The 89961-nt window shown below is 73.4% G+C and carries 79 protein-coding genes, 1 rRNA gene and 1 pseudogene (1 of these 81 running past the window's edge); 68 read left to right on the forward strand and 13 right to left on the reverse strand.

All coding sequences use genetic code 11. From position 1 onward, the window contains the following. On the forward strand, positions 1 to 1427 hold the 3' portion of the coding sequence (locus GD748_RS17590) for an ATP-dependent DNA helicase (RefSeq protein ID WP_152196547.1). 604 nt of this gene lie to the left of the window's left edge; only the last 1427 of its 2031 coding nucleotides appear in the window; the start codon falls outside the window, past its left edge; its stop codon occupies positions 1425 to 1427. 44 nt (positions 1428 to 1471) lie between these two features. Continuing rightward, complete coding sequence (locus GD748_RS17595; RefSeq protein WP_152196548.1) at positions 1472 to 2479, forward strand: L-lactate dehydrogenase; 1008 nt, start codon at positions 1472 to 1474, stop codon at positions 2477 to 2479. A 53-nt stretch (positions 2480 to 2532) separates the two neighbouring features. On the opposite strand, the gene GD748_RS17600 is transcribed toward GD748_RS17595, so the two are convergent. Both GD748_RS17600 and lexA read right to left on the reverse strand, forming a co-directional pair. Beyond that, on the reverse strand, positions 2533 to 4107 hold the full coding sequence (locus tag GD748_RS17600; RefSeq protein WP_152196549.1) for an RNA-guided endonuclease InsQ/TnpB family protein: 1575 nt from the start codon (positions 4105 to 4107) through the stop codon (positions 2533 to 2535). Positions 4108 to 4143: 36 nt separating this feature from the next. Continuing rightward, positions 4144 to 4839, reverse strand: coding sequence for a transcriptional repressor LexA (gene lexA / locus GD748_RS17605; protein ID WP_226921579.1), 696 nt, complete (start codon positions 4837 to 4839; stop codon positions 4144 to 4146). A 216-nt stretch (positions 4840 to 5055) separates the two neighbouring features. On the opposite strand from lexA, the gene GD748_RS20065 reads away from it, so the two are divergent. The 3 genes and pseudogenes from GD748_RS20065 to GD748_RS17620 all read left to right on the forward strand — a co-directional run bounded on the left by GD748_RS20065 (position 5056) and on the right by GD748_RS17620 (position 7318). After that, a complete protein-coding gene (locus tag GD748_RS20065; RefSeq protein ID WP_226921582.1) occupies positions 5056 to 5556 on the forward strand; it encodes a LysM peptidoglycan-binding domain-containing protein in 501 nt (166 codons plus the stop codon). Between the two features lie 220 nt (positions 5557 to 5776). After that, positions 5777 to 6256: pseudogene (gene nrdR, locus GD748_RS20070) on the forward strand (transcriptional regulator NrdR); the annotation flags it as partial. 327 nt (positions 6257 to 6583) lie between these two features. Beyond that, complete coding sequence (locus GD748_RS17620; protein ID WP_152196552.1) at positions 6584 to 7318, forward strand: alpha/beta fold hydrolase; 735 nt, start codon at positions 6584 to 6586, stop codon at positions 7316 to 7318. A 65-nt stretch (positions 7319 to 7383) separates the two neighbouring features. Here GD748_RS17620 and mgrA read toward each other — a convergent pair whose 3' ends face one another. The 3 genes from mgrA to GD748_RS17635 form a co-directional block, all read right to left on the reverse strand. Further along, entirely contained in the window at positions 7384 to 8418 is a 1035-nt protein-coding gene (mgrA, locus tag GD748_RS17625; RefSeq protein WP_152196553.1) for an L-glyceraldehyde 3-phosphate reductase, read from the reverse strand. 19 nt (positions 8419 to 8437) lie between these two features. Next, positions 8438 to 9658, reverse strand: coding sequence for a phosphoglycerate dehydrogenase (gene serA / locus GD748_RS17630; protein WP_152196554.1), 1221 nt, complete (start codon positions 9656 to 9658; stop codon positions 8438 to 8440). Between the two features lie 77 nt (positions 9659 to 9735). After that, entirely contained in the window at positions 9736 to 12021 is a 2286-nt protein-coding gene (locus tag GD748_RS17635) for a HelD family protein (RefSeq protein WP_152196555.1), read from the reverse strand. Between the two features lie 239 nt (positions 12022 to 12260). Between GD748_RS17635 and GD748_RS17640 the strand changes: the two genes are divergently transcribed. From GD748_RS17640 to GD748_RS17650, 3 genes are all read left to right on the forward strand, one after another. Beyond that, the gene (locus GD748_RS17640) at positions 12261 to 13193 is read left to right on the forward strand and encodes a PAC2 family protein (RefSeq protein WP_152196556.1); all 933 of its coding nucleotides are present in this window, start codon (positions 12261 to 12263) and stop codon (positions 13191 to 13193) included. Between the two features lie 251 nt (positions 13194 to 13444). Beyond that, entirely contained in the window at positions 13445 to 14896 is a 1452-nt protein-coding gene (locus GD748_RS17645; RefSeq protein WP_226921583.1) for an MFS transporter, read from the forward strand. A 258-nt stretch (positions 14897 to 15154) separates the two neighbouring features. Continuing rightward, positions 15155 to 15361 carry a cold-shock protein gene (locus GD748_RS17650; RefSeq protein ID WP_043498042.1) on the forward strand — a complete coding sequence of 69 codons (207 nt, stop codon included), beginning with the start codon at positions 15155 to 15157 and terminating at the stop codon, positions 15359 to 15361. A gap of 100 nt (positions 15362 to 15461) precedes the next feature. Here GD748_RS17650 and GD748_RS17655 read toward each other — a convergent pair whose 3' ends face one another. Beyond that, a complete protein-coding gene (locus tag GD748_RS17655) occupies positions 15462 to 16334 on the reverse strand; it encodes a spermidine synthase (RefSeq protein ID WP_152196557.1) in 873 nt (290 codons plus the stop codon). Between the two features lie 49 nt (positions 16335 to 16383). On the opposite strand from GD748_RS17655, the gene GD748_RS17660 reads away from it, so the two are divergent. The 23 genes from GD748_RS17660 (at position 16384) to dnaE (ending at position 43103) form a co-directional block, all read left to right on the forward strand. Then, on the forward strand, positions 16384 to 17637 hold the full coding sequence (locus tag GD748_RS17660; protein WP_152196558.1) for a DNA polymerase IV: 1254 nt from the start codon (positions 16384 to 16386) through the stop codon (positions 17635 to 17637). A gap of 49 nt (positions 17638 to 17686) precedes the next feature. Beyond that, positions 17687 to 18067, forward strand: a complete 381-nt coding sequence (locus GD748_RS17665; protein WP_152196559.1) for a DUF3040 domain-containing protein — start codon at positions 17687 to 17689, stop codon at positions 18065 to 18067. Between the two features lie 514 nt (positions 18068 to 18581). After that, a complete protein-coding gene (mraZ, locus tag GD748_RS17670; protein WP_152196560.1) occupies positions 18582 to 19013 on the forward strand; it encodes a division/cell wall cluster transcriptional repressor MraZ in 432 nt (143 codons plus the stop codon). A 175-nt stretch (positions 19014 to 19188) separates the two neighbouring features. Continuing rightward, entirely contained in the window at positions 19189 to 20211 is a 1023-nt protein-coding gene (gene rsmH, locus GD748_RS17675; protein ID WP_152196561.1) for a 16S rRNA (cytosine(1402)-N(4))-methyltransferase RsmH, read from the forward strand. Then, the gene (locus GD748_RS17680; protein ID WP_152196562.1) at positions 20208 to 20606 is read left to right on the forward strand and encodes a hypothetical protein; all 399 of its coding nucleotides are present in this window, start codon (positions 20208 to 20210) and stop codon (positions 20604 to 20606) included. Before rsmH ends, GD748_RS17680 begins: the two co-directional genes overlap by 4 nt. Next, positions 20603 to 22405: a peptidoglycan D,D-transpeptidase FtsI family protein gene (locus GD748_RS17685; RefSeq protein WP_152196563.1), complete on the forward strand. Its 1803-nt coding sequence runs from the start codon at positions 20603 to 20605 to the stop codon at positions 22403 to 22405. Before GD748_RS17680 ends, GD748_RS17685 begins: the two co-directional genes overlap by 4 nt. Positions 22406 to 22455: 50 nt before the next feature. Next, positions 22456 to 24225: a UDP-N-acetylmuramoyl-L-alanyl-D-glutamate--2,6-diaminopimelate ligase gene (locus GD748_RS17690; RefSeq protein WP_405002703.1), complete on the forward strand. Its 1770-nt coding sequence runs from the start codon at positions 22456 to 22458 to the stop codon at positions 24223 to 24225. Then, positions 24222 to 25664: a UDP-N-acetylmuramoyl-tripeptide--D-alanyl-D-alanine ligase gene (locus GD748_RS17695; RefSeq protein ID WP_152196564.1), complete on the forward strand. Its 1443-nt coding sequence runs from the start codon at positions 24222 to 24224 to the stop codon at positions 25662 to 25664. The genes GD748_RS17690 and GD748_RS17695 overlap by 4 nt, the downstream gene beginning before the upstream one ends. Further along, positions 25661 to 26746 (forward strand): phospho-N-acetylmuramoyl-pentapeptide-transferase, encoded by a 1086-nt coding sequence (mraY, locus tag GD748_RS17700; RefSeq protein WP_152196565.1) that lies wholly within the window; start codon positions 25661 to 25663, stop codon positions 26744 to 26746. Before GD748_RS17695 ends, mraY begins: the two co-directional genes overlap by 4 nt. Further along, positions 26743 to 28221 (forward strand): UDP-N-acetylmuramoyl-L-alanine--D-glutamate ligase, encoded by a 1479-nt coding sequence (gene murD / locus GD748_RS17705; protein WP_226921584.1) that lies wholly within the window; start codon positions 26743 to 26745, stop codon positions 28219 to 28221. The genes mraY and murD overlap by 4 nt, the downstream gene beginning before the upstream one ends. Continuing rightward, positions 28218 to 29507: a putative lipid II flippase FtsW gene (gene ftsW / locus GD748_RS17710; protein WP_152196567.1), complete on the forward strand. Its 1290-nt coding sequence runs from the start codon at positions 28218 to 28220 to the stop codon at positions 29505 to 29507. Before murD ends, ftsW begins: the two co-directional genes overlap by 4 nt. Then, positions 29500 to 30666, forward strand: coding sequence for an undecaprenyldiphospho-muramoylpentapeptide beta-N-acetylglucosaminyltransferase (murG, locus tag GD748_RS17715; RefSeq protein WP_405002704.1), 1167 nt, complete (start codon positions 29500 to 29502; stop codon positions 30664 to 30666). The genes ftsW and murG overlap by 8 nt, the downstream gene beginning before the upstream one ends. A 34-nt stretch (positions 30667 to 30700) precedes the next feature. Next, entirely contained in the window at positions 30701 to 32065 is a 1365-nt protein-coding gene (gene murC / locus GD748_RS17720; protein WP_152196624.1) for a UDP-N-acetylmuramate--L-alanine ligase, read from the forward strand. Between the two features lie 308 nt (positions 32066 to 32373). Then, complete coding sequence (locus GD748_RS17725) at positions 32374 to 33111, forward strand: cell division protein FtsQ/DivIB (RefSeq protein ID WP_193313010.1); 738 nt, start codon at positions 32374 to 32376, stop codon at positions 33109 to 33111. Between the two features lie 154 nt (positions 33112 to 33265). Then, complete coding sequence (gene ftsZ / locus GD748_RS17730; protein ID WP_152196569.1) at positions 33266 to 34558, forward strand: cell division protein FtsZ; 1293 nt, start codon at positions 33266 to 33268, stop codon at positions 34556 to 34558. A gap of 5 nt (positions 34559 to 34563) precedes the next feature. Next, entirely contained in the window at positions 34564 to 35385 is an 822-nt protein-coding gene (locus GD748_RS17735; protein ID WP_152196570.1) for a polyphenol oxidase family protein, read from the forward strand. Between the two features lie 114 nt (positions 35386 to 35499). After that, positions 35500 to 36003, forward strand: coding sequence for a cell division protein SepF (locus GD748_RS17740; RefSeq protein ID WP_152196571.1), 504 nt, complete (start codon positions 35500 to 35502; stop codon positions 36001 to 36003). 2 nt (positions 36004 to 36005) lie between these two features. Further along, a complete protein-coding gene (locus GD748_RS17745; RefSeq protein ID WP_152196572.1) occupies positions 36006 to 36308 on the forward strand; it encodes a YggT family protein in 303 nt (100 codons plus the stop codon). Positions 36309 to 36420: 112 nt separating this feature from the next. Further along, complete coding sequence (locus GD748_RS17750) at positions 36421 to 37098, forward strand: DivIVA domain-containing protein (protein WP_152815847.1); 678 nt, start codon at positions 36421 to 36423, stop codon at positions 37096 to 37098. A gap of 144 nt (positions 37099 to 37242) precedes the next feature. Next, positions 37243 to 37917, forward strand: a complete 675-nt coding sequence (locus tag GD748_RS17755) for a signal peptidase II (RefSeq protein ID WP_152196573.1) — start codon at positions 37243 to 37245, stop codon at positions 37915 to 37917. Beyond that, positions 37910 to 38842, forward strand: coding sequence for an RluA family pseudouridine synthase (locus tag GD748_RS17760; RefSeq protein WP_152196574.1), 933 nt, complete (start codon positions 37910 to 37912; stop codon positions 38840 to 38842). Before GD748_RS17755 ends, GD748_RS17760 begins: the two co-directional genes overlap by 8 nt. Beyond that, the gene (locus GD748_RS17765; protein ID WP_152196575.1) at positions 38839 to 39372 is read left to right on the forward strand and encodes a GNAT family N-acetyltransferase; all 534 of its coding nucleotides are present in this window, start codon (positions 38839 to 38841) and stop codon (positions 39370 to 39372) included. The genes GD748_RS17760 and GD748_RS17765 overlap by 4 nt, the downstream gene beginning before the upstream one ends. 182 nt (positions 39373 to 39554) lie before the next feature. Next, on the forward strand, positions 39555 to 43103 hold the full coding sequence (gene dnaE / locus GD748_RS17770; RefSeq protein WP_152196576.1) for a DNA polymerase III subunit alpha: 3549 nt from the start codon (positions 39555 to 39557) through the stop codon (positions 43101 to 43103). A gap of 96 nt (positions 43104 to 43199) precedes the next feature. Here the strand turns inward: dnaE and GD748_RS17775 are convergent, their stop codons facing one another. Next, positions 43200 to 43430 (reverse strand): RNA-binding S4 domain-containing protein, encoded by a 231-nt coding sequence (locus GD748_RS17775; RefSeq protein WP_152196577.1) that lies wholly within the window; start codon positions 43428 to 43430, stop codon positions 43200 to 43202. Positions 43431 to 43501: 71 nt separating this feature from the next. Between GD748_RS17775 and hisD the strand changes: the two genes are divergently transcribed. The 3 genes from hisD to GD748_RS17790 are packed head-to-tail and all read left to right on the forward strand — an operon-like array spanning position 43502 to position 46473. Beyond that, positions 43502 to 44857, forward strand: a complete 1356-nt coding sequence (gene hisD / locus GD748_RS17780; RefSeq protein ID WP_152196578.1) for a histidinol dehydrogenase — start codon at positions 43502 to 43504, stop codon at positions 44855 to 44857. A gap of 15 nt (positions 44858 to 44872) precedes the next feature. Then, the gene (locus tag GD748_RS17785) at positions 44873 to 45328 is read left to right on the forward strand and encodes a nitroreductase family deazaflavin-dependent oxidoreductase (protein WP_152196579.1); all 456 of its coding nucleotides are present in this window, start codon (positions 44873 to 44875) and stop codon (positions 45326 to 45328) included. After that, positions 45325 to 46473 carry an MFS transporter gene (locus GD748_RS17790; protein ID WP_226921589.1) on the forward strand — a complete coding sequence of 383 codons (1149 nt, stop codon included), beginning with the start codon at positions 45325 to 45327 and terminating at the stop codon, positions 46471 to 46473. The genes GD748_RS17785 and GD748_RS17790 overlap by 4 nt, the downstream gene beginning before the upstream one ends. A 40-nt stretch (positions 46474 to 46513) precedes the next feature. Here the strand turns inward: GD748_RS17790 and GD748_RS17795 are convergent, their stop codons facing one another. Continuing rightward, complete coding sequence (locus tag GD748_RS17795; protein WP_152196580.1) at positions 46514 to 48808, reverse strand: RecQ family ATP-dependent DNA helicase; 2295 nt, start codon at positions 48806 to 48808, stop codon at positions 46514 to 46516. Positions 48809 to 49053: 245 nt separating this feature from the next. On the opposite strand from GD748_RS17795, the gene GD748_RS17800 reads away from it, so the two are divergent. The 11 genes from GD748_RS17800 (at position 49054) to GD748_RS17850 (ending at position 57101) form a co-directional block, all read left to right on the forward strand. After that, positions 49054 to 50211: a histidinol-phosphate transaminase gene (locus tag GD748_RS17800; RefSeq protein ID WP_152196581.1), complete on the forward strand. Its 1158-nt coding sequence runs from the start codon at positions 49054 to 49056 to the stop codon at positions 50209 to 50211. After that, positions 50208 to 50819, forward strand: coding sequence for an imidazoleglycerol-phosphate dehydratase HisB (gene hisB / locus GD748_RS17805; RefSeq protein ID WP_152196582.1), 612 nt, complete (start codon positions 50208 to 50210; stop codon positions 50817 to 50819). The genes GD748_RS17800 and hisB overlap by 4 nt, the downstream gene beginning before the upstream one ends. Beyond that, positions 50816 to 51613 (forward strand): hypothetical protein, encoded by a 798-nt coding sequence (locus tag GD748_RS17810; RefSeq protein ID WP_152196583.1) that lies wholly within the window; start codon positions 50816 to 50818, stop codon positions 51611 to 51613. Before hisB ends, GD748_RS17810 begins: the two co-directional genes overlap by 4 nt. Then, positions 51610 to 52254: an imidazole glycerol phosphate synthase subunit HisH gene (gene hisH, locus GD748_RS17815; protein WP_152196584.1), complete on the forward strand. Its 645-nt coding sequence runs from the start codon at positions 51610 to 51612 to the stop codon at positions 52252 to 52254. The genes GD748_RS17810 and hisH overlap by 4 nt, the downstream gene beginning before the upstream one ends. Before the next feature lie 10 nt (positions 52255 to 52264). Beyond that, on the forward strand, positions 52265 to 52999 hold the full coding sequence (gene priA, locus GD748_RS17820) for a bifunctional 1-(5-phosphoribosyl)-5-((5-phosphoribosylamino)methylideneamino)imidazole-4-carboxamide isomerase/phosphoribosylanthranilate isomerase PriA (protein ID WP_152196585.1): 735 nt from the start codon (positions 52265 to 52267) through the stop codon (positions 52997 to 52999). After that, entirely contained in the window at positions 52996 to 53793 is a 798-nt protein-coding gene (locus GD748_RS17825) for an SseB family protein (RefSeq protein ID WP_152196586.1), read from the forward strand. Before priA ends, GD748_RS17825 begins: the two co-directional genes overlap by 4 nt. A 371-nt stretch (positions 53794 to 54164) precedes the next feature. Next, a complete protein-coding gene (gene infC, locus GD748_RS17830; RefSeq protein ID WP_405002705.1) occupies positions 54165 to 54770 on the forward strand; it encodes a translation initiation factor IF-3 in 606 nt (201 codons plus the stop codon). Between the two features lie 88 nt (positions 54771 to 54858). Next, positions 54859 to 55053 (forward strand): 50S ribosomal protein L35, encoded by a 195-nt coding sequence (rpmI, locus tag GD748_RS17835; protein WP_152196587.1) that lies wholly within the window; start codon positions 54859 to 54861, stop codon positions 55051 to 55053. Positions 55054 to 55080: 27 nt separating this feature from the next. Then, positions 55081 to 55461: a 50S ribosomal protein L20 gene (rplT, locus tag GD748_RS17840; RefSeq protein ID WP_152196588.1), complete on the forward strand. Its 381-nt coding sequence runs from the start codon at positions 55081 to 55083 to the stop codon at positions 55459 to 55461. Between the two features lie 51 nt (positions 55462 to 55512). Beyond that, a complete protein-coding gene (locus tag GD748_RS17845; protein WP_226921591.1) occupies positions 55513 to 56433 on the forward strand; it encodes a TrmH family RNA methyltransferase in 921 nt (306 codons plus the stop codon). Further along, positions 56430 to 57101 (forward strand): nucleoside/nucleotide kinase family protein, encoded by a 672-nt coding sequence (locus GD748_RS17850; RefSeq protein WP_226921593.1) that lies wholly within the window; start codon positions 56430 to 56432, stop codon positions 57099 to 57101. The genes GD748_RS17845 and GD748_RS17850 overlap by 4 nt, the downstream gene beginning before the upstream one ends. Positions 57102 to 57108: 7 nt before the next feature. Here GD748_RS17850 and GD748_RS17855 read toward each other — a convergent pair whose 3' ends face one another. Together GD748_RS17855 and GD748_RS17860 are read right to left on the reverse strand one after the other, a co-directional pair. Then, positions 57109 to 58029 (reverse strand): PfkB family carbohydrate kinase, encoded by a 921-nt coding sequence (locus GD748_RS17855; RefSeq protein WP_152196589.1) that lies wholly within the window; start codon positions 58027 to 58029, stop codon positions 57109 to 57111. 39 nt (positions 58030 to 58068) lie between these two features. After that, a complete protein-coding gene (locus GD748_RS17860; protein ID WP_152196590.1) occupies positions 58069 to 58515 on the reverse strand; it encodes a CBS domain-containing protein in 447 nt (148 codons plus the stop codon). A 144-nt stretch (positions 58516 to 58659) separates the two neighbouring features. Here GD748_RS17860 and GD748_RS17865 point away from each other — a divergent pair, with 144 nt between their 5' ends. From GD748_RS17865 to GD748_RS17920, 12 genes are all read left to right on the forward strand, one after another. Then, complete coding sequence (locus GD748_RS17865) at positions 58660 to 59670, forward strand: siderophore-interacting protein (protein ID WP_152196591.1); 1011 nt, start codon at positions 58660 to 58662, stop codon at positions 59668 to 59670. Between the two features lie 10 nt (positions 59671 to 59680). Next, positions 59681 to 60727: a FecCD family ABC transporter permease gene (locus tag GD748_RS17870; RefSeq protein ID WP_152196592.1), complete on the forward strand. Its 1047-nt coding sequence runs from the start codon at positions 59681 to 59683 to the stop codon at positions 60725 to 60727. A gap of 7 nt (positions 60728 to 60734) precedes the next feature. Beyond that, positions 60735 to 61766 carry a FecCD family ABC transporter permease gene (locus tag GD748_RS17875; RefSeq protein ID WP_152196593.1) on the forward strand — a complete coding sequence of 344 codons (1032 nt, stop codon included), beginning with the start codon at positions 60735 to 60737 and terminating at the stop codon, positions 61764 to 61766. Further along, positions 61763 to 62620, forward strand: coding sequence for an ABC transporter ATP-binding protein (locus tag GD748_RS17880; RefSeq protein ID WP_152196594.1), 858 nt, complete (start codon positions 61763 to 61765; stop codon positions 62618 to 62620). Before GD748_RS17875 ends, GD748_RS17880 begins: the two co-directional genes overlap by 4 nt. Before the next feature lie 157 nt (positions 62621 to 62777). Further along, positions 62778 to 63800, forward strand: a complete 1023-nt coding sequence (locus tag GD748_RS17885) for an ABC transporter substrate-binding protein (protein ID WP_152196595.1) — start codon at positions 62778 to 62780, stop codon at positions 63798 to 63800. A 728-nt stretch (positions 63801 to 64528) separates the two neighbouring features. After that, on the forward strand, positions 64529 to 65176 hold the full coding sequence (locus GD748_RS17890; protein WP_152196596.1) for a 2'-5' RNA ligase family protein: 648 nt from the start codon (positions 64529 to 64531) through the stop codon (positions 65174 to 65176). Between the two features lie 165 nt (positions 65177 to 65341). Then, positions 65342 to 67039, forward strand: coding sequence for a DUF222 domain-containing protein (locus tag GD748_RS17895; RefSeq protein WP_193313011.1), 1698 nt, complete (start codon positions 65342 to 65344; stop codon positions 67037 to 67039). Between the two features lie 426 nt (positions 67040 to 67465). Further along, positions 67466 to 68545 (forward strand): phenylalanine--tRNA ligase subunit alpha, encoded by a 1080-nt coding sequence (gene pheS / locus GD748_RS17900; protein ID WP_152196598.1) that lies wholly within the window; start codon positions 67466 to 67468, stop codon positions 68543 to 68545. Position 68546: 1 nt separating this feature from the next. After that, positions 68547 to 71168, forward strand: coding sequence for a phenylalanine--tRNA ligase subunit beta (pheT, locus tag GD748_RS17905; protein WP_152196599.1), 2622 nt, complete (start codon positions 68547 to 68549; stop codon positions 71166 to 71168). Then, positions 71161 to 72099, forward strand: a complete 939-nt coding sequence (locus GD748_RS17910) for an SDR family NAD(P)-dependent oxidoreductase (RefSeq protein ID WP_226921595.1) — start codon at positions 71161 to 71163, stop codon at positions 72097 to 72099. The genes pheT and GD748_RS17910 overlap by 8 nt, the downstream gene beginning before the upstream one ends. Before the next feature lie 300 nt (positions 72100 to 72399). Next, positions 72400 to 73728 (forward strand): hypothetical protein, encoded by a 1329-nt coding sequence (locus tag GD748_RS17915; RefSeq protein WP_152196600.1) that lies wholly within the window; start codon positions 72400 to 72402, stop codon positions 73726 to 73728. 96 nt (positions 73729 to 73824) lie between these two features. Beyond that, positions 73825 to 74334 carry a flavodoxin domain-containing protein gene (locus GD748_RS17920; RefSeq protein WP_152196601.1) on the forward strand — a complete coding sequence of 170 codons (510 nt, stop codon included), beginning with the start codon at positions 73825 to 73827 and terminating at the stop codon, positions 74332 to 74334. Positions 74335 to 74429: 95 nt separating this feature from the next. On the opposite strand, the gene GD748_RS17925 is transcribed toward GD748_RS17920, so the two are convergent. After that, on the reverse strand, positions 74430 to 75413 hold the full coding sequence (locus GD748_RS17925; RefSeq protein WP_152196602.1) for a quinone oxidoreductase family protein: 984 nt from the start codon (positions 75411 to 75413) through the stop codon (positions 74430 to 74432). Between the two features lie 94 nt (positions 75414 to 75507). Here GD748_RS17925 and argC point away from each other — a divergent pair, with 94 nt between their 5' ends. From argC to GD748_RS17955, 6 genes are all read left to right on the forward strand, one after another. Beyond that, complete coding sequence (argC, locus tag GD748_RS17930) at positions 75508 to 76566, forward strand: N-acetyl-gamma-glutamyl-phosphate reductase (RefSeq protein ID WP_152196632.1); 1059 nt, start codon at positions 75508 to 75510, stop codon at positions 76564 to 76566. Continuing rightward, the gene (argJ, locus tag GD748_RS17935) at positions 76563 to 77741 is read left to right on the forward strand and encodes a bifunctional glutamate N-acetyltransferase/amino-acid acetyltransferase ArgJ (protein WP_152196603.1); all 1179 of its coding nucleotides are present in this window, start codon (positions 76563 to 76565) and stop codon (positions 77739 to 77741) included. The genes argC and argJ overlap by 4 nt, the downstream gene beginning before the upstream one ends. Beyond that, complete coding sequence (gene argB / locus GD748_RS17940; RefSeq protein ID WP_152196604.1) at positions 77738 to 78685, forward strand: acetylglutamate kinase; 948 nt, start codon at positions 77738 to 77740, stop codon at positions 78683 to 78685. Before argJ ends, argB begins: the two co-directional genes overlap by 4 nt. Then, the gene (locus GD748_RS17945; RefSeq protein ID WP_152196605.1) at positions 78682 to 80025 is read left to right on the forward strand and encodes an acetylornithine transaminase; all 1344 of its coding nucleotides are present in this window, start codon (positions 78682 to 78684) and stop codon (positions 80023 to 80025) included. The genes argB and GD748_RS17945 overlap by 4 nt, the downstream gene beginning before the upstream one ends. Beyond that, positions 80022 to 80585: an arginine repressor gene (locus tag GD748_RS17950; protein WP_152196606.1), complete on the forward strand. Its 564-nt coding sequence runs from the start codon at positions 80022 to 80024 to the stop codon at positions 80583 to 80585. The genes GD748_RS17945 and GD748_RS17950 overlap by 4 nt, the downstream gene beginning before the upstream one ends. 124 nt (positions 80586 to 80709) lie before the next feature. Beyond that, on the forward strand, positions 80710 to 81981 hold the full coding sequence (locus tag GD748_RS17955; RefSeq protein WP_152196607.1) for an argininosuccinate synthase: 1272 nt from the start codon (positions 80710 to 80712) through the stop codon (positions 81979 to 81981). A gap of 187 nt (positions 81982 to 82168) precedes the next feature. Here GD748_RS17955 and argF read toward each other — a convergent pair whose 3' ends face one another. Both argF and GD748_RS17965 read right to left on the reverse strand, forming a co-directional pair. Next, positions 82169 to 83185, reverse strand: a complete 1017-nt coding sequence (gene argF, locus GD748_RS17960; RefSeq protein WP_152196608.1) for an ornithine carbamoyltransferase — start codon at positions 83183 to 83185, stop codon at positions 82169 to 82171. A 20-nt stretch (positions 83186 to 83205) separates the two neighbouring features. After that, the gene (locus GD748_RS17965) at positions 83206 to 84462 is read right to left on the reverse strand and encodes an arginine deiminase (protein ID WP_152196609.1); all 1257 of its coding nucleotides are present in this window, start codon (positions 84460 to 84462) and stop codon (positions 83206 to 83208) included. A 138-nt stretch (positions 84463 to 84600) separates the two neighbouring features. Here GD748_RS17965 and argH point away from each other — a divergent pair, with 138 nt between their 5' ends. The 5 genes from argH to GD748_RS17990 form a co-directional block, all read left to right on the forward strand. Further along, positions 84601 to 86127 (forward strand): argininosuccinate lyase, encoded by a 1527-nt coding sequence (gene argH, locus GD748_RS17970; RefSeq protein WP_152196610.1) that lies wholly within the window; start codon positions 84601 to 84603, stop codon positions 86125 to 86127. Further along, positions 86124 to 86813, forward strand: coding sequence for a DNA-3-methyladenine glycosylase (locus tag GD748_RS17975; RefSeq protein WP_152196611.1), 690 nt, complete (start codon positions 86124 to 86126; stop codon positions 86811 to 86813). The genes argH and GD748_RS17975 overlap by 4 nt, the downstream gene beginning before the upstream one ends. 102 nt (positions 86814 to 86915) lie before the next feature. After that, positions 86916 to 87599 (forward strand): DNA alkylation repair protein, encoded by a 684-nt coding sequence (locus tag GD748_RS17980; RefSeq protein ID WP_152196612.1) that lies wholly within the window; start codon positions 86916 to 86918, stop codon positions 87597 to 87599. Positions 87600 to 87783: 184 nt separating this feature from the next. Continuing rightward, positions 87784 to 89049 (forward strand): tyrosine--tRNA ligase, encoded by a 1266-nt coding sequence (tyrS, locus tag GD748_RS17985; protein ID WP_152196613.1) that lies wholly within the window; start codon positions 87784 to 87786, stop codon positions 89047 to 89049. An 821-nt stretch (positions 89050 to 89870) separates the two neighbouring features. Beyond that, positions 89871 to 89961 (forward strand): 16S ribosomal RNA (locus GD748_RS17990); the annotation flags it as partial.

Raw genomic sequence — 89961 nt, forward strand, 5'->3', positions numbered from 1 at the left:
CGAAGATGGAGTGCCTGGGCGGCAGGTGCCCCATGCTCGCCGAGTGCTTCCCGGAGGCGGCCCGCCAGTCCGCCCGCGACGCCGACGTCGTGGTGACCAACCACGCCATGCTCGGCATCGCGGCGTCCGGCTCACCGAACGTGCTGCCGGAGCACGACGTGCTCGTCGTCGACGAGGCCCACGAGCTGGCGGACCGGGTCACCGCCCAGTCGACCGGTGAGCTCAGCGCCGGCGTGGTCGAGCGCACCGCACGCCTGGCCCGCCGGCACGCCGGCGTCAACCTCGACAGCCTCGACGCGGCGGCAGCCGCCCTTCGTGCCCGGCTCGAGGTCGTCCCGGACGGCCGGCTGCCGGACGGGTTGCCTGCCGGGCTGCGTGACGCCGTCGTCCTGGTCGAGGCCGGCTCGCGAGAGGCGATCGGCGCGATGAAGCCTGAGGCAGGCGCAGGCGCCGACGACGCCGGCGCCCGGGCGATGGCCCGCTCCGCCATGGTGATCCTGCACGAGGTGGCCGAGCGGCTCCTCGGCGACGGCGTGGCGCAGCGCCGGGACGTGCTGTGGTGCGAGCGGCCCCGCGGCGGGATGGAGCAGCCCCGGCTGCGTCTGGCCCCGCTCGATGTCGCCGGCTCCGTCGCCGGCGGGCTGCTCGAGGGGCGCGCGGCGGTGCTGACCTCGGCCACCCTGACCCTGGGCGGCACCTTCGACCCGATGGCCCGTGCACTCGGCCTGCCGCTGGACACACAGACTCCGTGGACGGGGCTCGACGTCGGCTCACCGTTCGACTACCCCCGCCAGGGCATCCTCTACATCGCCCGGCACCTGCCGCCGCCCGGCAGGGACGGCACGAGCGAGCAGAGCCTGGACGAGCTCGTGGAGCTGGTGCGGGCCGCGGGCGGCGCGACCCTCGGCCTCTTCTCCTCGCGGCGGGCCGCCGAGGCCGCGGCCGAGCGGCTGCGCGCCGAGCTCGACACCCCGGTGCTCTGCCAGGGGGACGACCAGCTCCCCACCCTGGTCCGTGCCTTCGCCGCCGACGAGGCGACCAGCCTCGTGGGCACGCTGTCGCTCTGGCAGGGCGTGGACGTGCCCGGCCCCACGTGTCGCCTGGTGGTCATCGACCGCATCCCGTTCCCGAGGCCGGACGACCCGGTGAAGGCGGCCCGCTCCGAGGTGGTCGCGGCCGCCGGCGGCAACGGATTCATGTCGGTGGCCGCGACGCACGCGGCCCTCCTGCTCGCCCAGGGCGCGGGCCGCCTCGTGCGCACCACCGCCGACCGGGGTGTCGTCGCCGTGCTCGACCCCCGTCTCGCCACGGCGCGCTACGGCACGTTCCTCACCCGCTCGATGCCGCCCCTGTGGCGCACGCACGACGGCGAGGTCGCCCGCGGGGCCCTGCGCCGGCTGGCTGCCGCCACCTCCGCGCTCGCCTAGGGTGTGCTGAGGGCGACCGGCACGTAACAGTCAGGAGAGTGGTCATGGGGCAGACCGAGGTGGGTGGGCGTACCGAGCTCCTGGGGGAGGGGCGCACCACCGAGCGGCGCCCCAGCAAGGTCGCCATCGTCGGCGCCGGGGTGGTCGGGTCCACCCTGGCGTACGCATGCCTGCTGCGCGGGGCCGCCCGGGAGGTCGTCCTCTTCGACCAGAACAGGGCCAAGGTCGAGGCCGAGGCGCTCGACATCGCGCACGGCATCCAGTTCACCCCCATGGGAACCGTCGCAGGCTCCGACGACGTCGCCATCTGCGCCGACGCCGACGTCGTCATCATCACCGCCGGCGCCAAGCAGAGGCCCGGCCAGTCCCGCCTCGACCTCGCCGGCGCGACCATCGACATCATGCGCGACCTGCTGCCCCAGCTGGTCGACGTCGCCCCGCGCGCCACCTACGTGATGGTGGCGAACCCCGTCGACGTCGTCACGTACGCGGGGCTGAAGATCTCCGGCCTCCCGGAGAACCAGTTCTTCGGCTCGGGCACGGTGCTGGACACCTCACGGCTGCGGTATCTGGTCGCCCGTGAGTGCGGCGTCGCCGTGCAGAACGTGCACGCCTACGTCGCCGGCGAGCACGGCGACTCCGAGATCCCGCTGTGGAGCTCGGCCATGATCGGCGCCGTGCCGCTCCTGCAGTGGGGGCAGACGGTCGACGGCGGCCTGCTCGACGAGGCGGTCCGGGGCCGGATCGCCGCCGAGGTCGTGGAGTCCGCCTACCGGATCATCTCTGGCAAGGGCGCGACCAACTACGCCATCGGGCTCGCGGTCGTCCGGATCATCGAGGCCGTCCTGCGTGACGAGCACCGGGTGCTGTCGGTCTCGTCCCTGCTCGAGGACTACCTCGAGATCTCCGACGTGTGCCTCTCGGTGCCCAGCGTCGTCGCGCAGGACGGCGTCGGCCGCCGCCTCGTGCCGGTCGTCACCGAGGTCGAGCGGTCCGGCCTGCAGCGCAGCGCGGAGTCGGTGCGCGCGGTGATCAAGCGATTCGGGTTCTAAAGCGTGTCTCTCAATCGTGGTTGAGGGGCACCGCCCTTCTCGGGCGTCCGGGCTCAGACCGGTGTGGTGGTCTGGGGTCCGGTTCCCACGTCGTCCGGGCTGGTTTCGCCTGCGCTGGTGCGCGGGCCAGAGCCGTCCCGTCGGTGGGCGTTGGTCACGGGGCCGTCTGCTTGACGGTCCCCGGCCAGGGCTGCCGGGCCACGGGTGTGGTCGGTGGCCCAGGCGGCGAGGTTGGCGGCGGCGTTGAGGTCGCGGTCGATGACCAGTCCGCACACCACGCACCGGTAGACCCGGACGGCGAGGGTGAGGTCCTTGTCGTGGTGGCCGCAGCCGCTGCAGGTCTTCGACGAGGCAAACCACCTGTCCACGTGGAGGACCTGGCCGCCGGCCCAGGCCTGCTTGTAGGTGATCTGTCGGGCCAGCTCGCCCCAGGCGGCGTCGGAGATCGCGGCGGCGAGGTGGTGGTTGGTCAGCATTCCCGCGATGTTGAGGTCTTCGAGGGCGAGCCGGTCGTGGGTCTTGACCAGCGCACCGGAGACCTGGTGCAAGAAGTGGAGCCGACGTGCCCGCACGCGGGCGTGATGACGAGCCAGTCGGGCGGCCGCCCGGGCCCGGTTCGATGATCCTTTCTGTTTTCGAGCCACGGCCCGGGACAGCCGACGGGTCTGTCGTGCCGCGGTCTTGAGCGCCCTGGGGGCGTCGTCGACACGCAGCATCTGCTCACCCTCGGCGGTGGCGGCGACGACCAGGGCGGTCAGGCCCCGGTCCACGCCCACCCACCCCGAGGTGTCGTCGCCCGCCCGAGTGCGGTGCTGGACGTCCGGGTGGAGGTCGGCGGCCTCGACCGTGAGCGCGATCCACCACCGCCCCGCACCACGGGAGACGGTCGCGAACAGGATGCGGGCGCGGCCCTTGGCGATCATCCGACGCAGCCGCCGGGTGTCGTCACGGACGCGCAACGTCCCGATCTTCGGCAACGTCACCTGCCGGGCACGATCGCCACCGACCCGGATCCCGGCACGAGCACCGGAGACCTTGTTCCGTACCCGGAACGACCCGGTCGTGGTCTTCTTCTTGAACCGCGGGTGCCGGGCCCTGCGCCCCGCCCCGCCGCCCTGGCCGCTGTCGGTCCACGCACTCAGCGCGCGGCCCAGATCGACCGCAGCCTCCTCGAACACCTGCGCCAGAACCTCGGTCCGCCATGCCAGCCCGGTGGTCTCGACCTCGACCACACCGCCGGTGTCGACGACGAACCGGCGCCCGGCCCCGGGGGAGCGTTTCCACGCGTTGAACGCATTGATCAGGTCGAACCCCGACCACGGCACCGCAGCACCGACATCGGCGGCGTACTCGCCTTTGTGGGCGCCGCCACGACCTGCCCTGGCGTTGAGATGGAGCCGCAGACACTGGTTGTACGCGAACCTGGCCGCACCCACATGCCGCGACAGCACCCGCTCCTGCTCGACCGTCGGATCGAGACAGAAACGAAACGTCGTATGCCTACCCACACCACGAACGCTGCCAGGACCCACCCACAACACCGATCCGCTCTCCACACAGGCGGGCCCGACACCCAGTCCACAGGCCCCGCGCGAACCAGGACGATGACACGGCCCCTCCCCGAGCACGACGCGACGAGGACGGCTAAGGAGACGTGCCCTAGATCACAGGCTGCGCAGCACGGTCACGACGCGGCCGAGCACCTGGGCCTCGTCGCCGGCGATCGGCGAGAAGGCCGGGTTCTGCGGCAGCAGCCACACGTGCCCGTCCCTGCGCTGGAAGGTCTTGACGGTGGCCTCGCCGTCGAGCATCGCCGCGACGATCTCACCGTTCTCGGCGACCGGCTGGCGCCGCACGACGACCCAGTCGCCGTCGCAGATCGCGGCGTCGACCATCGACTCCCCGACCACTCTCAGCAGGAACAGCTCACCGTCGCCGACGAGCTGGCGCGGCAGCGGGAAGACGTCCTCGACGGCCTGCTCGGCCAGGATCGGCCCGCCCGCTGCGATCCGCCCGACCACCGGGACGTAGGTCGGTGCCCCGGCGGCGAGCCCCTCGCCGTCCACGACCCCGAGCGGACCGGACGCGACGTCGCGCACGCCGTCGGTCAGCTCGATGGCCCGGGGGCGCTTCGGGTCCCGCCGCAGCAGGCCCTTGCGCTCGAGCACGCCGAGCTGGTGCTTGACGGAGGAGGGGCTCGTCAGCCCGACGGCCTGACCGATCTCGCGCATGCTCGGCGGGTACCCGCGGTCGGTCACCGCCGTGCGGATCGTCTCGAGGATGAGGCGCTGACGCTCGGTCACCGCCCCGACGCCCGGCGCGTCCGGCTGCTCATTCGGGGTGTTCTCGACGCTGCTCACGACGGCGGTCCTTCCTGGCGGGGTCGCCCGGTTCGGGGAGGCGGCCCGGTCACGGATCCGCCGATGTCAGTGGTCGCTGATGTGCTTCGTGGTGCCAGCGTAGGAGCGATCGGCCGGGATGCCAAACATCTGTTCGACGGTGTGTCGACAACTCGGGGACTTGCCTCTACTGTGACGTACAGACGTTCTACGAACAGCAGTTCGAGGGAGATTGACATGAGTGCACTCGTGGTCCAGCCGACCTGGCAGCCCGCGCCTGCCCGCCCGACCCGCGGAAGCGCCGCCGGGGCGCCGGCGCGCGGCGCCCGGCGGGGCACCCTCCAGCTCGTCGGCCCCGGCTTCGTCCCGACGCCGGCACCATCCCGGGCACCCGTGGTCCGTCCGGTGCCCGCCGCTGCTGTCCGGACGGTCCCCACCTCCGCGCCGATGCGGCTGACGGTCCGTGGTCGTCGGGTGCTGGTCGTGCTCGCGCTGGTGATCGCCACGGCCATCTCGGTCGGCATCGGCGCCTGGATCGGCACCGCCGGTTCCTCCGGCTCCGCCGGTGAGGTGGTCACCGTGACGGTCGCGCCGGGAGAGACGCTGTGGACGGTCGCCGGTGCCGCGGCGGCGCCCGGCGACGACGTGCGCGACGTCATCGCCGAGATCGCCGAGCTCAACAGCCTCGTGGGCGCCGACATCCGCGCCGGCCAGCAGCTGTTCGTCCCGGCCGGCTGAGCACTGCTCCGGGCGGATCGAGCAGGTGCGCGGCGAGCGGGATCCACGGCTCACGCGGACGCCCGCCGTGCTCCGGACGGCTGCGCCACCGGCTGCTTGCGCGCCGGGGGCGCCCGGACCTACGGTGCCTCAGGCGTCCGATCCGGTCGGCGCCGAGCCTGACCCGCCGCACCGTGGAGGGCAGGCCCGGGGCGCGACGGACGCAGGGAGGAGCTTCTCGGTGCACTGCCCGTTCTGCCGTCACGCCGACTCGCGGGTGATCGACTCGCGCACCGCCGAGGACGGCTCGGTGATCCGCCGGCGACGGCAGTGCCCGTCCTGCGGGCGCCGCTTCTCCACCGTGGAGACGTCGAGCCTGACCGTCGTCAAGCGCTCCGGGGCCAGCGAGCCGTTCAGTCGCGACAAGGTGGTCGCCGGCGTGCGCAAGGCATGTCAGGGCCGTCCGGTCTCCGACGACGATCTCGCCCTGCTCGCGCAGCAGGTCGAGGAGGCCGTCCGTGCCTCCGGGGCCGCTCAGATCGACGCGCACGAGATCGGTCTCGCGATCCTGCGGCCGCTGCGCCGGCTCGACGAGGTGGCCTACCTGCGGTTCGCCAGCGTGTACTCGTCGTTCGCCAGCCTGGAGGACTTCGAGGACGCCATCGCTACCCTGCGCGCCGACCACGAGGAGCGTGCGGCGGGAGGCGACGCGGGCGCCGATGTCGACGCCGCGGGTGCCGACGCCGTGCATCCCGCCGGTGCCGTGGCACCGGGCGGCACGCACGACGCCGACGTCTCGGGCACGGGTGCCCGTGCCGACGGCCGTGCGGGGACCGCGCACCTCGAGGAGGCGTCGGACGCCGACCAGTCTGCGGGACGGGGTCACGGAGGTTCCGCTAGCCTGGGCGCAGCCGTCGAGCCCGACCAGGCTCCGGCGCACTGACTCCGTCGGTGGTGGCGGAGGGGAAGCCGCCACCACCGACGGTTAGCCCGACCGCCCCGTTCCGACCTGGCCCGGTGTGGGCACGTAGCGTTAGCGTTCGTCGGCATGGATACCCCGACAGGCCCGCAGACCGCCCGCATCGTCCTCGTGCCCGGCTTCTGGCTGGGGGCATGGGCATGGGACGAGGTGGCCCGGCTCCTGCAGGAGCAGGGCCATCAGGTCACCGCGCTCACGCTCCCCGGTCTCGAGCCCGACCACCCCTCGCCGGCCGACGTCTCGCTCGAGGACCACGTCACGGCGATCGAGCAGGCGCTCGTGGGCGACGGGCCGGTCGTGCTCGTCGCGCACAGCGGCGCAGCACTCCCGGCGACCGCCGCGATCGACCGCAACGTCGACCGCGTCGCGCGCACGGTCTGGGTCGACACGGCGCCGGTCGTCGACGGCGCCGCGATGGACTCCTCCCTCGAGGGGGACGAGCTGACGCTCGAGGCGCAGTGGGAGGACGAGTTCCAGCAGGGCTCGATGCGTGACCTCACCGACGCCCAGCTCGAGGAGTTCCGACGTCGTGCCGTGCCGCAGCCGGCCGGCACGGTCCGTGACGTGGTGCGGCTCACTGACGAGCGGCGTCTGGACGTGCCCGGGACGATCGTCTGTACCGCGTTCCCGGCTGCCGACTACCTCGCGTACGCGAAGCAGGGCGTGCCGTTCCTCGCCGGCCTGCTCGAGCATCGCGCCCTGACGCTCACCGACCTGCCGACGGGGCACTGGCCGATGTGGTCGAAGCCTGCAGAGCTCGCCGCGATCATCGGCGACGTGGCGACGAGCGCCGTCGCGCGCTGAGCCGAGCGCCCGGCCCGCCGCGCAGCCGGCGCGCTGAGCAACCGGCCCACGGACGTCGGTCTCGGTCAGAGGGTCGAGGACCGCGGCGCCCAGATGTTGATGCCGGCATCGACGGCATGCCGGTCGATCCGGTCGAGCTCGTCGTCGGAGAAGTCCAGGTTCTCCAGCGCGCCGACCGAGCTCTCCAGCTGGGCCACGCTCGAGGCGCCCACCAGCGCGGTGGTGACCCGTGGGTCCCGCAGGACCCACGCGATCGCCATCTGTGCGAGGGTCTGTCCTCGCTCGGTGGCGATCTCGTTCAGTGCCCGTACGTGCGTCAGCGTCCGCTCGTTGAGGAACTCCTGGCGCAGCGAGCCACCTCGGGCAGCCCGGGAGCCCGCCGGGATGCCGTCGAGGTACTTGTCGGTGAGCATGCCCTGGGCCAGCGGTGAGAACACGACCGAGCCGATCCCGGCGTCGCCGAGCACGTCGAGCAGGCTCGGCTCGCCCTCCTCGACCCACCTGTTGAGCAGGGAGTAGGAGGGCTGGTGGACCCTGATCTCCAGCCCGATGTCGTCGGCGATCGCCAGAGCCTCCTGCGTCCGCTCCGCGGAGTAGGAGGAGATGCCGGCGTACAGGGCGCGTCCGGAGTCCACGGCCGTCTTGAGCGCACCGAGGGTCTCGCGCAGCGGCGTCGTCGGGTCGAACCGGTGCGAGTAGAAGATGTCGACGTAGTCCAGGCCCATGCGGCGCAACGACTGGTCCAGCGAGGCGAGCAGGTACTTGCGCGAGCCGCCGTCGCCGTAGGGGCCGGGCCACATCTCGTAGCCGGCCTTGGTGGAGATGACGAGCTCGTCGCGCAGGTCCGTCAGGTCCTCGGCGAGCATCCTGCCGAAGTGCTTCTCGGCGGAGCCCGGCGGGGGACCGTAGTTGTTCGCCAGGTCGATGTGCGTGATGCCCAGGTCGACGGCACGCAGGACGATGTCCCGCTGGACCTCGTAGGGGTTCGCCTCGCCGAAGTTCTGCCAGAGCCCGAGGGCGATGGCCGGCAGGTCCAGGCCGCTGCGGCCGCAGCGGCGGTAGGTCATGGAGTCGTAGCGCTCGGGAGCGGGGGTGAACATGTCCCGACCGTAACGCGGGTCAGTCGCGTCCGCTGGGCCGGACCATCACGCGCAGGCGGAGGGTGTCCTCCATCTGGCGCACCGCCTCGACGGCCTCGCGCGGCAGCTCGGAGCTGATGTCGGTGACCACGTAGCCGATCTCGCCCAGGGTCCCGAGGATCTGCCCCTCGATGTTCGCCCCGTGCTCGGCGAAGGTCTGGTTGACCAGGGCCAGCACACCGGGGGTGTTGCGGTGGACGAAGGCGACCCGGTAGCGCGCCGCGTCGGACGGCTCCAGGGTCAGGCGCGGCAGGTTGACCGACAGGTCGGTGGCGCCCGCGCGGTAGTACTTGCTCAGCTTGCCGGCCACGAAGTGCCCGATGTTGACCTGGGCCTCCTGCGTGGACCCGCCGACGTGCGGGGTGAGGATGACGTTGGGCAGGCCGCGGAGCTCGGAGTCGAAGGGGTCGCCGTTCTTGCGCGGCTCGTCGGCGAAGACGTCGACGGCCGCGCCCGAGATCGACCCGTCCAGGATCTTCTCCCGCAGGGCGGTGTAGTCGACGAGGAAGCCGCGCGAGAGGTTGAGGAAGGCGGCGCCGTGCTTCATCTGGTCGAACTGCTCGCGCCCGAACATCCCGGCGTTGCCGGCGCGGCCGTCCACGTGCAGCGTGACGACGTCGGCGACGGCGAGGACCTCGGCGAGCGAGCCCATCCGGTGGGCGTTGCCCAGCGCGAGCTTCTCGGCGTTGTCGAAGAAGACCACCCGCATGCCGAGCGCCTCGGCGACGACGGAGAGCTGGGTGCCGATGTTGCCGTACCCGATGATGCCCAGGGTGCGGCCGCGGACCTCGTGCGACCCGGCGGCGGTCTTGTCCCAGACCCCGGCGTGCAGCGCCTTGTCGCGGACCGTGAGCCGGCGGGTCAGCGCGATGATCTCGCCGACCGCGAGCTCCACCACGGAGCGGGTGTTCGAGAACGGGGCGTTGAAGACCGCGATGCCGCGGCGTGCGGCCGCGCGCAGGTCGATCTGGTTGGTGCCGATCGAGAAGGTGCCGATCGCGGTCAGTCCCGGGTGCGCCGCCAGCACCCGCTCGGTCACGTGGGTGGTGGACCGGATCCCCAGCACGTCGACGCCGTCGAGGGCGGCGATGAGCTCGTCCTCGTCCATGGCGCTGGGGTGGCGCACGACCTCGAGCCCGGCCGCGGCCAGGATCGGGTCGGCGTCGGTGTGCGGGTTCTCCAGGAGCAGTGCGCGAGCCACCGGTCCATCGTCCGCCTGTCTCGGGATGCGGAGCAAGTGCGTCCATGTCGTGGACGGAGGCGTCCACCCGGCGACGCTCAGGAGGCCGGGAGACCCGCCGGGAGGTCGTCGGCGTGGACGACGTGGAGACGACGCGTGGGTCGGGTCATCGCCACGTACAGGTCACCCGGACCGCCCTCGAGGACCGCCGCCGGCTCCACCAGGACCACGACGTCGTACTCCAGCCCCTTGGCCTCGACCGCGTCCAGCACCGCGACCCGGGCACCGAGCGGGTCGCCGTCCGGGGCGGTCAGCGCCGCCCTCAGGCCGGGGTCCTCGGCCAGCGCCGGGAGGACGGCCGGCACCCGGCCGAGCGGGACGATCACCGCGACGCGGCCGGCCCCCGGGCCGTCGGTGTCGTCCAGGCCGGCCAGCTCCGCGCGCACCACCTCGGCGGTGGTCGCCACGAGCTCGCCACGGGCGGACGCGGTGACCGCCAGCGCCCCGGGCAGGTCGCGGGCGGCGCGGACCGGGTACGTGGGCTCGGCCCCCTGGGCCGTCATGACCGCCGTGGCCGCGTCCATCACGGTCGCCGGGGTGCGATAGCTCACGGTCAGCACGGCCTCGCGCACGTGCTCGCTCGCCGCCCGGCCGAGGACCTGGGACCAGGAGGCGGCCGGCCGGTGCCCGCTGCGCTGGGCCAGGTCCCCCACCACGGTCATCGAGCGGGACGGGCAGCGGCGCAGCAGGGCACGCCAGGCCATCGGGGAGAGCTCCTGCGCCTCGTCGACGACCACGTGCCCGTAGGTCCAGGTGCGGTCGCCCGCGGCGCGTTCCGCCGTCGTCAGCCTCGGGCCGGTGGCGGTGAACCGCTCGGCCAGCATCTCCGCGCTGACCATCCCCATGCCCAGGCCCTGCGAGGTGATCGCGTCCTGGGCGTAGCGCAGCTCCTCGGCGGCGCGCATCCGGGCCTCGGCCGCGGTCCGGTTCGACTCGGCCTGCTCGTGCGGGCCGAGCAGCTCGGCGAGCTCGTCGAGCAGCGGCACGTCGGCGACCGTCCACGCCGCGCCCTTCTCCCGGCGGAGCAGCGCACGGTCCTCGGCCGACAGGGACCGCGCGTGCCGGCCCAGGAGCTCGGGCCGGGAGTAGAGACGCTCGAGCAGACCGTGGGCCGTGGTGGGCATCCAGCACAGGTTGATCGCGACCTTGACGTCGCGCGCCGTACGCACGTCCTCGCGCAGGTACGCCCGGTCGTCGGCGTCCTCACCGTCGTCGCCGCCGCGCGCCGCCGCGTACTCGCGCACGAGGACGTCGAGCATCGCCAGGGCGAAGGTGTCCCGGGCCTGGTTGTGCGGCAGGCCCGTCCGGCGCGCCCGGGCCATCGCTGTGCGCACGTCCTCGGGGCGCAGGTGCAGCTTCACGCCCTCGACGTCGAGCTCCTGGACCGCCTCGGGCACCCGCTGCAGGGCACGCACTGCGCGCGAGAGCACCTGGGCCATGACGGTGCGGCCCTTGACCTCGGCCACCTCCGCGGGCTCGGACGCCGTCGCCCGGGTGCCGGGCAGGAGGTCGGCCATGGTGGTGGCCACCACGTCGGACTCGCCCAGCGACGGCAGCACCTGCTCGATGTAGCGCAGGAACACCCGGGACGGTCCCACGAGCAGCACGCCCGACCGCTGCAGACGCTCGCGGTGGGCGTAGAGCAGGTAGGCCGCCCGGTGGAGGGCGACCGCCGTCTTGCCCGTGCCCGGTCCGCCCTGGACCACCAGCACCCCGTCGAGCGAGGACCGGATCACGGCGTCCTGCTCGCCCTGGATGGTGGCGACGATGTCGCTCATCCGTCCCTCGCGGGCGGCCGACATCGCGGCGAAGAGAGCCCCCTCGCCGGTGAGGTCGTCGGTGATCCGGGCGTCGACGTGGTCGGTGTCGAGGAGCTCGTCCTCGACGGCCACGACCTTGCGGCCGCGGGTCATGAGGTGCCGACGGCGGACGACGTCGCCCGGGTGGGCGGCGGTCGCCTGGTAGAAGGGGCGGGCGCTCGGGGCGCGCCAGTCGACCAGCAGCTGGTCGTGCTCTGCGTCGGACATGCCGATTCGGCCCACGTAGCGGGGCTCGGCAGTGCCGTGGAGGTCGAGCCGGCCGAAGACGAGACGGTTCTCCACGTGGTCGAGGCGGGCGACCGTGTCCGAGTAGTGCGCGGCGAACGCGTCGCGCTCCGAGCGGTTCTGCGGGGAGCCGGACGGCCCGTCCCTGCGCACCTCGGCGAGGCGGGCGCCGTAGGAGGCGCGCAGCTCGTCCAGCCGGGCGTACACGACGTCGACGTAGGCCTGCTCGGCCTCGACGGCCGAGGCCGTCGCGACCGGCACCTCGACCTGCTCGGGCATCGCCTCTCCTGGCACACGCACTCCTCGTCCTGCTCCTCCGCCCGGGGACGGTCGTGCCCGTCGGCACGGCCATCCATTATCGGTCACCGCGGGCCTGCGTGCCGACCTGTTCGCCCCGGTCCCGGGCCGGGCCCCTGGGCGGACCGGACGCGGCCCGCCGGAGCGGTCGTGGAATGATGCCGCGGCCGGTGCTGTTATGAGTGACAGATACTTCGACCGACGTGAGAGGAGCGCCGAGCATGCGCGATCCCCAGGACCTGTACTCCCGCAGCCCAGAGGCATTCGACGCCGTACCGGTACCGGTGCTCGTCCACGCCCTGCGCGGCTCCCTGGACGCGGGCCACGCCGGTGAGGTGGTGGCACGTCACCTCCTCGACTCCCTGCCCGCCGAGCGGATCGTGACGTTCGACTCCGACGCGCTGGTGGACTACCGCTCGCGGCGCCCGGCGATGACCTTCGAGGACTGGCGCTTCACCGACTACGACGAGCCCGTCATCGCCCTTGACCTGCTGCGCGACGACGAGGGCACCGAGATGCTGCTCCTGCACGGGCCCGAGCCAGACCTGCAGTGGGACCGGTTCACGGCCGCGGTGGTCGACCTGGTCGAGGAGCTCGGCGTCCAGCGCACCATCGGGGTGCACGGGATCCCCATGGCGGTGCCGCACACCCGCCCGACCACGGTGACGAGCCATGCCACCCGTACCGGCCTGGTGGACCCGCAGCGTCACATGATGGGCAGGGTGCAGGTGCCGGGGAACGTCGCCGGGCTGATCGAGCTGCGTCTCGGTCGTCGGGGCCACGACGCGCTCGGCTTCGCCGCCAACGTCCCGCACTACCTCGCCCAGTCCGAGTACCCGCAGGCCGCCGCCGAGCTGATCCGGCAGATCGCGGCGAACACGGGCCTCGCGCTGCCGGTCGGTGAGCTCGAGGCCGCGGCCGCGGAGACGGCGCTCCAGATCGAGGCCCAGGTCTCCGCCTCGGAAGAGGTGGGTGCCGTGGTCCACGCGCTGGAGCAGCAGTACGACGCCTACATGGAGGCCGCCGCCCAGCCCAGCCACACCACGCTGCTGGCCGAGCCGGGCGAGCTGCCGACGGCCGAGGAGATCGGCGCCGAGCTCGAGGCGTTCCTCGCCGAGCAGCGGGGCGGCTCGCCCGAGGACGAGCAGGCCTGACGACGACGGCCGGGCCGGACGAGGTCGACCAAGCCTGACGACGACTGCCGGGCCCGACGAGGTCGACCAAGCCTGACGACGACGGCCGGGTCCGAGGAGCACGACCAGGCCTGACACAGCCGCGGCACAAGACCGCCGTCGGCCGTGGTCAGACCACCGGCAGGGCCGCGCCGCCCGTGTGAGCAGTCTCATGCGGTCCGCGGACCGGCCCCGTGCCGCGCATCACGTCGCCGACGGGGACAATGGCGGGCGTGTCCCCCTTCCACGCGCCGGCCCCCACCCGGGTGGCGCTGACGGTCTGGGGTGCCGGCCTGGTCGCCTACATCGTCGCCGTGACGGGCCGGACCTCGCTCGGGGTCGCCGGGCTGCAGGCCGCCGAGCGGTTCGACATCTCCGCGTCGACGCTGTCGATGTTCTCGGTGGTCCAGCTCGCCGTCTACGCCGCCGCCCAGGTTCCGGTCGGGATGCTGCTCGACCGGGTCGGCTCGCGCAAGGTCATCGCCGCGGGCGCCGTCGTCCTGGCGCTCGGCCAGCTGCTCCTGGCCGTTGTCGACACGCTCCCGCTGGCCCTCGTGGCCCGCGTCCTCGTCGGTGTCGGCGACGCCACCGCCTTCGTCTCCGTGCTTCGCCTGATCCCGGCCTGGTTCCCGGCCCGGCGCGTCCCGCTGCTGACGCAGCTGACCGGGATCATCGGGATGACGGGCCAGATCATCTCCGCCGTCCCGTTCATGGCGGTGCTGCTCGCCTTCGGATGGACGACGGCGTTCGCCTCGCTGGCCGGTGCGGGCGTCTTCATGGGCGCCGTCGCCCTCGTCGTGGTGCGCGACCGCCCGGCGACCACGGCGACGCAGCCTGGCCGCGCACCGACCACGGAAGCCCACCGGGCCGGCGGCACCACCACGGAGGTGTCGCCCGCCCCGGGGAGCCCGGACGCCGTCCAGCCGGTCGGCACCGGCGCGGAGATGCCGGCCGCCCCGGTGGAGGCTCCGGCCGCCGCACCGGTCCCGATGCGTGCCGTGCTCGCCGAGCCCGGCACCTGGCTCGGCTTCTTCACCCACTTCGTCTCGCTCTTCCCGACCAACACGTTCGTACTCCTGTGGGGCGTGCCGTTCCTCACGGCCGGCCAGGGGGTGAGCACGCGGGGCGCCAGCACCCTGCTGACCATCGCCGCGCTCGCGGGGATCGTCACCGGGCCCGTCACCGGCATGCTGCAGTCGCGGTACCCGATGCGCCGCTCCTGGCTCGTGGTCGGAGCGGTGCTGGCCACCATCGCAGTGTGGACCTCGGTCCTCGTGCCGTCCACCCCCCGGCCGATGTGGCAGCTCGTCCTGCTCGTCCTCGTGCTGACACTCTCGGGCACCGCCTCCAACATCGGGTTCGACTTCGCCCGCACCTTCGTCCCGCCGGTACGTCTGGGGGCGGCGACCGGCCTGGTGAACGTCGGCGGCTTCGTCGCGTCGCTCCTGTCGATCTTCCTCGTCGGTCTCGTGCTCGACCTCGTCAGGCCGGACGGTGCCTACGTGCTCGACGACTTCCGGGCAGCCTTCGCCACGCAGGGGCTGCTCTGGGTGGTCGGCCTGGGCGGCCTGCTCCTGGCACGACGTGCCACGCACGGGCGGATGGCCGAGGAGGGCGTCGTCGTCCCGTCGGTGCGCGACACCCTCGCCCGGGTGCGCCGGGACCGTCCGCGAGGACCCTCCTGAGCCTCGCGACCGCCCGAGCGGAGCCTGCCCGTGCCCGCCGTGCAGTTCCCTGGCACGGCCGACGTGACTTCTGCCATGCTTTGGGACGTTGCATCTGCGTTTCCCTGACGTGCGATCCGGGTGCCGCCTCGGCGGGACCCACGGGTTGCGGTCCGCCACCGGCGGACGTCGCCCGGGCAAGGAAGTGGGACGAGGTATTGCGGCACGACCAGGGTCGGCACCGGGCCGGCCCACCGAGTCCCGGAAGGACATTGCAAGATGGCACAGGGAACCGTGAAGTGGTTCAACGCTGAGAAGGGCTACGGCTTCATCGAGCAGGACGGTGGCAACGCCCCCGACGTGTTCGTCCACTACTCGGCGATCCAGTCCGACGGCTACCGCTCCCTCGAGGACGCCCAGCGCGTCGAGTTCGAGATCACGCAGGGCCCGAAGGGTCCGCAGGCCGAGAACGTCCGCGCTCTCTGACCTGATCGTCGGCCGGCACCCCGGCCGCCGAGGGGTCCGCACCACGACGGTGCGGACCCCTTCATCTGTCCGGCGAGTGGCACAGCCGGCGTCCTCGTCGTCAGGACGGCGTCCTCGCGCCTCCGTCGTCCGGTGCGGGCGGATCTGCCGCCGGCGCCGCCGTGCCGCGGAACGAGGACAGGTCCGGACCGTGCAGCAGGCGGACCGGGAGCGGCAGGCGGCGCAGGTCCCGCTCGAGCGCGGCGACCGGCAGCGGTGCCGGCGAGGCCGCCAGCACCACGTTCCCGTAGCGGCGGCCCCGCAGGATCGCCGGGTCGGCGATGGCGACGACGTGGTCGAACACCTCCTGGAGCGTCGCCACCTCCACCCGCGCCTTGTGCAGCGGCGGGTGGTCGGTGAGGTTGACGAGGTAGAGGCCGTCCGCGGTCAGCACCCGCCGCACCTCGGCCGCCGCCTCACGGGTGCGGACGTGCCGGGGCACCTCGGCGTGGTCGAACACGTCCCGGACCACCAGGTCCCACGCACCGTCGCCGAGCGTGGCGACGACGGCGCGCGCGTCACCGGTGCGGATCCGAAGGCGTGGGGAGCGGGGCAGGTCGAACCAGTCCCGGACCAGACCGGCCAGCACCTCGTCGAGCTCGACGGCCAGCTGCGTCGAACCGGGGCGACGGGCCTCGAGCGCCCGGGGGAGCGCGCAGCCCGCCGCACCCAGGTGCACGGCCCGCACCGGCACCTCCGGGCGGGCGGCGTCCAGCACGGCGACCATCTGCTGCATGTACTCGAACTCGAGGTACGCCGGGTCGAGGAGATCCAGGTGCGAGCTCTCCGTTCCTCCCAGCATCAGCGTCACGCGGTGCGGGGCGCCCGGCTCGCGGCGGATGCTCGCCGTGCCCAGCGAGGTGGGCACCGGCTCCGTGGGCAGGTCGGGGAGGGCCGGCCGGCGGGCTGCGGGGCGACGGCGACGGTCTGGCACCCGGCCACGTTAACCTGGCAGCGGACGTGTCGAGACCCGGGGGTGGCCCATGAGCAGGTCCCCGCGCAGCGCGGCGGCGCGCCGTTCCTGGGGCGAGGACGACGCCGGCTGCACCATCCTCCACGTCGACATGGACGCCTTCTTCGTCTCGGTCGAGCTGCTCGACCGCCCCGAGCTCCGCGGGCGTCCGGTCATCGTGGGCGGGGACCACCGCGGGGTGGTGGCTGCCGCCAGCTACGAGGCACGCGCGTACGGCGTGCACTCAGCCATGCCTGCCTCGCGTGCGCGGCTCCTGTGCCCGGAGGCCGTCGTGCTGCCCGGTCGGCACGACCGGTACTCCGAGGTCTCCCGCCAGGTGATGGACGTCCTGGCCGAGGTGACACCGGTGATGGAGCCGGTCAGCATCGACGAGGCGTTCCTCGACGTCTCCGGCGCGCTGCGCCGGATGGGCCGGCCCGTCGAGATCGCCCGGTGGATCCGCCGCGAGGTCCGCTCGCGCACCGGCGTGCCGGCCTCCGTCGGTGTGGCCGCCACCAAGCACGTTGCCAAGATCGCCTCCGCCCACGCCAAGCCGGACGGGCTGCTCATGGTGCCGGTCGCCGCGACGGTGCCGTTCCTCCACTCGCTGCCCGTCGGTGCGCTCTGGGGGGTGGGCGAGAAGACCCGGGAGGTCCTCGAGCGGCACGGGCTCGACACCGTCGAGGACCTCGCCCACACGCCGCTGCCCACCCTGCACCGCACGCTCGGCGTCGCCGCCGGCCAGCGACTCCACGACCTCGCCTGGGGCCGGGACGCTCGCGCCGTCCAGCCGACCAGGGTCGAGAAGTCGGTCGGCACCGAGACGACCTTCGCCCGCGACGTGACCGACCGGTCGCACCTGGAACGCGTGCTGCTCGAGCAGGCCCACCAGTGCGCCGCCCGGCTCCGCGCGGACGCGGTCCTCACCCGTACGGTCGCGATCAAGGTCCGGTTCGCCGACTTCACCACTCTGACGCGCACCCGCACGCTGCCCGCCGCGACGGACCTCGCACACGACATCGTGGCGGCCGCCCGTGATCTCCTGGCCGCCGTCGACATCCCTCCCGACGGTGTCCGTCTGCTCGGCGTCCGTGCCGAGCGGCTCTCCAGCGCGGTCAGCACGGGCGTCCAGGCGGCCCTCGACGAGGACCCGCACCAGGCGCTGGCGGAGCGCGCGATGGACGGGGTGCGAGCCCGATTCGGTCCGCAGCTGCTGCGGCCTGCCTCGCTCCTCGGACGGAAAGACCGCTCGGCTTCCCCGAGCGCGTCCGGGGACATATCCTGATCAGTACACCGCCGCCGACCGGCGGGCGTCGGGCGAAACTGGAGGTCCCATGCCTCTCTCAGAGTACGAGCAGCGCATGCTCCAGCAGATGGAGCAGCAGCTGCGCTCCGACGACCCCAAGCTCGCCAGCACGCTCGCTGACAAGCCGCGGCCCGACGTGCGTCGGCTGAGCCTCGGCGTCCTGCTCTTCATCGCCGGCCTCGGCGGGCTGGTCGGCGGGGTCGCGACCGGCCAGGTATGGCTCGGCATCCTCGGGTTCGTCCTCATGCTCGGTGGTGTGATGCTCGCCATCACCGGCCCGCGCGGCGGCGCCCGTCGCGGTCGCCGCGGCAAGAAGACGGCAGGCCCCGGAGCCGGTCCCTCGGCCGGTGGCTTCATGCAGCGCCAGGAGGACCGGTGGAACCGGCGCAACGAGGAACGCGGACGCTGACCCGCACCACCTGACGACCACGGCCCGCGGCACCTGCCGCGGGCCGTCGTCAGTCTCCGGGCGAGACACCGCCACGTCCCCGGCCCCCCACCTCGCTCCACCGTCCGGCTGAACCCTCCTCGCGCGGCAGCCTCCACCTCGCTCCACCTGCTTGCCGAACCCGACGCCTGGCTCGTCGTCTCCACCTCGCTCCACCGGCCGGCCGGGCACTCCTCCCGCCGCCGAGCTCCACCGCCTCCACTTCGCTCCACGATGCGGTGCTCGCCGTGCACTCATCTGCGACGACCTGCGGGATCACAAGGATTCTCGACGGCGTCGAGCCTGGCCGTCGAGCCGAACCCGCACTCGGACGAGGCCAGGCTCGCCAATTCCCTCCACCGCCCTCCCGCCGCGCCAGTCTGCGGATTTCTCGGGCCTCCGCACCCGAATCTCATGCATTCTGCGTTGACGGGGGAGTGAAGTGGAGTAATGTGGGGCGCACTGGTGACGGCCGACCGCGAGAAGGGGGTGCCGAGTGTTCCTTGGTACCCACGCGCCTCGCCTGGACGACAAGGGGCGGCTGATCCTCCCCGCGAAGTTCCGTGACCAGCTCGCTCCCGGGGTCGTCCTCACGCGCGGCCAGGAGCGATGCCTGTACGCCTTCCCCGCCCGAGAGTTCGAGGACATGCACAACCGTCTGCGCCAGGCGCCGGTCACGAGCAAGCAGGCCCGTGACTACCTGCGTGTCTTCCTCTCCGGCGCCGCCGACGAGGTGCCGGACAAGCAGGGGCGGATCACGATCCCCTCGCCGTTGCGCCAGTACGCCGGTCTCGAACGCGAGCTGGCCGTGATCGGCGCCGGCACCCGGATCGAGATCTGGGACGCGAGCGCCTGGGAGACCTACCTGGCCGAGCAGGAGCAGGCGTTCGCCGAGACGGCCGAGGAGGTGGTCCCCGGACTCTTCTGATCCGCCGCAGCAGCACCCGAAGCACCACCTCACCCCGCACGACGAGGTCTCTCACCGCGACTCTGACGCACTTCCCCGGCGTCAGAGCAGGCGGAGGGAGTCCTGGTCGGGCGGTGGAGGGCCCCCGACCAGCACCTACCAGCAGTTCCACGCACCGAGCGGACCAGGAGAGCCCATGAGCCAGGCGGATGCAGCGTCGCTGCACGTGCCCGTGCTCGCCCAGCGCTGCCTGGACCTGCTCGCCCCCGCCGTCGGGGCCCCCGGAGCCGTGCTCATCGACGCGACGCTCGGCATGGGGGGACACACCGAGGCCGCCCTGCGGCGCTTCCCCGGACTGAGGGTGGTGGGAATCGACCGCGACCCGCAGGCGATCGAGCTCGCCGGCGCGCGCCTCGCACCGTTCGTCGACAGGTTCACCGCGGTCCGGACCACCTACGACCACATCGACGACGTCGCTGCCGAGCACGGCCGCGGCGGCGCCGTCGACGGCGTCCTGATGGACCTGGGCGTCTCCTCGCTCCAGCTCGACGACGCGGGACGGGGCTTCGCCTACGCGCACGACGCCCCCCTCGACATGCGGATGGACCAGAGCGCCGGAATCTCCGCCGCCGAGCTCCTCGCCACCGCGGAGGAGGCCGAGCTGCGTCGCATCCTCAGGGTCTACGGTGAGGAGAAGTTCGCCGGCCGCATCGCCGCCGCCGTCGTCCGGCGGCGCGAGAGCGCCCCGCTCACCCGCACCGGCGAGCTCGTCGAGATCGTGCGGGAGAACATCCCCCAGGCCGCGCGGCGCACCGGCGGGAACCCGGCCAAGCGCACCTTCCAGGCGCTGCGGATCGCCGTCAACGGCGAGCTGGAGGTGCTCGAGCGGGCGCTGCCACGCGCCGTCGAGGCCGTGACGGTCGGCGGCCGGATCGTCGTGGAGTCCTACCACTCCCTCGAGGACCGGGCGGTGAAGGCGGTGCTCGCCCGCGGCGCCACCAGCTTCGCGCCGCCGGACATGCCGGTCGAGCCCGAGACGCACCGTCCGTACCTCAAGCTGCTCACCCGCGGCGCCGAGGAGGCCGACGCCGCGGAGCAGGCCCGCAACCCGCGGGCCGCCTCGGTCCGGCTCCGGGCCGCCGAACGCCTCAGACCGACCCCCGACCACCTCACGACGCCCCCGCCCCGCCCCCGGAGCCCCAGGAGGAATGCCGCATGAGCTCTGTGCCGGCGCGCGCCCCGAGAGCGACCGCCCCCCGAACCACCCCCGCCTGGCGTCCGCGGCTGGAGGTGGTGCCGAGCCCCTCACCGGCCCGCAGCCTGGTGCCCTACCTGCTGCTGTGCGCCGCCATCCTGGCCGCGGCGCTCCTGGGCGTCCTCCTGCTCAACACCCAGATGGCCGCCACCGCCTACGAGATCCATGACCAGCAGCGCGCGCTGAACCGGCTCGACGAGTCCGAGGCGTCCCTCCTCGCCCAGGTGGAGGAGGCGGGGTCCCCGGCCGTCCTCCAGAGCCATGCCGACGCCCTCGGCATGGTCCGCGCCGAGGACATCCGGTTCGTCCTGCTCGCCGAGCGCAGCATCCTGGGAGGCCCGGAGGAGGACGCCGGATGAGCGCCGGCGCGGCAGCGACCGACCGGGGCGCACGCCTGCGCCGCCAGTCCGTCCTCGTCTTCGTCCTCACGGTCCTGCTCGTCTTCGGCGGCCGGCTCGTGTACGTCCAGGCCGTCCAGGGGCCGGAGCTCGCCGAGCAGGCCCGCGACGACCGGACCCGCACGTCGCTGATCCGGGCACCGCGCGGTGACATCGTCGACAGCGACGGCGAGGTGCTGGCGACCTCCGTCGAGCGCTACAACGTCGGGGTCAACCAGCTGCTCGTGCGCAACTACCAGCTCAAGGACGACGAGACCGGCGAGGTCCTGTCGAGCGGCGCGGCCGCCGCGGCGGAGGTTCTCGCGCCGCTCCTCGGCCGGGACAAGGCCGAGCTCGGCGCGCAGCTGGTCGGGGAGTCGACCTTCGTCTACATCGCCAAGGGCCTCACGCCGGAGCAGTGGCGCGAGATCGACGCGCTGAGGATCCCCGGCATCGAGCCCGAGGAGACGACCGAGCGGATCTATCCCAACGGCACGACCGCCGGCAACGTCATCGGCTACGTCGGAGCCGACCAGGACGGCGACGGCGACGCCGACGGCATGGCCGGTCTCGAGTACTCCATGGAGGACGAGCTCACCGGCACCGACGGCTCGCTGACCGTCGAGATCGGCGGCACCGGTCAGGTCATCCCGACCGGGCTGCGCGAGGAGGTCCCGGCCGTGCCCGGCCAGACCGTGCACACCACCATCGACCGCGACCTGCAGTTCTACGCCCAGCAGGAGCTCGACGCCGAGGTCGCCAAGTGGGGCGCCCAGTGGGGCGCCGTCGTCGTCGAGGAGATCGGCACCGGGCGGATCCTGGCCATGGCGGACTCCAACACCGTCGATCCCGGCAGCTACCAGGACTGGGAGCAGGCCGACCGTGGGTCGCGGGCGGTCTCGGCACCCTACGAGCCGGGCTCCACCGGCAAGCTGCCGACCTTCGCCGCCGCGCTGGAGGAGGGGCTCGTGGAGATCGACACCGAGTTCACCGTCCCCGACCGGATCACCATGCCCAACGGGCAGAGCTTCCGCGACAACAGCGACCACGAGACCTTCCACCTCACGACCGCCGGCGTGCTCGCCATGTCCTCGAACACGGGAACGGTGCAGATCGGCGATCTCATGGACGACCGGACTCGGTACGACTACATGCGCGGCCTCGGGTTCGGCGAGCGGACCGGCATCGAGCTGCCCGGCGAGACGCCCGGCGTGCTGCGCGACCCGGACACCTGGGACTCGCGCACCCGGTACACGACGATGTTCGGCCAGGGCATGAGCGTCTCCCTGCTGCAGAACACCTCCATGGTCGCCACGCTCGGCAACGGCGGGGTGCGCATGGACCCGCACGTCGTCGACGGTCTCACGGACGGCGACGGCGACTTCACGCCCACCGAGGTCGAGCCCGGCGAGCAGGTCTTCTCCGAGGAGACCTCCGCCGAGATGATCGCCATGATGGAGAGCGTCATGGCGGACGAGGGCACCGGCATCGTCGGACGCGTCGACGGCTACCGCGTCGCGGCGAAGACCGGCACCGCGCAGATCGTCGACGGCGCCGGCGGGCTCAGCTCGCGCCTCGGGTCCTTCGTCGGGCTCGTCCCCGCCGAGAACCCGCGGATCGCGGTCGGCGTGGTGATGTACAAGCCGGCCGGGATGTCCTACGGCGGTGTCATCGCCGCCCCGGTGTTCCGCGACGTGGCGGGTTTCGCGCTCCACCAGCTCGGCGTGCCGCCCAGCACCGAGCCCGCCCCGGACCTGCGGCTCGACACGGACGAGGAGTGACCCGCCTCGCAGGGGAGGAAGCCGACGCGCCCAGGGGCAACAATGGGCCGGTGACGTCGGACCCCACGCCTACGCCCGCGCCCTCGCGCGCCGGGACGCCCTCGACCCAGGACTTGGCACCGCTGCGGCCGGTCGCCCCCGCCCCGCACTCCCTCAGCGAGGTCGCGGCCGCCTTCGGGCTCGTCTCGGTCCCTGAGAGGTCGGCGGGTGCCGGGAGCGCCGCTGTCCCCGGTAGCACCGCAGTTCCCGGGAGCCCCGCGGGTGCCGGGCGACCCGCAGTCCCCGGGAGCCCCGCAGTCCCCGGTGGCTCGACGGGTGCCGGGAGCGCGGACACCGACGTCCAGGTCCGCGGGGTGACCGCCGACAACCGTCAGGTCCGCGGCGGTGAGCTGTTCGCCGCCCACACCGGCGGCCACGTCCACGGCGCCCGCTTCGCCCGGGCCGCCGTCGACGCAGGTGCGGCGGCCGTGCTCACGGACCCCGCCGGGGCCGACCTCCTCGCCGCCGACGAACCGCTGGGTGTGCCGGTGCTCCTCGCCGACGACGTCCCCGCCCTGCTGGGGTCGCTCGCCGCCCACCTCTACGGCACGCCGGGCGAGACTCTGGGGACGTTCGCGCTGACCGGCACCAACGGCAAGACCACGACGGCGTTCATGCTCGACCACACCCTGCGTGCCCTGGGTCGGCGCACCGGGCTGATCGGCACCGTCGAGGTCCGGGTGGGGGAGCGGGCCGTGCCGGCGACCCTCACCACCCCGCAGCCCGCCGAGCTGCAGGCCCTCCTCGCCGCCATGGTGGAGGACGACGTCGACGACCTCGTCATGGAGGTCTCCTCGCACGCCCTCGCGCTGCACCGCGTCGACCCGCTCGTCTACGACGTCGCCGGGTTCACCAACCTCACCCCCGAGCACCTCGACTTCCACGGCACCGTCGAGGAGTACTTCGCCGCGAAGGCCTCGCTCTTCGCCCCGGCCCGGTCCCGGCGCGGCGTCGTCCTCGTCGACGACCCCTGGGGCCGGCGGCTGCTGTCGGAGTGCCGCTCGGCGCACCCGGGCCAGGTGCTGGGGCTCGCCGTCCGCGCCGACGCCGACGCCGACGTCGCCGACGCCGATCCCGAGTGGCGGGTGGTCGAGGCCCGGCCCGAGGGCACCGGCACGGCCTTCACCCTCGCCCGCCGCGACGGCAGCGCGGTGCGCACCCGCACCGCCCTGCCCGGCCACTTCAACCTCGCCAACGCCGCGCTCGCCGTCGCCATGGTGCTCGCGAGCGGTGTCGACGCCGCCACCCTCGAGACCGCTCTCGACGCGGCCGGCGGGGTGAGTCCCCAGGTGCCCGGACGCATGGAGCAGCTCGCCGAGCACCCGCGCGTGATCGTCGACTTCGCGCACAACACCGACGCCCTCGCCCAGGCGATCGCGGCGGTCCGCCCGGGCACCGTCGGCCGTCTCGTGGTCCTCTTCGGTGCCGCGGGCGAGCGGGACCGCGTCAAGCGACCCGAGATGGGACGCGTGGCGGTCGAGGGCGCCGACGTGGTCGTCGTCACCGACGACGACCCGCACGACGAGCCCGCCGGGCAGATCCGCGCGGAGGTCCTGGCCGGGACCACCGGGGCTGTGCCCGACACCACGGTGCGCGAGATCGCCGACCGGGCGGAGGCCATCCGTACCGTGGTCCTCGAGGCCGACGAGAACGACACGGTCCTCGTCGCCGGCCGGGGACACGAGACGGTCCAGGAGGTCGCCGGCGTGGCCCACCACCTGGACGACCGCGAGGAGGTGCGCGCCGCCCTGGCGGCGCGCGCCGGAGGACAGCGCCGATGATCACGATGACCCTTGCCGAGGTCGCCGCCGCGACGGGCGGCCACCCCGCCGCGCCGGTGGGCGACGGCGCGCCCGACGTCACCGGCGAGGTCGTCGCCGACTCCCGCCAGGCCGGCCCGGGCGCGCTCTTCGCCGCCTTCGTGGGCGAGCGGGTCGACGGCCACGACTTCGTGGTGGGTGCGCTCGACGCCGGGGCCGCCGGGGCCCTGGTGTCCCGGCCCGAACAGGTGATCCTCGCCGGGGCCGACGCCGCCCGCCTGGTCGTCGTCGACGACGTCGCCGCGGCCCTGGGCGCGCTGGCCCGGCACGTGCTCGCCGAGCTCCGCCGTCGCCGCGACCCGGCCGACCCGCTCCACGTGGTGGCGGTGACCGGGTCGTTCGGCAAGACCACCACCAAGGACCTCCTCGCCGGCCTCGTCGCACCCCTCGGGGAGCGCATCGCCCCGCCCGGCTCGTTCAACAACGAGATCGGGCTGCCGCTGACGGTGCTGCGTGCCCGGGAGAGCACCCGCACCCTCGTGCTCGAGATGGGCGCGGACCGGGTCGGCAACCTGGACTACCTCACGTCGGTCGCCCCGCCCGACGTCGCCGTGGTGCTGGCCGTGGGCCGCGCGCACCTGGGCGAGTTCGGCGGCATCGACAACGTCGCCCGCGCCAAGAGCGAGCTCGTCGCGGGGCTGGTGCCGGCGGGGACCGCGGTCCTCAACGCCGACGACCCGCGCGTGATGGCGATGGCGGGTCTCGCGCCCGGCCGGGTGCTGACCTTCGGGCTCGACGAGAGCGCGGACGTCCGCGCCACCGGGGTCACGGTCGACGACCGCGGGCGCGCCGCCTTCGAGCTGCACACGCCGGCCGGCACCGCCGACGTCGCGCTCGCGCTGGTCGGTGAGCACCATGTCCACAACGCCCTCGCCGCGACCGCCGTGGCGCTGCACCTCGGCGTGGACCTGGCCGCCGTGGCGACCGCGCTGGCCGGTGCCGGCGCCGCCAGCCCGCACCGCATGGACGTGCGTGAGCGGTCCGACGGCGTGACGGTGATCGACGACTCCTACAACGCGAACCCCGACTCGGTGCGGGCCGGCCTGCGGGCGCTCGTCGGCATGGCCGGCGGGCGTCGGACCGTCGCCGTCCTGGGCGAGATGCTCGAGCTGGGCACCGACTCCGCGGCCGAGCACGCCGCGGTCGGCGCCGAGGCCGCGCGGCTCGGGGTCGACATCGTGCTCGCCGTCGGGGCCGGCACGGCGGCGCTCGCCGCGGCGGCCCGCACACCGGCCGGGCCGGAGGTCGTCGAGGCGGCGGACCTCGAGGCCGCGCACGAGCACCTCGTGGAGTCGCTGCGCGAGGGTGACGTGGTGCTGCTCAAGGGATCGAACGGGTCGGGTGTCTGGCGGCTGGCGGAGAAGCTGCTGGCCGGGCCGCAGGGGGGAACCACCGCATGATGTCCGTGCTGATCGCCGCGGCCGTGGCGCTCGTGCTCTCGATGGCGGGGACCCCGCTCTTCATCCGCCTCCTGGTGGCCAAGAACTACGGCCAGTTCATCCGGCAGGACGGGCCGACCGCCCACTTCACGAAGCGCGGCACCCCCACGATGGGCGGCGTCATCATCATCGCCTCGACCGTGCTGGGCTACACGGTCGCGAACATCATCACCGGGCGGCTGCCCAACGCCTCGGGCCTGCTCCTGCTGTTCCTCATGGTGGGCCTCGGCCTCATCGGGTTCCTCGACGACTACATCAAGATCTCCCGCCAGCGTTCTCTCGGCCTGAACCCCAAGGGCAAGATCATCGGCCAGGCCGCGATCGGCATCACCTTCGCCGTGCTCGCCCTGCAGTTCTCGAACGAGAACTACCGCACGCCCGGCTCCACCGAGATCTCCTTCATCCGGGACACCGGGATCGACCTCGCGTTCGCCGGCGCCGCCGTCGGCCTGGTCCTGTTCGTCATCTGGGCGAACTTCCTCATCACCGCCTGGTCCAACGCCGTCAACCTCACCGACGGCCTGGACGGGCTCGCGACCGGCGCCTCCATGCTCGTGTTCGGCGCCTACACGGTCATCACGATCTGGCAGTCGAACCAGTCCTGCCAGTACCTCGTCGACCCGGGCCAGGGCTGCTACGAGGTACGCGACCCGCGCGACCTGGCCATCGTCACCGCCGCCATCGTCGGTGCCTGCTTCGGCTTCCTGTGGTGGAACACCTCGCCGGCGCAGATCTTCATGGGCGACACCGGCTCCCTCGCCCTCGGCGGTGCGCTGGCCGGCCTGTCGATCCTCACCCGCACCGAGATCCTCGCTGCCATCATCGGCGGGCTCTTCGTCATCATCGTCATGAGCGACGTGATCCAGATCGGCTTCTTCAAGGCCACCGGGAAACGGGTGTTCCGGATGGCGCCGCTGCACCACCACTTCGAGCTCAAGGGCTGGGGCGAGGTCACCATCGTGGTCCGCTTCTGGATCATCTGCGCCCTGTGCGCCGCAGCCGGGCTGGGCCTGTTCTACGCCGAATGGGTGTCGGTGGCATGACGTTCCCGCAGGATCTCGACGGCGCCCGGGTCGCCGTCGTCGGCCTGGGCACCTCCGGCCGGGCCGCGCTGGAGGTGCTCGGCACCACCGGTGCGCAGCTGAGCGGCCACGACGCCGCCGAGTCCGCCCTCGACGCCGCCCGGGAGAGCGGCGAGGTGCCGGCCGGCGCCGTGCTGCGCGCCGCCGCCGACCCGGCCGGGCTCGCCGAGCAGGTGCTCGCCGGCGCCCCCGACGTCGTCGTCGTCTCGCCCGGCATCCCCGCCGTCTCGCCCCTGCACACCAGGGCCGCGGCCGCCGGCGTGGAGGTGTGGAGCGAGGTCGAGCTCGCGTGGCGGCTGCAGGCCCGCCGGGCCGACGGCTCGCGCGCGCCGTGGCTGACCCTGACCGGCACCAACGGCAAGACCACAACCGTGTCCATGCTCGCCACCATCCTCGCCGCCGCCGGCGAGCGGGCCGCCGCCGTGGGCAACGTGGGCACCCCGATCGTCCGGGTCGCCGCCGGCGGGGGCGTGGACGTGCTCGCGGTGGAGCTGTCCAGCTTCCAGCTGCACTCCACCCACAGCGTCTCCCCGCAGGCCAGCGCCTGCCTGAACATCGCGCCCGACCACATCGACTGGCACGGCTCGTACGAGCGGTACCGGGCCGACAAGGCGCGCGTGTACGAGCGCACCCAGGTCGCGTGCGTCTACAACGAGGCCGACCCGCAGACCCTGGCGATGGTCGAGGAGGCCGACGTCGTCGAGGGGGCGCGCGCCGTCGGCACGACGCTGCGCACACCAGCCGTCGGCCGGCTCGGCCTCGTCGAGGAGTACCTCGTCGACCGCGCCTTCGGCCCCGACCGGCACCGCGCCGCCGTCGAGCTCGGCACCCTCGCCGACCTCGCCCACCTGGCGCCGGCCGGCGGCGACGTGCCCGACCACGTGGTGGCGAACGCGCTCGCCGCCGCGGCGCTGGCCCGGGCCCACGGCGTCGCGCCCGAGCACGTGCGCCAGGGCCTGCGCGACTACGCCCCCGGCGCCCACCGGATCGAGCTCGTCGCCACCGTGGACGGCGTCGCCTACGTCGACGACTCCAAGGCGACCAACGCCCACGCCGCCGAGGCCTCGCTGGGCTCCCTGCCTGCCGGCACGGTGGTGTGGGTGGCCGGGGGGCTCGCCAAGGGCGCCACCTTCGACGAGCTCGTGCTCGCCCGGCGTGACCGGCTGCGCGCCGTCGTCCTCATCGGCGTCGACCGTGAGCCGCTGCGCGGGGCGCTGGCGCGACACGCGGGCGACGTCCCGGTGATCGAGGTCGACGCTGGCGAGGATGGGGCCGTGATGACGCGGGCGGTCGCGGAGGCGGCTCGGCTCGCCCGGCCGGGCGACACCGTGCTGCTGGCACCGGCCTGCGCCTCGATGGACCAGTTCCGCAGCTACGCCGAGCGCGGCGAGGCCTTCTCCCGGGCCGCCCGCGCCCTCCAGGAAGGCACCCCATGACCACCCTCGACGGACTCCGGCGCCGGCCGCGCATCGCGCCCGCCCGGACGTCGTCGCGCACCGGCGCGGCCCGCGCACGGGGTCGGGGGAGCGACACTGCCGCCACCGAGGTGGCCGCCCTGAGCTACTACCTCGTCGCCGGTGCGGCGCTGCTGCTCCTGGCGCTCGGCGTGGTGATGGTCCTCTCGGCGTCCACCATCGACTCGATCCGGGCCAACGACGGCAACCCCTACGTGGAGTTCCTCAACCAGGCGAAGTTCGTCATCATCGGGATCCCGATGGCCGTGATCGCCTCCCGGATCTCGGTGGACTGGTACCGCCGTCTCGCCTGGCCCGCCTTCCTCGGCGCCCTGGCGCTGCAGCTGCTGATCTTCTCCCCGCTGGCGCGGGGCAAGAACGGCAACGTCAACTGGATCTACCTCCCGGGCATCAACCAGACGATCCAGCCCTCGGAGTTCCTCAAGCTGGCGCTCGCGCTCTGGCTCGGCCTCGTGCTGGCCCGCAAGGGCCGGCTGCTGGGGCAGTGGCGCCACGCGCTGATCCCGGGCGCCATCGGCGCCGCCCTGGCGACCGGGCTGGTCCTCGCCGGGCACGACATGGGAACCGTGCTGGTCATGGTCGCCCTCGTGGTGGGCTCCTACTTCGTCGCCGGGCTGCCGCTCCGCTGGTTCGCGATCCTCGGGGTGCTCGGCGCCGGCGCCGCCGCTGGGCTCGTCGTCTCCTCCGCCAGCCGCACCGCCCGGGTGCTCTCCTACCTCGGTCTCGGCGAGTCGGACCCGTTGGACGCGGGCTTCCAGACCCAGCACGGCCTGTGGGGCCTGGGCACCGGCGGAGTCTCCGGCGTCGGCCTCGGCGCCTCGCGGGAGAAGTGGTCCTACCTGCCCGAGGCGCACAACGACTTCATCTTCGCGATCATCGGCGAAGAGCTGGGCCTGCTCGGCACCCTGCTGGTGCTCGCGCTCTTCGGCGGGCTCGCCATCGGGATGTTCCGCATCGTGCGGCGCCACCGCGACCCGTTCGTCCAGATCACGACGGCGGCTCTCGCCAGCTGGATCCTGGCCCAGGCCCTGGTCAACATCGGCGTCGTCATCGGCCTCCTCCCGGTGATCGGCATCCCGCTCCCGCTGGTCTCCGCCGGCGGGTCGGCGATGATCTCCACCCTCATCGCGATCGGTGTGCTGCTGGCCTTCGCACGATCAGAGCCGGGCGCCGCGCAGGCGCTGGCCACCCGCAAGGGCGTGGTGCGCCGGTCGATGGCCGTCGTCGGCAAGGTCCGTCGTGGCTGAGGTGCCCGGACCGCCCCTGCGGGTGCTGCTCGCCGGCGGCGGCACGGCCGGCCACGTCAACCCCCTGCTGGCCACCGCCGCCACCCTGGCCGGCGACGACGGGGCCGAGATCACCGTGCTGGGCACCGAGGCCGGACTCGAGCACACCCTGGTGCCGGCGGCCGGGTACCCGCTGCGGATCGTGCCCCGCGTACCTCTGCCCCGGCGGCCCTCCGCGGACCTCCTGCGCCTGCCCGGCCGGCTGCGCGCCGCGGTGCGCGCCGCGGACGTGGCCATCACCGAGACGGCGGCCGAGGTGGTCGTCGGGTTCGGCGGCTACGTCGCGACGCCGGCCTACCTCGCCGCCCGCCGGCTCGGCGTCCCCGTGGTCGTGCACGAGCAGAACGCCCGGCCCGGCCTGGCGAACCGGCTCGGTGCCCGCTGGGCCGCCGTCGTCGCCCTGACGTTCCCCTCGACCGAGCTGCGCGCGGCGCGCGGGCGCACCGAGGTCACCGGCCTGCCGCTGCGGCCCGCCGTCGCCACCCTGGTCGCCGACCGGGCGACGACGGACGGGGCCACCGGGCGTCGCGTGGCCGGCGCCGCCGAGCTCGGTCTGAACCCGGACCTGCCCACCCTGCTCGTCACCGGCGGCTCGCTCGGCGCCCAGCGGCTCAACGAGGCGGTCGCAGGCGCCGCGAACGCTCTGGCCGGTGCGGGCGTGCAGGTGCTGCACCTCACCGGGCGGGGCAAGGACGAGGCGGTCCGCGCGACGCTGGCCGGTGCCGGTCGTGAGGCGGCGGACCGGTACCACGTCCGCGAGTACCTGCCGGCGATGGAGCACGCCTACGCCTGCGCGGACCTGGTGCTGTGCCGGTCCGGCGCCGGCACGGTCTCCGAGCTCGCCGCCCTCGGCCTGCCGGCCGTCTACGTCCCGCTGCCGTTCGGCAACGGCGAGCAGCGGCTCAACGCCGCCGACGTCGTCGCGGCCGGCGGCGGGGTCCTGGTCGAGGACGCCGAGCTCACGCCCGCCTGGGTGGCCCGGGAGGTCGTCGCCCTGCTGAGCGACCCGCAGGCGCTCGCCCGCCGCGGCGCCGCGGCCGCCGGTGTCGGGCCCCGCGACGGGGCCGCCCGGCTCGCCGCCCTCGTGCGCGAGGCGGCCCGGGGGGCCGGCCGTGGCTGAGCGCTTCCACCTGGTGGGTGTGGGCGGGGCGGGGATGTCCGCCGTCGCCGAGCTGCTCGCCGCCCGCGGCCACCGCGTCTCCGGCTCGGACCAGCGCGACTCCGCCGTGCTCGAGCACCTGCGCCTCGTCGGGGTCCGGACCTACCTCGGGCACGACGCCGCCCACGTGCCGGCCACCGGCTCGCTCGTCGTCTCCACGGCGGTGCGCGAGTCCAACCCGGAGCTCGTCGCTGCGCGGGAGCGCGGGATGCCCGTGCTGCACCGGTCGCAGGCGCTGGCGCGTGCCGCCGCCGGGCGCGACTTCGTCGCGGTGGCCGGAGCCCACGGCAAGACCTCGACGTCGGCGATGCTGGCGGTCGCGCTGCGCGGCGCCGGGCAGGACCCGTCCTACGCGATCGGCGGCACGGTGCTCGCGCTCGGCACCGGCGCGCACCTCGGCACCGGCCCGGCCTTCGTCGCCGAGGCCGACGAGTCGGACGGCTCGTTCCTCAACTACACGCCGCGGGTGGCGCTCGTGACGAACGTCGAGCCCGACCACCTCGATCACCACGGCTCCGAGGCAGCCTTCCGGCGCTCGTTCGAGGACTTCGCGGCCCGCATCGTGCCCGGCGGCCTGCTCGTGGCGTGCGCGGACGACGACGGCGCCCGGGACCTGGTCCACCACGCCGTCGCCGCCGGCACGCGGGTCGTCACCTACGGCGCCGGCGACGCCCCGGCCGGCGTCGAGGCGCACGCGCGGCCGACGCCCACGTCGATGACCGGCCACGGCTCTCGCGCGCACGTGCGGCGCACCGGTGCCGGCGGGGTGCTCGAGGCCGACCTCGAGCTCCGGGTCGGGGGCGCGCACATGCTGCTCAACGCCGTCGGCGCCTGGTGCGCAGGCCTCGAGCTCGGTGTCGGCCCGGCCGAGATGGCGGCCGCGCTGGGTGAGTTCACCGGCACGGGACGCCGCTTCGAGCCGCGCGGCGAGGCCGCCGGGGTGCGGGTGGTCGACGACTACGCCCACCACCCCACCGAGGTGGCCGCGACCCTGGCCACCGCCCGTCTCGAGGCCGGCGAGGGGCGCGTCCTCGTCGTCTTCCAGCCGCACCTGTACTCGCGCACCCAGAGCTTCGCCGACGCGTTCGCCGCCGCCCTGGCGGCGGCCGACCGCGCGGTCGTCACCGACGTCTACGCGGCCCGCGAGGACCCGGTGCCCGGGGTGGACGGCTCGCTGATCACGCGCGCCATGGCGGCGCACGGCGCGGGGGAGCGGGCGACCTATGTGGCCGACCGGCTCGCCGCCGCGCGCGTCGTCGCCGACCTCGCCGAGCCCGGCGACCTCGTGATGACCGTCGGTGCGGGGGACGTCACCGAGCTCGGTGACCTCATCCTCGACCGGCTGCGGGAACGGGCATGAGGCAGCCGGCCGCTCCGAGGCCCCGCCGCCCCGAGGCCCCGCCCGCGCGCGAGCCGGCCGCCCGGCACGGCCGCGCGGTCACCGGTCGTCCTGACCGCCACCCGGGCACGAGGCCCGAGCGCGAACCCGCCCGCCCGCCCGCGGCTCGCAGGCCGGCGGGCGCGCCCGCCGGCCGGACGCCCGAGAGTGCACCAGCCACGCCGGCGGCCGGGTCGAGCACCTCCTCCGAGCCTCGGCCCGCCCGCACGGGGGCCCGGCTGGTCCTGGCCCGCCGCAAGGGCCGCGCCGAGGGGGAGGCCCCGGCGGCCGTGATCACGGGCCTCGCCGCCCGCATGGCCGAGCGGGCCGCCGCGGACCGCCGGCTCCTGCTCCGCCGCGGCGCCTGGACCCTCCTGGTGCTCGCCGTCCTCGCCGGTCTCGCGTGGGTCCTGCTCTTCTCGCCGCTGCTGGCGCTCGACGCGGAGAGGATCAAGGTCGACGGCGTGGCCGACCCGGTCGACCCGGCGACGGTGGTCGCCGTCGTCGAGGACGAGGTCGGTACGCCCCTGCTGCGGGTGGACACCGCCGAGGTGGCCGGCAGGATCGCCGAGATCCCCACCGTCCGCGAGGCGCAGGTGTCCCGCTCGTGGCCGGACGGGCTGGCGATCACCGTCGTGCCCCGGGTGCCGGTGGCGGCGGCGGCGGCGACCGACGGCGGCTGGGTCCTCGTCGACGCCGACGGCGTGCAGGTGGCCACGGCCGCGGAGGTCCCCGAGGGCCTGCCCGAGGTGACCGTGCCGCTGACCAGCTCCGAGGAGACCGCTCCGGCGCTCGACGCCGTCCTCACCGTGCTCGGCGTGCTGCCCGAGGAGCTGCTCGGGCAGGTGGCGCAGGCCGGCGCCACCACCCCCGAGCAGGTGATGCTCACGCTCGACGACGGCGCGACGGTGCGCTGGGGGAGCGCGGAGGAGAGCGAGCTCAAGGCCGAGGTGCTCGCAGTCCTGCGCGAGGAGCCGGCGGGCGTCTACGACGTCTCGGTTCCCCGTACCCCGACGACGAGCGCGTAGGCAAGATCCGCCGCGACACGCGCGACACACCACGACCGGTCGTTGCTCCGGGAACCCCACGGACCTAGCGTCACCAGTGGCAGAAAATGACATAAGTCTAACCCTGAGGTAGAGGTTGAGGGTTGGGCTCCGCAGGACGACGAGAGGGACCGACGTGGCGGCACCGCAGAACTACCTGGCAGTGATCAAGGTGGTGGGCATCGGCGGTGGCGGCGTGAACGCCGTCAACCGGATGATCGAGGTCGGGTTGAAGGGCGTTGAGTTCATCGCCGTCAACACCGACGCCCAGGCACTGCTCATGAGCGACGCCGACGTCAAGCTCGACGTCGGCCGTGAGCTCACCCGTGGGCTCGGCGCCGGCGCCGACCCGGAGGTGGGCAAGAAGGCGGCTGAGGACCACGCGGAGGAGATCGAGGAGGTCCTGCGCGGGGCCGACATGGTCTTCGTGACGGCCGGCGAGGGCGGCGGCACCGGCACCGGCGGCGCGCCCGTCGTCGCCCGGATCGCCCGCTCCCTCGGTGCGCTGACGATCGGCGTGGTCACCCGGCCCTTCACCTTCGAGGGGCGGCGCCGCGGCGTCCAGGCCGAGTCCGGCATCGAGGCCCTGCGCAACGAGGTCGACACCCTCATCGTCATCCCCAACGACCGTCTGCTCTCCATCTCCGACCGTGGCGTCTCCGTCCTCGACGCCTTCAAGTCTGCCGACCAGGTCCTCCTCTCCGGTGTCCAGGGCATCACCGACCTGATCACCACGCCCGGCCTCATCAACCTCGACTTCGCCGACGTCAAGTCCGTGATGCAGGGCGCCGGCAGCGCCCTGATGGGGATCGGTTCCGCCCGCGGCGAGGACCGTGCGGTCCAGGCCTCCGAGCTCGCGATCTCCTCGCCGCTGCTCGAGGCGAGCATCGACGGCGCGCACGGCGTGCTGCTGTCGATCCAGGGTGGCTCCGACCTCGGCCTCTTCGAGATCCACGAGGCGGCCCGCCTGGTGCAGGAGGCCGCGCACCCGGAGGCGAACATCATCTTCGGTGCGGTCATCGACGACGCCCTCGGCGACGAGGTCCGCGTCACGGTGATCGCCGCCGGCTTCGACGAGGGGGCCGGACCGGTCTCCGGGCGGCAGCAGCAGACCGGCCGTCCCGTCGGGCAGGTAGCCCCGCAGGCCGCCGCCGTCCCGCCGGCCCCCGCTCCCTCGCCGAGCTCGCCGGAGCCGGTCGAGGCGGGCGCCCACCGGGCCGCGCTGCCCACGCCCGGTGCCACGCCGGTCCCGTCGGCCGCCACGCCCGCCCCCGCGCCGTCGACGAACGGCAACGGCGTGCCGGCCTTCATCGGCGAGGACGGCCGGCCCAAGCAGCAGCGGGACTTCGAGGTGCCGCGCGTGTTCGACGAGGAGCCGGCCCGCGCGCGCCGTGACGAGGACCTGGACATCCCCGACTTCCTCAAGTGAGCCCGGTGGCGGACGGCACAGCACGCCTGCCGCTCCTGCCCGCCGAGCTCGGCCCCGGCGCGCGTGGTGCCTTCACCACGCGCGCCGGTGGCGTCTCGGCAGGCCCGTACGCGGCGTCGGGCCCGACCGGTGGGCTCGACCTCGCGCTGCACGTGGGTGACGACCCGGGCGCGGTGGCGGACAACCGTGAGCGGCTCGCGGCCGTCGTCGGCGGCCCGGTCGCGTGGATGGACCAGGTCCACGGCGCCACGGTGCGGGTGGTCGAGCGGGTTACCGGTGCCAGCGAGGGGGAGTGCGACGGGCTGGTCGCGGTGCGCGGCGGCGCTGAGGTGCGCAGCGGCGCTGAGCCGCCCGCCGTCGCGGTGCTGGTCGCCGACTGCGTCCCGGTGCTGCTCGCCGACACGGGCGGGACCGTCGTCGCCGCCGCTCACGTCGGCCGCCAGGGACTCGTCCGTGGCGTGCTCGGCGCCACGGTCGACGCGATGCGGACCCGCGGTGCCGGCGCCCTGCACGCCGCGATCGGTCCCAGCATCTGCGGTCGCTGCTACGAGGTGCCCGCGGCGCTGCGCGACGAGGTTGAGGCGCAGGTGCCCGGCACGGCGTCGTCGACCTCCTGGGGCACGCCCGGGCTGGACCTCGTCGCCGGGGTGCGCCACCAGCTGGACGCCGCCGGGGTGCGGCACGTGGACCACGTGGCGGCCTGCACGCTGGAGGACGAGCGGTTCTACTCGTACCGCCGGGCCGGTCGCGACGGGACGGGTGCCACCGGTCGGTTCGTCGGCGTCGTGCGCTCCGTCGCGGCGGGCGGACCGCCGGTGCGGGCGTGACGCGACACGCCGCGCCCACGTGCTCCGGCGGGTCCCGGCGCTGGTCTAGCGTCAGGCACAGCAGCAGGCCGCCCCACCGCGGGGCCGGTCAGGGATGAGCACCGAGGAGCAGCGATGGCCGGAACGATGCGCAAGATGATGGAGTACCTGTCGCTGGCGGAGCCGGACGACGAGTACTACGACGACGCCCCTGAGGACGCCTACCGCGACGAGGAGGAGCCTCGTCCCGAGCGTGAGCGCACGGAGCGTGCCGAGCGCACCGAGCACCGCGCGGAGGTCACGCCGATCTCCCGCGCCGCCGCACTGCACACCGAGGAGCCCGTGGTGACCGAGGACCTGCGCCGCATCGTCACCGTGCACCCCTCGACCTACAACGAGGCCCGCGTGATCGGCGAGGCCTTCCGCGACGGCACCCCCGTCATCATGAACCTCACCGGCATGAGCGAGTCGGACGCCAAGCGCATGGTCGACTTCTCGGCCGGCCTGGTCTTCGGCCTGCACGGCGCCATCGAGCGCGTGACCAACCGTGTGTTCCTGCTCTCGCCCGCGACCGTCGAGATCGAGACCGACCACGCCGACAACGACCAGATCCCCGGTCGCTTCTTCAACCAGAGCTGACTTTGTCTCTGATCTTCGGGGCGCTGGACCTGCTGCTGCTGCTCTACCTGCTCGTCCTGATCGTGCGCCTCGTGTTCGACTGGGTGCAGGTCTTCGCGCGCTCCTGGAGGCCGACCGGAGTGCTCCTGGTCGTCGCCAACGGGGTCTATGCCCTCACCGATCCGCCGCTGCGCTTCCTGCGCCGGTTCATCCCGCCGCTGCGGCTGGGCCAGGTCAGCCTCGACCTCGGGTTCCTCGTGCTGTTCATCGGGGTGTCCCTCGCCCGCAGTCTCGTGCGGTACCTCGCATTTCTTACGCTCGCGTGATCGCGGCTAATGTCAACGCAGGCACTTCCAGATTACGGTCCGCTACGGTTGCTCCCGTGAGCAGCGGGACCGAAGGCTCATGACCGACCGACACGACACCGAGGTGACGACTATGGCGCTGCTCACGGCAGACGACGTCCTCAACAAGAAGTTCCAGCCCACCAAGTTCCGGGAGGGCTACGACCAGGACGAGGTCGACGACTTCCTCGACGAGGTGGTCAACACGCTGCGCGTGGTGACCGGTGAGAACGAGGAGCTCAAGGCCAAGCTTGCCGCCGCCGAGCGCCGCATCGCCGAGCTGAGCCGCGGTGAGGGTGCCGGTGACGAGGCCCGCTTCGCGCCGGCCGCCGCCCCTGCCGAGGAGCCCACGGAGGAGCCGGTCGAGGAGCCCGCCGTCGAGGAGGCCCCGGCCCAGCCGGCTCCCCAGGCGTCCTTCGCCGCACCCGCACAGCCGACGGCCGCGCAGGCCGCGGCGGGTGGCGAGCCCGAGTCCGCGACCGGGATGCTCGCTCTTGCCCAGCGCCTGCACGACGAGTACGTGCGCAACGGCAAGGAGGAGGGTGACCGCCTCGTCTCCGAGGCCCAGACCGAGGGACAGCGCATCATCAAGGAGGCCGAGGACCAGCACAACCGGACCCTCACCCAGCTCGAGCAGGAGCGCTCGCTCCTGGAGCGCAAGATCGACGAGCTGCGCACGTTCGAGCGCGACTACCGCACCCGCCTGAAGAGCTACCTCGAGTCGCTGCTCAGCAACGTCGAGAGCGGTGCGCCCAAGGCCGAGGGAATCTGACCCCGGACCACCCAGCCGCACGGACGGCGACGACCCTCGGGTCGTCGCCGTCCGTCTTGTCCTCTCAGGTCCGCCGCCGCGGCCGAGCCTGCGGGTGCGCCTGCGTCGTCGGTCCTCGCGCGGGACCGTGGGAGACTGACCGCGATGGACAGCCAGCCCGAGACGCCGCAGCGTCGACGTGACCTCTACCGCGACCCGACCGACGACGCTCCCGTGACCGCGCCGGGAGGACCCGCGGCGACGACCGAGCCGGTGGCGGAGCCGGCTGCACCCGCGCCGGCGACGTCGTCGCGTCGTCGACGGCTGCTCGTGCTGCTGCTCTCGCTCACGGCACTGATCGCCGTCGTCGACCAGATCACCAAGTGCCTGGCCGAGGCCCGGCTCGAGCAGGGCGTGATCGTCCCGGTGCTGGGAGACCTGCTCGGCCTCCAGCTCGTCTACAACCCGGGTGCGGCATTCTCCTTCGCCACCGGGATGACCTGGGTCTTCACCATCATCATGGTGGTCGTCGCCGTGGTCGTGCTGAGGGTCTCCAGGCGCCTGGGGTCCCTGGGGTGGGCGCTCGCGCTGGGGATGCTGCTGGGCGGCTGCCTGGGCAACCTCTACGACCGGCTCTTCCGCGACCCCGGCTTCGCGCGCGGGCACGTCGTCGACTTCATCAACTACAACGGCTGGTTCGTCGGCAACATCGCCGACATCGCCATCGTCGGAGCGGCGATCCTCATCGCCGTCCTCGCCCTGCGCGGCCGGGAGATCGACGGCTCGCTCGCCTCGGACGCCGCGGAGCGGGCCGACGACGAGCGGGGCACCGATGCCTGACACGCGGTCGCTCCCGGTGCCCGACGGCCTCGCCGGGATGCGGGTCGACGCGGCCCTGTCGAGGCTCCTCGGGCTGTCCCGCACGCGCGCGGCCGAGCTCGCAGCCGCCGGACACGTGACCCTGGACGGCCGGGCCCTGGCCAAGTCGGACCGGCTCGTCGCCGACGGGTGGCTCGAGGTGACGCTGCCCGACGTCGCACCCGCCGCCGAGGCCGCGCCAGTCGCGGTCGAGGGCATGGCGATCGTCCACGAGGACGACGACGTGGTCGTGGTCGACAAGCCGGTGGGCGTGGCGGCCCACCCGAGCCCCGGGTGGGACGGGCCCACGGTGGTCGGCGCGCTCGGCGCCGCCGGGCACCGGGTGTCCACCTCGGGCGCAGCCGAGCGCCAGGGCATCGTGCACCGCCTCGACGTCGGTACCTCCGGCCTGATGGTCGTGGCGAAGTCCGAGCTCGCCTACACCGTGCTCAAGCGGGCCTTCAAGGAGCGCACGGTCGAGAAGGTCTACCACGCGCTGGTCCAGGGCCACCCCGACCCGTCCACGGGCACGATCGACGCGCCCATCGGCCGACACCCCAGCCAGTCGTACAAGATGGCGGTCGTCGCCGGCGGCAAGGAGTCCGTCACCCACTACGAGACGCTCGAGGCGATGGCCGGCGCGTCGCTGCTGGAGATCCACCTCGAGACGGGACGCACCCACCAGATCCGCGTGCACACCGCCGCGGTGCGCCACCCCTGCGTGGGTGACCTCACCTATGGTGCCGACCCCCGGCTGGCCGCCCGCCTGGGGCTGACCCGGCAGTGGCTGCACGCGGTGCGGCTGGGCTTCGAGCACCCGGCGACCGGCCGGTGGACGCAGGTGGGCAGCGAGTACCCCGAGGACCTCGCCCACGCGCTGGAGAGCATGCGGGAGGGAGCGCGATGAGCGACGTGCTCGAGAGCGGCGACGGCGTCACCGTCGTCCGCGTGGACACCCGGGCGGGGCTGGAGCAGGCCTGGGACGTCCGCCTGGAGGTCTTCGTCACCGAGCAGCAGGTGCCGCTGGAGGAGGAGGTCGACGACCTCGACACCGCCTCCACGACGACGCACGTGCTCGCCGTCGACGACGCCCGCGGACGGGCCCTCGGCACCGGACGCCTGCTGAGCGATCCCGGCCACCCGGGCGAGGTCCACCTCGGACGGCTGGCAGTGCGTGCCGAGGCCCGCGGGCGCGGCATCGGGGCCAGGCTCGTGGTCGCCATCGAGGCGCTGGCGCTGGCCGAGCACGCGGTGAGTGCCGGTCCCTCCGACGCCGGCGGCCCGGACACGCGGGCGCTGGCCGTCACCGTGGTGCTGTCCGCCCAGGAGTCCGCGCTCGAGTTCTACCGCCGGCTCGGCTACTCCGTCGTCAGCGGCGAGCGGTACCTCGACGCCGGCATCTGGCACCAGGACATGGCACGCACCATCAGCTCCTGAGCGCGCCGGTACGTCAGGCGCCGGAGGCGGCTGTTCTGCGACGACCCACTGGCCGGCCCGCCCGCGGACCACGCCGCCCCATGACGACACGCTGGACCCGACACGCCGGGCCCCGGCGACGCGCCGGGGCGGGCCGCGCCTGCCTGGCCGGACCTGTCGGTACCCCGACCTAGACTGGCCCCATGGCTGCCGGAGGATCTGATGACTTCGTCCACCTCCACGTGCACACCGAGTACTCGATGCTCGACGGCGCCGCGAAGCTGGACCCGCTCTTCGACGAGGTGAACCGGCTCGGCCAGAAGGCCATCGCCATGACCGATCACGGCTACATGTTCGGGGCATACGACTTCTGGTCGAAGGCACGCAGCGCCGGCGTCAAGCCGATCATCGGCGTCGAGGCCTACCTCACCCCGGGCACCGCCCGGGCCGACAAGACCCGGGTGCGCTGGGGCGACGACTCCCAGAGCGATGACGACGTCTCGGCGCGCGGCTCCTACACCCACATGACCATGCTCGCCCGCACCACCGAGGGCATGCACAACCTGTTCCGGATGGCCTCGCTCGGCTCCCTGGACGGGCAGATGGGCAAGGCGCCGCGCATGGACCGCGAGCTGCTCACCACGTACGGCCAGGGTCTCACCGCCACGACCGGCTGCCCCTCCGGCGAGGTCCAGACCCGCATCCGGCTCGGCCAGTACGACGAGGCCGTGCGCGCCGCCGCCGAGTTCCAGGACATCTTCGGCAAGGAGAACTACTACGTCGAGCTGATGGACCACGGCCTCGACCTGGAGAAGCGGGTCATCAAGGACCTGCTGCGCCTGGCCAAGGACATCGACGCACCCCTGCTCGCCACGAACGACTCGCACTACGTCAAGGCCGAGGACCACACCACCCACGACGCCCTGCTGTGCATCAACTCCGGGTCCGTGCTCGCCGACCCGAACCGCTTCCGGTTCACCGGCGACACCTATTACGTGCGCTCCGCAGCGGAGATGCGCCACCTCTGGCGCGAGCTGCCCGAGGCCTGCGACAACACGCTCCTGGTGGCCGAGCAGTCCGACGTCGAGTTCCGCACCGCCGCCCAGGGCGCCAACTACATGCCCGTCTTCGAGGTCCCGGCGGGCGAGGACGAGCACTCCTGGTTCGTCAAGGAGGTCGAGAAGGGGCTGCACTACCGCTACCCCGAGGGCATCCCGGACCACGTGCGCAAGCAGGCCGAGTACGAGGTCGGCGTCATCACCCAGATGGGCTTCCCCGGGTACTTCCTCGTGGTCGCCGACTTCATCAACTGGGCGAAGTCCCGCGGCATCCGCGTGGGCCCCGGCCGTGGCTCGGGCGCCGGGTCGATGGTCGCCTACGCCATGCGCATCACCGACCTCGACCCCCTGGTGCACGGCCTGATCTTCGAGCGCTTCCTCAACCCCGACCGTGTGTCGATGCCCGACTTCGACGTCGACTTCGACGAGCGCCGGCGCGGTGAGGTCATCGACTACGTGACCCAGAAGTACGGCGACGACCGCGTCGCCCAGGTCGTCACCTACGGCACGATCAAGGCCAAGCAGGCCCTGAAGGACTCCTCCCGCGTGCTCGGCTACCCGTTCGCGATGGGGGAGAAGCTGACCAAGGTGATGCCGCCGTCGGTCATGGGCAAGGACATCACCCTCTCGGGCATCTTCGACCCCAAGGACAAGCGCTACGCCGAGGCCGAGGAGTTCCGCCAGGTCCACAGCACGGACCCGGAGGCGCAGAAGATCGTCTCGACCGCCCAGGGCCTGGAGGGCATCAAGCGTCAGTGGGGCGTGCACGCCTGCGCCGTCATCATGTCCTCGGAGCCGCTGATCGACATCATCCCGATCATGCGCCGGCCCCAGGACGGGGCGATCATCACGCAGTTCGACTACCCGACCTGCGAGGGCCTCGGGCTGCTGAAGATGGACTTCCTCGGCCTGCGCAACCTCACGGTCCTCGACGACGCGCTGAAGAACCTCGAGATCAACGGCAAGGAGCAGGTCGACCTCGAGACCCTGCCGCTGAAGGACGAGAAGACGTTCGCGCTCCTCGGCCGCGGCGACACCCTCGGCGTGTTCCAGCTGGACGGCGCCGGCATGCGGACCCTGCTGCGGCTGATGCGCCCGGACGACTTCGAGGACATCTCCGCCGTCGGTGCCCTGTACCGGCCGGGCCCGATGGGTGCGAACTCGCACACGAACTACGCGCTGCGCAAGAACGGCCAGCAGAAGATCGAGCCGATCCACCCCGAGCTCGAGGAGCCGCTGCAGGAGATCCTCGGCACCACCTACGGCCTGATCGTGTACCAGGAGCAGGTCATGGCCATCGCGCAGAAGGTCGCCGGGTACACGCTCGGCCAGGCCGACCTGCTGCGCCGCGCGATGGGCAAGAAGAAGAAGGCCGAGCTGGACAAGCAGTACGCCTCCTTCGAGGGCGGCATGCTCGAGCGCGGCTACTCCGCCGCGGCCGTCAAGGCGCTGTGGGACATCCTGCTGCCGTTCTCCGACTACGCGTTCAACAAGGCGCACTCGGCCGCCTACGGCGTCGTGTCCTTCTGGACGGCGTACCTCAAGGCGAACTACCCGACCGAGTACATGGCCGCCCTGCTCACCTCGACGCAGGACAACAAGGACCGGCTCGGGCTGTACCTGGGCGAGTGCCGGCACATGGGCATCACCGTGCTGCCCCCGGACGTCAACACCTCGGCGGCGAACTTCACCCCGGTCGGCACCGACATCCGCTTCGGCCTGGCCGCGATCCGCAACGTCGGTGCCCACGTGGTGAAGGCGATCATCGAGACCCGCGAGGAGAAGGGCGAGTTCACCTCGTTCACCGACTTCCTCGACAAGGTCCCCGCAGTCGTCTGCAACAAGCGCACGATCGAGTCGCTGATCAAGGCCGGTGCGTTCGACACCCTCGGGCACACGCGTCGTGCCCTGGTGGCCCGGCACGAGGAGGCCATCGACGCGGTGGTCGACGTCAAGCGCAACGAAGCCGTGGGCCAGTTCGACCTCTTCGCCGCCCTCGGCGGGGACGACGGCGCGGCCGGCGGGTTCACCGTGGAGATCCCGGACCTGCCCGAGTGGGACAAGAAGCAGAAGCTCACGTTCGAGCGCCAGATGCTCGGCCTGTACGTCTCCGACCACCCCCTCGCGGGGCTCGAGCACGTGCTCCAGCGTGCGGCGGACACGCAGATCGCCTCGTTGCTCGAGGACGACGCCCGGCCCGACGGCGCCAACGTGCACGTCGCCGGGCTGGTCACCTCGCTGCAGCGCAAGATGACCAAGAACGGCAACCCCTGGGCGATCGCGACGGTGGAGGACCTGGCCGGGTCGATCGAGGTGCTCTTCTTCCCGCAGACGTTCGCCACCGTCTCCACGGCGCTGGCCGAGGACACGATCGTCACGGTCCGGGGCCGGCTGAACCGGCGCGACGACATCCCGACGATCTACGCCCAGGAGATGACGCTGCCGGACGTCTCGGACGCCGAGAACGGACCCGTGAGCCTCACACTCCCGTCGAACCGGTGCACGGAGCCGGTCGTTGAGCAGCTGCGCGGCATCCTGACCAACCACCCCGGCCAGGCCGAGGTGCGCCTGCGCCTGACCAGCCCGGGCCGGGCGACGGTGATGAAGCTGGCCGACAACCTGCGGGTGGAGCCCACCCCGGCGCTGTTCGGCGACCTCAAGGCGCTGCTCGGCCCCAGCTGTCTGGTGCACTGACGGCCGCCTCGAGGCTTCTCGTCCCCTCAGGCCGAAGGGTTCGTACCGATATCCGGTACGAACCCTTCAGTCTGTTCATGGCGGTACGCCCGGGGCTCAGCCGACCCGGGCGGACAGCATCCCCGAGGGCAGTGCGACCTGGACGAGCATGCCGGCGGCGAGCTGGCGGCCACGGCGGGTCTCCACCGCACCGTCGACGCTGACCTCGCCGTCGGCGATGAGGTCGCGGGCGTGCGCGCCGGACTCGGCCAGGTTCGCGAGCTTGAGGAACTGCCCCAGCCGGATGGTGCCCGTGGTCGGGACGGTGGGGACGTCGTCGATGCTCATACCCCGATCCTGCCAGCACGCGGGTGGACCGCCCGGCCGCCGACCTGGACCGGGCACCTAGGATCGAGAGCATGCTCAAGCGCACGGACCTGCGTGGTCAGTCCCTCACCGCTGCCGAGCTCGCCGCCACGCTGCCGCGGGCCGCACTGGACGTCGAGGGGGCGCTGGAGGCGATCCGGCACGTGCTGGCCGACGTGCGGGAGCGCGGTGCGGCCGCCCTGCGCGACCTCGCCGAGCGGTTCGACGGCGTCCGGCCCGAGCACATCCGGGTGCCTGCCGCGGCGCTCACCGACGCCCTCGAGCACCTCGACCCCGATGTCCGCGAGGCCCTCGAGATCTCCATCGCGCACAACCGCGCCGGTCACACCGCGCAGCTGCCGACGGAGACCAGCACCGAGATCACCCCCGGCGGCCACGTGCACCAGCGCTGGGTGCCGGTGCGCCGCGTCGGGCTCTACGTGCCCGGCGGGCTCGCCGTCTACCCGTCGAGCGTGGTGATGAACGCCGTCGCCGCGCAGGTCGCCGGTGTCGAGCAGCTGGCCATCGCCTCGCCGCCGCAGAAGGAGTTCGGCGGCCTGCCGCACCCCGTCATCCTCGCCGCCTGCGCGCTGCTCGGCGTCGACGAGGTCTACGCGGTCGGCGGTGCGCAGGCCGTCGCCATGCTCGCCTACGGCGCGGGTGTCGAGAACGACGTCGACCGCGCCGACCTGGCCGCCGCCGAGCTGGACGGCGAGCTGCTCTGCGAGCCGGTCGACGTCGTCACCGGCCCGGGCAACATCTACGTCGCCGCCGCCAAGCGCGCCGTGATGGGCACCGTCGGCATCGACGCCGAGGCCGGAACCACGGAGATCGCCGTCCTCGCCGACGCCACCGCAGACCCGGCACACGTGGCCGTGGACCTCATGTCGCAGGCCGAGCACGACCCGGCCGCCGCCTCGGTGCTGATCACCGACTCGCCCGACCTCGCGGACGCGGTCGACGCCGAGATCACCACGCGCGTCGCCGCCACGAAGCACGCCGAACGCGTGCGGACAGCCTTGACGGGCCCCCAGTCCGGCACCGTCCTCGTCACCGACCTCGACCAGGCCGTCGCCGTCGCCGACGCCTACGGTGCCGAGCACCTGGAGATCCAGACAGCCGACGCGGCATCGGTGGCCGGCCGGATCCGCAACGCCGGCGCCATCTTCGTCGGCCCCTACTCACCGGTGCCGCTGGGGGACTACCTGGCCGGGTCCAACCACGTGCTCCCCACCGGCGGGACTGCCCGCTTCGCCAGCGGCCTCAACGTCACGGCCTTCATCAAGTCGGTGCAGGTCATCGAGTACGACGAGACGGCGCTCAAGCAGCTCGCCGCACCGCTGACGGCGCTGGCGACGTCGGAGGACCTGCCCGGGCACGCCGAGGCCGTCAACGCCAGGTTCGAGTAGGTGGCTCGAGTGCCGATGAGGAAGATTCCGCGCCGTCTCGCCCGCGCCCCGATCTCGTTGTTCAAGGCCGGGCTCGGGTGGGTCTTCGGCGGTGTCCTGGTCATGGTCGAGCACACCGGCCGCACCAGCGGACTCCGGCGGTACGTCGTCCTCGAGGTCGTGATCCCGGAGGCGGGCGCGGTCGTCGTCGCCGCAGGTTATGGGCGCCGGTCGCAGTGGTTCCGCAACATCGTCGCCGACCCCCGGGTACGGCTGTGGCGGGGCGGAGTCGTCGGCGTGCGGGCGGTCGCCGAGGTGCTGCCGCCGGCCGAGGCACGGGCGCTCCTCGAGCGCTACCGGCGGGAGCACCCGCTACGTGCCCGGTTCGTCGCACGCGCCCTCGGCATCGAGGGGCTGACCTCGGCCGACCCGCTTCCTGCCGACGTCGGCGAGCGGGTGCCCCTCGTGCGCGTCGCCGCCGTGCCGAGGTGAGCGTCTCGGTCTGGCGGGTCCGCGGGATGCCGCTGCTGATCGCGATGACCGTCCTGGGTTTCTCCGGGTACGCCGCGCTCCTGCCGGTGGCCCCGCTGTGGGCGGTGCACGGCGGCGCCGGCGCGGGCGGCGCCGGCCTGGTCAACGGTGTGCTCATGCTGTTCACCGTGCTGACCCAGCTCGTCGTCCCCGGCGCGCTGCGCCGGTTCGGGTGGGCGCCTGTGCTCGTGGCGGGCATGCTCCTGCTCGGGCTGCCCGGGCTGGCGCACGTCCTCACCGACGCGCTGGGGCCGACGCTGGTGCTCTCGGCGGTGCGCGGCCTCGGGTTCGGCGTGCTCACCGTCACCGGCAGCGCCCTGGTGGCCGAGCTGGTCGAGCCGGCCCGGCGCGGGCAGGCGATCGGCGCCTACGGGCTCGCCATCGCCGGCCCGCAGGTGCTGCTGCTGGCCGGCGCACCGTGGATCGCCGAGCGGCTCGGCTTCTGGGTCGTATTCGTCGTCGCCGGCCTCCCGCTGGTCGGCGTCGTGCCTGCGCTCGCTCTCGCCCGGATGCTCGACCACGTCCCCGAGGAGCAGGAGCGGGCGCCGTACCTCAGGCTGCTGCGGCCCATGGTGCTGCTGCTCGGCGTGACCCTGGCCGGCGGGGCGCTCATCACGTTCATGGCGCAGATGAGCAGCAGCGCCACCCTCACCGTGCTGGCGCTGCTCCTCATGAGTGTCACCGCCGCCCTGACGCGGTGGCGGGTCGGGTCGCTCGCCGACCGGTTCGGCCCGCAGCCGTTCATCTGGCCGCTGGTGCTGGTCACCGCGGCTGGCATGGCGATCATCGCCTGGGCGGTGCGCGACCCGGCGCAGACCGACGGCCCGGCGCTCCTGCTCGGTGCAGCCGTGGTCGGGGCCAGCTACGGGGCGCTGCAGAACCTCACCCTGGTGGTGGCGTTCGCCTCGGTCAGCCGCCCGCACTACGGCCCGGCCAGCGCCGTGTGGAACATCGGGTTCGACGCCGGCACCGGGCTCGGCTCGGTCGTGGTTGGTCTCGTCGCCGCGGGGACGTCGTTCAGCACCGCGATGCTCGTGGCCGGCGCACTGTCGCTGCTGACGCTGCCGCTCGCGCTGCGGCGACCACGGCGGGCCCCGGTGATCTGACCCGAGAGCTCGCAGCCCGCCGCGGCCCGACCCGGACGACTCAGCGTTGGGCGAGCGTGAACGGGTAGACAGCCGCGGCGCCGGCCCGGCGCAGCAACCGGGCAGCGACCGTCAGGGTCCAGCCGGAGTCGGTGAAGTCGTCGACCAGCACCACGGTGCGTCCGGGCAGCCCGGCGAGCGCAGCGTCCGAGAGCTCCGGACGCAGCCGCCGCTGCACGCCGGCCAGCCGCTGCGCCGAGTTGACGTCGTGGCGACCGGCCGGCCGGTCCGGGTCCGGGCCGACCGCGCCGACAAGAGGGGCTCCGAGGAGGTGCGCGACGCCCTTCGCGAGATGTTCGACGAGCTGGGGGCGGCCGGCCGAGGCGATCATCACCACACCGTCGACGCCGGACGAGCCGTCACCGCGACGCAAGGCCGGGGCCCAGTCACGCAGCACCTCGGCCACCGGCTGACGCAGGCTGGTGGGCAACAGCCCGTCCCGGCCGCCGGCGGCCTGTCCTGCTGCGCCGTCGGCCGAACGTCCGCTGTCGACTGGACGTGCGCCGTCGTCCACGGAATGCTCGCCGGGCGCACTCTCGTGCGCCGGCTCGAGCAGCGCACGCAGCGGCACCGACCAGCCCAGGCCGTCCAGGCGGGCGAGCGCACGACCCGTCTCCGCGCGCTCGGCGTCGCCGATCTTGCCCTTCAGGTCCAGCCCGATGGCATCCATCCCGGTCGGCCACTGCCGCCGCGCAGAGATCTCGATCCCCGGCCGGTCCAGCGCCGCGCGCGCCTGCCGCACGGCGTCGGCGTCCACGTCGGCCTCCAGGGCCAGCCCGCCGCACAGGTCGCAGCGTCCGCACCGCCAGCCGTCGGTCAGGTCGGGGTCGTCGAGCTGGGCGCGTAGGTAGGCCATCCGGCAGCCGCCGGCAGGCAGGCGCTGGTAGTCGACCATCGCCTGCTGCTCGGCGGTGCGGGTCTCGGCGACCCGGGCGTAACGCTCGGCGTCGTAGACCCACTGGGTCCCGGTGGACTCCCAGCCGCCGCGGACCCGCCGCACGGCGCCGTCGACGTCGAGGACCTTGAGCATGGTCTCGAGCCGGTTGCGGCGCAGGTCCACCTGCGTCTCGAGCCGGGCGGTGGACATCGTGCCGCCCTCGGCCAGCGCCGTCAGGGTCTCGCGCACCGAGCCCTCCGGCGGGAAGGCCATCGAGCCGAAGTAGTCCCAGATGTCCTGGTCCTCCGCTCCGGGCAGCAGGACGACGTCGGCGCGGTCGACCCCGCGGCCGGCGCGGCCGACCTGCTGGTAGTAGGCGATGGGGGAGGACGGGGCACCCAGGTGCACGACGAACGCCAGGTCCGGCTTGTCGAACCCCATACCCAGCGCCGAGGTGGCCACCAGCGCCTTGACCCGGTTCTCCTTCAGGTCCGCCTCGAGCTGCTCACGCTCCGCCGTGTCGGTCTGCCCGGTGTAGGCCCGGACCTCGTGGCCGGCCTCCCGCAGCTGTTCGGCGACCCCCTGGGCGGCCGCGACCGTCAGCGTGTAGACGATCCCCGAGCCGGACCACCGGCCCAGCTGCCCGGAGAGCCATGCCACCCGGCTCGGCTGGTCCGGCAGGGCGAGGACGCCCAGGTGCAGCGAGGGCCGGTCGAGAGACCCGCGCAGGACGAGCACTCCCTCCTCGTGGCGTCCCACGCCGAGCTGCTCCGCGACGTCGGCGCTGACCCGGGCGTTCGCCGTCGCGGTCGTGGCCAGGACCGGGATGCCCTCGGGCAGGTCGCCCAGCAGCGTGCGGATGCGCCGGTAGTCGGGCCGGAAGTCGTGGCCCCAGTCCGAGATGCAGTGCGCCTCGTCCACCACGACCAGGCCGGCGCTCGCGGCCAGCCGGGGGAGGACCTCGTCCCGGAACGCCGGGTTGTTCAGCCGCTCCGGAGAGCACAGCAGGACGTCGACCTCGCCGGCCGCGATCGCCGCGTGCACCTGGCCCCACTCCGTGACGTTGGCGGAGTTGATCGTCACCGCTCGGATCCCGGCGCGCGCGGCGGCGGCGATCTGGTCGCGCATGAGGGCCAGCAGCGGGGAGACGATCACGGTCGGTCCTGCGGGCGGCCGGCCGGCGGCCCCGGCCCGCAGCAACGCCGTTGCCACGAAGTACACCGCCGACTTGCCCCAGCCGGTCCGCTCGACCACCAGGGCACGCCGTCGGTGGGCCACCAGCGCCTCGACGGCGGTCCACTGGTCCTCGCGCAGGCGGGCGTCGTCCCGGCCGACCAGGGCGCGCAGCGCCGCCTCGGCCCGTTCGCGCAGGTCGGTGGTGCCCGCGGCCGTCGTCGCGGGTGCGAGGTCCTCGCTCATGGGTGTCCCTTCGTCCGGCGCCCACGCTCTCACAGCATCGGCCAGGCTCTCGTGGCCCACCCACAGGCGGACCACGCCGGCCGTCCCGCAGGCGGTCCATGTCCCGACCGGCCAGCAGGCGGCGCACGTCCCGACCGTGATCCGGGCACGGCCGTCGGTCAGGTGCGCTGTGCGGACCGGCGGCCGGTACCCGCAGTCCGAGACACCGGCCGGGTGCCCGCCGAGCGCGGCCTAGACTTTGCTGCGTGAGCACCCCCTCCACCACCGACACCGCAACCGGTGGCGCCCGTCTCCCGCTGCGCCGAGGCCTGGAGGGCCTGACGCCCTACGGCGCCCCGCAGCTCGACGTGCCGGTGCTGCTCAACGTCAACGAGAACCCGTACCCGCCGTCGGAGGCGGTCGTCGCCGAGATCGCCGACGCCGTCGCGAAGGCGGCGCACGGCCTGAACCGCTACCCCGACCGGGACTTCCCCGAGCTGCGCGCCGAGCTCGCCGAGTACCTGCAGGTCGAGTCCGGCGTCGCCCTCGGCGCCGAGCAGATCTGGGCCGCCAACGGCTCCAACGAGGTCATGCTCCACGTGCTCCAGGCGTTCGGCGGCCCGGACAGGTCCGTGCTCTCCTTCGCCCCGACCTACTCCATGTACCCGGAGTACGCGCGCGACACCCTCACCGAGTGGGTGGCCGGCCGCCGCGAGGAGGACTTCACCCTCGACGTCGATCACGTCCGCGCCCAGATCGCCGAGCACCGGCCGGCAGTGATCCTCCTCGCGAGCCCGAACAACCCCACCGGCACCGCGCTGCCGCTCGACACCATCGAGGCGGTCTGCGACGCCGCAGCAGGCGCGGGCCCGTCCGGATCCGACGGCGCACCCACGGACGCCGTCGTCGTCGTCGACGAGGCCTACGGCGAGTTCCGTCGGGAAGGCGTCGCATCCGCGCTGACCCTGCTGGACCGCTACCCGCACCTGGCGGTCTCGCGCACCATGTCGAAGGCCTTCGGGATGGCCGGGCTGCGGCTGGGCTATCTCGCGGCGACGACGCAGCTGGTCGACCACCTGCGCGTGGTCCGTCTGCCGTACCACCTCTCCGCCGTCACCCAGGCTGCCGCGCTCGCCGCACTGCGTCATCGCGCCGAGCTGATGAGCCAGGTCGCGTCGCTGCGGGCCGAGCGTGACGCCCTGGTCACCTGGCTGCGCGGCCGCGGCCTCACGGTCGCGGACTCGGACGCCAACTTCGTGCTCTTCGGACTTTTCGACGACCGGCACGAGGTGTGGAATGGTCTGCTGGAGCGCGGCGTCCTGATCCGCGAGGTCGGTCCCGAGGGCTGGCTGCGCGTGTCGGTCGGGACGCCGCAGGAGACGGCCGCCTTCCGGGCGGCCCTGGAGGAGGTGCTGGGCCGTTGACCGAGCAGAGCGCACGGACCGCGCGGGTGACGCGCCGCACGTCGGAGTCCGACGTCGTCGTCGAGCTGGACCTGGACGGGACGGGACGCACCGAGATCTCCACCTCGGTGCCGTTCTACGACCACATGCTGACCGCGCTGGGCAAGCACTCGCTGATCGACCTCACGGTCCAGGCCACCGGCGACACCGACATCGACGCGCACCACACCGTCGAGGACGTCGCCATCTGCCTCGGCGAGGCCCTGCGCGAGGCGCTGGGGGACAAGAAGGGCATCGCCCGCTTCGGCGACGCGCTGGTCCCGCTCGACGAGGCACTCGCCCAGGCCGTGGTGGACGTCTCCGGGCGCCCCTACCTCGTGCACTCCGGTGAGCCGGCGGGGCAGGAGTACCACCTCATCGGTGGCCACTTCACCGGCTCGCTGACACGGCACGTGCTCGAGTCGATCGCGCACCACGCGGCCATCTGCCTGCACGTGCGAGTGCTCGGCGGCCGCGACCCGCACCACATCGTCGAGGCCCAGTTCAAGGCGGTCGCCCGGGCCCTGCGGGCAGCCGTCGCGCTCGACCCCCGCGTGGAGGGTGTCCCCTCGACGAAGGGAGCGTTGTGAGCCGGCCCGGCGACGACGTGCCGCGCGGCGAGGACGTGCCTGGCGACGGCGCACCCCGCGACGTGCCCGGCGACGACGCACCCCGCGACGTGCCCGGTGGCAGGGACGCTCGTGACGGTGACGCCCCGGTGACCGAGGAGGACGTGGAGCGGATGCTGCGCGCCCTCGACGCCGGTGTGCCCACCACGGAGGCGGGCGACGACGTCCCGGGCGGCGGCGGGACCGACGCGCGCACCGTCGAGCACGCCGACGGTGCGGCCGAGACCGCCGGCGTCCCCGCCAAGCTCGCGCTCGTGCTGACCCCGGTCGCCTCCGCACCGGCCCTCGCCGGCCTGTGCGCCATGGCGGGGATCGACGTCGACGTCGTGCCCTCCTCCTCGGGCGCCGTCGCCGCCCTGGAGGTCGCGGCCAAGGCGCCGGCCGACGACTGGGACATCTCCCAGCTGCTCGGCGGCGAGGACGGCGGCTTCCCGCCCGAGGCCGAGGAGCTGGCCAAGAACCTCTCGCGCCTCTCCCGTGCCGGGGTGGTGCTGCTCACCGCGGACCTGGCCACGGACGTCGGCATCGAGTCCGGGCTGTCCGGCCAGCTCAGCGCCCGGCGCTACACCGGCGGCGAGCCCGAGGGGGACGTGCCGGCCGGGCTGATCCTGGCCGGTGCCGACCAGGTGGTCGAGGACCTCATCCTCGGGCGGGTGCGCGCCGACGCCGTCAAGGGGCACCAGCGCTCCGGCACCCTGCCGCGGTGGAAGGCCGCCCGGATGTTCGGGCGCGGCCTGCGCCGGAGGAAGCCGTGAGCCCGCGCGTCGTCGTCCTGGACTACGGGTCGGGCAACGTGCGCTCGGCCGTCCGTGCGCTCGAGCGGGTCGGTGCCCAGGTCGCGCTCACGGCCGATGCGGACGCCGTCGCCGCCGCCGACGGTCTCGTCGTCCCGGGCGTGGGCGCCTTCGCAGCCGTCATGGAGCAGCTGCGCTCCGTGCGCGGGGACATGATGATCGAGCGGCGCCTCGCCGGCGGCCGACCGGTGCTGGGCATCTGCGTCGGCATGCAGGTCATGTTCACCTCCGGCGACGAGCACGGGGTCTCCACCGCCGGCCTGGACCAGTGGCCCGGCGAGGTCACCCGCCTGGAGGCCGACGTCGTCCCGCACATGGGCTGGTCCACGGTCAGCGCCCCCGAGGGCACCGTGCTGTTCGACGGCGTCGACGACGAGCGGTTCTACTTCGTCCACTCCTACGGCGTGCAGACCGACCCCGCCGCCGCCCTGACGAGCGACAGCCCGCTGGAGCCACCGCTGGTCACCTGGGCCGAGCACGGCCGCCCCTTCGTGGCCGCCGTCGAGAACGGCGCTCTGACCGCCACCCAGTTCCACCCCGAGAAGTCCGGCGACGCCGGCGCCCAGCTGCTGCGCAACTGGGTCACCGCCCTGGACCGTTGAGGAAGACACCATGAGCACACCCCGCCTCGAGCTGCTGCCCGCCGTCGACGTCGTGGACGGTCAGGCCGTCCGGCTCTTCCAGGGGGCTGCCGGGTCCGAGACCGCCTACGGCGACCCGGCCGAGGCAGCCGGCGCGTGGGTGGCCGAGGGGGCGGAGTGGATCCACCTCGTCGACCTCGACGCCGCCTTCGGGCGCGGTGACAACCACCAGCTGCTCGCCCGCATCGTGGCCGAGCTGGACGTCAAGGTCGAGCTCTCCGGCGGCATCCGCGACGACGCCTCCCTCGAGCGAGCCCTCGACTCCGGTGCCCGCCGGGTCAACCTCGGCACGGCCGCGCTGGAGGACCCGGACTGGACGGCGAAGGTGATCGCCAAGCACGGCGACAAGGTCGCCGTGGGTCTGGACGTGCGCGGCACGACCCTGGCGGCACGCGGCTGGACGCGTGAGGGCGGCGACCTCTGGGAGGTCCTGGCGCGTCTCGACGCCGACGGCTGCTCGCGATACGTCGTCACCGACGTCACCAAGGACGGGACCCTGCGCGGACCCAACGTCGAGCTCCTGGAGGAGGTCTGCGCACGCACGAGCGCCCCTGTGGTGGCCTCCGGCGGGATCGCGAACCTGCACGACATCGAGACGCTGCGTGGCCTGACCGACGCCGGGATCGAGGGTGCCATCGTCGGCAAGGCCCTGTACGCAGGCGCGTTCACGCTCACCGAGGCCCTCGACGTGGCCGGGTGGCCGTGAGCACGCACGACCACCATCAGCTGGGGCTCACCGACTCCGCCGGACAGCCCTGGGCGGGGCGCGCGCTGAAGCCCAACCCCTTCTCCGGCGACGACGGCGCCGTCCAGCCCGCCATGGCAGCGGCCCTCGGACAGGAGGACGCCGGAGAGCGGGTGGTGGCGGTCGTCGAGGCGATGCGCGACGGCCGCGTCATCGTCCCCGTGGTGGCCCACGAGCACCCGGGCCGCGACGCCGAGGGCAACGTGGCCGAGCACGCGGCCGACAAGTTCAAGACCGGCGACCGCTCCGGCGACGCGATGGCGTCCGCTGCGATGGTCTCCGTGCGCACCGCCGACGGCCGTGCCGCCCTGCCGGTGTTCTCCTCGGTGACTGCGATGCAGCGCTGGAACGCCACCGCACGCCCGGTCCCGGTCGAGGCCACCCGCGCCGCCGTGTCCGCGGTCGGGGAGACCGACTCGCTCCTGGTCCTCGACCCCGGCAGCGACGTGACGGTCCTGGTTCCACGGCCGGCCGTGTGGGCGCTCGCCCAGCAGCAGGCCTGGACGCCGTCGTGGGCGGATCCGGCCCTGCCGGCCGCCGCGGTCGACGCGCTGCGGGGCATCACCGAGCTGGTCGGTGTGCGCCTCGAGCGTGGTCGCACCGCCGAGCTGCGGGTGGTGGTCGCCGTGCGTGCCGGGCTGTCGGCGGAGGACCTGCGCGCCGTCGTCGGGCGGGCGAGCGCCGCGTTGTCCGAGCACGAGCTGCTGCGCGAGCGCGTCGACTCCCTCGAGCTCGCCCCCACGCCAGTCGCCTGAACGGGCCGCGCCGCACCGCCGGCTCCCGGCGGGAGGTGTGCGCCGGACCACGTCCGGGTCCTCGGCGCCGGGGGTGCGGCCGTGCTAACCTTGTCCACTGACCGACCAGGGAGCGATCCCTGGTGCGCAAGCGGAGATTCTCCCACCTTGGTCTCACACCGCCGGGAGGCGGAGCAGAGGCCGGGTCCTGGTCGACGAGGGTCCGCCCTCGTGCGTGCTCGCACGCGACGCTCCGGCGACGCCGCGACACCGACCTCGAGGCCTCCGCGTGCGACTGCACGACGGAGGCCTTCTTCGTCCCACGGCGGTCGAGCAGACACGAGGTAGAGGAGCACAGCATCAGCGAGCCCCGCATCAACGAGCGGATCCGCGTGCCGGAGGTCCGGCTGGTCGGCCCTGCCGGCGAGCAGGTCGGCGTGGTCCGGGTCGAGGACGCCCTGCGCCTGGCGCAGGAGGCGGACCTGGACCTGGTCGAGGTCGCACCCGACGCGCACCCGCCCGTGGCCAAGCTCATGGACTTCGGGAAGTTCAAGTACGAGTCCGCCATGAAGGCCCGCGACGCCCGGCGCAACCAGGCGAACACGGTCCTCAAGGAGATCCGTTTCCGCCTGAAGATCGACCCGCACGACTACGAGACCAAGAAGGGTCACGTCGTGCGCTTCCTCAAGGGCGGCGACAAGGTCAAGGTCATGATCATGTTCCGCGGCCGCGAGCAGTCCCGCCCCGAGATGGGCATGCGGCTGCTCCAGCGTCTGGCGGAGGACGTCGCCGACCTCGGTTCGGTGGAGTCCGCGCCGCGCCTGGACGGGCGCAACATGACCATGGTGATCGGCCCGCACAAGAAGAAGGCCGAGGCGATGAGCGAGCAGCGCCGCAAGCGCGAGGACGAGCGGACGGCCAAGAAGGCCGGCAAGTCCGCGCCGACCGATGCACCGGCCGCCGCGCCGGCGGCCGAGGCCGAGCCCAGCGCCTCGTAGCGCACACATACCTGGAATACGCCCTGGTCCTCACCGGGTCAGGGCAGGACAGATCTGCGCCCCGAGCGCAGACAACTGAGGGACGAACATGCCGAAGATGAAGACGCACTCCGGTGCGAAGAAGCGCTTCCGGGTCACCGGCAGCGGCAAGCTGATGCGTGAGCAGGCGAACAAGCGTCACCTGCTCGAGCACAAGCCGAGCAAGCGGACCCGCCGCCTCGCGCAGGACCAGGTCGTCGCCCCGGCCGACGTCAAGAAGATCAAGAAGCTGCTCGGCAAGTAACGCCGCCCAAACTGTTAGGAGACTGACGTGGCACGCGTCAAGCGGGCGGTCAACGCCCACAAGAAGCGCCGTTCTACCCTCGAGGCCGCCAGCGGCTACCGCGGCCAGCGCTCGCGGCTGTACCGCAAGGCCAAGGAGCAGGTCACCCACTCGGCGACCTACTCCTACCGCGACCGTCGCGCCCGCAAGGGTGACTTCCGGCGGCTGTGGATCCAGCGCATCAACGCTGCGGTCCGCGCGGAGGGCATGACCTACAACCGCTTCATCCAGGGCCTCAAGGCCGCTGGCGTCGAGGTGGACCGCCGCATGCTCGCCGAGCTGGCAGTGACCGACATCGCCGCGTTCAACGCGCTCGTCGCCACCGCCAAGGAGGCTCTGCCGACCGACGTCAACGCGCCGGCCGCCTGAGTCTCAGGCCCGGCTACCGCCGCCCGGCGCACGGGCGGCAGGATGTCCTGCATGACTGAGCGCCCGGACACCCCCGAGATGACCAACCCCCGCGCCGAGCGGGTGGCACGGGTCAGGGGGCTGTCCGGGCGCTCGGCTCGTTCGAGGCACCGGCAGTTCCTCGTCGAGGGACCGCAGGGGGTGCGCGAGGCCGTGCGCCACGTGCCTGCCCAGGTCCGCGACGTCTACCTCACGCCCGACGCCGCCGTCCGCCACCCGGAGATCGTCGACGCCGCCCGCGCCGGGGGCCGGTACCTGCACACCGCCTCGTCCGAGGTCCTGCGCGCGATGAGCACCGACGCCCAGGGCGTCCTGGCCGTGCTCGACGCCGCCGGCCCCACCACCTCGGCCGGCCTGGCCGACCTCGCGACGACGAACGACGGCGCCGGTCCGCGGCTGGTCGCCGTGCTCGCCCAGGTGAGCGACCCGGGCAACGCGGGCGCCGTGATCCGTGCGGCCGACGCCGCCGGGGCCGACGCCGTCGTCCTCGCCGCCGGCAGCGTCGAGGTGCTCAACCCCAAGGTCGTGCGGTCCACGGCCGGCTCGCTGTTCCACCTGCCGGTCGTCACCGGCGCGGGGCTCGAGGAGACCCTCGCCGCGCTGCGCCGCCCGGGCACCGGCGCCCCGGTGGTCCTGGCCGCAGACGGCGCGGGGGAGTGGGACCTGGACGACCTCCTCGACCGCAGCGACGGCCTGGCGTCCGTGGGCGCCGCGGAGCTGTCCGCCACGGCTCTGGTGGCGCCGGACCTCGGTGCGCCCACGGTGTGGGTCTTCGGCAACGAGGCGCACGGACTGAGCGCCGCCGAACGCGGCCTGTGCGACGCCGCCGTGCGGGTGCCGGTGCACGGGCGCGCCGAGTCGCTGAACCTCGCGACCGCCGCCACCGTGTGCCTGTACGCCTCCGCCCGCGCCCAGCGCAGGACTCGTCCGTGATCCTCGACGCCGGACCGCGGGACCTCGACGCGCTGGCGGCACGCATCCAGGACGTCCGCCGACGGGGCGGGCCCGACCGTGGCGGCCGCGCCCTCATCGGGATCGTGGGGGCACCGGGAGCCGGCAAGTCCACCCTGTGCGGCCTGCTCGCCGAGCGACTGCGGGCCGCCGGCACCAGCACCGTCGTCGTCGGCATGGACGGCTTCCACCTCGCACAGGCCGAGCTGGAGCGGCTGGGCCGGGCCGCGCGCAAGGGCGCCGTCGACACCTTCGACGCCGAGGGCTACGTCGCCCTCGTGCGCCGCATCCGCGTGCAGCGACCCGACTCCGCGACCGTGTACGCCCCGCTCTTCGACCGCGACCTGGAGGAGCCGATCGGCAGCGCCGTGCCCGTCCCGGCCGGCACCGACGTCGTCCTCACCGAGGGCAACTACCTCCTGCTGCGCGACGAGCCCTGGCACCGGCTGCGCCGGCTGCTCGACGAGACCTGGTACGTCGAGGTCGACGAGACCGCCCGCCGGGCCCGGCTGCTCGCGCGGCACCTCGCGCACGGGCGACCGCCCGAGATCGCCGCCGCGTTCGCCGGCGGGTCCGACCAGCGCAACGCCGAGCTGATCGCCACCACACGTTCCGGGGCCGACGTCGTGGTGCGCTGGCACGAGGACTGAGAGGCGGTCAGCCGCCGGTCACCGCCCAGCCCATCGCGCCGGGGAACCTCACCGACCTGCTGGCCGTCGCGATCCCGGCGGCCAGGGCGTCCACCCACGAGCTGCCCTCCGCCAGGGCCGCCGCCGTCGCACCGTGCAGCACGTCGCCGGCGCCGAGGGTGTCGACCACGTCGCCCACCGCGGGGACCGCGAGCTCGGTGCGCACGCCACCGGCGAGCACCGCGACCGGACCGGCCCCGTGCGAGCGCGCCACGAAGCTCGGACCGAGCTCGGCGACGGCGGCCAGCAGCCGGCCCTCATGGTCGTCCGGGCCAGGCTCGGCGAGGTCTGGCTCTGCGAGGTCGGGCGCGAAGGTCGGCTCGGCGCCGTCCGGCAGGGCGAAGTCCGCGGACAGCACCGCCAGGTCGACGTGCGCCAGCAGGCCCTCCAGCCCGACCTTGAAGGAGCCGCCGTCGAGCAGGACCGGGACGCCACGGCTGCGGGCCGCGGCCGCCAACGTCGTCTGCGCGGCGAGCAGATGGCCGTCGACGAGCAGCGCCCCGGCGCCGTCGAGCAGCGCGGTCGCCGGCAGTCGCACAGACCGGCCGACGGCGTTCGTCGAGGCCACCGCACGCTGGCCGGTGGCCGCGGTCACCAGCACCGTGGAGAGCGGAGGCTCACCGTCGTCGGCCAGGTCGACGACGTCGATGCCCTCGGCGCCGAGGCGGTCACGGACGAGCTCGGCCAGCGGACCCGTGCCCAACGCCGTGACGAGCAGCGTCGGTCTGCCGAGTGCGGCGGCCGTCCGGGCGGCGTTGGCGGCCGGGCCACCCACCTCGACGGCGGCGGAACGGGCCACGACCTTCTCGTCGGGGCCGGGCAGAGCGTCGAGCACCTGGGTGACGTCGAGCGTGGTGAGCCCGCAGCACACCACCCGTGGACCAGCCATGGTGCCGATCGTGCCACGGCGGCCAGGCCTGCCACGGCGTCACCGCGGGGCCGGGCGCCCCTGCTGGACGTAGTCGACGAGCTGGTCGCGCTCGTCCTGGAGCTCGTCGAGCCGCTGCTTGACGATGTCGCCGATGCTCACGATCCCCGCGAGCCGGCCGTCGACCACGACCGGCAGGTGGCGCACCCGGCGCTCGGTCATGGTGCGGGCGAGCGCCTCGACGTCGTCCTCGAGGCCGCACGTCGTCACCTCGGTCGTCATAATCGCGGCGACCCGCTCCTCCAGCGGCGGGGCCGCACCGCCGCGCAGGTGCAGCACCACGTCGCGCTCGCTCACGATGCCGTCGACCCGGCCCTCGCCGTCGGAGACGACGACGGCGCCGATCCGGTGCTCGGCGAGGAGGTCGAGCAGCTCCGCGAGGCTGGCGTCGCTGCGGATGGTGACCACCGCGTCACCCTTGCGTCGGACCACGTCGGAGATGCGCATACCTGACGGTACTGCGAGACGCCGGAGTGAGCCAGATCACAATGCCCGGAATTCCGGGAGCGAGAGGTCGTCTCGACGCGTCGGCGACGGTTTTCGCGCCGAAGGTATTTACGGCACGCCTGTGTGGCGTTATATGGTTAGGCAATGCTTACCTCAGTGTCGCGGCATGGCTCGCGCCCCGAGGTCGTCAAGGACGACCGACCCGCGTACCGCCCCTTCGTGGTGCGGGTGGCGCGGGTCCGCGCCCTGAGCCCGCACTTCACACGCGTGACGTTCACCGGGCCGGACCTGGAGTGGTTCGGCGCCGACCGTCTCGACCAGCGGGTGAAGATCGTCCTGCCGCTGCCGGACGGCCGCCTGTGCGACGTCGGCGCCCGCGACCCCGAGGCGATCCGCGCCGGCACCTGGTACGCGAGGTGGCGCGACCTGCCGGACGACGAGCGCAGCCCCTTCCGCACGTACACCGTGCGCGACGTGCGCCCGGACGCGGCAGAGGTCGACGTCGACATGGTCGTCCACGACGACGGGGGCCCGGCCGCCCGGTGGGTCGCCCGCGCCGCGGCCGGTGACGAGGTCATCCTCGTCGGCCCGGACGCACGCTCGAAGGACTCCCACATCGGCATCGACTGGGACCCCGGGACGGCGACGGAGCTGCTCCTCGCGGGCGACGAGTCCGCCGCCCCGGCGATCTGCTCGATTCTGGAGACCCTGCCGGCCGGCCGCACCGCCCGCGCGTTCGTCGAGGTCCCCGACCCGGCGGACTTCCTCGACGTCGAGCTCCCGCCCCACGCGCAGATCACCTGGCTGGCGCGCGGCGAGCGTACGCACGGCGAGCTGCTCGTGCCCGCGGTGCGCGACTGGGTCTCCGGCAACGCCACGGTGGTCGACGACGCGCTCGCCGTCTCCGAGCAGTCCCTCGACGACGTCGACGTCGACAGCGAGATGCTCTGGGACTCGCCGGTCGTCCAGGTGCTGCCGGTCGACCTGTGCGGCCGCGGCGGCGAGCGCTGCGGCAGCGACTTCTACGCCTGGTTCGCCGGGGAGGCGGGCGCCATCAAGACCCTGCGCCGCCTCCTCGTCTCCGAGACCGGCGTGTGCCGCCGCCGGGTGGCGTTCATGGGGTACTGGCGCCTCGGCCGCGCCGAGGCCCAGTGACCGCCCGCCGGTGACCACGCTCCTCGACCGGACGCCCGCAGCGCCCCCGACCACGAGACCCACGGGCCGTCGCGCCGCCGGTCTCCTCGGCGCCGTCGCGCTGCTCGCCCTGGTGGTGCTGGCGTCCCTCGCGCTGGGGGCCCGCGACATCGCCCCGGGTGACGTTCTCGACGCACTCCTCGACCGGGTTCCCGGCAGCACCGACCACGACGTCGTGATGGACCAGCGCGTGCCGCGCACCGTCGTCGGACTGGTCGTCGGGGCCGCGCTCGGGCTGGCGGGCACGATCATGCAGGGCATCACCCGCAACCCGCTCGCCGACCCCGGCCTGCTCGGCGTGAACGCGGGCGCGTCCCTCTTCGTCGTGCTCGCCATCACGTTCCTGGGCGTCACCAGCCCGGCCGGGTTCATCTGGTTCGCGCTCGCCGGCGCCGCGCTGGCCGCCGCCGTCGTGTACGGGGTCGGGGCCATCGGCCGCGAGGGCGCCACGCCGGTCAAGCTCGCCCTCGCCGGCATGGCGACGACCGCGGGAGCGACCTCGCTGATCACCGTGGTGCTGCTCACCGACACCGACGCCCTCAACAGCTACCGCCGCTGGGCGGTCGGCTCCCTGGCCGGGCGCGGCACCGACATGCTGCTCGCGCTGGCGCCGTTCCTCGTCGTCGGCGTGCTGCTGGCCCTCGCCACCGGCCGCACCCTCAACCTGCTGGCCATGGGGGACGACGTCGCCCGCGGGCTCGGCCAGAACATCCACCTGGCGAGAGTCGTGGCCGCCGTCGCGATCGTGCTCCTCGCCGGCTGCGCGACGGCGCTCGCCGGGCCGATCGTCTTCGTGGGGCTGGTCGTCCCGCACGTGGTGCGCCCGTTCACAGGTCCCGACTACCGGTGGATCCTGCCGTACTCGGTGATCCTCGGGCCGGTGCTGCTCGTGGCGGCCGACGTCGTGGGCCGGCTCGTGGTGCAGCCCGGCGAGCTCGAGGCGGGGATCGTCGTCGCCGTCGTCGGGGCGCCCGCCCTCATCGCCATCGTCCGGCGCGTCAAGCTGGCCGGGTTGTGAGGCCGCGATGACCACCCTCCTCGCCCCCGAGGCGGCCGCCCCCCTGCGCCACCGCACCGGCCACCGCAGCGCCGTCGTCGCCGTCCTGGTCGGGCTCGTGCTCCTGCTGGTCTGGCTGAGCCTGACGGTCGCCAGCCCGCTCACGGCGGGCGAGCTGCTGCGCACCCTCGTCGGGCAGGGCGACGGCGGGGGAGAGTTCGTCGTCTTCCGGCTGCGCCTGCCCCGGCTGCTCCTCGGCGCCCTGGTCGGCGTCGCGTTCGCGCTCGCCGGCGCCCTGTTCCAGACGGTGCTGCGCAACCCGCTCGCCAGCCCGGACATCCTCGGCATCGGCGGCGGCGCGTCGCTCGCCGCCGCGACCGCCATCCTCGTGGGCGGGCTCTCGGGGGCCGCCGTCACCCTCTCCGCGGCCGGCGGCGCCGTCGTCGTCGCCGCGGCCATCTACCTCCTCGCGTGGCGCTCCGGCGTCAGCGGCTACCGGTTCGTCCTGGTCGGCGTCGGCATCGCGTTCCTGGTCAACGCCGGGCTCGGGTACCTGGTCAGCCGCGCGGACCTCAACGACGTGCGCGAGGCGCTGGTCTGGATGGTGGGCAGCCTCGGTACGCCGCCGTGGCGCGACGTCGTCGTGCTGGCCGCCGTCCTGGTGGTCCTCGCACCGCTCGTCGCGGTCCTGGCCGGGCGGCTGCGGGTGCTCCAGCTCGGCGACGACACCGCCGGGGGCCTGGGGGTGCCGGTCGAGCTCACACGTCTCGCCGTCCTGGGCACCGCCGTCGCCCTGGCCGCCGCTGGCACCGCCTTCGCCGGACCGGTCGCCTTTGTCGCCTTCGTCTGCGCGCCCATCGCCCGCCGGATGCTCCCGACGGCGGGACTCGCCCTGGTCCCGAGCGCCCTCGTCGGCATCGTCCTCGTGCTGGCGGCCGACCTGACCGGGCAGCACCTGCTCGGTCTGCAGGTCCCCGTCGGCATCGTCACGGGAGTCATCGGCGCTCCCTACCTGCTGTGGCTGCTCGCCACCTCGAACCGGGAAGGACGGGGCGCATGAGCGACCACGGCCTCAGCATCGACATCCCGCGTCGCCCCTCGCACGAGCTCCGCGCGGAGGGTCTCTCCCTCGCGTACGACGGCGACCTCGTCGTGCGGGAGCTGAGCCTGCAGGTCCCCGAGGGGCGCCTGACCACGATCGTGGGGGCCAACGGCTGCGGGAAGTCCACGCTGCTGCGAGGGATCGCGCGGCTGCTTCGCCCGCGCGCCGGCGTCGTCCTGCTCGACGGCGAGCCCGTGCACTCGCTGCCGGCGAAGGACGTCGCGCGCGTCATCGGCATCCTGCCGCAGTCCGCCACCGCCCCCGAGGGGATCACCGTGGCCGACCTCGTCTCCCGCGGCCGCTACCCCCACCAGGGATGGTTCCGGCAGTGGACCAGCACCGACGACGCCGTCGTCCGGGCCGCGCTCGCCGCGACGTCCACGCTGGACCTGGCGACCCGCCGGGTGGAGGAGCTCTCCGGCGGGCAGCGGCAGCGGGTCTGGATCGCGATGGCGCTCGCCCAGGACCCGGACGTCCTCCTCCTCGACGAGCCGACGACGTTCCTCGACGTCACCCACCAGATCGACGTACTCGACCTGCTCCACGAGCAGAACCGCGAACGCGGCACGACCGTGGTGATGGTGCTGCACGACCTGAACATGGCGGCGCGGTACGCCGACCACCTGGTCGTCATGGCCGACGGCAAGGTCGTCGCCACCGGGCCCCCGGACGAGGTGCTGACCGCCGGGCTGGTCCGCGAGGCCTTCGGCCTCGAGGCACGCATCGTCCCCGACCCGGTGTGCGGCTCGCCGATGGTGGTCCCGGTCGGCCGCTTCCACGGCGTCGTCGCGAGCGGCGCACCGCATCCCTGACGGCGCGCCGCCCGGCCCCGCACCGCGACCCGGCACCCGCAGGCCGCACCTCGACGCCGCTCGCCGGCCCAGCGTCTGCGCTCCCGGCGTGCCGTCGCCCCACATCTGACCCCCTGAATCCACCGACCGCAGCCCCACACACCAGATGGAGACACCGATGACCAGAACCCGCACCGCCGCGGTCGCCGCGAGCGCGGCCGCCCTGCTCGCCCTCGCCGCCTGCTCCAACCCTGCCGACGGATCGGACGACCCGACCGCTGACGCCGGTGCCACTGGTGGCTCCGGGCCCGTCACGATCGAGCACGTCTTCGGCTCGACGGAGATCCCCGAGGGCGTCGAGGACGTCGTCACGCTCGGCTGGTCCAGCACCGAGGCGGCCCTCGCCCTCGGCGTCGTGCCGGTCGGTATCGAGCAGCAGGTCTACGCCGCGAACGAGGAGGGGCAGCTGCCCTGGGTGGCCGACGCCCTGGCCGAGGTCGGTGCGGAGCCGACGATGATCTCCCCGTCGGTCGAGGCTCCCGCGTACGAGGAGATCGGAGCGCTCGCCCCCGACCTCATCCTCGCGCCCTACTCGGGTATCACCGAGGAGCAGTACGAGCTGCTGAGCGAGATCGCTCCGACCGTCGCCTACCCCGACGAGCCGTGGACGACGCCGTGGCGTGAGGTCATCACGACCGTCGGCACCGCGCTCGGCGTGCCCGCGGAGGCGGAGGAGCTCGTCGCGGACCTCGACACGCAGATCTCGGACGCCGCGGCCGGCCATCCCGAGCTCGAGGGCAAGTCGGTGGCGGCGGTCTGGGACGTCGGCGGCACCTTCTGGGTGTACAAGCCGGCGGACTCGCGCGTGGACTTCCTCCTCGACCTCGGCCTTGTCGGCGCCGAGTCGGTCGACGAGCTCGCCACGGACGAGGAGAGCTTCGTCTACTCGCTCAGCTATGAGGAGACCGACCGGCTCGAGTCGGACATCCTCGTGAACTACGCGAGCACCGAGGCCGAGGTCGAGACGTTCATGGGCCAGTCCTACGCCCAAGCCATCCCGGCCGTGCAGGCCGGTGCGGTCGCGAACATCACGGGTGACGACCTCATCGCCGCCATGTCCCCGCCGACGGCGCTGTCGATCACCTACGGCCTCGACACGTACGTCGAGCAGATCGCCGAGGCGGCGGCAGCCGCGGAGTAGTCCGACTGTGCAGGAACCGCACCCGCGGAGTGGTTCGCGTGTGCAGGCACCCGGCAGCCGCGGAGTGGTCCGGCTGTGCATGAACCCGGCACCCCGGCCGCACGGCCGGGGTGCCGGGTTCCAGCATGTACAGGTAGAAGAATGCTCGCGCGCGTCGCGGAGCGGCCGGGGTTGGCGGCCCGCCATTGACGAAGTGGGCTCCCCGCGACGGCACACCGTCGACGAAGCATGCTCCCGTTGACGGCACGCCGACCGGAGGGGATCATCCGGGGATGAGCGTCGTGCCGCTGTCGCCGCGATCGCGCTGGGTCACCGACCCGCGTGGCGCCGGTCGCGGCGTCCGCATCTCCACCCACCCGGAGGCCGGTGTCCTCGTGCTGAGTGTGTGGAAGGCAGACGTGTGTGTCGCCACCACCCGCCTCCCTCCGCACGAGGCGGCGGAGCTCGTCGCGGCACTCGCGGAGAGTCTCGCCGAGCTCGCCGCAGACCCGGTCGGACCACAGGCCCCCGCCGGACATGGCGGGCGGCAGCGGACGGTGCAGCCGGCCGGCACACAGCGGACGGCGCAGCATGGCGGTCCGCAGGGGACGGCGCAGCATGGCGGTCCGCAGGGGACGGCGCAGCATGGCGGTCCGCAGCGGACCGTGCAGCCGGGCGGTCCGCAGCGCACCGCGCGACCCACGGCAGGTACCGGTCCGTCCCTTCCCGACGTCTGCTGACCTCGCCCGATGCGCCTGTTCGTCTCCCTGCCGTTGCCTGCGACCGTCCAGGACCATCTCGGTCTCGCGGTCAACTCGGTGACGGCGCAGGACCCGGTTCCCGACCTCAGTCGTGGACCGCGCGCACTGCGGTGGGTTCCCGCGGAGCAGCGGCACATCACGCTGGCCTTCTACGGCGAGGTCCCCGACGGCGCCCTCGGGGACCTCACGGAGCGGCTGACGGAGGTCACGAGCGGCTTCGCGCCGATGCGGCTGCAGCTCCGCGGCGCCGGGGTCTTCTCCCGACGCACGCTCTGGGTCGGCGTCCACGAGGGCAGTCGTGCGGCCGGCGGGCGATGGTTGTGGGACGAGGAGACCGGCGAGGGGCAGACCGGTCGGCTGGTCGACCTCATGGCGGCCCTCGAGGACGCCGGCGAGCCGTTCTCCCACGTCGAGCGACGCAACCGCCACCGCGCCCACGTGACCCTCGCCCGGCTCAGCAACCGCCGCCCCGAGGACGCCGAGCTCACGCGGCGCGCGCAGGCACTGTCGGTCTACGCGGGGCCACCGTGGACGGCCACCCACGCACGGCTCATGGTTTCCGACCTCGGGGCCGGCAAGGGCGGCGGACCGATCCACGAGACGATCGCGGACCTGCCTCTCGTCGGGGCGCCCTGACTCTGGGCGGACCTACTGACGTTCCGCAGACCTGCTCACGTTCGGCTGTGCACGCTCGCGCGTCTTTGGCTGTGCACGCTCGCACGCTCCGCGCGAGGAGGCCTTCGGTTGGGGTTGGGCACACCTCGATCCTGGATGTCGGTGGTTCGAACTAGTGTCTGGATCATGGTCAAGGACGACGCCGCGGGAGTCATCGGGGACGGGTGCCCGGTGTCGGTCGTGGTGCGCGCGAGCGACGACGGTCCGCAGCTGGAGCTGGTGGTGCCGGAGTCCGCGGTCGGGACACCTGAGGCGGACGTGGCCCGCGAGATGATGCGCCTGGAGATGGGCCTGCCGTGGTGGGAGTGCGAGCCGGGGCTGTCGGTGCGCGATCCGGACGCGTCGGTGGTGCGTGCGGCGGCGGGGGTGGCGGCGGCTGGGTTCACCTCGCCGGCGGCGCGGCTGCTCGCTTCGACTGCTCCCGGTCCGACGTTGGTGGACAGGTTGGACCGGACCTCGCTCGCCGATGCCGATGACGCGGCGGTGGTGGAGCTGGTCGCGGCGTGGGAGCGGATCGCCTCGTGGGCGGTGTCGCAGCAGGCCAGGGCGATCACCGAGCTCGGGGCGCGGCGGCGGGCGGCGAACAGCAGCGCGGGGGCGAGGTCGGCGGTCTTCGAGGTCGAGGCCAGGTTGGGGATCACTCAGTACGCCGCGGAGTCCAAGACCTCCCTCGCGCTGGGGCTGGAGGACTACCCGGTGGTGGCCGACGCGCTGAACAGTGGGCATATCGACGCCCGTAAGGCCGAGGTCCTCCTCCACGCCGAGCCGGGTCTGCCTGCCCGGGTGCGCCGGACGGTCCTGGACGAGCTGGTGCCGGAGGCGGACACGCTGACGGTGCCGCAGCTGCGGGAGAGGATCCGCGCGGCCGCCCTCGCGGCGGACGCGGCGACGGCCAGCCGGCGTCATGCCGAGGCGGTGGCCCGCCGGCACGTGTCGATCGAGCCGGCCGGGGACACGATGGCCTGGGTCAGCGCGTTCGTGCGCGCCGACCACGCCATGGCCGCCCGCACCGCCCTGGACGCCCTCGCGGTGGCCGCGAAGACCCCCGGGGACACCCGCACGCTGGACCAGCGTCGCGCGGATTCGTTCACCGATGTCTTCACCTCGATCCTCGACAACGGCGTCGACTTCTCGGGGCGGGCGTTGCCGGTGCTGCAGCGCCGCCGCCCGCACCTGCAGGTCACCGTCGCCGGTGGGACCCTGCTCGGGCTGGACGACCAGCCGGGCGTGCTGGGTGGGTACGGGCCGATCCCGGCCGAGCTGGCGCGGCGGATCGCGCAGGACGCGACCTGGCAGGCGTTGTTCACCGACGCCGGCACCGGTGAGTTCGTCGCGCTCGGGACGAAGGCGTACCGCCCGGGTGCGGACCTGACCCGCACCGTGCTCGCCCGCGATGTCACCTGCGTCTTCATGGGGTGCCGGATCCCGGCGTGGCGGTGTGAGATCGACCATCAGAAGTCCTACGACAAGGCCCTGGCCGACAGCGTCGTCCAGACCGATCAGGACAAGGTCGACACCAAGTGCCACTCCCACCACGACGTCAAGACCGCCAAGCTCTGGGACACCACCCGCGACCCCACCACCGGTATCACCTGGTGGAGAGCACCGACCGGACACCGCTACGCACGCAAGCCCGTCCGACCGCCCGGACCACCACCGACCGGCCCACCACCGGCCAGACCACCGACCGGCCCAGGTGCCGGGCGACCACCCGCGGGCCCAGCCCCGGGCCGACCCAGGAGCACACCGGCGACGGACAAGCCACCTGCCGCGGGCGGATCAACCGACCCCTGGGGCACGCCAGACGGGCGCCCGCCCTTCTGACCGCCGAGCGCACAGGTGCCTCCGCCGAGCGCCTCGCTCGGGCCGCGCGGTGACGTGTTCGGCCGGCAGCCCCGGCAGCGGCCGACGTGGCGCACGGGGGCGTGCCCGGCCGAGCGCACCGGCGCGACTACCTATCGCCGCACGTTCGTGGCGCACCTGCCCGTCGGCGGGATGTCCCGAGGTGGGGCGTGGCTGGCCATCGATGTTCCTGGACGTCCCCGGCTACCATGGGGTTCATGAGCGTCGCGATCATGCCGGCCGGCACGGCCAGGCGATTTACCGGGCCCGCCCTGGGCCTGGTCTGATCTGCGTCCCGAGACCGATCCGCGCCCGGGCGGGCGACCCACCTAGACTGTTCCGCTGGCAGCGGTCCGTGCCCTGACCCGGGCACCACCGTGCCGATCCCGACCCGCCCGGAAGGTAGGCATGACCTCCTCAGACCCTGCGCCGCTGTCCCCGCTGGACGAGAGCGCCATCACCGCCGCTGTCGACGCCGCACTCGCCGCCGTCGCCGCAGCCGACTCGCTGGAGTCCCTGAAGGACGCCCGTCTCGCGCACACCGGCGACCGCAGCCCGCTCGCGCTGGCCAACCGGGCGATCGGCGGGCTCGAGCCGAAGGACAAGGCCGTCGCCGGCAAGCTCGTCGGCCAGGCCCGCGGCCGCGTGAACAAGGCCGTCGCCAGCCGCCAGGTCGAGCTCGAGGCCGCGCGCGACGAGCAGGTGCTGCGCACCGAGGCCGTCGACGTCACGCTGCCGACCGAGCGAGCACCGCGCGGAGCACGGCACCCGCTCGAGACGCTCATGGAGGACGTCTCCGACTTCTTCGTCGCGATGGGCTGGGAGATCGCCGAAGGCCCTGAGGTCGAGCACGAGTGGTTCAACTTCGACGCCCTCAACTTCGGCCCGGACCACCCGGCCCGCCAGATGCAGGACACGTTCTACGTCGAGCCGCCGGCCGGCGCCGAGGGCGACCCGAACCTCGTGCTGCGCACCCACACCTCCCCGGTGCAGTCCCGCACGATGCTCTCGCGCGACGTGCCCATCTACATCGCGTGCCCCGGCAAGGTCTTCCGCACCGACGCCCTCGACGCCACCCACACCCCGGTCTTCCACCAGGTCGAAGGCCTTGCCGTCGACAAGGGCCTGACCATGGCGCACCTCAAGGGAACCCTCGACCACTTCGCCCGGGCGATGTTCGGACCCGAGGCGCGCACCCGCCTGCGTCCGAGCTTCTTCCCCTTCACCGAGCCCAGTGCGGAGATGGACCTGTGGTTCCCGCAGAAGAAGGGCGGCGCCGGCTGGATCGAGTGGGGCGGCTGCGGGATGGTCAACCCCCAGGTGCTGACCGCCGCCGGGATCGACCCCGAGGTGTACTCCGGCTTCGCCTTCGGCATGGGCATCGAGCGAACCCTCATGCTGCGCCACGGCATCGCCGACATGCGCGACATGGTCGAGGGCGACGTCCGCTTCTCCCAGCAGTTCGGCACCACCGGAAGGGGCAACTGACATGCCTTACGTCCCGCTGACCTGGCTCGCCGAGCACACCGAGGTCCCTGCCGGCACCACTGCCGCCCAGCTCGCCGCGGACCTCGTGAAGGTCGGGCTCGAGGAGGAGTCGATCGTCCCGCCCGCCGTCACCGGCCCGCTCGTCGTCGGCCGGGTGCTCTCCGTCTCGAAGGAGGAGCAGAAGAACGGCAAGACGATCAACTACTGCCGCGTCGACGTCGGGCAGGCGCACAACGACGCCCCCGGCACCGGCAAGGAGCCGTCCGACCTGCCCAGCCGCGGCATCATCTGCGGCGCGCACAACTTCGCCGCCGGTGACCACGTCGTCGTCGCCCTCCCCGGCACCGTGCTCCCCGGTCCGTTCCCGATCGCGGCACGCAAGACCTACGGGCACACCTCCGACGGGATGATCTGCTCCGCGCGTGAGCTCGGCCTCGGCGAGGACCACGACGGCATCATCGTGCTCGAGGAGCTGCTCGGCCCCGACGCCGTCCCCGCCCCGGGCGCCGACGCCGTCGCGCTGCTCGGGCTGGGGACCGAGGTCCTCGAGATCAACGTGACCCCCGACCGCGGGTACTGCTTCTCCATGCGTGGCGTGGCCCGCGAGTACTCCCACTCCACCGGAGCGGCGTTCACCGACCCCGGCCTGCCCGAGAACCTCCCGGGCCCGCTGCCCGCCGCGACGCCGGACGGGTTCGCCGTCGAGGTCGACGACGTCGCGCCCGTCAGCGGCACCGTCGGCTGCGACCGCTTCGTGACCCGCATCGTGCGCGGCATCGACCCGGCTGCCCCCTCGCCGGCGTGGATGGTCGAGCGACTGAGCCAGGCCGGCATGCGTCCCATCTCCCTGGCGGTCGACGTGACGAACTACGTCATGCTCGACCTCGGCCAGCCGCTGCACGCCTACGACCTCGCCACCGTCAGCGCACCGATCGTGGTGCGCCGCGCCGCGGCCGGGGAGACGCTGACCACCCTCGACGACGTCGAGCGACGCCTCGACCCCGAGGACCTGCTCATCACCGACTCGCCTGACGGTGCCCGCGGCTCACGCGTGCTCGGCCTCGCCGGCGTCATGGGCGGCGAGGACACCGAGGTCTCCGCGAGCACTACCGACGTCCTCGTCGAGGCGGCGCACTTCGACCCCATCTCGGTCGCCCGCACCGCCCGCCGGCACAAGCTGCCCTCCGAGGCCGCAAAGCGCTTCGAGCGCGGCGTCGACACCCGCCTCCAGGCCGTCGCGGCCCAGCGGGTGGTGGACCTCCTCGTCGAGCACGGCGGCGGGACGGCTGACCCGGCCGTCTCCGACCTCGACAGCACCGCGGCACCGGCACCGATCACCTTCGACCCGGCCGAGGCCTCCCGCCTCGTCGGCGTGGAGTACCCGCGCGAGCGGGTGCTCGAGCTGCTGCGCCGGATCGGCTGCGCCGTCGTCCCGCTGGCCGACGGCGAGACCACGGTCGCCGGTGACGGCGCGGACGACGCCTCGCCCGCCGTGCGGGTCACCCCGCCGACCTGGCGGCCGGACCTCACGGGCGGCGCACACCTTGTCGAGGAGGTCGCGAGGCTCGCCGGCTACGACGAGATCCCCTCGGTGCTGCCGCCGGCCCCCGCGGGTCGCGGCCTCACGGTCGCGCAGCGCCAGCGTCGCGACGTCGCCCGGGCACTCGCCGAGCACGGCCTGACACAGGTGCTGTCCTACCCGTTCGTCGGCGACGTCCACGACCGCCTCGGCCTCGACGTCGACGACCCGCGGCGCACCACCCTGCGCCTGGTGAACCCGATCGCCGACGACGCACCCGCGCTGCGGACCTCGTTGCTCGACAGCCTGCTCGACACCGCCCGGCGCAACGTCTCGCGCGGCGCCGCCGAGCTCGGCGTCTTCGAGATCGGCCTCGTCACGCGCCCGGCCGGCATCCGGGCCGGCGCGGCGCCCGGGGTCGACCGGCGCCCGAGCGATGCCGAGCTGGCCGAGCTGCACGCCGCCGTGCCCGCCCAGCCGCGGCACGTGGCCGGCGTGCTTGCCGGGAACCTGACCCCGGCCGGCGTCTGGGGCGCCGGACGGCCCAGCGACTGGGCCGACGCGCTCGAGGCCGCCCGGCTCGTCGCCCGCACCGTCGGCGTCGAGCTGACCGCCCGCGCCGGTGACCTCGCGCCGTGGCACCCCGGCCGCTGCGCCGAGCTCGTGGTCGACGGTGCTGTCGTCGGGCACGCCGGCGAGCTTCACCCGAAGGTGACGGCGGCCATGGACCTGCCTGCCCGCACCGTGGCCTTCGAGCTGGACCTCGACGCGGTGCTCGCGGCGAGCCCGGCCGAGCCGATCCAGGTGGCACCGGTCTCGACCTTCCCGCTGGCCAAGGAGGACGTCGCTCTCGTGGTCGACGCGAGCGTCCCGGCCGCCGACGTCCACGCCGCCGTCGTGGAGGGCGCGGGCGAGCTCGCCGAGGAGGTCCGCCTGTTCGACGTCTACGCCGGCGACCAGCTCGGCGAGGGCAAGAAGTCCCTCGCCTTCGCGCTGCGACTACGGGCGCCCGACCGCACGCTCACGGCGGAGGAGACGGCGGCGGTGCGCAAGCGCATCGTCAAGGTCGCCGGCCAGCGCGTCGGGGCGGTGCTGCGTGCCTGAGGCCGACGGCGGACCCGTGGGCGAGCGCGTGCCCGAGCACGACGGCGGACCCGTGGGCGAGCGCGTGCCTGAGCACGACGGTGGACCCGTGGGCCAGCGCGTGCCTGAGGACGACGGCGCACCTGCCGGCGTGCGCGCGGTTCCCGTCGCGCGCACGGCCCTCGTCACCGGTGCCTCGCGCGGGATCGGTCGCGCCCTCGCCGTCGGCCTGGCTCGTGCCGGGCTCGACGTCGCCGTCCTGGCGCGTGACGCCGAGATGCTCGCCGAGGTCGCCGCGGAGATCGAGGGCCTGGGCCGACGCAGCGTGGTCGTCGCCGCGGACGTGACCGACGCGGCCGCGGTCGACGACGCCGTCGCGCGGGTCGAGAACGAGCTCGGCTCGATCGACCTGCTGGTCAACAACGCCGGACGCATCGACACCGAGGTGCCCCTGTGGGAGGCCGACCGCGACGAGTGGTGGTCGGTGGTCGAGACCAACGTGCGAGGCCCCTTCCTGCTCGCCCGCGCCGTCGTGCCCGGCATGCTCGCGCGTGGCGGCGGCCGGGTGATCGACCTCAGCTCGGGCGCCGGCACGCGGGACACCGACGACGCGACGGCCTACAACGTGTCGAAGACCGCGCTCTTCCGCATCGGCGGGAGCCTGCACGCGGCCGGGTACGACCGAGGCCTGCGCACCTTCGAGCTGGCCCCCGGCGTCGTCGTGACGGACATGACGACGTCGATGCGGGCGCACGAGGACCGGACCGAATGGACCGACGTCGCGGACGTCGTCGAGCTGGCCGTGATGATCGCCCGGGGAGGCCTCGACGAGCTCTCGGGCCGGTACCTGCGCGCCGGCGCGGACACCCCGGCCTCGCTACGGTTCCGCCTCGGCATCGGTGACCCTGCCGATGCCACCCGGCGGCTGCGCGTGGCCGACTGGCCCGCCTGACGACCAACGCCTCCCGGCCGGTTCGCCGCCCGGCACGGCCCACGCACAACGCGCACGGCGGCCGACGAGTCCACCGACGGTCCGGCCCGGCCGGCGCGAGCGGCCCTCGGCTGACGACCCCCTCCCCTGTGCAAGGGCGCGTCGGCTCGAGACACTCTCCCAGTGAGGCGGGGCCGCACCGGTGCGGACCCGCGAGCTTCGGACGGGATGGCGATGGGCGGCTCACGGCAAGGCCTGGTCACGTGTGCTGCGCTCGCCCTCCTGCTCGCGGTCGGCGGGTGCGGGGCCGACACCGGGAGCGTGCACGTCTCGACCGCCGACGGTGACCCGAGCCCGTCGTCGGCGGCTTCCCTGCAGCCGGCCGGCACGGTGCTCTGCGAGAACCTCGAGCCGATCCGGGCGCCGGACTCCGCCTACCGGGACGAGCCGGTCTACGTCGGCAACGAGCAGCCGACCGGGCAGGTGCGCGCCTGGGCGCAGCAGCAGCCCGGCTTCGAGGACCTGTGGCTCGATCGCGGGCGCAACGGCTGGGTGACCGTCGCCTTCGCCGGCGACGTCGCGCAGCTGCAGGCGGAGATCGAGGAGCGCTTCCCCGACGACGGGGTCGTAGCCGTGGAGGTCGAGCGCACGACGGCAGAGCTCCGTGACGTGGCCGAGCGGGTCGCCCCGGTGATCGTCGACGTCGGCCTCGCTCACGCCGACCTCGACCCCGGTCATCTCGTCGACCTGAGGCACGGTGTCGTCTCCGTCGACCTCGGGTTCCTCCTCGAGGAACGCCTCGCCCTCCTCGAGCCCTTCGCGGCCGACCCGGTGTGCGCCCAGGGAGCCCCGGCGTCGGAGTACGTCCCCCCTGGCCCGCAGCCGACCGCCGGTGACGGGTGGCGGCTGCTCGGCGCGGACCGGACCGGCGAGAACTGGCGCACCGGCGTCGCCACGACCCCCGAACAGTACGCAGCGCTCTGGGCGCAGGCCGGGCTGACCGGCCGACCTCCCGAGGTGGACCTCGGGCACGAGATCGTGCTCTGGTTCGGCTCGGTCGAGAGCTCGAGCTGCCCGAACCGGCTCGACGACGTGGTCGTGTCGGGCGACCTCGTGCACCCCGACATCGTCGCGCCGACGGAGTCAGGAGGGTGCACCGACGACGCGGGCGTGCACGCCTATGTGGTGGCCGTGGAGCGTGCCGTGCTGCCGGTCGGCCCGTTCATGGTCCAGCTGGACGGCAGCCCGTCCTGGGCCAGCGAGCCCCTGGAACAGACTGTGGTCGACGTCGATCTCTCGGCTCCCGGCGCCACTGCTGCAGATGACGAGATCGGACCCGACGAGGACTTCCGGCCGGTCTACCCGCCGGCCGACACCGGCAGCTACGTCGAGGTCGGGCTCCCGGTGAACTACCTGCTCCCTGTCGACCCCACCTGCGGTGTCGAACGCCTGGGAGAGCTCAACGGGGTGCAGTGGCTGTCCGAGCAGGGCCGTGACGTGCCGGCGGCGTGGCAGGAGCTCGTCACCGACGGGGCGCTGACGGTGGAGGCGACGGTCGAGGACCTGCCCGCGACCCTCACCGCCACCGCCGGTGGGACGACGCTGACCTACCGGCCGCTGCGCTCGACCGACCCGGCGACCTGCGGCTGACCCGGCGGCGAGCGGCGCTGAGCGCCAGACCTTCGGACCGGACAACGGGGACATTGGTCCCGCCGCAGCGCGGGCAGCGGGCGGCACAGTTGAGACATGAAGATCCTCGTCGTCGTCGCCTCCAAGCACAACGCCACCGCCGAGATCGGCGATGCCATCGTCGAGGAGCTGCGTGCCGTGGGGCACCAGGCCCGCCGGGTCGCCCCCGCCGACGTGCGCACCCTCGAGGGGATCGACGCCGTGGTGCTCGGGTCCGCCGTCTACATGACCCAGTGGATGGAGTCCATGCGGGACGTCGTCTCGCGCTTCGCGGCCGAGCTGCGCCACCTGCCGGTGTGGGCCTTCTCCTGCGGGCTCGCGGGCGTCGCGGCCACGGGCAAGGTCCAGGACCCTGTGCGTGCCTCGGCGCTCCTGCAACAGATCGACCCGCTCGACTACCGGACGTTCGCCGGTCGCCTGGACCCGGCAGTGCTGGGCCTGCGAGAGCGCTCGGTCACCCGCATGGCCGGCGCCGCGGAGGGCGACCACCGGAACTGGGACGACATCCGGGGCTGGGCGCGGCAGATCGCGCACGAGCTCGAGGAACACCTGGCGACCGCGGGCTGATCCTCGCCGGCGACACCGGTGACCTCTCGCCCGCTCCGCGACCATCACTGCCGGGCCACTCGATTCAGCGGCTGATCGTAAGGGTCAGGCAGCACTCAGGGGACGAGCAGGACCTTGCCGGTGGTCGCGCGTCCCTCGAGCGCCTCGTGCGCCGCCGCGGCCTCGGCCAGCCCGAAACGCTCGCCGATCCGCACCGACAACGATCCGGCGCCGACGGCGGCGAACAGCTCGCCGGCGCGCCAGAGGAGCTCGTCCCGATCGGCGGTGTAGTCACCCAGCTTCGGCCGGGTGACGAACAGCGACCCGGCGTGGTTGAGCCGCTGCAGGTCGAAGGGCGGCACCTGGCCGCTCGCTCCGCCGAACAGGACGAGCGTGCCTCGACGGCGCACCGACGCGAGGGTGGCGTCGAACGTGTCCTTCCCGACGCCGTCGTACGCGACGTCGACGCCTACGCCGTCGGTCAGCTCACGCACGATCGCCGGCAGGTCGGCAGTCAGGTCGTCCAGCTCGGTGTAGCGGACGACCTCGCGGGCGCCCGCCTCGCGGGCGAGCACCTCCTTCTCCGCCGAGCCCACGGTGCCGATCACCCGAGCGCCGCGGGCAGCCGCGAGCTGGGTCAGCAGCAGCCCGACGCCGCCGGCGGCAGCGGTCAGCAGGACCGTCTGGCCGGCGCGGACCGGGAACGTCGACGCCACGAGGTAGTGAGCTGTCATGCCCTGCAGCGGCAGAGCGGCGGCGGTCTCGAGGTCCACACCGTCCGGGACCGGCAGCAGCACATCGGCCGGCACGACCACCTGCTCGGCGTAGGAGCCCGGCGCCGACGCCCATGCGACCCGGTCGCCCACGGCCACGCCGGAGACGCCCGGCCCTAGGCTGCTCACCGTTCCGGCGCCCTCGGTGCCGGGCACGTGCGGGAAGTCCATCGGGTAGACGCCACCGCGCTTGTACGTGTCGATGAAGTTGACGCCCGCAGCGGCGACGTCGACGACGACCTTGCCGGGCCCGGCCACCGGCGCGGGCAGGTCGACGACGGACAGGACCTCGGGGCCGCCGGCGGCGGTGGCGTGGATCGCGCGCATGTCCCACAGCATGCCCGCCGCCACCCACGACGGGCGAACCGACGTCCCGGCGTGACGACGCGGCTCGACGGAGCATTCATTGATCTGTATTGTTATGCAGGTGACTTTCACTGCAGCGGTGGCCGGTGCCTCCGGATACGCCGGCGGCGAGCTGCTCCGGCTCCTGCTCGCCCACCCCCAGATCGAGATCGGCGCGCTCACCGCGCACGCCAGCGCCGGGCAGCGGCTCGGCGCGCACCAGCCGCACCTGCTGCCCCTGGCCGACCGCGTGCTCGAGCCCACCGGCGTCGAGGCCCTCGCCGGCCACGACGTCGTCTTCCTGGCCCTGCCCCACGGCGCCTCGGGCGAGGTGACGGCAGCGCTCGCCGCCGCGGGCTCCGACGCCATCGTGCTCGACTGCGGCGCCGACCACCGGCTGACCGACGCGGCCGCCTGGGAGCAGTTCTACGGCAGCCCGCACGCCGGCGCCTGGCCGTACGGCCTGCCCGAGCTGATCGTCGACGGCGCCCGGCAGCGCGACACCCTGCGCACCGCCCGCGAGATCGCCGTCCCGGGATGCAACGTCACCGCCGTCACCCTGGCGCTGCAGCCCGGCGTCGCGGCCGGCGTCGTCGACCCCGCCGACGTCGTCGCCGTCCTTGCCGTCGGCTACTCCGGTGCCGGCAAGAGCGCCAAGACGCACCTGCTCGCTGCCGAGGCCCTCGGCTCGCTGGCGCCGTACGCCGTCGGCGGCACGCACCGCCACGTGCCCGAGGTGGAGCAGAACCTCCGCGCGGCCGGCGCCGCCGAGGTACGGCTGTCCTTCACCCCGGTCCTCGTGCCCACGTCGCGCGGCATCCTCGCCACGGTCACCGCACCGCTGGCCCCGGGGGCGTCCGCGGCCACCGTCCGGGCGGCCTGGGAGGACGCCTACGCCGACGAGCCCTTCGTGCACCTGCTGCCCGAGGGCACCTGGCCCACCACCGCGATGGTCACCGGCGCCAACACCGCGGCCGTCCAGGTCGCCGTCGACGAGCGCGCCGGCCGCGTCGTCGCCCTGTGCGCCATCGACAACCTCGTCAAGGGCACTGCCGGCGCCGCCGTGCAGTCGATGAACCTCGCCCTCGGCCTGCCGGAGACCACCGGCCTGACCACCGTGGGGGTCGCCCCGTGAGCATCACCGCCCCGGCGGGCTTCCGCGCCGCCGGCGTCACCGCCGGCCTCAAGGCCTCCGGGAACCCCGACCTCGCACTGGTCGTCAACGACGGTCCCGAGCACGTCGCCGCCGGTGTCTTCACCACCAACCGTGTGGTGGCCGCACCCGTCGTGTGGTCGCGCACCGTCGTCGGCGACGGCGTGGTGCACGCCGTCGTCCTCAACTCCGGCGGTGCGAACGCCTGCACGGGACCGGAGGGGTTCGCCGACACCCACCGCACCGCCGAGCACGTCGGCGCGGCGCTGGGCGTCTCCTCAGGCGACGTCGTCGTCTGCTCCACCGGCCTGATCGGTGAGCGGCTCGACCTGCCGGCCCTGCTCGGCGGGGTGGACGCCGCCGCAGCCGTCCTCTCGGCCGACGGCGGGGCCGACGCCGCCCGCGCCATCATGACGACCGACACGGTGGCCAAGGAGGCGCAGGAGTCCCGCGCCACCGCCGACGCCACCACCTGGACGGTCGGCGGCATGGCCAAGGGCGCCGGCATGCTCGCCCCCGGGCTCGCGACCATGCTGTGCGTGCTGACCACCGACGCCGTCGTCGACGCCGGGACCGCCGACGCCGCCCTGCGCGCCGCGACCGGCGTCACGTTCGACCGGGTCGACTCCGACGGCTGCATGTCCACCAACGACACCGTCGTCCTGCTGGCCTCCGGCGCCTCCGGTTCCCGGGTGGGGCTCGCGGAGCTGACCGAGGCGCTCACCGCCGTGTGCGGCTCGCTCGCGCGCCAGCTCGTGGCCGACGCCGAGGGCGCCAGCCACGACATCGCCGTCACCGTCAGGGGGGCCACCACCGAGGACGCCGCCGTCGCGGTGGCCCGCGCGGTGACCCGCTCGAACCTCTTCAAGGCGGCCGTCTTCGGCAACGACCCCAACTGGGGCAGGGTGCTCTCCGCCGTCGGGACCGTGCCGGTCGACGTCGCACCGTTCGACGCCGACGCCGTCGACGTCGCTATCAACGGCGTGACCGTCAGCCGCGCCGGCGGGGTCGGGGAGGACCGCTCCCTGGTCGACCTGGCCGCCGCCCGCGAGGTCCGCGTCGACGTCGACCTGCACGCCGGGCGGGCCACCGCGACAGTGTGGACCAACGACCTCACCCACGACTACGTCCACGAGAACAGCGCCTACTCCACATGAGCGACCAGCTGATCCCCGGGGTGCCGGACGACTACGTCCTCGACACCGAGACCGACCTCTACCCGCACCAGAAGGCAGAGGTCCTCATCCAGGCCCTGCCGTGGCTGCGGCGCTTCTCCGGCGCGCGCGTGGTCATCAAGTACGGCGGCAACGCCATGGTGGACGAGGACCTCAAGCGCGCGTTCGCCCAGGACGTCCTCTTCCTGCACCAGGTCGGGCTGCGGCCGGTGGTCGTGCACGGCGGCGGGCCGCAGATCTCCACGATGCTCGAGCGCGTCGGGCTGGAGTCCGAGTTCCGCGGCGGCCTGCGGGTGACCACGCCGGACGTGATGGACATCGTGCGCATGGTCCTCACCGGGCACGTGCAGCGCGAGCTCGTGTCCCTGCTCAACGCCGACGTCGCCCACGCCGTCGGTCTGTCTGGGGAGGACGGCCGGCTCCTGCAGGCCGTGCGCCGGCCAGCCATGGTCGCGGGTGAGCCGACCGACGTCGGCCTCGTCGGTGACGTCGTCGCCGTCGACCCGCAGGCCGTCGAGGACCTCCTCGACGCCGGCCGGATCCCGGTCGTCTCGACGGTGGCCGTGGACGCGGACGAGCCCACCCAGGTGCTCAACGTCAACGCCGACACCGCGGCGGCGTCGCTCGCCGTCGCCCTGGGCGCGGCGAAGCTCGTGGTCCTCACCGACGTCGAGGGACTCTACGGCGCCTGGCCGGACACGACCTCGCTCATCAGCACGATCGGCGCGGGGGAGCTCGAGGCCATGCTGCCGACGCTGGTCTCCGGGATGGTGCCGAAGATGGAGGCGTGCCTGCGGGCCGTGCGCGGCGGGGTGCCCCAGGCCCACGTCATCGACGGCCGCCAGGCGCACTCGATGCTGCTGGAGATCTTCACCGACGCCGGCGTGGGCACCCAGGTCGTGCCCGACCAGGAGGAGGACGCATGACGGACGCGACGACGACCGACCCGACGACAGGTTCGGCGACGGCGGACCAGCCGGCCGGCCCGGTCGCCGGGGCGACGACGGACCAGCCGGCCGGCCCGGTCGCCGGGGCGACGACGGACCAGCCGACCGGGGCCGGGTGGACCGAGCGGTACCGCGCCGCCGTCATGAACACCTTCGGCGACCCGCAGCGCGTCCTCGTGCGCGGCGAGGGCGCCTGGGTCTGGGACGCGGACGGCAACCGCTACCTCGACCTGCTCGGCGGGATCGCCGTCAACGCCCTCGGGCACGCCCACCCGGCCCTCGTGGCCGCTGTCGCCGAGCAGCTTGGCACCCTCGGGCACGTCTCGAACTTCTTCACCACCCCCGCCCAGGTGACCCTCGCCGAGAAGCTCCTCGAGCTCGTCGCCCCCGGTGGCGCCCCGGCCGGCTCACGGGTGTTCCTCGCCAACTCCGGCACCGAGGCCAACGAGGGCGCGCTCAAGCTCGCCCGTCGGCACGGCGGTCCCGCCCGGCCGCGCGTCCTCGCGCTCGAGGGCGCGTTCCACGGCCGCACGCTGGGCGCGCTGTCCCTGACCCACAAGGCCGCCTACCGCGAGCCCTTCGAGCCGCTGCCCGGCGGTGTCGAGTTCCTGCCCTTCGGCGACCTCGACGCGCTCGAGGCCGCCCTCGGCGACGACGTCGCCGCCCTGTTCCTCGAGCCCGTCCAGGGAGAGGCCGGGGTGCGGACGCTGCCCGCCGGCTACCTCGCCCGGGCGCGCGAGCTCACGACAGCCGTCGGCGCGCTGCTCGTCCTCGACGAGGTCCAGTCGGGCATGGGACGCACCGGCCGGTGGATGGCCCACCACGGCCTCGACGGCGGCGCCGTCGTGCCCGACGTCGTCACCCTCGCCAAGGGCCTGGGGGGCGGGCTGCCCATCGGCGCCGTGGTCGCGCTCGGCGAGCACGCCGCGACCCTGCTGGGGCCTGGGCAGCACGGCACGACCTTCGGCGGGAACCCGGTGGCTGCCGCCGCGGCGCTGGCCGTCATCGACGTCATCGAGCGCGAGGGTCTCCTCGGCCATGTCACCCGCACCGGTGCCACGCTGCGCGAGCAGCTCTCCGCCGTCGACGGCGTCACCGAGGTGCGTGGCGAGGGTCTGCTCGTCGCCGTCGTGCTCGACGCCCCGGTGGCGAAGGCCGCTGCCGCCGCGCTCCTCGAGGCCGGGTTCATCGTCAACCCGGTCCGCGAGGACACCCTCCGGCTCGCGCCGCCGCTGGTGCTGACCGCCGAGCAGGGAGCGAGCCTCGTGGCCGCCCTCCCCGCCGCGCTCGGTGCGGCCCGGGACGTGGCACCGGCATGAGCGTCGCCCCCGAGGGCTCCGTTGCCGCGACCAAGGCGGGCCGGCACGCCGTGATCGCCCAGATCCTCGCCCACCAGCCGGTGCGCTCCCAGACCGAGCTGCGCGAGGCTCTGTCCACGCGGGGGATCGCCGCCACCCAGGCCACCCTCTCGCGCGACCTCGACGAGCTCCGCGCAGAGAAGGTGCGTGGGCCTGGCGGCGAGCAGATCTACGCCCTGCCCGCCGAGGGCGGCACCCTGCGGTCCGTCTCCGCCGTCGAGGAGCCGGAGCAGATCGCCGCGCGCCTGCAGCGCTGGTGCGCCGAGGTGCTCGTCACCGCGGACACCACAGCCAACCAGGTGGTGCTGCGGACCCCGCCCGGCGCGGCGCAGCTGCTCGCGTCGGCCATCGACCACTCGGTCCTGCCCGGCGTGCTCGGGTGCATCGCCGGGGACGACACCGTCCTCGTCATCACCCGGGACGCCGGAGCCGCCGAGGCCCTGACCGAGCGGCTCCTCGACCTCGCCCGGCGCGGCCGAACCAGGCCCGGCCACGGGCCGGGCGAGCCGTACCCCCACTGAACCTCCGCCGACGCACGCGGAACGAACCCCGACGAACCTCCGCCGTCCCACGCGGAACGAACCCCACCGAACCCCACCAGAAACCCGCCGCAGGCCGCGGAACGAGAACCACCAGGAGAGACCGATGAGCGAGAACCCCACCACCACAGACGGCGCCAAGGAGCGCGTCGTCCTGGCCTACTCCGGCGGCCTGGACACCTCCGTCGCGATCGGCTGGATCGGCGAGCGCACCGGCGCGGAGGTCGTCGCCGTCGCCGTCGACGTCGGCCAGGGCGGTGAGGACCTCGAGGTCATCCGCCAGCGCGCGCTGGACTGCGGCGCCGTCGAGGCCTACGTGGCCGACGCGCGTGAGGAGTTCGCCACCGAGTACTGCATGCCGGCGCTGCAGGCCAACGCCATGTACATGGACGCGTACCCGCTCGTCTCCGCGCTCTCCCGCCCGGTCATCGTCAAGCACCTGGTCCGCGCCGCCCGCCAGTTCGGGGCCACCACCGTGGCGCACGGCTGCACCGGCAAGGGCAACGACCAGGTCCGCTTCGAGGTCGGCATCACCTCCCTCGCCCCGGACCTGAAGTGCCTGGCACCGGTGCGCGACCTCGCCCTGACCCGCGACGTCGCCATCGAGTACGCCAACAAGCACCAGCTGCCGATCGAGACCACCAAGCACAACCCGTTCTCGATCGACCAGAACGTGTGGGGCCGCGCCATCGAGACCGGGTTCCTCGAGGACATCTGGAACGCGCCGACCAAGGACGTCTACAGCTACACCGACGACCCCACCTACCCGCCGCTGCCCGACGAGGTCGTCATCACGTTCGAGCAGGGCGTGCCGGTCGCCATCGACGGCCAGGCCGTGACCCCGTTGCAGGCCATCCAGGAGATGAACCGCCGTGCCGGCGCGCAGGGGATCGGGCGGATCGACATCGTCGAGGACCGCCTGGTCGGCATCAAGTCCCGCGAGGTCTACGAGGCGCCGGGCGCGATGGCCCTGATCGCCGCGCACACGGAGCTCGAGAACGTCACGATCGAGCGGGAGCAGGCCCGGTTCAAGAAGACCGTCGGCCAGCGCTGGACGGAGCTGGTCTACGACGGCCAGTGGTTCTCGCCGCTCAAGAACTCCCTCGACGCCTTCGTCGCCGACACCCAGCGCTACGTCTCCGGCGACATCCGCATGGTCCTGCACGGCGGCCGCGCCACCGTCACGGGGCGCCGCTCGGAGCAGAGCCTGTACGACTTCAACCTCGCCACCTACGACACAGGCGACGCGTACGACCAGTCCCAGGCCAAGGGCTTCATCGAGATCTTCGGCATGACCTCGAAACTCTCCGCCGCGCGCGACGTCACCTTCGGCAACGGGGTCGACCTCGGCGCCGGGAAGCTGACCGCCGGCGCCTGAGCCGACCGGCCGGTCGGAGCGGCGCCTCCTGTCCCGAGGCCCGCCGGACCTGCGACCGCGTTGGCCGAAGGGTTTGTACCGATAGTCGGTACAAACCCTTCGGCCTGTTGTCGTTGTTGGGGACGTTGCCGGCACCGGCAACGCGCAACGGCTACCGGTACACCGGCGACCGGCGTCGGCCCGGGGCTCAGCCCAGGGTCGCGACCAGTACCGCCTTGATGGTGTGCATCCGGTTCTCAGCCTGGTCGAAGACCACCGACGCCGCGGACTCGATGACCTCGTCGGTGACCTCCAGCGCGTCCATGCCCGTGGCCTCGTAGATCTCCCGCCCGACAGCGGTCCCGAGGTCGTGGAACGCGGGCAGGCAGTGCATGAACTTCACGTCCGGGTTGCCGGTGGCGGCCATGAGATCGGCGTCGACCTGGTAGTCGCGCAGCCGCGCGATCCGCTCGTCCCAGACCTCCTTGCCCTCACCCATGGACACCCACACGTCCGTGGAGACGAAGTCGACGCCGCGGACACCGGCCGCGACGTCGTCGGTGACCGTCAGCCGGGCACCGGTCCGGGCAGCCACCTCCTGGGCCTGGGCGACGACTGCCGCGTCCGGCTGCAGACCCGCCGGGGCCACCAGCCGCACGTCCATCCCGAGCATGGCGCCGGATACGAGGAGGGAGTGCGCCGTGTTGAACCGCGCGTCCCCGACGAAGGCGAAGGCGATCTCGTCGTCGCGCTTGCGCCGTCCGCCGACCACCGGGGCGTGCTCACGCATGGTGAGTCCGTCGGCGAGCATCTGGGTCGGGTGCCACTCGTCGGTCAGGCCGTTGAGCACGGGCACACCGGCGAACTCGGCCAGAGTCTCGACGTCGGCCTGTCGCGCCCCGCGGTACTCGATGGCGTCGTAGAAGCGTCCGAGCACCCGCGCGGTGTCCTTGACCGACTCCTTGTGCCCGATCTGCGAGCCCGCCGGGTCGAGGTAGGTCACGTGCGCGCCCTGGTCGTACGCGGCGACCTCGAAGGCGCTGCGGGTGCGGGTGGAGGTCTTCTCGAAGATCAGGGCGATGTTCTTGCCGACCAGGCGGCGCTCCTCGGCGCCGGCCTTCTTCGCGGCCTTGAGCTCGGCGGCGAGGTCGAGCAGGTGCCGCCACTCCTCGCTCGTGAAGTCCAGCTCCTTGAGGAAGCTGCGTCCGCGCAGGTCGATGGTCACGCCGGGGTCCTCCAAGTCGGTCAGATTCCGTCTCGGATCGTAGGGCAGCTCATGCAGCGCGGGCCCCCGCGTCCACGGCCCAGCTCGGCCCCGGGCATGGTGAGGACCTCGATCCCCGCCTGCCGCAGGTAGTTGTTCGACGTGACGGTGCGGTCGTAGGCGATCACCACACCCGGCGCGACGGCGAGTGCGTTGCAGCCGTCGTCCCACTGCTCACGGGCGGCGGCGTGCACGTCCTGCTCCGCGATGAGGATCCGCAGGTCCGCGACGCCCATGGCGTAGGCGATCGCGTCGTGCATCTTCTCCGGCGCGTGGTCGGCGATGGCCAGGTCACCGGGCCCCGAGCCGGGCGTGATCGTGTACGACGGCAGCATGCCGAGCCCGGCGTACTTGATGAAGGACCGCTCGTCCACCATGGTCATCACGGTGTCCAGGTGCATGAACAGCCGTGACTTGGGCATGGCGAGGGCGACGACGCGGTCGGCGGACCCGGCGGCGAAGAGCCGGGTGGCGAGCCGCTCGACCCCCTGCGGGGTGGTGCGCTCGCTCATGCCGACCAGCACGGCCCCGCCGCCCAGGACGAGCACGTCGCCGCCCTCGACGGTGGCCGCGCCGTCGTCGAGCCCGTCGGACCAACGGTGGAAGTCGTCGTCGACGAACGAGGGGTGCCAGCGGTAGATCGCCTCGTAGGTGACCGACTCGCGCACGCGCGCCGGCATCCGCATCGCGTTGACGGCGACCCCGTCGTACACCCAGCAGGACGCATCGCGGGTGAAGAGGTGGTTCGGCAGGGCGGGGAGCACCAGGTCGTCCAGCCCCATCGCGTGCAGCACCACCGAGCGCGGCTCGTCGACGCGCTCGAGCAGCTCTCGCTTCGTCAGCCCGCCGATGAGCGTGTCGGTCAGCTCGTTGTCGGTCATGGCCTCGACGGCCGCGCGCAACGCCGGGGTCGCGGCGGGGCCGTGCACCCGCTCGTCGAAGGCGTGGTCGAGCACGAACGAGCGTGCCCCGGGCAGTGCCAGCGTCTCGCGCAGCAGGTCGGTGAGCAGCAGGACGTCGACCCCGGCACCGGCGAGCAGCTCGCGGAACTCGTCGTGCTCCTCCTGGGCCCGGCGCACCCAGAGCAGGTCGTCGAAGAGGAGCTCGTCCTTGTTCTCCGGCGTCAGCCGGAGCAGCTCCAGGCCCGGGCGGTGGACGATGACCTGGCGCAGCGGGCCGACCTCGGACCCGACTGTGCGCGGACCGGCTGCGGGCGTCGGCGCTGCGTCGGCGTGCATCGGCACACGGTCTCACGCCGCTCGGGGTCGGGCGAGACGTTCTCGGGTCGCCGTGCCGAGCCGGTCGCCCGGGGAACGCCCGGGGCGTCGCGCGGACCGGTGTGCGCCCGAGACCACGGACGCGGCAAGATCGACCCCATGGACAACACCGCCACCGGCCCCGACACCCCCGCGTCCACCGACGCGACCGCACCCGAGCACCTGAGCCTGTGGGGCGGCCGGTTCGCCGGCGGGCCGGCCGACGCGCTGGCGGAGCTGAGCAGGTCCACCCACTTCGACTGGCGCCTCGCCCGCTACGACATCGCCGGCTCCCGGGCCCACACCCGGGTGCTGCACGCCGCAGGGCTCCTCGACGGCGACGAGCTCGCCGGCATGCTCGCCGCGCTCGACCGCCTGGATGACGACGTCGCCTCCGGGGCGTTCGTCGCCGGGCCCGACGACGAGGACGTCCACACGGCGCTCGAGCGTGGCCTCATCGAGCGGGCCGGGGCAGGGCTCGGCGGGAAGCTGCGCGCGGGCCGGTCCAGGAACGACCAGATCGCCACGCTGGTGCGGATGTACCTGCGCGACTCGGCCCGTCAGCTGGCCGTGGGCGTGCTCGACGTCGTCGACGCGCTGGTGACCCAGGCAGCCGCGCACCCGGATGCCGTGATGCCGGGCCGCACGCACCTGCAGCACGCCCAGCCGGTCCTCCTCGCCCATCACCTGCTCGCGCACGCCTGGCCGCTGCTGCGCGACGTGCAGCGCTGGATCGACTGGGACGCCCGCGCCGCGGTCTCGCCCTACGGCTCCGGGGCGCTCGCGGGCTCCTCGCTCGGCCTGGACCCCGACGCCGTCGCGGCGGACCTCGGCTTCGCTGCGAGCGTGGAGAACTCCATCGACGGCACGGCCGCGCGCGACGTCGTGGCGGAGTTCGCGTTCGTCGTCGCGATGACCGGGGTGGACCTCTCGCGGCTGAGCGAGGAGGTCATCCTCTGGGCCACCAAGGAGTTCGGGTTCGTCCGGCTCGACGACGCCTTCTCCACCGGCTCGAGCATCATGCCGCAGAAGAAGAACCCCGACGTCGCCGAGCTCGCCCGCGGCAAGGCCGGGCGACTCATCGGTGACCTCACCGGTCTGCTCGCCACCCTCAAGGGCCTGCCGCTGGCCTACAACCGCGACCTCCAGGAGGACAAGGAGCCGGTCTTCGACGGCGTCGACACGCTCGACGTGCTGCTGCCCGCCGTCGCCGGGATGGTGGCGACCCTGACCTTCGACACCGGGCGGATGGCCGCCCTCGCCCCGCAGGGCTTCTCGCTGGCCACCGACATCGCCGAGTGGCTCGTGCGTCGGGGGGTGCCGTTCCGCGTCGCCCACGAGGTGGCCGGCAGCTGCGTGCGGGTGTGCGAGGAGCAGGACAAGGAGCTGTGGGACCTCACCGATGACGAGCTCTCCGAGATCAGCGAGCACCTCACGCCTGCCGTGCGCGAGGTCCTGACGGTCGAGGGATCGATCGCGTCCCGGGACGGCCACGGCGGGACGGCACCGGTGCGCGTCGTCGAGCAGCTGGCACGTGCGGCGGACCTCGCGGCGGACCTGCGCGGCTGGGCCGTGGGGGAGCCGGCCGAGGGCGGTGTCGACGAGCACGCCGCGGACGAGAACGGCACCGCCGGCCCGCGGCGATGACAGCCACGCCGGAGGGGGATAGCTCAGCGCCCTGGGCGGAGCTGCTGGGCCGGCCGGCGGTCGAGGCCGCGGCCGGAGTCCTCGGGTCGGTGCTGACCGTGCGGACCGCGCCTGCCGCCTCGCCGGCGGGCGACGGCGGTGGCGACGCGGCGCTCGACGGGGTCGTGTCGGTACGCCTGACCGAGGTCGAGGCGTACAGCGGTGAGGTCGACCCTGGGTCCCACGCCTTCCGTGGACCCACACCGCGCACCGAGCCGATGTTCGAGGCCGGGGGACGCCTCTACGTGTACTTCACCTACGGCATGCACTGGTGCGCGAACCTCGTCTGCGGCTCGGCCGGGACCGCCTCCGCGCTGCTCCTGCGCGGGGGAGAGGTGGTGGCAGGACACGCCACCGCACGTGCCCGCCGGCCGGCCGCCCGGTCGGACCGCGACCTCGCCCGCGGACCGGCCAGGTTGGCGCAGGCGCTCGGCCTCACCGGGGCTGACAGCGGCCTCGAGCTCGCGGTGGGAGGTCGTGCCGAGCTCATCCCCGGCGAGCCGGTCTCTCCGGCCCGGGTGCGCACCGGGCCCCGGGTCGGTGTGGCCGGCGAGGGTGGCGACGGCACGCTCTTCCCCTGGCGCTTCTGGGTCGACGGCGAACCCTCCGTCTCCGTGTACCGCCCCGCCGCTCCCCGCCGGCGCTGACGGACCGCGCGGCGGCCGTGCACGCCAGCCATGAGCGGCCCGACGGCGGACCGAACCGCCGTCGTAGGCTGATCCGGGGATCGGATCGACAGGAGGCGGAGAGTGACCCAGACGGCAGTGACCGGGACCACCGTGCCCGAGGTGCTGGCCGAGCTTGCCGCGCTCGAGGACCCCAGGATGCGTGAGGTCAACGCCAGGCACGGTGACGAGCACGGTGTGAACCTCAGCAAGCTGCGTGCGGTCGCCAAACGGCTGAAGACCCAGCACGACCTCGCACGTGAGCTGTGGGAGACCGAGGACGTCGCGGCCAGGCTGCTGGCCACGCTGATCTGCCGCCCGAAGGCGTTCGAGCGCGACGAGCTGGACACCATGCTGCGTGCGGCGAGGGCTCCCAAGGTCCACGACTGGCTCGTGAACTATGTGGTCAAGAAGAACCCGCACGCCGAGGAGCTCCGGCTGGCCTGGTCCGCCGACCCGGACCCGGTGGTCGCGAGCGCAGGCTGGGCCCTCACCTCCGAGCGGGTGGTGAAGGAGCCCGAGGGCCTCGACCTGCCCGGCTGCCTCGACGTCATCGAGGCAGAGATGAAGGACGCCCCGGAGCGACTCCAGTGGGCGATGAACACCTGCCTGGCGCAGATCGGGATCGAGCACCCGGCGCACCGGGCGCGGGCGCTCGACATCGGTGAGCGCCTGGAGGTGCTCAGGGACTACCCGACGCCCCGGAACTGCACGTCCCCGTACGCGCCCGTCTGGATCAACGAGATGGTGAGCCGGAAGAGCAAGTAGAACGCTCACGCTCACGACCGTCCCGCTGCTCCGTCAGGGCGGCGCCCCGGCGCGAACCAGACGGACCCGCGCAGCAACGCCCCCACGCGTCGCCAGGCGGACGCCGGACCGATGCCCAGGTCGGACACGGCACACTGGTACCCGTGCCCGGCACGAAGACCGGGCCGGAAGGAAGGCAAGAAGAGTGACCGACATCCTCGATGAGCTCCAGTGGCGCGGCCTGCTGGCCCAGTCCACCGACATCGACGCACTGCGGACGGTGCTGAGCGAGGGTCCGGTCACCTATTACTGCGGCTTCGACCCGACGGCGCCGAGCCTCCACCACGGACACCTCGTCCAGCTCGTCCTCATGCGGCACCTGCAGCGGGCGGGGCACCGTCCCCTGGCGCTGGTCGGTGGTGCGACGGGGATGATCGGCGACCCGCGCATGTCCGGCGAGCGCACGCTCAACGACAAGGACATCGTGGCCGGCTGGACACGCCGTCTCCGCGGGCAGATCGAGCGGTTCCTCGACTTCGAGGGCGCGAACCCGGCCCGCATGGTCAACAACCTGGACTGGACCGGCGAGCTCACCGCCATCGACTTCCTGCGCGACGTCGGCAAGTACTTCAGGCTCGGCACGATGCTCGCCAAGGACACGGTCGCTCGTCGCCTCGCCAGCGACGAGGGGATCTCGTTCACCGAGTTCAGCTACCAGATCCTGCAGGGGATGGACTACCTCGAGCTGCACCGCCGCTTCGGGTGCACGTTGCAGACCGGCGGAAACGACCAGTGGGGGAACCTCATCGCCGGCGTGGACCTGATCCGCAAGGCCGAGGGAACCGGTGTCCACGTCCTCACCACCCCGCTGATCACCAAGGCGGACGGCACGAAGTTCGGCAAGTCCGAGGGCGGCGCGATCTGGCTCGACGCCGAGATGCTCAGCCCCTACGCCTTCTACCAGTTCTGGCTCAACACCGACGACGCCGACGTGATCCGCTACCTGAAGGTCTTCACGTTCCGCAGCCGCGAGGAGATCGACGAGCTCGAGCGGGCGGTCGCCGAGCGGCCGCAGGCACGCGAGGCGCAGCGCTCGCTCGCCGAGGACGTCACCACCCTCGTGCACGGCGACGAAGCCACCGAACGAGTCCGTCGGGCCTCCCAGGCGCTGTTCGGACGGGACGACCTGCGTGAGCTCGACGCGCGGACCCTGCGCGACGCCGTCGCCGAGCTGCCCCGCGGCGAGGCGACGGTGGGGGAGTCGACGATGGTCGACCTGCTGCTGACAAGCGGGCTCGAGAAGGGGCGTTCGGCCGCTCGGCGCACGATCGCCAGCGGCGGTGCGTACCTGAACAACGAGAAGATCGACGACGAGGACCGCGTGCTCACCGACGGTGACCTGCTGGCGGGGGGACATGTGCTCCTCCGGAAGGGGCGTCGCAACCTCGCCCTCGTCACGACGGCCGTCTGACCGTCGACGACGGCTGCCTGGCCTGCCGCCATGAGGGGCGCGACACCCATCGGTGTCGCGCCCCTCGTGCATCCCGAGAACGGACACCGGGCGGGAGGTTGTGCGCGTGGTCGCGTGCGCATCTCCGGGACGGGTCCGCAAGGCGACGCGCAGGTGAACTTCTGTGGGTCAGGTCTCAGAGATCGCGTTGGCGGATCCAGGCCCTGTCGAGAGCCCTCGCCAGGGGTAAAACTGCAGGTCAGAGGCCTGCCGGCCGTGATGATCGGCGTAGTTGCGCGGGAGTTGACGGGCCTCCGAGCGGTGCGTAATGTACTTCCTGCTGCACCGGACAGGGAGGCACGGACACCGCGAGGTGGCCGGTCCCGCGGAGCGGAAACCTAGGATGCCAGCCGACGACACGATCGCCGGCAGCTGGTCATCCCAGGGGCCAGGAACAACGAGCCGGTCGGCGGATCGCGAGAGATCGCGGGAAGTTGACACGCTCGGGAAGACTGGTTAAGTTTGAGAGGTTGCCCCGGTCCGGGTTCGGGAGTGGTTTTCCTGGGTTTTCGGCGGTGTGTGTCTGTTTCTTGAGAACTCAACAGTGTGCCAAGTTTTTGATGCCATATGATTCTGGGTGTCGTCTGGTTCCTTGCCGTTGTGGTGGGGTTTTGGGTGGTGTCTGGGGTCTGTTTGTTTTGTTTTGGTATACATGCTGGCTGGTCTGCTCCGTCGGGCTGGTTGGTGTGATGCCTGGATTGGCTTCCTGGTCTGTTTGGTCGGGGGGTTTTCTCCGTATTGTTTGTTGGCTGCCTGCTTTGGTGGGTGGTTGGCGTTGTTTTTTAACGGAGAGTTTGATCCTGGCTCAGGACGAACGCTGGCGGCGTGCTTAACACATGCAAGTCGAACGATGATGCCCAGCTTGCTGGGTTG

Source organism: Georgenia subflava (assembly GCF_009193155.1).
Classification (GTDB): Bacteria; Actinomycetota; Actinomycetes; order Actinomycetales; family Actinomycetaceae; genus Georgenia; species Georgenia subflava.

Coding starts and splice junctions, on each gene's coding strand:
- ftsW (WP_152196567.1), top strand. CDS start 28,218: ATGACCACCCTCGACGGACTCCGGCGCCGGCCGCGCATCGCGCCCGCC.
- argC (WP_152196632.1), top strand. CDS start 75,508: ATGCAGGTGACTTTCACTGCAGCGGTGGCCGGTGCCTCCGGATACGCC.
- pheT (WP_152196599.1), top strand. CDS start 68,547: ATGCCTTACGTCCCGCTGACCTGGCTCGCCGAGCACACCGAGGTCCCT.
- GD748_RS17880 (WP_152196594.1), top strand. CDS start 61,763: ATGAGCGACCACGGCCTCAGCATCGACATCCCGCGTCGCCCCTCGCAC.
- GD748_RS17620 (WP_152196552.1), top strand. CDS start 6,584: ATGGATACCCCGACAGGCCCGCAGACCGCCCGCATCGTCCTCGTGCCC.
- GD748_RS17895 (WP_193313011.1), top strand. CDS start 65,342: ATGGTCAAGGACGACGCCGCGGGAGTCATCGGGGACGGGTGCCCGGTG.
- GD748_RS20065 (WP_226921582.1), top strand. CDS start 5,056: ATGAGTGCACTCGTGGTCCAGCCGACCTGGCAGCCCGCGCCTGCCCGC.
- argB (WP_152196604.1), top strand. CDS start 77,738: ATGAGCGACCAGCTGATCCCCGGGGTGCCGGACGACTACGTCCTCGAC.
- GD748_RS17680 (WP_152196562.1), top strand. CDS start 20,208: ATGAGCTCTGTGCCGGCGCGCGCCCCGAGAGCGACCGCCCCCCGAACC.
- pheS (WP_152196598.1), top strand. CDS start 67,466: ATGACCTCCTCAGACCCTGCGCCGCTGTCCCCGCTGGACGAGAGCGCC.
- GD748_RS17635 (WP_152196555.1), bottom strand. CDS start 12,021: ATGCCCGAGCAGGTCGAGGTGCCGGTCGCGACGGCCTCGGCCGTCGAG.
- rpmI (WP_152196587.1), top strand. CDS start 54,859: ATGCCGAAGATGAAGACGCACTCCGGTGCGAAGAAGCGCTTCCGGGTC.
- GD748_RS17855 (WP_152196589.1), bottom strand. CDS start 58,029: ATGGCTGGTCCACGGGTGGTGTGCTGCGGGCTCACCACGCTCGACGTC.
- GD748_RS17740 (WP_152196571.1), top strand. CDS start 35,500: ATGGCCGGAACGATGCGCAAGATGATGGAGTACCTGTCGCTGGCGGAG.
- GD748_RS17795 (WP_152196580.1), bottom strand. CDS start 48,808: ATGAGCGAGGACCTCGCACCCGCGACGACGGCCGCGGGCACCACCGAC.
- mraY (WP_152196565.1), top strand. CDS start 25,661: ATGATGTCCGTGCTGATCGCCGCGGCCGTGGCGCTCGTGCTCTCGATG.
- GD748_RS17955 (WP_152196607.1), top strand. CDS start 80,710: ATGAGCGAGAACCCCACCACCACAGACGGCGCCAAGGAGCGCGTCGTC.
- GD748_RS17925 (WP_152196602.1), bottom strand. CDS start 75,413: ATGCGCGCGATCCACGCCACCGCCGCCGGCGGCCCCGAGGTCCTGTCC.
- GD748_RS17685 (WP_152196563.1), top strand. CDS start 20,603: ATGAGCGCCGGCGCGGCAGCGACCGACCGGGGCGCACGCCTGCGCCGC.
- GD748_RS17860 (WP_152196590.1), bottom strand. CDS start 58,515: ATGCGCATCTCCGACGTGGTCCGACGCAAGGGTGACGCGGTGGTCACC.
- GD748_RS17950 (WP_152196606.1), top strand. CDS start 80,022: ATGAGCGTCGCCCCCGAGGGCTCCGTTGCCGCGACCAAGGCGGGCCGG.
- GD748_RS17920 (WP_152196601.1), top strand. CDS start 73,825: ATGAAGATCCTCGTCGTCGTCGCCTCCAAGCACAACGCCACCGCCGAG.
- GD748_RS17595 (WP_152196548.1), top strand. CDS start 1,472: ATGGGGCAGACCGAGGTGGGTGGGCGTACCGAGCTCCTGGGGGAGGGG.
- GD748_RS17665 (WP_152196559.1), top strand. CDS start 17,687: ATGCCTCTCTCAGAGTACGAGCAGCGCATGCTCCAGCAGATGGAGCAG.
- GD748_RS17965 (WP_152196609.1), bottom strand. CDS start 84,462: ATGCACGCCGACGCAGCGCCGACGCCCGCAGCCGGTCCGCGCACAGTC.
- GD748_RS17875 (WP_152196593.1), top strand. CDS start 60,735: ATGACCACCCTCCTCGCCCCCGAGGCGGCCGCCCCCCTGCGCCACCGC.
- GD748_RS17865 (WP_152196591.1), top strand. CDS start 58,660: ATGCTTACCTCAGTGTCGCGGCATGGCTCGCGCCCCGAGGTCGTCAAG.
- GD748_RS17775 (WP_152196577.1), bottom strand. CDS start 43,430: ATGAGCATCGACGACGTCCCCACCGTCCCGACCACGGGCACCATCCGG.
- murD (WP_226921584.1), top strand. CDS start 26,743: ATGACGTTCCCGCAGGATCTCGACGGCGCCCGGGTCGCCGTCGTCGGC.
- GD748_RS17760 (WP_152196574.1), top strand. CDS start 37,910: ATGCCTGACACGCGGTCGCTCCCGGTGCCCGACGGCCTCGCCGGGATG.
- GD748_RS17755 (WP_152196573.1), top strand. CDS start 37,243: ATGGACAGCCAGCCCGAGACGCCGCAGCGTCGACGTGACCTCTACCGC.
- GD748_RS17845 (WP_226921591.1), top strand. CDS start 55,513: ATGACTGAGCGCCCGGACACCCCCGAGATGACCAACCCCCGCGCCGAG.
- hisD (WP_152196578.1), top strand. CDS start 43,502: ATGCTCAAGCGCACGGACCTGCGTGGTCAGTCCCTCACCGCTGCCGAG.
- mgrA (WP_152196553.1), bottom strand. CDS start 8,418: ATGTTCACCCCCGCTCCCGAGCGCTACGACTCCATGACCTACCGCCGC.
- GD748_RS17890 (WP_152196596.1), top strand. CDS start 64,529: ATGCGCCTGTTCGTCTCCCTGCCGTTGCCTGCGACCGTCCAGGACCAT.
- murC (WP_152196624.1), top strand. CDS start 30,701: ATGTCCGCCGTCGCCGAGCTGCTCGCCGCCCGCGGCCACCGCGTCTCC.
- GD748_RS17975 (WP_152196611.1), top strand. CDS start 86,124: ATGACAGCCACGCCGGAGGGGGATAGCTCAGCGCCCTGGGCGGAGCTG.
- GD748_RS17765 (WP_152196575.1), top strand. CDS start 38,839: ATGAGCGACGTGCTCGAGAGCGGCGACGGCGTCACCGTCGTCCGCGTG.
- argH (WP_152196610.1), top strand. CDS start 84,601: ATGGACAACACCGCCACCGGCCCCGACACCCCCGCGTCCACCGACGCG.
- dnaE (WP_152196576.1), top strand. CDS start 39,555: ATGGCTGCCGGAGGATCTGATGACTTCGTCCACCTCCACGTGCACACC.
- GD748_RS17885 (WP_152196595.1), top strand. CDS start 62,778: ATGACCAGAACCCGCACCGCCGCGGTCGCCGCGAGCGCGGCCGCCCTG.
- rsmH (WP_152196561.1), top strand. CDS start 19,189: ATGAGCCAGGCGGATGCAGCGTCGCTGCACGTGCCCGTGCTCGCCCAG.
- priA (WP_152196585.1), top strand. CDS start 52,265: ATGAGCACACCCCGCCTCGAGCTGCTGCCCGCCGTCGACGTCGTGGAC.
- GD748_RS17660 (WP_152196558.1), top strand. CDS start 16,384: ATGAGCAGGTCCCCGCGCAGCGCGGCGGCGCGCCGTTCCTGGGGCGAG.
- GD748_RS17785 (WP_152196579.1), top strand. CDS start 44,873: ATGAGGAAGATTCCGCGCCGTCTCGCCCGCGCCCCGATCTCGTTGTTC.
- GD748_RS17945 (WP_152196605.1), top strand. CDS start 78,682: ATGACGGACGCGACGACGACCGACCCGACGACAGGTTCGGCGACGGCG.
- GD748_RS17650 (WP_043498042.1), top strand. CDS start 15,155: ATGGCACAGGGAACCGTGAAGTGGTTCAACGCTGAGAAGGGCTACGGC.
- GD748_RS17750 (WP_152815847.1), top strand. CDS start 36,421: ATGGCGCTGCTCACGGCAGACGACGTCCTCAACAAGAAGTTCCAGCCC.
- GD748_RS17640 (WP_152196556.1), top strand. CDS start 12,261: ATGCGCGATCCCCAGGACCTGTACTCCCGCAGCCCAGAGGCATTCGAC.
- GD748_RS17695 (WP_152196564.1), top strand. CDS start 24,222: ATGATCACGATGACCCTTGCCGAGGTCGCCGCCGCGACGGGCGGCCAC.